The sequence below is a fragment of the Rhizobium sp. 007 genome, from assembly GCF_015353075.1.
Lineage (GTDB): Bacteria > Pseudomonadota > Alphaproteobacteria > Rhizobiales > Rhizobiaceae > Rhizobium.
On the sequence record NZ_CP064187.1, the window covers coordinates 168,719 to 282,291 of the forward strand.

At 60.8% G+C, this 113,573-nt stretch carries 105 protein-coding genes, 2 tRNA genes and 4 pseudogenes (2 of these 111 running past the window's edge); 56 read left to right on the top strand and 55 right to left on the bottom strand.

The genetic code is table 11. The annotated features are described in order from the left end of the window. A protein-coding gene (locus ISN39_RS00810; protein ID WP_194728850.1) for a transporter substrate-binding domain-containing protein crosses the window boundary here: on the top strand, nt 1–87 show its 3' end. The gene continues 786 nt to the left of window position 1, outside the view; 87 of the gene's 873 nt are visible here — the last part of the coding sequence; the start codon falls outside the window, past its left edge; its stop codon occupies nt 85–87. Here the strand turns inward: ISN39_RS00810 and ISN39_RS00815 are convergent. From ISN39_RS00815 to ISN39_RS00835, 5 genes are all read right to left on the bottom strand, one after another. Next, nucleotides 84–497, bottom strand: a complete 414-nt coding sequence (locus ISN39_RS00815) for a tellurite resistance TerB family protein (RefSeq protein ID WP_074066554.1) — start codon at nt 495–497, stop codon at nt 84–86. The genes ISN39_RS00810 and ISN39_RS00815 overlap by 4 nt on opposite strands. A gap of 62 nt (nt 498–559) precedes the next feature. Then, a complete protein-coding gene (locus tag ISN39_RS00820) occupies nt 560–1,300 on the bottom strand; it encodes a thermonuclease family protein (RefSeq protein WP_194728851.1) in 741 nt (246 codons plus the stop codon). 11 nt (nt 1,301–1,311) lie between these two features. Further along, the gene (locus tag ISN39_RS00825) at nt 1,312–1,977 is read right to left on the bottom strand and encodes a helix-turn-helix transcriptional regulator (RefSeq protein WP_194728852.1); all 666 of its coding nucleotides are present in this window, start codon (nt 1,975–1,977) and stop codon (nt 1,312–1,314) included. A gap of 103 nt (nt 1,978–2,080) precedes the next feature. Beyond that, a complete protein-coding gene (locus ISN39_RS00830) occupies nt 2,081–2,728 on the bottom strand; it encodes a response regulator transcription factor (RefSeq protein ID WP_194728853.1) in 648 nt (215 codons plus the stop codon). Nucleotides 2,729–2,818: 90 nt separating this feature from the next. Next, complete coding sequence (locus ISN39_RS00835; RefSeq protein WP_194728854.1) at nt 2,819–3,217, bottom strand: hypothetical protein; 399 nt, start codon at nt 3,215–3,217, stop codon at nt 2,819–2,821. A gap of 118 nt (nt 3,218–3,335) precedes the next feature. On the opposite strand from ISN39_RS00835, the gene ISN39_RS00840 reads away from it, so the two are divergent. Both ISN39_RS00840 and ISN39_RS00845 read left to right on the top strand, forming a co-directional pair. Continuing rightward, nucleotides 3,336–3,689 (top strand): DUF952 domain-containing protein, encoded by a 354-nt coding sequence (locus ISN39_RS00840; RefSeq protein ID WP_194728855.1) that lies wholly within the window; start codon nt 3,336–3,338, stop codon nt 3,687–3,689. After that, on the top strand, nt 3,686–4,774 hold the full coding sequence (locus tag ISN39_RS00845; RefSeq protein ID WP_194728856.1) for a quinone-dependent dihydroorotate dehydrogenase: 1,089 nt from the start codon (nt 3,686–3,688) through the stop codon (nt 4,772–4,774). The genes ISN39_RS00840 and ISN39_RS00845 overlap by 4 nt, the downstream gene beginning before the upstream one ends. 80 nt (nt 4,775–4,854) lie before the next feature. On the opposite strand, the pseudogene ISN39_RS00850 reads toward ISN39_RS00845, so the two are convergent. Together ISN39_RS00850 and ISN39_RS00855 are read right to left on the bottom strand one after the other, a co-directional pair. After that, nucleotides 4,855–5,209 (bottom strand): annotated as a pseudogene (locus ISN39_RS00850) (MATE family efflux transporter); the annotation flags it as partial. Between the two features lie 147 nt (nt 5,210–5,356). Continuing rightward, entirely contained in the window at nt 5,357–5,977 is a 621-nt protein-coding gene (locus tag ISN39_RS00855) for an FMN-dependent NADH-azoreductase (RefSeq protein WP_194728857.1), read from the bottom strand. Nucleotides 5,978–6,277: 300 nt separating this feature from the next. Here ISN39_RS00855 and ISN39_RS00860 point away from each other — a divergent pair, with 300 nt between their 5' ends. Beyond that, nucleotides 6,278–6,886: a TetR/AcrR family transcriptional regulator gene (locus ISN39_RS00860; RefSeq protein ID WP_194728858.1), complete on the top strand. Its 609-nt coding sequence runs from the start codon at nt 6,278–6,280 to the stop codon at nt 6,884–6,886. A gap of 112 nt (nt 6,887–6,998) precedes the next feature. Here ISN39_RS00860 and ISN39_RS00865 read toward each other — a convergent pair whose 3' ends face one another. Then, nucleotides 6,999–7,664: a TetR/AcrR family transcriptional regulator gene (locus tag ISN39_RS00865; RefSeq protein ID WP_194728859.1), complete on the bottom strand. Its 666-nt coding sequence runs from the start codon at nt 7,662–7,664 to the stop codon at nt 6,999–7,001. A 345-nt stretch (nt 7,665–8,009) separates the two neighbouring features. Here ISN39_RS00865 and ISN39_RS00870 point away from each other — a divergent pair, with 345 nt between their 5' ends. Both ISN39_RS00870 and ISN39_RS00875 read left to right on the top strand, forming a co-directional pair. Next, nucleotides 8,010–8,222, top strand: a complete 213-nt coding sequence (locus ISN39_RS00870; protein ID WP_194728860.1) for a hypothetical protein — start codon at nt 8,010–8,012, stop codon at nt 8,220–8,222. A gap of 12 nt (nt 8,223–8,234) precedes the next feature. Further along, a complete protein-coding gene (locus ISN39_RS00875; RefSeq protein WP_194728861.1) occupies nt 8,235–8,828 on the top strand; it encodes a hypothetical protein in 594 nt (197 codons plus the stop codon). Between the two features lie 127 nt (nt 8,829–8,955). Here ISN39_RS00875 and ISN39_RS00880 read toward each other — a convergent pair whose 3' ends face one another. From ISN39_RS00880 to ISN39_RS00940, 14 genes are all read right to left on the bottom strand, one after another. Further along, nucleotides 8,956–10,725: an acyl-CoA dehydrogenase C-terminal domain-containing protein gene (locus tag ISN39_RS00880; RefSeq protein WP_194728862.1), complete on the bottom strand. Its 1,770-nt coding sequence runs from the start codon at nt 10,723–10,725 to the stop codon at nt 8,956–8,958. 20 nt (nt 10,726–10,745) lie between these two features. Further along, nucleotides 10,746–13,043 carry a 3-hydroxyacyl-CoA dehydrogenase/enoyl-CoA hydratase family protein gene (locus tag ISN39_RS00885; protein WP_194730066.1) on the bottom strand — a complete coding sequence of 766 codons (2,298 nt, stop codon included), beginning with the start codon at nt 13,041–13,043 and terminating at the stop codon, nt 10,746–10,748. A 2-nt stretch (nt 13,044–13,045) separates the two neighbouring features. Beyond that, nucleotides 13,046–14,167, bottom strand: coding sequence for a thiolase family protein (locus ISN39_RS00890; RefSeq protein WP_194728863.1), 1,122 nt, complete (start codon nt 14,165–14,167; stop codon nt 13,046–13,048). Between the two features lie 28 nt (nt 14,168–14,195). Then, nucleotides 14,196–14,591 (bottom strand): 4Fe-4S dicluster domain-containing protein, encoded by a 396-nt coding sequence (locus tag ISN39_RS00895; protein ID WP_348651963.1) that lies wholly within the window; start codon nt 14,589–14,591, stop codon nt 14,196–14,198. Next, entirely contained in the window at nt 14,588–14,770 is a 183-nt protein-coding gene (locus tag ISN39_RS37830; RefSeq protein ID WP_348651964.1) for a hypothetical protein, read from the bottom strand. Before ISN39_RS37830 ends, ISN39_RS00895 begins: the two co-directional genes overlap by 4 nt. A gap of 135 nt (nt 14,771–14,905) precedes the next feature. Beyond that, on the bottom strand, nt 14,906–15,970 hold the full coding sequence (locus ISN39_RS00900) for an outer membrane protein transport protein (RefSeq protein ID WP_194728864.1): 1,065 nt from the start codon (nt 15,968–15,970) through the stop codon (nt 14,906–14,908). A 207-nt stretch (nt 15,971–16,177) separates the two neighbouring features. Further along, a complete protein-coding gene (locus ISN39_RS00905; RefSeq protein WP_194728865.1) occupies nt 16,178–17,134 on the bottom strand; it encodes a fumarylacetoacetate hydrolase family protein in 957 nt (318 codons plus the stop codon). Nucleotides 17,135–17,215: 81 nt separating this feature from the next. Further along, nucleotides 17,216–17,893 carry a VOC family protein gene (locus tag ISN39_RS00910; RefSeq protein ID WP_194728866.1) on the bottom strand — a complete coding sequence of 226 codons (678 nt, stop codon included), beginning with the start codon at nt 17,891–17,893 and terminating at the stop codon, nt 17,216–17,218. Then, a complete protein-coding gene (locus tag ISN39_RS00915) occupies nt 17,890–18,324 on the bottom strand; it encodes a VOC family protein (RefSeq protein ID WP_194728867.1) in 435 nt (144 codons plus the stop codon). The genes ISN39_RS00910 and ISN39_RS00915 overlap by 4 nt, the downstream gene beginning before the upstream one ends. A gap of 106 nt (nt 18,325–18,430) precedes the next feature. After that, nucleotides 18,431–20,359, bottom strand: coding sequence for an acyl-CoA synthetase (locus tag ISN39_RS00920; RefSeq protein WP_194728868.1), 1,929 nt, complete (start codon nt 20,357–20,359; stop codon nt 18,431–18,433). A gap of 14 nt (nt 20,360–20,373) precedes the next feature. Beyond that, nucleotides 20,374–20,568: a hypothetical protein gene (locus ISN39_RS00925; protein ID WP_194728869.1), complete on the bottom strand. Its 195-nt coding sequence runs from the start codon at nt 20,566–20,568 to the stop codon at nt 20,374–20,376. Then, nucleotides 20,556–21,179 carry a TetR family transcriptional regulator gene (locus ISN39_RS00930; protein ID WP_194730067.1) on the bottom strand — a complete coding sequence of 208 codons (624 nt, stop codon included), beginning with the start codon at nt 21,177–21,179 and terminating at the stop codon, nt 20,556–20,558. Before ISN39_RS00930 ends, ISN39_RS00925 begins: the two co-directional genes overlap by 13 nt. 22 nt (nt 21,180–21,201) lie before the next feature. Beyond that, a complete protein-coding gene (locus tag ISN39_RS00935) occupies nt 21,202–22,077 on the bottom strand; it encodes a 4Fe-4S dicluster domain-containing protein (RefSeq protein ID WP_194728870.1) in 876 nt (291 codons plus the stop codon). After that, nucleotides 22,074–25,067: a molybdopterin-dependent oxidoreductase gene (locus ISN39_RS00940; RefSeq protein WP_194728871.1), complete on the bottom strand. Its 2,994-nt coding sequence runs from the start codon at nt 25,065–25,067 to the stop codon at nt 22,074–22,076. The genes ISN39_RS00935 and ISN39_RS00940 overlap by 4 nt, the downstream gene beginning before the upstream one ends. Before the next feature lie 495 nt (nt 25,068–25,562). Here ISN39_RS00940 and ISN39_RS00945 point away from each other — a divergent pair, with 495 nt between their 5' ends. The 3 genes from ISN39_RS00945 to ISN39_RS00955 all read left to right on the top strand — a co-directional run bounded on the left by ISN39_RS00945 (nt 25,563) and on the right by ISN39_RS00955 (nt 28,423). After that, entirely contained in the window at nt 25,563–26,735 is a 1,173-nt protein-coding gene (locus ISN39_RS00945) for a patatin-like phospholipase family protein (protein WP_194728872.1), read from the top strand. A gap of 88 nt (nt 26,736–26,823) precedes the next feature. Then, nucleotides 26,824–27,609, top strand: a complete 786-nt coding sequence (locus ISN39_RS00950; protein WP_194728873.1) for an acetoacetate decarboxylase — start codon at nt 26,824–26,826, stop codon at nt 27,607–27,609. Next, complete coding sequence (locus tag ISN39_RS00955) at nt 27,593–28,423, top strand: 3-hydroxybutyrate dehydrogenase (protein WP_194728874.1); 831 nt, start codon at nt 27,593–27,595, stop codon at nt 28,421–28,423. The genes ISN39_RS00950 and ISN39_RS00955 overlap by 17 nt, the downstream gene beginning before the upstream one ends. Nucleotides 28,424–28,531: 108 nt before the next feature. Here ISN39_RS00955 and ISN39_RS00960 read toward each other — a convergent pair whose 3' ends face one another. From ISN39_RS00960 to ISN39_RS00970, 3 genes are all read right to left on the bottom strand, one after another. Then, nucleotides 28,532–29,176 (bottom strand): TetR/AcrR family transcriptional regulator, encoded by a 645-nt coding sequence (locus ISN39_RS00960; protein WP_194728875.1) that lies wholly within the window; start codon nt 29,174–29,176, stop codon nt 28,532–28,534. A 126-nt stretch (nt 29,177–29,302) separates the two neighbouring features. Next, nucleotides 29,303–29,494, bottom strand: coding sequence for a hypothetical protein (locus ISN39_RS00965; protein ID WP_194728876.1), 192 nt, complete (start codon nt 29,492–29,494; stop codon nt 29,303–29,305). A 953-nt stretch (nt 29,495–30,447) separates the two neighbouring features. Next, nucleotides 30,448–31,350 carry a DUF2092 domain-containing protein gene (locus tag ISN39_RS00970; protein WP_194728877.1) on the bottom strand — a complete coding sequence of 301 codons (903 nt, stop codon included), beginning with the start codon at nt 31,348–31,350 and terminating at the stop codon, nt 30,448–30,450. A 377-nt stretch (nt 31,351–31,727) separates the two neighbouring features. Between ISN39_RS00970 and ISN39_RS00975 the strand changes: the two are divergent. Beyond that, nucleotides 31,728–32,056: pseudogene (locus ISN39_RS00975) on the top strand (transposase); the annotation flags it as partial. A 191-nt stretch (nt 32,057–32,247) separates the two neighbouring features. Here ISN39_RS00975 and ISN39_RS00980 read toward each other — a convergent pair. Further along, nucleotides 32,248–32,559 (bottom strand): hypothetical protein, encoded by a 312-nt coding sequence (locus tag ISN39_RS00980; RefSeq protein WP_246763361.1) that lies wholly within the window; start codon nt 32,557–32,559, stop codon nt 32,248–32,250. 376 nt (nt 32,560–32,935) lie between these two features. Next, nucleotides 32,936–33,517: a TetR/AcrR family transcriptional regulator gene (locus ISN39_RS00985; protein WP_194728878.1), complete on the bottom strand. Its 582-nt coding sequence runs from the start codon at nt 33,515–33,517 to the stop codon at nt 32,936–32,938. Nucleotides 33,518–33,586: 69 nt separating this feature from the next. On the opposite strand from ISN39_RS00985, the gene ISN39_RS00990 reads away from it, so the two are divergent. Both ISN39_RS00990 and ISN39_RS00995 read left to right on the top strand, forming a co-directional pair. Continuing rightward, nucleotides 33,587–34,036: a VOC family protein gene (locus ISN39_RS00990; protein ID WP_074066561.1), complete on the top strand. Its 450-nt coding sequence runs from the start codon at nt 33,587–33,589 to the stop codon at nt 34,034–34,036. Beyond that, entirely contained in the window at nt 34,033–34,497 is a 465-nt protein-coding gene (locus ISN39_RS00995; protein ID WP_246763259.1) for a cupin domain-containing protein, read from the top strand. Before ISN39_RS00990 ends, ISN39_RS00995 begins: the two co-directional genes overlap by 4 nt. Before the next feature lie 96 nt (nt 34,498–34,593). Here ISN39_RS00995 and ISN39_RS01000 read toward each other — a convergent pair. After that, nucleotides 34,594–34,924: pseudogene (locus tag ISN39_RS01000) on the bottom strand (helix-turn-helix domain-containing protein); the annotation flags it as partial. Nucleotides 34,925–35,448: 524 nt separating this feature from the next. On the opposite strand from ISN39_RS01000, the gene ISN39_RS01005 reads away from it, so the two are divergent. Beyond that, complete coding sequence (locus ISN39_RS01005) at nt 35,449–35,769, top strand: hypothetical protein (protein WP_194728879.1); 321 nt, start codon at nt 35,449–35,451, stop codon at nt 35,767–35,769. A 548-nt stretch (nt 35,770–36,317) separates the two neighbouring features. Then, nucleotides 36,318–36,752 (top strand): hypothetical protein, encoded by a 435-nt coding sequence (locus tag ISN39_RS01010; RefSeq protein ID WP_194728880.1) that lies wholly within the window; start codon nt 36,318–36,320, stop codon nt 36,750–36,752. Between the two features lie 173 nt (nt 36,753–36,925). Here the strand turns inward: ISN39_RS01010 and ISN39_RS01015 are convergent, their stop codons facing one another. Next, nucleotides 36,926–42,469, bottom strand: a complete 5,544-nt coding sequence (locus tag ISN39_RS01015; RefSeq protein WP_194728881.1) for an AAA family ATPase — start codon at nt 42,467–42,469, stop codon at nt 36,926–36,928. 628 nt (nt 42,470–43,097) lie between these two features. On the opposite strand from ISN39_RS01015, the gene ISN39_RS01020 reads away from it, so the two are divergent. After that, complete coding sequence (locus ISN39_RS01020; protein ID WP_194728882.1) at nt 43,098–43,610, top strand: response regulator; 513 nt, start codon at nt 43,098–43,100, stop codon at nt 43,608–43,610. A 661-nt stretch (nt 43,611–44,271) separates the two neighbouring features. Here the strand turns inward: ISN39_RS01020 and ISN39_RS01025 are convergent. Further along, nucleotides 44,272–44,904, bottom strand: coding sequence for a response regulator transcription factor (locus ISN39_RS01025; protein ID WP_194728883.1), 633 nt, complete (start codon nt 44,902–44,904; stop codon nt 44,272–44,274). A gap of 763 nt (nt 44,905–45,667) precedes the next feature. Here ISN39_RS01025 and ISN39_RS01030 point away from each other — a divergent pair. Then, nucleotides 45,668–46,063 (top strand): response regulator, encoded by a 396-nt coding sequence (locus ISN39_RS01030; protein ID WP_194728884.1) that lies wholly within the window; start codon nt 45,668–45,670, stop codon nt 46,061–46,063. 180 nt (nt 46,064–46,243) lie between these two features. Here ISN39_RS01030 and ISN39_RS01035 read toward each other — a convergent pair whose 3' ends face one another. After that, nucleotides 46,244–47,563 (bottom strand): glucoamylase family protein, encoded by a 1,320-nt coding sequence (locus tag ISN39_RS01035; protein WP_194728885.1) that lies wholly within the window; start codon nt 47,561–47,563, stop codon nt 46,244–46,246. Nucleotides 47,564–48,186: 623 nt separating this feature from the next. On the opposite strand from ISN39_RS01035, the gene ISN39_RS01040 reads away from it, so the two are divergent. Then, a complete protein-coding gene (locus ISN39_RS01040) occupies nt 48,187–48,414 on the top strand; it encodes a hypothetical protein (protein ID WP_074066569.1) in 228 nt (75 codons plus the stop codon). A 170-nt stretch (nt 48,415–48,584) separates the two neighbouring features. Here the strand turns inward: ISN39_RS01040 and ISN39_RS01045 are convergent, their stop codons facing one another. Then, nucleotides 48,585–49,271: a TetR/AcrR family transcriptional regulator gene (locus ISN39_RS01045; protein WP_194728886.1), complete on the bottom strand. Its 687-nt coding sequence runs from the start codon at nt 49,269–49,271 to the stop codon at nt 48,585–48,587. 185 nt (nt 49,272–49,456) lie between these two features. Here ISN39_RS01045 and ISN39_RS01050 point away from each other — a divergent pair, with 185 nt between their 5' ends. The 4 genes from ISN39_RS01050 to ISN39_RS01065 are packed head-to-tail and all read left to right on the top strand — an operon-like array spanning nt 49,457 to nt 55,979. Beyond that, on the top strand, nt 49,457–50,521 hold the full coding sequence (locus ISN39_RS01050) for an efflux RND transporter periplasmic adaptor subunit (RefSeq protein WP_194728887.1): 1,065 nt from the start codon (nt 49,457–49,459) through the stop codon (nt 50,519–50,521). Between the two features lies 1 nt (nt 50,522). Further along, the gene (locus tag ISN39_RS01055; protein ID WP_194728888.1) at nt 50,523–51,620 is read left to right on the top strand and encodes an efflux RND transporter periplasmic adaptor subunit; all 1,098 of its coding nucleotides are present in this window, start codon (nt 50,523–50,525) and stop codon (nt 51,618–51,620) included. Beyond that, the gene (locus ISN39_RS01060; RefSeq protein ID WP_194728889.1) at nt 51,617–54,667 is read left to right on the top strand and encodes an efflux RND transporter permease subunit; all 3,051 of its coding nucleotides are present in this window, start codon (nt 51,617–51,619) and stop codon (nt 54,665–54,667) included. Before ISN39_RS01055 ends, ISN39_RS01060 begins: the two co-directional genes overlap by 4 nt. Nucleotide 54,668: 1 nt before the next feature. Beyond that, on the top strand, nt 54,669–55,979 hold the full coding sequence (locus ISN39_RS01065) for an alpha/beta hydrolase (protein WP_194728890.1): 1,311 nt from the start codon (nt 54,669–54,671) through the stop codon (nt 55,977–55,979). Nucleotides 55,980–56,241: 262 nt separating this feature from the next. Here ISN39_RS01065 and ISN39_RS01070 read toward each other — a convergent pair whose 3' ends face one another. Together ISN39_RS01070 and ISN39_RS01075 are read right to left on the bottom strand one after the other, a co-directional pair. Further along, the gene (locus ISN39_RS01070; protein ID WP_194728891.1) at nt 56,242–56,739 is read right to left on the bottom strand and encodes a CAP domain-containing protein; all 498 of its coding nucleotides are present in this window, start codon (nt 56,737–56,739) and stop codon (nt 56,242–56,244) included. 2 nt (nt 56,740–56,741) lie between these two features. Then, nucleotides 56,742–57,008, bottom strand: coding sequence for a DUF6460 domain-containing protein (locus ISN39_RS01075; RefSeq protein WP_022718289.1), 267 nt, complete (start codon nt 57,006–57,008; stop codon nt 56,742–56,744). A gap of 143 nt (nt 57,009–57,151) precedes the next feature. Between ISN39_RS01075 and ISN39_RS01080 the strand changes: the two genes are divergently transcribed. Beyond that, the gene (locus ISN39_RS01080; RefSeq protein ID WP_194728892.1) at nt 57,152–58,078 is read left to right on the top strand and encodes a tetratricopeptide repeat protein; all 927 of its coding nucleotides are present in this window, start codon (nt 57,152–57,154) and stop codon (nt 58,076–58,078) included. Nucleotides 58,079–58,288: 210 nt separating this feature from the next. Next, nucleotides 58,289–58,924: a YitT family protein gene (locus ISN39_RS01085; protein WP_194728893.1), complete on the top strand. Its 636-nt coding sequence runs from the start codon at nt 58,289–58,291 to the stop codon at nt 58,922–58,924. A gap of 311 nt (nt 58,925–59,235) precedes the next feature. Here ISN39_RS01085 and ISN39_RS01090 read toward each other — a convergent pair whose 3' ends face one another. Beyond that, on the bottom strand, nt 59,236–59,697 hold the full coding sequence (locus ISN39_RS01090) for a carboxymuconolactone decarboxylase family protein (RefSeq protein ID WP_194728894.1): 462 nt from the start codon (nt 59,695–59,697) through the stop codon (nt 59,236–59,238). A gap of 24 nt (nt 59,698–59,721) precedes the next feature. After that, the gene (locus tag ISN39_RS01095) at nt 59,722–60,222 is read right to left on the bottom strand and encodes an Rrf2 family transcriptional regulator (RefSeq protein ID WP_074066576.1); all 501 of its coding nucleotides are present in this window, start codon (nt 60,220–60,222) and stop codon (nt 59,722–59,724) included. 128 nt (nt 60,223–60,350) lie between these two features. Here ISN39_RS01095 and ISN39_RS01100 point away from each other — a divergent pair, with 128 nt between their 5' ends. Genes ISN39_RS01100 through pdeM form a run of 3 tightly spaced genes read left to right on the top strand, consistent with a single transcriptional unit; the run spans nt 60,351 to nt 64,292 of the window. Then, on the top strand, nt 60,351–60,986 hold the full coding sequence (locus ISN39_RS01100; RefSeq protein ID WP_074070156.1) for a YitT family protein: 636 nt from the start codon (nt 60,351–60,353) through the stop codon (nt 60,984–60,986). Nucleotides 60,987–61,033: 47 nt separating this feature from the next. Then, a complete protein-coding gene (locus ISN39_RS01105) occupies nt 61,034–63,544 on the top strand; it encodes a ligase-associated DNA damage response DEXH box helicase (protein WP_194728895.1) in 2,511 nt (836 codons plus the stop codon). A gap of 22 nt (nt 63,545–63,566) precedes the next feature. After that, nucleotides 63,567–64,292, top strand: a complete 726-nt coding sequence (pdeM, locus tag ISN39_RS01110) for a ligase-associated DNA damage response endonuclease PdeM (RefSeq protein ID WP_074066578.1) — start codon at nt 63,567–63,569, stop codon at nt 64,290–64,292. A 152-nt stretch (nt 64,293–64,444) separates the two neighbouring features. Here the strand turns inward: pdeM and ISN39_RS01115 are convergent, their stop codons facing one another. The 3 genes from ISN39_RS01115 to ISN39_RS01125 form a co-directional block, all read right to left on the bottom strand. Then, nucleotides 64,445–65,026 carry a transglycosylase SLT domain-containing protein gene (locus ISN39_RS01115; RefSeq protein ID WP_074066579.1) on the bottom strand — a complete coding sequence of 194 codons (582 nt, stop codon included), beginning with the start codon at nt 65,024–65,026 and terminating at the stop codon, nt 64,445–64,447. Nucleotides 65,027–65,142: 116 nt separating this feature from the next. After that, on the bottom strand, nt 65,143–65,652 hold the full coding sequence (locus tag ISN39_RS01120; protein WP_246763260.1) for a universal stress protein: 510 nt from the start codon (nt 65,650–65,652) through the stop codon (nt 65,143–65,145). Between the two features lie 22 nt (nt 65,653–65,674). Continuing rightward, nucleotides 65,675–66,235, bottom strand: a complete 561-nt coding sequence (locus ISN39_RS01125) for a dihydrofolate reductase family protein (protein WP_074066580.1) — start codon at nt 66,233–66,235, stop codon at nt 65,675–65,677. Nucleotides 66,236–66,353: 118 nt separating this feature from the next. On the opposite strand from ISN39_RS01125, the gene ISN39_RS01130 reads away from it, so the two are divergent. Then, nucleotides 66,354–66,860 carry a helix-turn-helix domain-containing protein gene (locus ISN39_RS01130; protein ID WP_194728896.1) on the top strand — a complete coding sequence of 169 codons (507 nt, stop codon included), beginning with the start codon at nt 66,354–66,356 and terminating at the stop codon, nt 66,858–66,860. Here the strand turns inward: ISN39_RS01130 and ISN39_RS01135 are convergent, their stop codons facing one another. The 4 genes from ISN39_RS01135 to ISN39_RS01150 all read right to left on the bottom strand — a co-directional run bounded on the left by ISN39_RS01135 (nt 66,861) and on the right by ISN39_RS01150 (nt 70,819). Next, a complete protein-coding gene (locus tag ISN39_RS01135) occupies nt 66,861–67,664 on the bottom strand; it encodes a TIGR02186 family protein (RefSeq protein WP_194730069.1) in 804 nt (267 codons plus the stop codon). Nucleotides 67,665–67,672: 8 nt separating this feature from the next. Beyond that, nucleotides 67,673–68,593 (bottom strand): sulfite exporter TauE/SafE family protein, encoded by a 921-nt coding sequence (locus ISN39_RS01140; protein ID WP_074070157.1) that lies wholly within the window; start codon nt 68,591–68,593, stop codon nt 67,673–67,675. Between the two features lie 505 nt (nt 68,594–69,098). Then, nucleotides 69,099–70,169 (bottom strand): D-alanine--D-alanine ligase family protein, encoded by a 1,071-nt coding sequence (locus tag ISN39_RS01145; RefSeq protein ID WP_194728897.1) that lies wholly within the window; start codon nt 70,167–70,169, stop codon nt 69,099–69,101. A 35-nt stretch (nt 70,170–70,204) separates the two neighbouring features. Continuing rightward, nucleotides 70,205–70,819, bottom strand: a complete 615-nt coding sequence (locus tag ISN39_RS01150) for a C39 family peptidase (RefSeq protein ID WP_194730070.1) — start codon at nt 70,817–70,819, stop codon at nt 70,205–70,207. A 205-nt stretch (nt 70,820–71,024) separates the two neighbouring features. On the opposite strand from ISN39_RS01150, the pseudogene ISN39_RS01155 reads away from it, so the two are divergent. Continuing rightward, nucleotides 71,025–72,030: pseudogene (locus ISN39_RS01155) on the top strand (IS110 family transposase). Nucleotides 72,031–72,501: 471 nt separating this feature from the next. Here ISN39_RS01155 and ISN39_RS01160 read toward each other — a convergent pair. Further along, nucleotides 72,502–76,269 (bottom strand): peptidoglycan-binding protein, encoded by a 3,768-nt coding sequence (locus tag ISN39_RS01160; protein ID WP_194728898.1) that lies wholly within the window; start codon nt 76,267–76,269, stop codon nt 72,502–72,504. A gap of 254 nt (nt 76,270–76,523) precedes the next feature. Further along, nucleotides 76,524–76,982, bottom strand: a complete 459-nt coding sequence (locus tag ISN39_RS01165; RefSeq protein WP_194728899.1) for an Lrp/AsnC family transcriptional regulator — start codon at nt 76,980–76,982, stop codon at nt 76,524–76,526. Between the two features lie 127 nt (nt 76,983–77,109). Between ISN39_RS01165 and ISN39_RS01170 the strand changes: the two genes are divergently transcribed. Continuing rightward, nucleotides 77,110–78,393, top strand: a complete 1,284-nt coding sequence (locus ISN39_RS01170; RefSeq protein WP_194728900.1) for a cystathionine gamma-synthase family protein — start codon at nt 77,110–77,112, stop codon at nt 78,391–78,393. A 12-nt stretch (nt 78,394–78,405) separates the two neighbouring features. Here ISN39_RS01170 and ISN39_RS01175 read toward each other — a convergent pair whose 3' ends face one another. Next, nucleotides 78,406–78,777: a hypothetical protein gene (locus ISN39_RS01175; RefSeq protein ID WP_074066586.1), complete on the bottom strand. Its 372-nt coding sequence runs from the start codon at nt 78,775–78,777 to the stop codon at nt 78,406–78,408. A 109-nt stretch (nt 78,778–78,886) separates the two neighbouring features. Then, a complete protein-coding gene (locus tag ISN39_RS01180) occupies nt 78,887–80,311 on the bottom strand; it encodes a PLP-dependent aminotransferase family protein (protein ID WP_194730071.1) in 1,425 nt (474 codons plus the stop codon). Nucleotides 80,312–80,416: 105 nt separating this feature from the next. Here ISN39_RS01180 and ISN39_RS01185 point away from each other — a divergent pair, with 105 nt between their 5' ends. Then, complete coding sequence (locus tag ISN39_RS01185; RefSeq protein WP_194728901.1) at nt 80,417–81,277, top strand: DMT family transporter; 861 nt, start codon at nt 80,417–80,419, stop codon at nt 81,275–81,277. Nucleotides 81,278–81,324: 47 nt separating this feature from the next. Here the strand turns inward: ISN39_RS01185 and ISN39_RS01190 are convergent, their stop codons facing one another. Continuing rightward, a complete protein-coding gene (locus tag ISN39_RS01190) occupies nt 81,325–81,801 on the bottom strand; it encodes a VOC family protein (RefSeq protein WP_074066588.1) in 477 nt (158 codons plus the stop codon). A 199-nt stretch (nt 81,802–82,000) separates the two neighbouring features. Here ISN39_RS01190 and ISN39_RS01195 point away from each other — a divergent pair, with 199 nt between their 5' ends. The 5 genes from ISN39_RS01195 (at nt 82,001) to ISN39_RS01215 (ending at nt 88,778) form a co-directional block, all read left to right on the top strand. After that, complete coding sequence (locus tag ISN39_RS01195) at nt 82,001–83,797, top strand: acyl-CoA dehydrogenase C-terminal domain-containing protein (RefSeq protein ID WP_194728902.1); 1,797 nt, start codon at nt 82,001–82,003, stop codon at nt 83,795–83,797. 200 nt (nt 83,798–83,997) lie between these two features. After that, nucleotides 83,998–85,206: an acetyl-CoA C-acetyltransferase gene (locus tag ISN39_RS01200; RefSeq protein ID WP_194728903.1), complete on the top strand. Its 1,209-nt coding sequence runs from the start codon at nt 83,998–84,000 to the stop codon at nt 85,204–85,206. A gap of 173 nt (nt 85,207–85,379) precedes the next feature. After that, nucleotides 85,380–87,596 carry a 3-hydroxyacyl-CoA dehydrogenase NAD-binding domain-containing protein gene (locus tag ISN39_RS01205; RefSeq protein WP_194728904.1) on the top strand — a complete coding sequence of 739 codons (2,217 nt, stop codon included), beginning with the start codon at nt 85,380–85,382 and terminating at the stop codon, nt 87,594–87,596. Between the two features lie 93 nt (nt 87,597–87,689). Beyond that, entirely contained in the window at nt 87,690–88,067 is a 378-nt protein-coding gene (locus ISN39_RS01210; RefSeq protein WP_074066592.1) for a VOC family protein, read from the top strand. Between the two features lie 501 nt (nt 88,068–88,568). Further along, nucleotides 88,569–88,778, top strand: coding sequence for a cold-shock protein (locus tag ISN39_RS01215; protein WP_022718262.1), 210 nt, complete (start codon nt 88,569–88,571; stop codon nt 88,776–88,778). Between the two features lie 124 nt (nt 88,779–88,902). Here ISN39_RS01215 and ISN39_RS01220 read toward each other — a convergent pair whose 3' ends face one another. Continuing rightward, a complete protein-coding gene (locus tag ISN39_RS01220; RefSeq protein WP_194728905.1) occupies nt 88,903–92,406 on the bottom strand; it encodes a PAS domain-containing hybrid sensor histidine kinase/response regulator in 3,504 nt (1,167 codons plus the stop codon). Between the two features lie 217 nt (nt 92,407–92,623). Between ISN39_RS01220 and mscL the strand changes: the two genes are divergently transcribed. From mscL to ISN39_RS01240, 4 genes are all read left to right on the top strand, one after another. Beyond that, nucleotides 92,624–93,058, top strand: a complete 435-nt coding sequence (gene mscL / locus ISN39_RS01225) for a large conductance mechanosensitive channel protein MscL (protein WP_074066594.1) — start codon at nt 92,624–92,626, stop codon at nt 93,056–93,058. A 122-nt stretch (nt 93,059–93,180) separates the two neighbouring features. Then, the gene (locus tag ISN39_RS01230; RefSeq protein WP_194728906.1) at nt 93,181–94,347 is read left to right on the top strand and encodes a pyridoxal phosphate-dependent aminotransferase; all 1,167 of its coding nucleotides are present in this window, start codon (nt 93,181–93,183) and stop codon (nt 94,345–94,347) included. Between the two features lie 202 nt (nt 94,348–94,549). Then, nucleotides 94,550–95,584, top strand: a complete 1,035-nt coding sequence (galE, locus tag ISN39_RS01235; RefSeq protein ID WP_194728907.1) for a UDP-glucose 4-epimerase GalE — start codon at nt 94,550–94,552, stop codon at nt 95,582–95,584. Nucleotides 95,585–95,678: 94 nt separating this feature from the next. Then, nucleotides 95,679–96,740 carry an enoyl-CoA hydratase/isomerase family protein gene (locus ISN39_RS01240; protein ID WP_194728908.1) on the top strand — a complete coding sequence of 354 codons (1,062 nt, stop codon included), beginning with the start codon at nt 95,679–95,681 and terminating at the stop codon, nt 96,738–96,740. Here the strand turns inward: ISN39_RS01240 and ISN39_RS01245 are convergent. Next, nucleotides 96,737–98,797 carry an ATP-dependent helicase gene (locus ISN39_RS01245; protein ID WP_194728909.1) on the bottom strand — a complete coding sequence of 687 codons (2,061 nt, stop codon included), beginning with the start codon at nt 98,795–98,797 and terminating at the stop codon, nt 96,737–96,739. The genes ISN39_RS01240 and ISN39_RS01245 overlap by 4 nt on opposite strands. A gap of 95 nt (nt 98,798–98,892) precedes the next feature. Next, on the bottom strand, nt 98,893–99,156 hold the full coding sequence (locus ISN39_RS01250) for a hypothetical protein (RefSeq protein WP_194730072.1): 264 nt from the start codon (nt 99,154–99,156) through the stop codon (nt 98,893–98,895). 77 nt (nt 99,157–99,233) lie between these two features. Here ISN39_RS01250 and ISN39_RS01255 point away from each other — a divergent pair, with 77 nt between their 5' ends. Together ISN39_RS01255 and ISN39_RS01260 are read left to right on the top strand one after the other, a co-directional pair. Then, nucleotides 99,234–99,596 carry a hypothetical protein gene (locus ISN39_RS01255; RefSeq protein WP_194728910.1) on the top strand — a complete coding sequence of 121 codons (363 nt, stop codon included), beginning with the start codon at nt 99,234–99,236 and terminating at the stop codon, nt 99,594–99,596. A 20-nt stretch (nt 99,597–99,616) separates the two neighbouring features. Continuing rightward, on the top strand, nt 99,617–99,877 hold the full coding sequence (locus ISN39_RS01260; protein ID WP_074066599.1) for a hypothetical protein: 261 nt from the start codon (nt 99,617–99,619) through the stop codon (nt 99,875–99,877). 234 nt (nt 99,878–100,111) lie between these two features. On the opposite strand, the gene ISN39_RS01265 is transcribed toward ISN39_RS01260, so the two are convergent. From ISN39_RS01265 to ISN39_RS01275, 3 genes are all read right to left on the bottom strand, one after another. Continuing rightward, the gene (locus ISN39_RS01265; protein ID WP_074066600.1) at nt 100,112–100,354 is read right to left on the bottom strand and encodes a DUF982 domain-containing protein; all 243 of its coding nucleotides are present in this window, start codon (nt 100,352–100,354) and stop codon (nt 100,112–100,114) included. Between the two features lie 253 nt (nt 100,355–100,607). Further along, entirely contained in the window at nt 100,608–100,946 is a 339-nt protein-coding gene (locus ISN39_RS01270; RefSeq protein WP_194728911.1) for a hypothetical protein, read from the bottom strand. 132 nt (nt 100,947–101,078) lie between these two features. Further along, nucleotides 101,079–101,153, bottom strand: a tRNA-Thr gene (locus tag ISN39_RS01275). Nucleotides 101,154–101,305: 152 nt separating this feature from the next. On the opposite strand from ISN39_RS01275, the gene ISN39_RS01280 reads away from it, so the two are divergent. From ISN39_RS01280 to ISN39_RS01325, 10 genes are all read left to right on the top strand, one after another. Continuing rightward, complete coding sequence (locus ISN39_RS01280; RefSeq protein ID WP_039843891.1) at nt 101,306–101,500, top strand: hypothetical protein; 195 nt, start codon at nt 101,306–101,308, stop codon at nt 101,498–101,500. 105 nt (nt 101,501–101,605) lie between these two features. After that, nucleotides 101,606–102,898, top strand: coding sequence for a UDP-N-acetylglucosamine 1-carboxyvinyltransferase (murA, locus tag ISN39_RS01285; protein ID WP_194728912.1), 1,293 nt, complete (start codon nt 101,606–101,608; stop codon nt 102,896–102,898). A 117-nt stretch (nt 102,899–103,015) separates the two neighbouring features. Then, entirely contained in the window at nt 103,016–103,453 is a 438-nt protein-coding gene (locus ISN39_RS01290) for a DUF2948 family protein (protein WP_074066602.1), read from the top strand. Nucleotides 103,454–103,490: 37 nt separating this feature from the next. Then, the gene (hisD, locus tag ISN39_RS01295) at nt 103,491–104,789 is read left to right on the top strand and encodes a histidinol dehydrogenase (protein ID WP_074066603.1); all 1,299 of its coding nucleotides are present in this window, start codon (nt 103,491–103,493) and stop codon (nt 104,787–104,789) included. A gap of 3 nt (nt 104,790–104,792) precedes the next feature. Beyond that, the gene (locus ISN39_RS01300; protein WP_074066604.1) at nt 104,793–105,266 is read left to right on the top strand and encodes a UPF0262 family protein; all 474 of its coding nucleotides are present in this window, start codon (nt 104,793–104,795) and stop codon (nt 105,264–105,266) included. A gap of 5 nt (nt 105,267–105,271) precedes the next feature. Further along, nucleotides 105,272–105,748 (top strand): low molecular weight phosphatase family protein, encoded by a 477-nt coding sequence (locus ISN39_RS01305; RefSeq protein ID WP_022718247.1) that lies wholly within the window; start codon nt 105,272–105,274, stop codon nt 105,746–105,748. A gap of 119 nt (nt 105,749–105,867) precedes the next feature. Further along, the gene (infA, locus tag ISN39_RS01310; protein WP_003545338.1) at nt 105,868–106,086 is read left to right on the top strand and encodes a translation initiation factor IF-1; all 219 of its coding nucleotides are present in this window, start codon (nt 105,868–105,870) and stop codon (nt 106,084–106,086) included. Between the two features lie 46 nt (nt 106,087–106,132). Beyond that, a complete protein-coding gene (locus tag ISN39_RS01315; protein ID WP_022718246.1) occupies nt 106,133–106,753 on the top strand; it encodes a Maf-like protein in 621 nt (206 codons plus the stop codon). Between the two features lie 18 nt (nt 106,754–106,771). Further along, nucleotides 106,772–106,981, top strand: coding sequence for a DNA gyrase inhibitor YacG (gene yacG / locus ISN39_RS01320; protein WP_074066606.1), 210 nt, complete (start codon nt 106,772–106,774; stop codon nt 106,979–106,981). Nucleotides 106,982–107,160: 179 nt separating this feature from the next. Next, nucleotides 107,161–107,236, top strand: a tRNA-Phe gene (locus ISN39_RS01325). Nucleotides 107,237–107,334: 98 nt separating this feature from the next. Here the strand turns inward: ISN39_RS01325 and ISN39_RS01330 are convergent. Continuing rightward, nucleotides 107,335–108,573: a site-specific integrase gene (locus ISN39_RS01330; RefSeq protein WP_194728913.1), complete on the bottom strand. Its 1,239-nt coding sequence runs from the start codon at nt 108,571–108,573 to the stop codon at nt 107,335–107,337. A gap of 603 nt (nt 108,574–109,176) precedes the next feature. Here ISN39_RS01330 and ISN39_RS01335 point away from each other — a divergent pair. The 5 genes from ISN39_RS01335 to ISN39_RS01355 all read left to right on the top strand — a co-directional run. After that, nucleotides 109,177–109,434 carry a hypothetical protein gene (locus ISN39_RS01335; protein WP_194728914.1) on the top strand — a complete coding sequence of 86 codons (258 nt, stop codon included), beginning with the start codon at nt 109,177–109,179 and terminating at the stop codon, nt 109,432–109,434. Nucleotides 109,435–109,502: 68 nt separating this feature from the next. Continuing rightward, nucleotides 109,503–109,727, top strand: a complete 225-nt coding sequence (locus ISN39_RS01340; protein ID WP_194728915.1) for a hypothetical protein — start codon at nt 109,503–109,505, stop codon at nt 109,725–109,727. Nucleotides 109,728–109,922: 195 nt separating this feature from the next. Further along, nucleotides 109,923–110,243, top strand: a complete 321-nt coding sequence (locus ISN39_RS01345) for a hypothetical protein (protein ID WP_194728916.1) — start codon at nt 109,923–109,925, stop codon at nt 110,241–110,243. 391 nt (nt 110,244–110,634) lie between these two features. Next, on the top strand, nt 110,635–111,723 hold the full coding sequence (locus ISN39_RS01350; protein WP_194728917.1) for an AAA family ATPase: 1,089 nt from the start codon (nt 110,635–110,637) through the stop codon (nt 111,721–111,723). 977 nt (nt 111,724–112,700) lie between these two features. After that, on the top strand, nt 112,701–113,573 hold the 5' portion of the coding sequence (locus ISN39_RS01355; RefSeq protein ID WP_281438318.1) for an adenylate/guanylate cyclase domain-containing protein. The gene runs 510 nt beyond the window's last position; the window shows 873 of its 1,383 coding nt (coding positions 1–873); it begins with the start codon at nt 112,701–112,703; its stop codon lies off the right edge, out of view.

The window sequence follows — 113,573 nt, forward strand, 5'->3', positions numbered from 1 at the left end:
GCGCTGGACCACGCGCTTGCAGCGCTTTCCAGAAACGGCCGCCTGCAGGAAATCTATTTGCGTTATTTCCCTTACGGGCTCTTTTAACCCCTGCGGAAGCGGGCGATCGCACTGCGTTCGATGGCAGCGCAGGTGAGCTTGTCGAGTTCCAGCCTGTCGCGGAGCATGCTGAGCAACCGAAGCTCCTCGGCCTTGACCGAAAGGTCGGCGGAGGCGACTTCGACAGCAAGTGCATAGGCGGTATCGTAGAGCCGCGAAGGCAGCGTGTCCTTCACCGTTTCCAAAACGACATCGAGGCCTTCCGGTCCGGCTAGCAGCGATGCGCAGTCGCGGGCAATCGAAATCAGCTTGTCGTGGTCGAAATCCTTGAAGACCGGCAGAAAGCCGATCAGCTGGCCGATGCGCTCCATTTCCCGGTCGTTCATCGTGCTGTCGACAGCGGATGCCATCACCATCACGTAAATCAGCGCGTCATGGGCGGAAAGCGGCTTGTTCATTCGGTCATTCCCTCTGTTTCGGCAGGAGTTTAGGAATTGCCGTGCGCCATTACAAGGGATCGCTAGATCGGATCGAGAGGATTGTCCGGCGGCGGTCCGGGCGGCAACGTCAGCGGCGCGCCCTTGCGCGGATCCTCGCCATAGACGCCTTTCTTCTCCGCTTTGGCCTTCGCACCGGCTTCGGTCAGTGCCGATCCGGGAGCCGCATCCGCCCAGCCGTTTTCGACGAGCCATTGGGAAAGGTCCTGCGCGCCGATCTTGCAGGAGGCGGTCGCAATACCGGTCCAGTTGGCATCCTCCAGATCGCAGGTGACCGAGCGCAGCCGCAGAAAGAGCCGGAAATTCGTCTTCGCCAGCATGCCGCAAGGCCATTCGTTCCCATCCGGTTCTTTGCAGACTTTGTCGGCCTGTGTCGGAACGATACCGGCAAGGCGCAGCGTCCTGTTTCCGAAGGCGAGAATGCCTGCACTCTCGGCGACCGGCCTCGGCAATGTAGCGGCCCTCTGCGGCTCCGGCTTTGGCTTTTCCGGCCCGGCCGTGGCAACCCGTTCCAGCGGCTTGCCATCCGCCTGCGCTGGATAAAATCGGCTCGCTTCATCAACCGGCCGCGCGCTCATGCTGATCTTTGGATCGGGAAGGGCAAGCGGCGGCTTTAAAGTCTCCTTGGATTCGGCAGTTGTGACGGGTTCTCCGCTCGCGGTTGCCGCCGCGTCCGGTTCGGCAAATCGCTCCCTGCCTGCCGCCAGCATCCCGGCGACGATTGTTATTCCCGCAACAGCTGTCAGAAGTGCTGCAGGCCGCATGGAAGATTTTCCTATTGGCTGGCCCAGATAATGCGCGCGATCCAATCCACATCGGAAAGCTCGATCGTCCGGTTCGGATGTTCGGGATTGAGAGACATCAGTTCGATGGAGCGCGGGCTCTGGCGCAGCAGCACCTTTGCCATCACCTCGCCCTCGTGCGTCTTGACGACGACGCGATCGTTGCGGCGCACCTGCGCGCCCGGCTCGACGATCAGCACGTCACCGTCGCGATAAAGCGGCATCATGCTGTCGCCCTGCACTTCGAGCGCATAGACACCAGCCTTCTGTGAGGGGGCGGCTGGAAATTCCACCACATCCCATCCCTGGCCTGCCGGGAAACCGCCGTCGTCGAAAAAGCCACCCGCACCGGCCTGTGCGAAGCCGAGCAGGGGAATGGAGCTTCCCTGCGGCGGGAATGCGCCGTCCGGCAGCCCGGACAAGCTGATTGCCGGCCGCATGAAGCCCATGAACTGCTCCATGGTGGCGCCTGTCGCTTCGAGTACCTTGGCAATCGATTCCGTCGAAGGCCAGCGCAGGCGGCCATCGGCAGATAGCCGCTTGGATTTGTTGAAGGAGGTGGGGTCGAGACCGGCCCGGCGCGCAAGACCAGACGGCGTCAGGTCATGCCGTTCGGCAAGCCTGTCGATCGCTGCCCAAATCTGCTCGTGTGACAGCATCTTGCCTGATCCTGCGCCCGGTGCCGCTCTCCAATCGGCAGGAAGACTAACGCCAAGCTTTCTCAGAGTAAAGAAAAAAGAGGAATAAAATCCTGTTCTGGAGTCAGGCGACCATCGCCATGTTGATCTTGCCGAGCTGGATGACAGCCTGCGTGCGGCTGTCGACGTTGAGCTTCAGGAGGATGGCCGAGACATGCGCCTTGATCGTCGCTTCGGAAACGCCGAGTTCGTAGGCGATCTGTTTGTTGAGCAGACCTTCGCCGAGCATGGTGAGCACGCGGCTTTGCTGCGGCGTCAGCGTGTGCAGGCGGTGAATGAGATCGGCCACGTCCGGATCCTGTTCATGGCCGTCGCGATAATTCTCCGGCGTCGCAATATCGCCGGCAAGCACCGTCTGGATGCTGCTGCGGATATCTTCGATGCCGGACGATTTGGAAATGAAGCCGGAAGCGCCGAGTTCCAGCGCGCGGCGGATCGTTGTCGCGTCGTCGGTTGCGGAAACGATGACGATCGGCAGGCTGGCGAATTCGGCACGCAGCGCCATCAGCCCGGAAAAGCCGCTGACGCCCGGCATGGCAAGATCGAGCAGCATGATATCCGCGTCCGGATGATCGGTTGCGGCAGCACGCGCGGCCGAGAAATCGCCAGCTTCCACGATCGCGTGCTGCCCCTCCATGCCGGTCACGGCCTGGCGCAGCGCATCCCGGAAAAGCGGATGGTCGTCCGCAATGATGATCGTCTGTTCCTGCATCGAAAACCCCCTCCCAAGAGCTCGATTCCATCCCCTCATGTGCGAGGCTTCGCGCCGCACATGCCTTCCGCTTCATATTACTACATCAAATCAGGTCTTCTGCGGAAGAGGCGCGGACTTTTCTTCCTCCTGGAATTGCTTCACCATGCCCATGAAGCTTTTCATCATTCGCTCCATGATGCTGATCGAGCGGTCGATCTCGGCATCGGTGGGCAGCGCCTTGTTGACGATGCTCTTGTTTTCGAGCGCAGTCACGCGGTCGGAAAGCCTGTCGAGTTCGTCGTCATAAGCTGCGCGTTCGTCCGCCGCCATGCGGCAGACCAGCGAACCGTCCTTTTCCTCGCAAAGCGCCATCGCGCCCGTAAGCTTGTCGAGGCGGACGAAATGGTCGCCGCTGCGCTCGAGCTGAAAGCGCGCCGGGTCCGGCTCGGCGGCGAGCGCTGTCAGCGGCAGAAGAATTGCGGCAATCCCGATTGCGATCGTCTTCATGATTGATCCTCCGGATTTCTGTTGCGGCTATCCTGTTTTTCATGGGGGAGCCGTGGACATCGCCGTTCCTTTCCGGCAAAGCGCTCACCTACAGCATCAGCCATTGCATGAGGCCATCATGAGCGTGACACCCGTCGTTTACAAGATCGTGACCGAGGCTCTCTGGCAAGAAGCCAGGCAAAGCGGCGTTTTTCACGGCGCAGGCATCGACCTTAAGGACAATTTCATTCATCTCTCGACGGAAAAACAGGTGCGGCAGACCGTGGCGCTGTTTTTCGCAGGCCAGCCGGGCCTGCTGCTCGTTGCCATTGATAGCGGCAAACTCGGCGACAAGCTGATCTTCGAACCCTCCAGGGACGGCGATCTTTTCCCGCATCTTTATGCCGAACTGCCGCTTTCGGCAGTTATCTGGGAAAGGCCGCTGCCGCTCGATGATGCCGGACAGCATATCTTCCCGGAACTCCTGTCATGATTGGCGCGTTCAAGCACACTGCCCGCAAGGGGCTCTTCCTCTTCGATCCCGAAACGGCGCACGGCATGTCAATCGCCGCGCTTAAATCCGGCCTAGTTCCCGCCTGCCGTATTTCGCCTGATCCGCGGCTGGTGCAGACGGTCGCCGGCCTGACCTTCGAAAATCCGCTCGGCATGGCGGCCGGTTACGACAAGAATGCCGAAGTGCCGGAGGCCCTCTTGAAGCTCGGTTTCGGCTTTACCGAGATCGGCACGGTGACGCCCAAGCCGCAATCAGGCAATCCGCGCCCGCGCATCTTCCGCCTGGTGGACGACGAAGGAGTTATCAACCGCCTCGGCTTCAACAACGAGGGCCATGACGCCGCCTTCCGGCGTCTGTCGATGATCCGCGGCCAGGGCATTATCGGCGTCAACATCGGCGCCAACAAGGACAGCGAAGACCGCATCGCCGACTATGTGGCAGGCATCCGCCGTTTCTATTCGGTGGCGCGCTATTTCACCGCCAACATCTCCTCGCCGAATACGCCGGGCCTGCGTGACCTGCAGGCACGTGAGAGCCTGGCCGCTCTTCTGTCCGCCGTAATTGCCGCCCGCGATGAAGAGGCCGCGAGATCGGGCCGGAAAATCCCGGTCTTCCTCAAGATTGCGCCCGATCTCACCGAGGAGGGCATGGACGATATCGCCGCCGAAGCGCTCTCCCATGGGCTGGAGGGCCTGATCGTCTCGAACACGACGCTCGCCCGCGACGGTCTGAAGGATCAGCGGCAGGCGAAGGAAGCGGGCGGTCTTTCCGGCAAGCCGCTTTTCGACAAGTCGACCGCGGTTCTCGCGAAAATGCGCAAGCGCGTAGGCGCAGCGCTCCCGATCATCGGCGTCGGCGGCGTCTCCTCGGCGGCGACGGCGCTGGAAAAGATCAGGGCAGGGGCCGATCTGGTGCAGCTTTATTCCGGCATGGTCTATGAGGGCCCGGGTCTTCCGGGCGAGATCGTGCGCGGCCTTTCAAAGCTCCTCGACCGTGAGCAGGTCTCGTCGATCCGCCAACTGCGAGACACGCGCGCTGATCACTGGGCGACCCGGAACGTCTGATAGGCCCGCCGCTTCGCCAGCATGGACAGGAAGAAGCCGCGGAAGAGCTGGAAGGCGTTTTTCGACAGCCATGGCCCGCAAGTGCGGATCAGAATGTCAAGATTGAGCGCGAAGAGTTCCGCCAGCCGATGCTGCGAGAAGATTTCCGCGCGACTTGGCCGATCGGCGGCTTTGAAGCTTCTGAGAACGGGGAAGAGGCCAGCCAGCGCACCGGCCGTCTCGCCCACCATCGTGCCCCAGGCCACGCCGGCCGTTGATCAGCACCTGCAGAAAAAACCCGGTGCCGCCTTGCCAGCGCTCGAGCACCAAACCGAGGATCGCGTCGTTCGCGAGAGTTGCAGGGGCGGCAAGGATCCGGATGGAGAAATAGATGCAGGTCGGCTGCGCGACCGCCGATTCTGGCCCCATGAACTTGAGCCCGGCCGAAAGCAACAGGGATCAGCTTGCGATTGACAGCGACGGCTGCCTTGGGGCCGGGTGCTCGGATCCTTTTCCTTTGAGCTCGGCAAACTAGTCGCCGCCTTCACGGACGTACGGCTTGGATTTTCCAGTTATATTCGCCACCCCGACGGCAATATGGACTTATGCTATCTTTAGCGTGGCAACCTGTGCCTCTGCCTTCGTCAGGGACGACTTTCGCTGCTCGGAACTTACGTTGACCCCGTCGGCAGCGATGACCTCAGGATTGGCGATGCCGATGAAAGCCAGCACGCTCTTCAGATAACTCAGCGTGTGCTCGAAGTTCTCGGCTGGTGAGCCCGGTCCGTAGAAGCCGCCGCGCGCCAACGCTATGATGACGCGCTTGTTGCCCACCAAGCCTTCGGGTCCCTTTTCGGTGTACCGGAAGGTCTTGCCGGGGACCGCGATGCGATCGATCCACGCTTTTAGTTGGCTAGGCACGCTGAGGTTATACTGGGCTACGCCGAGAACGACTGTGTCGGCTGCTAGAAACTCTTCCAGAACGGCTTCGCCAAGCGCAAGGTCGGCCTGAAGTGCGGAATCGTGGTTGGCTTTCAAGCCTCCCCTGACCACGGCGGTGTAGCTGCCCGAGAGATGCGGGATGGGCTGAGCTGCAAGGTCGCGGTAGACCAAATCAACGGTCGGATCGAGGCTCTTGAGCCGTGCGACCACCGCCGCCGAAAGCGCGCGGCTGACGGAGTTTTTGCCGAGAATGCTGGAATCGAGATGCAGAAGGGATGGCATCGATGAACCTCACACATGGGATTAGCAGGGATGAAAATAAACGAGCTAGGCAGTCTCGATCAATCTCAAAGTGAGATAAAAGTCATTTCGACGATATAGTCAAGATGGTATATGGTATTCGCCTACGCCCGCTTTCGATTGCCTCAACGGTGAGAGTGTTAATTTTCAGAACGGCTCGGCCTGCTGGCATCCGCCTACGGGGTGGTTGGCGCGAGTCAAGGCCAAGCCGCAATTGCGCTAATAAGTCAAAACGACTATATAGTCATAACGACCCGGGTGGTTTGCGGAACAGGTTGACGAATGGCGAAGATAAATCTGGAGCGCAGGGCGAAGATCGGGCGCGAAAGGCGGGCGAAGACGCGCGCGCAAATCGTCGAAGCGGGGGCGATGTTGCTTGCGGAAGGCCCCCCCAAGGCCTTCACGGTGGATGCCGTTGCAGAGGCAGCAGGGGTCGCCAAGGGGACTTTTTACTATCACTTCCAGAACATTGAGGAGTTGGTTGCTGCGGTAAGTGTGCAACTCGGCCAGAGCTTCGACGACGTGCTGACGCCCGCCCGGACCAAGCTGCGGGACCCGATCGCGCGCCTGTCCTTCGCCTTCACGCAATCGCTGGAAAAAGCGATTTCAGACACCGGCTGGGCGCGGCTGGTAGTTCAGACGTCGAAAACCCCGAACGAGTTCGGCCGCAGTGTTCGCGACAATCTCAAAGCCGAGATTGCCGAGGCGATTGCCCAAGGGCGTGTGACAGTGCAGGACCCGGAACTGGCTGCCGACATTTTCGTGGGAATTTGGCTGCAGGTGACACGTGGCATTCTCGAGCGAGTCGCCCCACCTGACTTGTCCAACCTGGCTCTGGAGGCGGCACTTCGGGCCATCGGGAGTGCCAAACTTAAGAGCCGGAGTCTATGAGGAATCTGGTGAAGCTGTTCGTGTCGGCATGATGGAGCACGGACTATGCTACCCGCCCACCGGGTTTGCCCTCGCAAAACTCCGAAAACGCGAAGTTTGCACCGTATATTCGTTACTTCGTCGAGCTTCCAGAAGACCTTTCCAACATAGGAGCGGCTGGTAAGCGCACAAGCACCGACTTTGCCTCCTGAGCATTGAGGCCGATCGCGCGCAGCATCGCGCCGATGGCCGCGTCACGGTCGAGCGAGGACAGCCTGCCTTCGCCGAGTGCACGCAAGATCTGGAGCATGATCCCGACGACAATCTCCAGTTTCAGCTCCGCAGACACTCCGTCGTCCGGCAACGCCTTCGAGAACTGCTGCAGGTCTTCAAAGAGGCGGAGGCGGGCCATCTCGCCACCCTTCGGAGCTACCGCCGCCAGTCTTGCGACAACACTGGCCCATCGAGGGTCGTTGAGAGCCTTGTCGATGAATGAACAGCACCCGAAGGCAATCCTTAGAGCAGGCTCGGCGAGGGAGACCCGGCCCGGCTGCAGCAGTTCGTCGAAGGAATGCACCAGTTCCTCGGCAACCGCTGCGGTCACTGCCTCTAGGCTGTCGAAATGAACGTAGAAGGTTCCCTTGGCGACGCCGGCCTCCTTAACGACGTCATCCACTGTAACCGATTCCACCGCCTGCCTAGCAAACAGCGAATTGGCAGCAGCAACAAGCTGCGCGCGAGTTCTCGCGCGCTTTTCGCGCCCGATTTCGGCGCGTCGGATCGGATTGATTTTGGCCATTGTACAGACAACCTTAAACTGGATCATGCAAATAGGTCATATTGACCAGAATGTCCAGTTACGAACCGATGCGCCGCTTTGAGCCATTCCCGGCGCCGTCTACGCAAACGCACTCCGTCACGCGTTCCATCCGCGACCGACCATCATTCGAAGAAGCATGCAGGTGGCAGGCTGGTCCGTGAGAGCTTCGGCCACACATTTTTTGCATCGCACAAATGCAGAGTTCATATTGACAATATAGTCGAATTGACGTATTAGTCAGATTGACATGGAAGCCCACTCAACATGCCGGGCTTCCTTATGATCAAACCCCTACAACCTCGATCTTTTCGAGCGGAGGCTTTCATGCGCCCGTCATCCGGTCAGTTCCTTTGTGTCTGTGTTGCCAGCCTTTGTCTCTCTGGCCGTTGCGAAGTCGGCGGACTTGCAGTGGCGGCCACGCTCACCCTGGTCTTCCTACCGGCCTTCTACGTCGCCGTGAATCACTTCCGGGAGACGGGCGAGCCGGCGACAGATCCGGGTCCGCTCGCGGCGCCTTTTCTCGCACTCCTGCACTGAGGGAGCAGAGCCATGCCGGAGATCCCAACGTCTCTCCTTGACCGCTTTCTTCGATCGGATGCCCCGATCTACGCAGCGCCAAGTGAGAACAAGCGCGACTATGTAGACAAGATGCTGCTTGCCGCGTTGCAGGAAGCGCAAGTGACGGCGCGCTCCTATGACACAAAAGCGCAGATCGTTGGCGCCGGCTATATCCTGGCGCTCAATCTGGTGCTGCACTTCGGCGATCTCCTGCCGACACGTGCACCGCTCGGCCCCCTGTTCTACGCCGTGGTCTGGGGTGTCGTCATTCTGCCGATCCTGCAGTTCGGGCACGTGCTCTATCCGAGCCGGACCCGCGCAGAAAAGGAACTGCTCGCAAAAACGTCCCCTGCTTCCCATCAGCGCGTCTACTATGTCGACCCTGACACTTTCACCGATCTCCAAGATTTCGTCCAACAGGCCCTGAGGTCCGACTGGACCTCGGTGCTCGGCGCCGAATTGCTCAAGACATCTCGCGTCAGGATCATCAAGCAATTGCGCTTTCGGCGGGGCCTTATGATGGCCGTCGTGTCTTTCATCGTCCTCGGAGGCGAGCAATTTTTTCGAAGCCTCACCATCGCCTGACAAGGAGCGGCAGGCGGGGACGAGCATCTGCGGTGATGGGTCCCCGCGTGGCTCAGGATCGATGACACGAGCTATGGTGAATTCATCATCTTGCCAAGCATAATGTTACTCCCGAGGGGCATTGCAATCAGAACAGGTCGGCGTCGAGCGCCATGATGTCGGAAGCGCCGGCACGGATCGCCGCATCGAGGGCCGCAGTCTGGGGCAGCAGGCGGGCTGCGAAGAAGCGGCCAAGGGCGAGCTTGCGTTGCTTCAGCGAGGTGGTCGCATCGGCGGATGCTGCAGCCTTTGAAGCCATGCGCACCCACAGCCAACCGAACGAAACGAGCGCGAAAAAGCGCAGGTAGTCGGTGGCGCTCGCTCCGGCCTCCACCGGATCGCCTCCCTTGGCCAGGAGGTCCTCCGTCAGTTTTTCAAGGCGGACCAGGGCCTCGCCGACGGCGGCCCTCACCGCATCCAGTCCTGCCGGCCCCGCGGTGGCCGCCAGCTCCTCTCGGACCAGCGCGAAGAAGCGGCGCGCCACGTCGCCATTTTCCATCGGCAGCTTGCGTCCGACGAGATCCATGGCCTGCACGCCATTGGTTCCCTCGTAAATCTGGGTGATGCGTGCATCGCGCACATATTGCTCCATACCCCATTCGCAGATATAGCCATGACCGCCGAAGACCTGCTGCGACATGACGGCGATCTCGAAACCGAAATCGGTGAAGGCGGCCTTCACAACCGGCGTCAGCAGGGCGACGAAGCCGTCCGCCTTGCGGCGCTCTTCCTGGTCCGGATGGCGTGCCGCGATGTCCATCTGCAGAGCGGTCCAGACGGCAAGGGCGCGGCCCGCGTCGGTGAGCGCCCGGCCGGTAAGTAGCATCTTGCGCACGTCGGCATGTTCGATGATAGGCACGGGGCCGCGGGTACCATCGGCCGAGCGGCCCTGCAGGCGTTCGCGGGCATAGGCGACGGCCTTCTGGTTGGCGGCTTCGCCGATGCCGAGACCCTGGATGCCGACGAACAGACGTTCGGCGTTCATCATCGTGAACATGGCGTTGAGGCCACGGCCGGGTTCGCCGACCAGCCAGCCGATCGCGCCGTCATAGTTCATCACACACGTCGGCTGGGCGTGAATGCCCATCTTGTGCTCCAGCGAGCCGACCGACATACGGTTGCGTTCACCAAGCGAGCCTTCGTCGTTGACGAGGAACTTCGGCGAGAGGAACAGGCTGATGCCCTTCACGCCCTTCGGCGCATCGGGAAGGCGTGCCAGCACCAGATGAACGATGTTGCCGCCGAAATCCTGATCGCCGGAGGAGATGAAAATTTTGGTGCCCTTGAGCGCGTAAGACCCGTCGCCGATCGGCGCGGCACGGGTGGTGAGCAGTCCGAGGTCGGTGCCGGCCGAGGATTCTGTGAGCGCCATGGCACCCGTCCATTCGCCCGAAATCATCTTCGGCAGGTACTTCTGCTTCAGTTCATCGCTCCCGTGGTGGGCAATCGCCTCGACCGCGCCGCGGGTGAGGCCCGGGAACAGGCCGAAGGAGAGGTTCGCGGAAGACAGCATCTCGTCGAGCAGGATCTGCAGCACGCGCGGCAGGCCCTGACCGCCGAAGTCGGGATCGCCCGAGAGCCCGCCCCAGCCGGCCTCGACAAAGGCCTTGTAGGCATCGGAGAAGCCTTTTGGCGTCGTCACCAGCCCGTTTTCAAGCCGGCAACCTTCCTCGTCGCCGGGGCGATTGAGCGGTTCGAGCACCTCGGCGCAGAACTTGCCGCCTTCCTGGAGAACGCTGGTTGCGAGCTCGGTGTTGACCTCTTCGCAGCCCGGAAGGGCCACCATTTGCGCGTCGAAGTCGAAGACCTCGCCGAGCAGGAACGTGACATCGTCAACGGGGGGGATATAGCCAACCATGGGATTTCCTTGCCTTTGGTTCAGTTGCGCAGCGGCTTGCCAGCCGCCAGCATGTGCTTGACGCGATCGACAGTTGCCGGCGTTGCGAGCAGTTCAATGAAGGCTTGTCGCTCCAGCGCGATGACCTGGTCTTCGGTAAGCGGCTGCAGCGGATCGGCGGATGGCCCGCCGGTCAGCACGTTGGCGAGCGCGCGTCCCACTACGCCGTCATGGGCTGTGGCGCGTCCGGCCAGGGCCTCACCGTCGATGATGTTGCCGATCGCGGAGGCCCCGGAGGATCCCGACGTGACGATCAACGGCTGTTCCGGCGCGACATAGTTTTTCACAAGCGCCAGCGCCTTAGCCTTGGCGTCGGCGATCAGTCGACTGCGGTTCATGGTGATGTCGTCCGAGGCCTGCAGGAAGCCGAGGTTGCGGGCCTCGAACGCGCTGGTCGAAACCTTGCCCGGAGCGATCAGGTTGAAGGCCGCGATCGCCGGAGCCACAGGCCCGCGCAGCGCGGCAGCCGAAGACGAGAGCCGTATCATCATCTCCTTGCAACCGCCCCAACCGGGGATGGCGCCGATGCCGGTCTCGACGAGCCCCATCGAAAGCTCGGCATGAGCCTGGATGGCGTCGCAATGGAGCAGCAGTTCGCAGCCGCCGCCGAGCGCCAGGCCCGATGCTGCCCCGACGACGGGGAAGGGAGCGTACTTGATCGCCTTGAAGGTGCTGTGCCCATGGTCGATGAAAGCGCCCAGCGCCTCGCTGCCACCCTTTTCAACGGTATCGAGGAACACGCGCAGGTCTGCGCCGACGCCAAAGTTGGGTGAATCGCTGCCGATCACCAGGGCTTTGAAATCGCTGCGGCAGCGTTCCACCGCCTTGTCGATCGCATCGAGCAGGGCAGGGTTGAAGGTGTTCATCTTGGTGCGGATTTCGAGGCAGGCGACGCCGTCGCCGAGATCCCAGAGGTTCGCGACCTCCAAGGCTTCCACCGACTTCCTGGCAAGCCGGTGGTCGGAGAGCACCAGCACGCCCTCGCTCTGCGTCACCGGCTCGATGGCACCGTTTGGTAGCAGGTATGAGCGGCGGCCGTTAACGACCGAATAGAAGCCGCTCGTTTCGGCGGCGAGGGCCAGATAGGGCGGAACCACCAAGCCTCGAGCCTCGAGCCGTGCCTTCAGCCAGCCGGCGCCGAGGCGGTCGATCAGTTCGAATGGACCCTGTTTCCAGCCGTAACCGGTGCGCATGGCTTCGTCGACGGCGTCCGGCGTGTCGGCGATGACCGGCGCCAGCGAGGCGGCATAGGCGAGCGACTTCTCCATGACGATGGCGGCATAGCGGCCGCCTGGACCGGGGTGGTTCATCAGCGCGCGCGGGTCGCCGCCGGAAGCGTCGAGGCTCTCGGAGGATACCGGCCTTTGGGGGCGGTATTCGCCGGTCGCGAGGTCGGTCACCTCGCGCGACTTGCGGTCCGGCGAAAGGCGCACGAAGCCGCCGCCGCTTTTGCGGCCGAGACGGTTTTCGGCGATCATGCGGGCAACCAGCGGCGGCTCCGCATCATAGTCCCTGACTGCATCGCCGGCCGGCGTGGCGTTCTGCAGGCTCCGCAGGATGGTCGGCATCAGGTCGATGCCGACGAGATCCAAGAGGCCAAAAATTCCGGTCGAGGGAATGCCGAACGGCTTGCCGATGATGGCGTCCGCCTCTTCGACGTCAAGGCCGAGACCTATTGCCTCGTTCTGCGCGACCACCATCCAGTAATTGCCGATGCGGTTGCCAATGAAGCCGGGGGTGTCCTGGCAGACGACGACGCTCTTGCCGAGCGCGCGGTCGGCGAAGTCGCGGATGGTTGCTGTGACCTCGGGTTTTGTTGCCTTTCCCGATACCAGCTCCAGGAGCCGCATGATCCGCGGCGGGTTGAAGAAATGGGTGATGAGGAAGTCGGCGGCGAAGCCCTCCGGCAGGCCGTCGGTCAATGCCTGGAGTGGGATGGTCGAGGTATTGGAGGAGACGATCGAGCCGATCTTCCGCACGCCGTCCACAGCGCGGTAGAGGATTTGTTTGGTCTCCAGCGTTTCAGCGATCGCCTCGATGATCCAGTCGGCATCGGAAAGGAGCGCCAGACCGTCCGTTGTCGAGCCGGTGCCGATCCGTTGCGAGAAGGCCGGATCCATGAAGCCGCCGGTCTTGAGCTGGCGGGCAACGCCGTCGTCTGCGAACTTCTTCTCCATGTCGAGCAGGACGACGTCGAGCCCTGCATTAGCGAGATGGGCGGCAATGCCCGAGCCCATGACGCCGGCGCCGATGACGGCTGCCTTCTTGATCGTGCTCATGGTCATGCCACCTCCAGAACCATGGCGATGCCCTGACCGCCTCCGATGCACTGAGTGGCGAGCGCATGACGTCCGCCGTCGCGCTTGAGAAGCTGCGACGCCTTGCCGACGAGGCGCGCGCCGGTCGCGCCCAGCGGATGGCCGAGAGCGATGGCGCCGCCGTCACGGTTGAGACGGGTCGGGTCGAGGTCGAGGTCGCGGCAGCAGGCGAGCACCTGCACGGCAAAGGCCTCGTTCATTTCAATGACGTCGAGGTCGGCTGAGGAAATGCCGGCACGCTCCAGCGCCTTGCGACTCGCCTCGACCGGGCCGATACCCATGATCTCCGGCGCGCATCCGGCGATCGCATAGCCGGCAACGCGGGCAAGCGGGGCGAGGTTGTGGCGCTTCACGAAGGCTTCCGAGCAGACGAGCGTGGCGGATGCACCGTCGGTCAGGGGCGAGGAATTGCCGGCGGTCACGGAGCCGCCTGCCTTGAACGCCGTCTTGAGGCCCGCGAGTTTTTCCGCGTCCGTCGCGCGCGGGCAGCCGTCGGCGGTTACGTCGCCGACGGCTGCAATCTCGGCGGCCAAACGGCCGTCGGCGCGGGCGGCGAGCGCCTTCTTGTGGCTTTCGAGCGAATAGGCGTCCTGCTCCGCGCGCGAGATGCCGTAGCGGTCAGCGAGGTTTTCGGCGGTGAGCCCCATGTTGAGGAAGGCGGTGCGCTGCGTGTCGCTCCACCCCGGGTTCGGCATGGGGTTGAAGCCCATCATCGGCACGCGGCTCATGTTTTCGACGCCGCCGGCAATAAATGCGTCGCCAGCACGCATCGCAATCGCGCCGGCCGCCATCTGGATCGCCTGCATGGAGGAACCGCACCAGCGGTTGACCGTGGACCCACCGACCGACTGCGGCAGGCCGGCGATCAGAACCGCGCAGCGGGCGATGTTGAGGCCCTGTTCGCCTTCCGGAAAGGCGCAGCCAAGGTTCACGTCCTCGATTTCTGACGGATCGATGCCGGAGCGGCCGATCAGCGTCTTGATCACACCGGCGACGACGTCGTCCGGACGTGCACTCGCAAGCGCACCGCGATAGGCGGGCGTGAAGGGGCTGCGCAGGTAGTCGACAATGTAGATTGCGGTCATGACTCTCTTCCTGTGCGTGACGGTCTCGTCACATGTTGGGATAGTTGGGGCCGCCGCCTTCGGACGGGACCCAGGTGATGTCCTGCGACAGATCCGTGATGTCGCAGGTCTTGCTTCCCGCGTTGGTCACGAAGCGCGGGCCGGTCCCCACCTGCTCGTCCTCATAGACGTCCGCCGGACAGTAGAGCCGCGCCGGCTCGCCATAAAGCGGCAGGTTGCGTTCGGGGGGAACGGAGGGATCGTTCAGGCGCAAAATGAACCGGCTGGTCCTCGATGAAGGGGAAATACCGAAAAGCGTCTGCAGCCACATGTCGATGCCCCCGAGCCCGACCCCGCGCACCGTGCCGGAGCGCGACCAGAGCGGCTTGACGTTGCGCACCGGCTTCTGGTCGCGGCCTATGGCGGAGGTGCCAGCCGGCCTCATGGGCTTCGATTATCGTCGCTGCGTCCCTTGGCCAGTGCGTCGAAGATGGCGTCAGCCATATCTCTCAACCTTTCCTCCTCCAGTCGACCACAGCATTCGTCCTTGGCGCGCAGGATATCGGGCGTTTCCAGCTCGATGTATCCCAGCTTGAACACTCTCGGGGCGAATTGTTTCTGCATAGTTTGCTTCGTTCATGTTTGGCGCCCGTCGGGGCACAGGGTTATGGCCATTCGGGCGGCATGGAATGCTGCAGATATTCGCTCCCAAGCAGAAGCCAAGGTAGGCAACGCGAACTGCGTTTCCGGCAGCGAGGGTTAAAACGAATACCCCACTTTGACGGCGGCGCTGACCAGATCGTTGTCCGTGAAAGTTCCGAACGAACCCGAAGCATCCCCGAACTGGCGGTAGCTGATGGCGGTGGTTATTTTCACCTGATCCTTCGTGTAGATCGCGCCAAGCGTGGCGCCCCACAAGCCGTCAGTCGCGTCGAGCGGCCCGTCAGCCGATACGTCAGTTGAGGGCTCGTATGTCAGAGTTGTGAATCCCGACCATTGTTCGCTGAACATGTGCGCTACGCCGAGCGTGTAGGTCGTCGTGTCGTTGAAGTGGACGAGCGATCCCAAAGGATAGCCCGGCGGATTGATCTTGTGTTCGCTCCAATCGGCCCAGCGAACCGTCGCGAAGAGCAAGGTGGAAAGACTGATCGGAGCCTGGAGATGAACGTTGACCGATTGCGGGGTCTCGACATCCGTGGTCCCTTGATAGGCGCCTGAGGTGTCGAAATCGTAGTCGATCGCGGAATTGTATGTGACTGCGACCCGGACATGGCTCTCCGGGATTTCAAAGGCCGCCCCGACCACGTAGCCCGCCGCCCAGGTGTCGTCAAAAGTGACGTTGCCAAAACCGGCGGGCACGCCGCCTACGAAAACTGAAACATCGGTGTCGCCGCCCATACGTTGCAGTCTGGGTCCGCCGAAGACACTGAAACGTTCTGTGAGCTTGTAACGCAGCAAACCTGTGACTGCGATCGATTCAACCTTTCCAGACAGGCCGGACAGCGGCCCGCTATCGTAGTCGAGGCTGCGCCCATAAGGATTGTCTACGATGACCGCTCCTGAGAATTGTTCGTTGATATCGGCCTTGAAGGCGCCATTGTAGAATGGAACCGTGGGCGCCGTATCCCCCGAAGCAAACGGGGGGCCGACGGCAATGATCTGCCCCCCCACGTTCGGACTGCCAAGGCCGAGTCCGAATTCGACGTAGCGTCCCGTCTCGAAAAGGGCTTCATTCGGCTGCCCCAGAAGATCGAAGCCTCCTCCCGTCGCCGGTGTGACGAAAAGACAGCTGAAAAATCCTGTCAACAAATTAATAGTTCTCATGCGGGTCTCCCTCCTCCGAGACGTCTCGCCTTGCCAAAGCCCAAGCAAATGGGCATTTCTCACTTTGCCTGCAGCATCGGCGCCTTGCCTCCAACCAGCTGACCGCTCCAGATCAAGGGGCTAGACCAGGAGGCGACCCTCAAGCCCTTCACACCTTCGCCGATCGGGCTGTGGTCGAATGGGTGCGCGTCCTGGTTCCCGCCGAGATCAGGCGTCCACGACTTCGAGCAACTGCCTGCCAAAATCGACGGCGCGGTCATCGGTGCGCATTTCGGCGCGCAAAATGTCGCCGGGCGCGAGGTAGCGTGTGTGGGCAGTCGCTTCTTCGACGATCGCATCCTTCCGCTCCGAATCCTTGAAGAGCTTGGTCGTCATAATCCGGGCCAGGGCGGCATTCGCTTGCAGGATCACGCCGCCCGGCGTCCCGGTCAGGACGAGATCGCCCGCAGACAGGTCCATCAGAGACACAATGTCGTTGAGGCAGGTTTCCGGGCGAAAGACGAAGTCCCGAGTATGGGCCGACTGCCGCAGTTCGTCGTTCAGCCAGAGACGGATCTCAATTCTGTCGAGCAGATCCGCTACCTCGTCCGCTTCCGGAATGACCAGCCAAGGACCACAGGGGCAGAAGGTACGGGCGCTCTTGCCGCGGAACCACTGCAAGAAGGCTTCGCCGAACATGACGTCGCGGGCTGACACGTCGTTACACAAGACGAGTCCGCCGATGAAATCGCCGAGCGTCTCGCGGGTGACGTGGTCGCCTGCACCTAGCGGTCGCTTCAGGACAAGCCCGAGTTCCACTTCGTAGTCGAGCATCTGACATCCTGCCGGCCGGATAACGGGATCGAACGCTCCCGACAGCGAGGAGGCGGCCTTCATGAAGAGCAGATTCTTCTGGCTTGGCGCATGCCCCGATTGATGCGCGTGATCTGCATAGTTCAGACCCTGGCAGATGATCTGCGCCGGCGCTGTGACGGGGCTCAGAATGTTTGCAGAGCTGATCGGGAAACGTTCAGCGCCTGCCAGCGTCCTAAGCTCTGCCGGAGGAAGGCGCAGGATGTCGGCGGTCGAGACGAAGGTGCCCTCGAGCGGCGCGATCTCTTCTCCGTCCAAAATTCCCCACAAGGGTTCTCCGCCGATCGTAAATCGGGTCACTTTAACTACCATTTCATTTCCTTTCTTTGGAGGGGCCGCTTCGAAAGCGGCTCGAATGTCGGCTCGCACCGCCATTTGAAGGTCGGAGCGGGGTCAAGCGCGGTCCTTGCCGTTAAGGTTTCCGTATCGCTCGCGATAATTCTCGATCGTATCCATCGCGCCGCAGAATTCGACATTGTGCCAGTCGGGATCGTAGAGATAACAGGCCACGTTGCCGCCGGTCTCACCGTCACCCAAAGGCGGTTCGCTGTTGTGGCGGACTGGACCGTAGTTCAGCGGAAATCCTTCGGCCTGCTGTTGCTGGGCAAAGGCTAGGACATCCTCCAGTTGGTTTCCTTTTACCTCGAGCGCGAAATGGAAGAAGCTCATGCCCGAAGGTACGGTAACCCTGCCGGAGGGATCGTATTCCTCGACGAGCACGAGGCATTCCTCGTGGTCAGTTGCACTCATGTAGCAGCAGCTAATGCGCCAGCCTTCCTTGAACGGATGCGGTTCCGGCTTACAGGTGCGGCTGTGGATCATGCCGGCAACTTGCTCGTACCAGGCCCGGCTTCGCGCGATGTCGCGCACGTAGATGGAGAGCTGCCCCATATGAGAAACGAGCGAAGGCTTGAAGACACCGTAGTCCTCAGTCTTGTTGGAGAACCGCCGCTTCGTCAGCGTCGGCCACAACAGCACCATTTCGCGAAACCATTTCCGCTTCAGGAGGCCCGCGAAGCGTGCCTTGAACCGGGGCAGGACGTTCGGAGGAACAATAGCGGAGTTGCTCATCTGCTGGGCTCCTCAATGATCTCAATCCAGTGCTTGTCGGGGTCCCGGAGGCAAAAGGCAGGCGAGACCGGGCGTGCGGAGGCGAGCATGCGCCCCTCGCGGATCGGTAAGCCCATGTCTCGTGCGCGGCGTCTGATGTCGTCGAATGCCACTGCGTCCTTCACTGCTAGCGTGAAGTGCAGCATGGAATTGTTGTCCATCTTCAGCTTGTGATGCTTCACCAGGCAGATGTCGTGATGGTAGAAGCCGAACGAGAAGAAATGCATTTCCTGCTGCGACAAACGCATTGCGGCGCTGCTGTCCGGATGGTTGAGAGCGGAGAATTGCAGGTCGAAGAGCTTGATGTAGAAAGCCTTTGAGCGTTCCAGGTCGGTAACGTAGAAGACGTGGTGTTGAAGGTTGGTGACGGGGATCCGAGTTGGAGCATTCATGATTGGGCTCCTGACTGCTGGTTTGACCAAGAGAATGCTGGCGCGCCGATCTCGTAACGGGCATGATTGATCGCCATGATTAATGTCCTTTTCTTCTCGCGAATTTTCAGAGGAATTGCGTCTTAAAGGCGTAGCGACCCAGTTTTTCGCGGAGCGGGCCTGGATCGCCCTCGGTTGCAATTCTTGCAACCAACCCGAGCCGGGCGTCTTGAACGACCGAAAGCGATTCGAGCTTCACGCCGGACGACGCCGCCTCCTGACGTACGACATCTTCGATCTCCAGCATCGACAGTGCTGGCTTGAAGATCTTGCCGACGGGTGTGACGGGCAGGGCGGCCAGAATCCGGACCGATTTGGGATGCGCAGCGCGCTCGGGAATACGGTCGACGGCATGGGCAAGCAGGTCCGCCTCCGACGCCGTCGTCGCCGGCTTCAACTGTACATAGAGGACCGGCAGTTCTCCGGCGCGCTCATCGGGCCGTCCCACCGCTGCGGCGAGTTGCACCGCCGGGTGATCCTGCACTGCATTTTCGATGAGCTTGGGATCGATGTTATGGCCGCCCCGGATAATGAGCTCCTTCTTGCGACCCGTCAGCCAGAAGTAGCCGTCCGTGTCGTGGCGTGCGAGATCGCCGGTATTCAGCCAGCGCTCGCCGCCAATCTCGAGCCAGAGCCCCTTGTTGTGTTGGGCATTGATGTAACCGGCAAAGACATTCGGCCCGCAGATCGCGAGCACGCCGACCTCTTCCGTCCCCGCGAATCCGGTGAAGCTGCCAGAATCGTCAAGTCTGACCACCGCCATTTTCTGGTAGGGAAGACGTAGACCGATCGAGCCGATGCGTCGCTCGCCTTCCGGCGGATTGACGCTGGAAACACACGCGCCTTCCGTCAGGCCGTAGGCCTCCAGAATGCGGATTCCGATCGTCTTTTCGAAATTGCGGAACAGTTCCACGGGCATCGGAGCCGCGCCGCAAAAACCGTAGCCGACGCTCGAAATGTCGCGGCCGCCGACCGGCACCTGCAGCAGTTCCGAATATACAGTCGGAACGCCCGAGAAGGCCACGACCCGATAGTGTTCGACGATCTCCCAAAAGAACGGAATAACTCCCTCTCCGCGATAGCCCTGCGGCGTGCCCATGACGACATGTCCGCCTTGCGACCACGGGATGAGGCCTGTCACCAGCTGTCCGTTGACGTGGAAGAGCGGCAGGCCGCAGAAGATCGTCTTGCCCGGTGCGAATACACTCCCGATGAAGGCTTGGGAGGACCAGGCGTCGAACACTTCCGACAAATGGGTGCGCGCGGCGATCTTGGGCAGTCCGGTCGTGCCGCCTGTGCAGAAGTATGAAGAGATATCTCCGGGACTGGGCATTTCGAAGGTCAACCCGTCGCCGCGTTCCGCGGCAATTTCCTGACGCAGGCTGAGAACGGGGATGGAAAGGCCGTCGACACGTAGAAGCTGCGAGCGTACCTCCGTCGCTTCCTCGGCGGTGCCGCGGAGATACGGTGCGAAACTGACGGTCAGAATTCCTTGCAAGTCCGGCACATTCGCCGCGGCCTTGATCGCCTTCTGCCAGAGGTCGGTTCCCGGAAAGGGGGCCAGAGTGACGAGCCATTTTGCCTTCCCGGCAATGAGGAGCTCGCAGATCTGTCCCGCTTCAAGCAGCGGATTGATCGCGAAGGCGATGCCCGCCGCCTCGCCGCCCCAGATCACGAAATGCGCTTCGGGCAGATTTGGCAGCACGAAGGCCACGACGTCGTCGCGGCCGATTCCCAGCCGCCGCAAGGCATTGGCTGTCCTCGTGATGTCAGCGAGGAGCTCGGCATGCGTCCAGACGAAGGGATCACGGAAGTTGTCAGAGCGCAGAAAGAAGGACAGGGCAAGCTGATCCGGCGCGATAGCGGCGCCGCGCGCAAGCATCTCGTAGGTGCTTGTCGGGAGGTTACGCTCCGGCAGCGGGATTTGCTCGAATGCCTCAACATCGGGCAATGCGACAATGGGGCGGCCGTCGCCGCCAGGGGTTGTTGCGAGCATAGTGATCTTCCTCCCTATCGGTCCGCGCCGTCTCTCTTGGACAGCGGCAGCAACTCCAAATTAGCGATGCGACGAGCTTCCTCCGGCTCGATCTCAGGTGCGTGGAGCACGAACTCCGCCGCGTCGGATCCGGCATCGCGCCAGGACTTATGGCCCTGCAGCACCAGAAACACTGCAGAGAGACGGGTGCAGGCAATCATCGCCAGCATTGAAACGGCCCGTTCCGGAGAGCCTCAACACTGAAGGAAACCAAATCTTCGGGCGTCATGAGCGAGCGCCTGAAATGGAAGTTCTTGATAGCTTTCGGCTCCCAGAGTGCCGCAGTTGACGCGCAAAGGCATTCAGCGGCCCGTAGACTGTCCTGTTGTCGAAATTCCCGTGCACGGACACCCTCTTCGACAAGCTCAGCGACGACGTCCCTTACGCGTTTTGCGTGTACCTCGAAAGCGGGCCAGCGCTCATCGTCGGCGACCGTGAGCAGCTCGAATATCTTTTCCTCATCCCGCATGAGAGCAAGAACACGTCTATGCAGCCCCAGCATGAACTCTCGGAGCGTTTCTGCACTCGTAAATCTTCCGGAGTCCGGTTGCATGACGGGAAAATTGTCTTCGAGCACTTGCGCAACAAGCTCGTCGTATATCGCCAGTTTGGAAGGGAAGAACCTGTAGACATTTGCTGGCGACATTTTGAGGTAGCTCGCGATGTCGCGCACGTTCGTTTTCCCGGATCCATAGATCGCGCACAAAGTCTCTGCCGCACGGAGAATGCGGGCAACGTTCGTTTCCCGGCTCTCCTGCCGGCTTGTTCGCCGGTGGGTCATGTCCGAGCGGCAATGATCACTATCAAGCATCGGCGCTCCCCCGCGCGTCTGCGGCGCCCGGGCGGGTCACCCTCAGTTCGCCCAGATAGACGCTCTCGGACAAAACGCAGTCGCGCCAGACGCTGCCATGGGCATGGGACACTTCGACACGGTACGTGCCTCCATCCCCGACCAGATTGTCGAAGCGAAAGTCGCCGAAGCCGTCGGTGACTGTCTTCGTGAGAACCTTGCCTTTCTGGGACAGGGTGACCTCCGCCCCTTCGAGACATTCCATCGCCCCGGCGATGTCGGCGCTGACGCTGCCGCCGATGAAGCATGTCTCCCACCGTTCCAAACCGCGGTACCAGACGCGGGGCTTGGTCCCGAGCTCGGGCTTTTGCACCTTGAGCCCCTCGGTGGCCGCCATCCGCTCCATGGCGGCGTCATCGAGTTTCACCGCCTCGAAGACCTCCGTCGGACAACTCTGCTGGCAGCGAGGCTGCTGCCAGCCCTGATCGAGCAGGTGGGCGTCGAAGATCCAGGTCTGCGGCACCTGCTGCTCCTCGTTCCAGACGATTGCCCGGTACGGGCACGAGCCGAGAATGTCCTTGCGGCCTCGAGCCTTCTCCGGATCAATAATAACGATGCCGTCGTCGCGTTTGCGAATGGCGTCGCCCGCATATTGCATGCAGGGCGCGTCATCGCAGTGGTTGCACATCACCGGCAAATAGGTGGTTTCCACCATTGGCGCACTGCCCTGCGCTCGGCGCAGGATGCGGATCGTGCTCTCACCCACGGCAGCGGCCGGCGCCGAATAGCCGGGAAAGTCATTGCCGACATGTTCGTCCCGGTCCGCGATCACGCAATTATAGCAGTTCTCGCAGCGGCCGACGTTGATGATCAGGTTCCACTTGCTCAAGACTTCCTCCTACGCCGCGCAGCCATCTTGAAGGCGTCCGCGTTCTGCCACTTCTCGATTTGCACAAGGCAGGAATTGGGAGCCATGCTGCTGGTTCCGCGGGTCTGCGATCGGTCCGAGGTAAGGATGTTCAGGCAGCCGCCGATCTCGATGGTCTCCCCCGCAAGTTCGATAAGCTGGAACTCGGCGCTGGCCTCATAGGACTTGACGACGCCTGGAGTCACCAGGGGCGAAATGTCGGCGGCGCAGATCACGGCGCCGCGGTCGTTGAAGATTTTCACCAGGTCACGATGGCCAATGCCCCGGGCGGCGGCATCGGTCGGGTTGAGACGCAGCAACCAGAAGCGATGGCCAGCTATCAGGGCACGATGGTCCTCCACCTGATTGACCGCGCTGTTCTTGCCGTCCATGCTGGTGTGGAAGCTGTAGCGGCTATGCGTGGCGATCATCTGCAGCGGATAGCGCTCCATCAGCTCGGTGGTGCGCAGCCCTTCCCAGGAGGGAATGTAGCGATTGACCGGTGGCCGGTCCGGATTGTCCGCCGTGTTCCGCTTGAGGACCTCGGGCACGAATTCCAGCTTGCCGCTCGGCGTCTGCAGGCCAAAGCCGAACTCTTCGGCATACTGGGATGGCATCGGAAGCGGTTCCGGCAGATCCTTGCGCCTTCCCTCGGCGAACCAGCGCATGTCAACGGGCTGGCGCAGCTCCGGCTTTTCAGGCGGCACGACGTAGTAGCCCTTGCGGCAGAATTTCTTCCAGGCAATTTCGCCGGGCAGATCCGACGAATCGAACACCCGCTTGACCCAGTCGAGCTCGCTGCAGCCCTCGGTGAAGACGGCGCCCAGGCCAAGCCGTGTCAGGATGGCGGTGAATATGTCGTAGTCAGACTTCGACTCGCCCAAGGGCTCGATGCACTTATGCTGGAGGGTGATGACGCGATGGTTGACGACGTTGACGCCGTGATGGGCGTAGCCTCCGGAATTCGCCCATTCTCCGATGTCCCAGCGCTCCAGGGAAGTGCAAGCCGGAAGGATGATATCGGCAAACTGGGCTTCGCCCTCCAACCAGATGGACTGGTTCACCACGAACTCGATGCTCTCGTGCCGATAGGCGTCCACCCAGCGCCCCGATCGAGTCACGGTGCTCAGGGACGATCCGCCGTAGCGGTAGATCATGTGAATCGGCGAGTAGCCCGGCATGGGATAGCTGAAGGGCGCGAACTGAGCCTCTTGGGCCATGCCGTCCCAGAGATAGCCGGTGGCCTCGCCGTTGATGATCGCATCGGGCAGTTGCTGGCGTGGCACCATCTGCTTGACGGGATTCATCGTCAGGATGTGCGGCATGCGCTGATAGTTGTTCACCGCATTGCCGGTCCAGGCCAGGTCGCCGGAGATCCCTCCGTCGGCGTAGCCCGGAAAATAGAAATGCAGGTCGTGGGGGACCCCGATCTGGAGACCGCCGAAATTGACGCCCGGCTTGCCCCAGCCCTGCATCGCCATCATCATGATCATGCAACGCGCCCATTGCGCACCGGTCGCGCCGCGGCTGGCGCCGCCGAAGCCGGTGCCGGTCATGCCGACGGCAAGGTACACCTTCTTGCGGCCCCACTTGCGCGCCAGGGCGCGCACGTCCCTGGCAGCGATGCCGGTCTCGGCCTCCTGCCATTCAGGGCTCTTGGAAACGCCATCGGTTTCGCCCAGCAGGTACGCCTTCCATTCCTCAAAGCCGGTGGTGCGATTGGCGACGTACTCCTCGTCATAAAGGCCTTCCGTGACCCAGACATACATGATCGCATGGGCCAAGGCTGCGTCGGTCTGCGGCCGGACGGGAAACCAGCGTCCGCCCAGCAACTGGGCTGTCGGATTGCAATGCGGGTCGATATGAACGAACTCGATGCCGAGTTCCTTGGCCCATAGACGACGCGTCGTACCCTCAAACCCCGCATAGGCCCCATTGGTGCTTTCGGGATCGCAGGACCAGAAGACGATCATCTCGGCTTCCTTGAGGCAATCCTCCACTCCGCCATAGCCCGCAGGCACGCCGACCCGCATTGAATTGCCGAAATGGTGCATCGCGCCCCAGTACCAGCCCTCCCAGCTGTCCGGGTTGGCGGCAACCCGGGTGAAGCCGATCAGGTTGGCGAACCGCATCAGCGAGCTCAGGTAATAGCCCACATTGCCCCACTGGTGGTGGGACGACATCGGGAACGTGATGGAACCCGGCCCGTGGACGCGCTTCTGCCGATTGATCTCCGTGGCGACGATGTCCAGCGCCTCGTCCCAGCTGATCCGCACGTAGCCGGATTTGCCGCGGTTCTGGGGATTGCGTTCGCCATTGGGATCGAAATCCACCCGCTTCATCGGGTAGAGGATACGCTTGTCCGAATAGACCAGGGATTTCATCGTCAGGGCGTGCGGCGCTACCAGCGCCCGGCGGGGCGGACTGAACTTGCGGCCGCGAGCCTCGATCACCCAGGTGGATGGATCGGTTACGTCGAACTCGATGGGCGTAACCCGCAGGATGCGGCCATCCTTGACGTAAACGAACAGGGGACCACCGTTGGTGCAGGTGGTGTAGCGGAGGCTGCCATCGGGCATCGGCGTTCCCATGGACAAGCCGGCGGTCTCGCTCATGTTGAGCGTCTGCGTGAACCAGACAACCAGCTCGTCCGGCCCGGTGGTCACCACCTTGAAGTTCTTGGCCGCGTGGATGATCTCGCCCTGATCACGATTGGGAAGCAGCAGTTTCAGGGCCGTCGATACGTCCTTGAACGTCATGTTCACTTGCGCCTCGGCCGCCGCGCCCGGACGGGAGCGGAATTTGCCGCTCCGGATCTCGACGATGCGACCGATGCTCCCGTCCTGGAGGCCGATCCATGCGACGATGTCGCGCTGCCTCAGCCGCTCCCGGAACGCAGGGGCGCGAGAGGCTGTGCGGTTGAGCACTTTGGGCAGGGCAATAAGGATAGTCCTCAGAACCTGCCGGTCCATTCTAGATTTTAAGGCTAGCATGTCGTGGCGGTCCGGGAGCCGACGATTGGGAGGCCGTAGAAAAACGGCCTGATCGCGGCATCGCGCGAGGCTTGCAGCTTCATTGATGGTTCTCCTCCCAAACCCATTCCTTAACATTGACTATAAAATCATAATGACGATGTAGTCAATTCGAAAATGAGGGGGCCGAACGGACTAGAGGGATGAGGGCGTGAGCAGGCCAAAGAGACGCCCGCGTCAATACGGCCTTAGCCCCAGCATCGGCGGCTTCAGCCCCGCCAATGTCTCGTCCGCGGCCGCCCCGCTTCTCACGCCCTATCTCCGCCTACGCGCCAAATGACTTTTGCCATTGCCCCTTTTTGCATGGCACCATTGTGCGATTCTCATATTGACGATATAGTCGTTTTGACCTATTTATTCAAATTGAAATTCAGCCGATCCTCATGCAGGCGGCGAACGGCACGTGGTCACGCTCAGTGAGAGGGAAAGCATTCGATGAACTTTCAGTCCCAGAGGGAATTCCGAACGGCAGAACGGCGTCTGCCTTTCGAATGCATTGCCTTGGTGTTGCAAGGCGGCGGTGCGCTCGGAGCCTACCAGGCCGGCGTCTACGAAGCCCTTTCGGAAGCCGACATTCATCCAGATTGGGTTGCCGGCGTCTCCATTGGAGCCATCAACTGCGCGATCATCGCTGGAAACGAGCCGGCTGAACGGGTTGAAAAGCTGCGGACCTTCTGGCGGGAGATCACTGCCAATCCACTTCTTGACTGGACTGCTGCCGCAGACGCTCTCGCTCCGAGGGGCAATCTGCCGCGCGCGCTCTTCAATCAATTCAGTGCAGCCTGCGCGCTCGTCGCCGGTGCCCCAGGCTTCTTCAGCCTGCGACAGCCCGTTCCCTGGCTGTACCCGGATGGCGCCCCCGGGGGCACGAGTTTTTACGAAACCAAGCATCTGAAGAGCACGCTCGAGCGGCTTGTCGACTTCGACCGCATCAATGCTGGCGGTGTGCGCTTCAGCGTCGGCGCCGTGAACGTGCGGACAGGAAATCTCGTCTACTTCGACAATGAGACGCATACGATCCGACCCGAGCACGTGATGGCCAGCGGATCGCTTCCGCCCGGCTTCCCTGCCGTTGAGATCGAGGGCGAGTTCTACTGGGACGGCGGCCTCGTTTCCAATACGCCGCTGCAGTGGGTGGTCGAGCAAGGGCCGCGGCAGGACACGATTGCCTTCCAGGTCGACCTCTGGAGCGCGCGCGGTGAGATTCCCCGCAACCTGGCCGACGTCGCGGCGCGGCAAAAGGAAATCCAGTATTCGAGCCGTACGCGCGCCCATACCGACCAATTTAAGCAGTACCAGCGCGCCCGACACACGCTCGCGAACCTTCTTGCAAAACTGCCCGCAGACCTCGTCGGCGGTGAGGAGGCGAGGATGCTGAGCTCAATTGCAGACCACAAGGTCTACAAGCTAGTCCATCTGATCTACGGCTCGAAGCAGTATGAAACCCACTCGAAGGATTACGAATTCTCGCGGCTGTCCATGGAAGAGCATTGGCGGGCTGGTTACTTCGACGCTGTGCGCACATTGCGTCATCCAGAGGCGCTCCGTCGGCCGGACAACCAGGACGGGGTTGGCACCTACGAGCTTGGTTTCGACGGTCAGGAATAGAGGTCAGCCACCGCAAAGCGACTGACGACCCCGTCGCGCCCCCTGAACGCAAACGAGCCGCTTGATCCAGCCCAAAGGAATTTCAGCCATGCACGAAGACACCGTCCGGGCGAGAGCTTTCGCCATGCCCCTGACCAGCCCGGCCTATCCGACCGGCCCGTATCGCTTCCGAAATCGGGAGTATCTGATCATCACATATCGCACCGATCCGCAGAAACTGCGCGACCTCGTGCCGGAGCCGCTTCAGGTGTGCGAGCCTCTCGTCAAATTCGAGTTCATTCGCATGCCGGATTCGACCGGCTTCGGCGACTACACGGAAAGCGGACAGGTCATCCCGGTCTCGTTCCGCGGACGCAAGGGCAGCTACACCCATTGCATGTTTCTCAACGACCATCCGCCGATTGCCGGCGGACGCGAGTTGTGGGGCTTTCCCAAGAAGCTCGCGAGTCCGACCCTTCGGACCGAGACCGACACGTTGGTGGGCACGCTCGACTACGGCCCGGTCCGCGTTGCGACCGCCACAATGGGCTACAAGCATGGAGCCGCCGATCTTTCAGCGGTGAAGACCTCACTCGGCGAACCGAACTTCCTCCTCAAGGTCATCCCTCATGTCGACGGCACGCCGCGCATCTGCGAACTCGTGGAGTACCACCTGGAGGAAATCAATCTGCAGGGCGCCTGGACCGGCCCGGCGGCCCTGAACCTCTGGTCCCACGCACTGGCCCCTGTGGCCGAGCTGCCGGTGCTGGAAGTGGTATCGGCGGTCCATATCATCGCAGATCTCACGCTCGCGCTCGGGAAGGTCGTGCATGACTACCTCGCGGAAGCCGAGCCTCGATATCGGAAAGGAAGAGCCTATGAACTCGCAGAATGAAACGTCATCGAACAAGCGCGCCGAGTGTGCCGGGGGCCGGCTTCTGGACAAGGTCGCAGTAATCACCGGAGCCGCGAGCGGCATCGGCAAGGAGATTGCGCTCACCTTCGCTCGCGAGGGCGCAAGAGTGGTCATTGCGGATCTTGATCAGAGCACGGCCCAACAAACGGCGTCCGGGATCGATCCGACGGGTAATCGCGCGCTCGGGGTAGGCATGGATGTCAGCAACGAGGAGCAGGTGGAAAGCGGAATGGCACGGGCGATCGAAGCCTTCGGACGGCTCGACGTCCTGGTCAGTAACGCCGGCGTCCAGATCGTTGCGCCGCTCGTCGAGTTCGAGTTCGAGAAGTGGAGGAAGTTGCTTTCTATCCATCTGGACGGAGCCTTCCTGACCACCCGTGCCGCCTTGCGGCAAATGTACAGGCAGAAGAGCGGCAGCATCATCTATATGGGGTCCGTGCATGCCAAGGAGGCATCGCCGCTAAAGGCTCCTTACGTTACCGCCAAGCACGGTCTCATCGGGCTGGCCAAGGTCGTGGCCAAGGAAGGGGCCGCTCATGGTGTCCGCGCCAACGTGATCTGCCCCGGCTTCGTACGCACGCCACTTGTCGATAAGCAGATCCCCGAGCAGGCGCGCGAGCTCGGAATTTCCGAGGCGGACGTGGTCAAGACCATGATGCTGAAGGAGACGGTCGACGGCGAGTTTACGACCGTGCAGGACGTTGCCGAAGCAGCGCTGTTTCTAGCGGCCTTCCCATCGAACGCGCTGACCGGTCAGTCGATGGTGGTTAGCCACGGATGGTTCATGCAGTAGCGGGTTCGCAGACGAGCGTCGAGCCCGCCTATCGCGCCCGTCCTCCTGGGAGAATCGATCTCGCTAGTCGCACTATTTTGCATGCACAAATGCGCGCCTGCGAGGCATTCATTTCCCATTCGATTGCGGGCGCCGATAGCGCTGCAGAAACATCCGAATCGTCTCGTCAACGACCTCGTCGGCCGCGAAGGGTAGGCCTTCGCGACCGATCATCCAGGGCCACAGAGATATCTCGTTCAACATCCCCATGAACTGGTGAGCCGCAAGCACCGGATTGCGGCAGTCCAGGATCTCCAGCGCAGTCAGATGGGCGAGGTAGTGCACAAGTCTCTCAGTCCGAGGCTCCATCACCGCGGCGAACTCCTCGGCGATCCAAGGAAACTGCCGGGAGTCGGCCACCACCATTCGAAGAAACCCGCAGTATTCCGGCTTCTTGTGAAACTCCAAAATCGTGCGCGCGACGACACGCAGCACGTCCTCGACGTCGCCGTCAAGTTCGATGCCGGACGGAAACGCATCCTCGAGCTGTCCCGATACCCTGAGGAGCATCTCCCGGAAGATTTCCTCCTTTGTTTCGAACTGGTTGTAGAGCGTCCGCCGCGCTACGCCGGAGGCTTTAGCCAAGTCGTCCATGCTAACTGAACCGAACCCCCGGTTCAGAAATAGCCGCCCGGCCGCCTCGATGATCGCTTCCCTCGACCCGCCCTGCCGGGCTTTCGCGCCGACTTCGTTTGAACCAGTGTGAGTATCCATAGCAATCTCCTTGCACAATAAGTGCATTCACAATGTATTGCACGGTCTAGTGCATCTCAAGGGCCGGATGCGTCGCCGATCCGGCCCACCGTGCTGAACCTCTGCCGTCACCATTTCGAACAGGCTCTAGTTCCCGCCCGGCGCGCTGCTATAATCAGACGGCAAAGTTTCGCCCGTGACCGCGATATTTTCCGGGATCTTGTATGCGATCCGCAGGTTGGCCGCGGCTGCCTGAAGCCAACCGACCGCACCTTCCATGGTCCATGCCGTGCCATCCGGCGGCAGGCTCTCAAACAGGCCCACCATCAGCAGATTCACAGACGGCGCGCTCCCGTTGCTGTCGCCCTGATTGGATCCGCCTTGCCGACCGCCAACGGATGCCTCGGAGCTGCCCTGATTATAAGAACTTGAAGAAGTCCCGCCGGAAGAACCCGAGGAGGTGGCGTAAGACGCACCCGACGACGTGCCGTCAGACGAACCCGACGAGGACGAATTCGAGTAAGTTGAGCGAGAGGAACCCGAAGACGTGCCGCCAGACGAACCTGAAGAGGAGGAACTCGAGTAAGTTGAGGGAGAGGAGCCCGTGTAAGAAGACCCCGACTGAGATCCGTAATCATATGTGTTTCCGCTACCGCTCGAAGCGATCGCGGCACCAGTGGTCACTCCGACCGCGTATCCGCCGAGGGCGTAGGCTGCGCGGCGATAGTATCCACGACCATAATGGTCTCCGCCGCCATAGTCTCCGCCGCCATAGTCTCCGCGGCCATAGTCTCCGCGGCTATAGATTCCACGGCCAAAGTATCCGTTGCCGTTACCAGAGACTTTGATATCGCCAGAACTGTTCACCGTGAGATTGCCTGAGTCCTTTGCGATGATATTGCCTCCGGTGTTGGCGAAGGTGCGGTTCGCATTGATGTTACCTCCGGAGTGCAGCGTGTTGCGGCTGATATTCCCGGGTAAACCCTTCCCTCCGCGACCAGCCCCTTCCGCCAATCGCCTCTTTGCGCCACCGACATTTGGCGCATGGGTGGGGCGATTCACCGGCGGACGGTTGTGGGCGCTCACCGGCGGACGGCCGTGGCTGGCCACCGGTGGACGGTGCGGGCGCTCCACCGGCGGGCGGTGCGGGCGCTCCATGGGCGGGCGCGGCGGCCCGCCCATCGGCGGACGCGGCAGGCCCCCCGGCGGCGGACCGAACTGGGCAAACGCGACGCCCGAAGTTGCCGCCGTTATTGCAAGAAGAGCGACGAAGGTTCGTTTCAGATGGTTCATCACTGGGTCCTCTTAGTTGCCGGCGCAGCGGCCGTAGTCAGCTCGATCTTTTTTGCACCGGCGGGCGGTTGAAAGGCGAATTCGGACTCGGATGGGCGGGCTTTGGTGTTCCAGCTGGTGAATTCCGCGATGAAACTGGGTTGGCCCGGGAGCAGCCGGTAGGTGACGGCGAGGCGACGTGGTGTGGCCGCGCTATTCTTCTCGACCCACAACTCCAGATCGATGCCAGACTTCTGATGGAAAAACAGATGCCGGCATTCGACTCCGTCGACATTGGCCGTCCCGACCTGCCAGGCGGAGATAGCATCGCTCAACAGCAGTTTGTCCGGAGAGTCCACAAAGAAGCCGCCGAGCGGAAAATCAACGTTGATCTTGTCTACCACCTCATTGAGTGCCGACGGTATATCGCCGGATGCGGCAATCACCGCGTACTCCTTGCTGTCGGGGAAAAAGATTGAGGCCGCCTTGCCGTTGTAGAACAGATTGTGCTTGCCGTCGTCGCCGGCAACCTCGACGGCGATTCGATTAGGACGACGCACGACGATCTTCATCGTGTGGAAGACGTGAAGCGGCTGTCCGGATTCGCCCAAATAAACCCTGATGGTTCTCGCCGTAATCGACTGTTCCTTGGCCAGCAGCGTCTTTCCCATCTGCGAGACGGCGGTGGCGGCTTCATCGCTGATCGCCGGCTTGAACGGCGGAGCCGGTTCAGCTGCTCGGGCTATCGGCAACGCGGCGAACCCTACAAAGACGCCGAACGCAGCGGCCCGACTGGCATTCCCAAGGATCCTCGTCTTCAGCGCTGGCCACCGCGGCGACAGACCAGTCGGCGCGCTGCCGGCGTGCCGCGCAGATGTCCGGGTCTTCAGGAAGGCCTCTTCTGAACCATTGCAAACTTTCATGCCCAATACCTTTCTACTACTATCGTTTGCACTACCAAGTGCACAATTTGTCTATACTGCACAGTGCAGTGCATTGCAAGGGGCAGTTTTGCTGGACAAGCCGATCCGGCCGGAAGCCGAGCCTCACGTCATTTCCTGCGGAAGGCAGTGCTAGAGCGGTATCCGATCATGTTGCGTCATGTCCGGCGTTTGCGAAGAAATTGGCGCATTCGTCGGGTGTGAAGTGATCGATGATGAGGCCGATGGCGCGCTCAGCCTTTAATTAATTGAATAATGAAAGAATTGTTGGGCAGGATTCGAACGTGCGGCTTCAGATTGGGAGCCACGATGGCCCGGCCTGAACCACCCGGGGGCGAAATCATGTCGGCACGAGATGCCAGTATGCAAGCGATGGCCCGGATCGTGAGTGGGAGTCTATAGCGCCGTTCATGCCTGCGCCCCCGTCCGCACAAGACGGACTTGCGTGAGGTTGGAACGCTCTCCTTTATATCGCTTCGACAGACTGCCAGTGGCGGATGCTGCCGAAAGATTTTCCGCCCTGCTTTAACGGTCCAGCGGTATTTCTATGAATGGCGAGCGATGGGCCTGTGGTTCAGGATCAACTATCATCGCGATTATGGAGACGCGAGAACTGGAAGGCTAGCAAGCCTCTCCGACGACCGGTGTAATCGACAGCCAGAGTGTCAAAACCGCGGAAAGCGCCGGCAAGGCCGCAACCGCTACATGCATTCAGAGCACGCGGAGGCTGATGACGCCGCGGTTGGCTTCGACGCGGTCGAGCAGGGCCACGGCAGCCAGCGTGGCAATTGCGATAAGGCAGGAACCCACTCCAAGAATAATCATTGCTGTATCCTTAACGACATCATGTCATACCTGAAGGTACGTTTCATGGCGTCTTCATCGCTGATCGCCGGCCTGGACGGCGGGAACCGGTAGGTCCTTCAAAGCAGCATTGTCGAGCATGGCTTCCGCCAGGAGCCGCTTCAGCTTCGTGTTGGACGGTGGAACCGATTCCTCTGCTCGGCCTATCGGCAACCCGGAAAATTCCACAAAAACGCCGAGCGTAGTGGTCTGAACAGCATTCCGTAAGATCATCGTCGTCAGCGCCGGCCACCGCGGCAACGACCCGCGATCGACGGACGGATCCGAGGCGATTGCACGGCGCCGGGCCTTCAGGACGGCCTCGTCTGGACCATTGCAAACTTTCATGCCGATACCTTTTCAACTTCTATCTGTTGCACTATCAAGTGCATGGCAAGTGATATACTGCACCGTGCAGTGCAATGCAAGGCATATTCGAAGACATCAACGCGGTCATGCGCTCAACGGGTCAAGCTCCCAGGGACCGGAAAAGGCGTTGGCCGTCCATCGCGGCTGGCCGGGCTTCATTTGCGTATCGGGCATCCGGGGGATGTTCACGCGTCGAGATTCCGCTTCGGGCCAGATCGGTCGTGCGTAACGTGTCGAGAGGAGCCGCCCGACGCGGGCCTTGGCGCGAACCAGGGAGATATTCCCGTTCTATGCTCGAAAGTCGATAATGTATCAACGGGAACATCGGCCGTCGGCCGGTAACTCTTATCCGTCGCTACGGGCTCGCTACAACTTTCAGCGCGATCGCGACGATGTTTTCGGCGAAGCTCGCGTCGAGTGGGCGATGTCCGACCAGCAACCGGTAGAAAACAGGTCCGTACATCATATCGAGCAGCACCTCGAGGTTTTGCGGCAGCATAATTTCTCCTCGAGCGGCTGCCTCGATCAACAAGGCGCGACCCGTCTCGCGGCTTGAGAGAATGACCTGGTTGCGGAAGGCCTTGGTGAATTCGCTTTCGGGGTCGGCGGCCGCGAGCGTCATGGCGATTTGGCGCCCTCTGGTGGTCGCAAAAGCCTGGATCAGCGATTGCATTTGCGCCGTCAGCGCCGATCGCAAATTTATGCCGTCTTCTTCGATGGCGCCCGAATCTCCGGACATCAGCGCAGCCATAGCGAGTTCGCAGGCGTTCGCCCATTGCCTATAGATCGTCGGCTTGCCTACGCCGGACTTCGAGGCAACCGCCTCGACGGTGAGACGGCCGAATCCATCCTCGATCAGTATGTCGTGCGCGGCTTTCACGATTCTCGCCCGGGCCAATTGGCTTGGCGGTCTTCCACGCCGTTTCGGTGGGCTCATGTGCTCTTGACTCAATTAGTTATGAAACGTAACGTAACGTAATCATATGCCAGCGGCAAGGGGCCGGCCATGTCCACCTCGATCCAATCTCTGACGCCTTATCTCATCGTCAAGAATGCTCGCGAAGCGATTGCTTTCTATGGCCGCGCCTTCGGGGCCGAGGAGCTTTTCCGGCTGACCGACCCGCATGACGGTCGGATCGGCCACGCCGAGCTCAAGCTCGGCGAAAACACGGTCATGATCGCCGACGAGTATCCAGACTTCGGCGCACTGAGCCCCGATACGATCGGGGGCTCTCCCGTAACCTTCCACCTCGCAACTTTGACGGTCGACGCAAATCTTGCCCGGGCCGTCGGAGCGGGAGCCGTCGTTCTGCGTGCCGCCGCAGATCAGCCCTATGGCGAGCGCGTCGCCATGGTCGTCGATCCATTCGGTCACCGGTGGATGCTCTCGCAGAAGATCGAAGTTGTGGCGCCTGAAGAAATGCAGCGCCGCTGGGACGAGGAGACCGGGGCGTGAACGCGGCCGACGGAAATCGAAATGAAGGAGGCGGCCGAGCGGGGGATGGCAGTCCGTCGCACCGCTGCTGTGACGTGATCCTTCTCGAGCCGGGAGAGGGGCGGCGCTACGAGCTCGGCCCGCTCACGGGCGTGTTCAAGGCCGATGAAGTCGAGACGGAGGCCGCCTATTCCGTGTCCGAGTGGATTCTCGAGACTGGTCTGAAAGGTGTCGGCGGACACAGCCATGCAGCAAATGACGAGGTTTTCTACGTGCTTGAAGGTGTGCCCGAAATCCTCGTCGGCGACTGCTGGCGGCGGTGCACACCGGGCACTTTCCTGCGAATACCGGCCGGCGTCGTCCACGATTTCCGAAACCCCGGAGAGACGACCGCCAGGCTGCTCAATCTTTTCATACCCGGTGGATTTGAACGCAATATGCCCGAGATCTCCGCTTGGTTCGCCGCTCAGGAACCGGTTTAGGGCGGCTGAAAAGGGACCGCCCATTTCTCCTTTCGCGGGGCGACCATGCGCGCGGAGTGACTCAACTGGTTCCACCAGGTGCATGGCGTGCCGTCCGCGATATTCCTGCCACAACAGCGTCAGCCACGCCCTTTCGCTTCAGTTCACTGGCGATCTTGGCCCAGTCGGGCCCGTGCATGTCCTGGGGCGGCCGCGACGATGGAAACAGGCGACGCTGCAAAACAGCGTCCCCGTCAAGCCCAGGCGGCAACGGTCAGCCCGTCAGCCCGGCCTCACGCGCCCGCAACAGGTAGGTTGAAATGGTCGTTTTGCTGATCTTCAGCCGTTCCGATATCGCACGAACGGAAAGGCCCTGTTCGTGCGTCAGTCTCAATATCGATCGAATGTCCTTCACACTCGTAAGCCTCGCCTGCTTCCGTCTCGCCATTCACCGCACCCCTTTCAAATCGGGGTCCAGAATGGCAAGACGGCGCGTGCGAGAGTCGATCTCTTTATCGCCAAAAGACTGTCTGGGATTTAATGGAATTCCTCTCCGCGAAATACCGAAACCCGCATTCGGCGACGATCTGCGCGAGAAGCGGCTTGTCCGGGTATTGCCTAGCTACTGCATGGTCGATATCGGCGTCATGGTCGTCTATCCCGGCCGGCGGCATCCAAACGCGAAGGAGCGGGTGATGGTCGACTTTCTAGCGGAAACATCACGCGGGTTGCCGGCCTCGGATCAAGGACTTCTAAACCCCCGTATAAGTCATCCCCTCCTCTTCGCTACCCGATCCTTCCTCCCGATCAATAGGCAGGTCGGGCAGCGTCCTGCTACGGTCGGGGTACATCCTCCCGCAGGGCCGCAAACTATGAAAGGGCACTTCGGGACGTGGAGCCGCCCGGACAGACGGAGACGCTATTCGTAGCGGAACTCGATCGAAGGGAAAGCTTCGAATCGAGGTGCGGATCATGAGCAAGCCAGCGGCTATTTTCTTTGCAGTCGTGATCGCCGCTCCGGCAGTGGCGCATGATGCGACGCCAACGGCGGCACAGCCGCACGGATGGACATATCCGTTTTCGTGCTGCAGCGGGATGGATTGCCGCGAGATCCACGATCAATTGGTCCTCGAAGGCCCCCGCGGATATGTCATCAAGCTCACTGGGGAGCTCATAACGCCACTGGATACTCGCATCAAGAACAGTCCGGACGGGCAGTTTCACCAATGCACGGTGGCCGGCGAGCCCACGGGTCGCACCATTTGCCTGTTCGTTCCTCCGCGCTCCTTTTAAGGATTGTCACCATGACACAAGACCTCAACCGCATCGAAATCGATATGGTCCCGTTGACGCTGTTTTCCCAGCGCATATCGGCAGGCTGGGCCCAGGTGCCGGGCTCTCCGCTCCGGATGCCGCCAGATGGTCAATCAGGGCCGAATACTGCCTTTGAGGCTCATTTGATGATGTTTTCCGTCATACCACGCGAAACAATCACCCTCCCGGGGGACAAGCTTTGCACGCCCGGAAATCTGCCTTTACCCTGTACGTGTCTGGGACGCGGTTCGGTCTTTTGTGCTACTCGCTCGGGCTTGTCCGCCTTGTAGAGGACTTCGAGGATCTTTGCCCTTCAGTGAGTTCCGTGACCATGGCATTAAGCCCAGCGATCGGCGTCCCGACGACCTACCGGCTGGTACGTCGCCACCACGCACGAACCATCCTTACAATGACAAACGTATTGAGCAATCGCCCGATGCTGAATTCCACCAATGTGCGAAGGGCGCCAACTTTGAGCTAGGCGACCCTACGCTTTGCCTATTCGTTCCGAACCAGGGAGCGTGATCATGACCGCGCCTTTGAGAATAACAGAAGCTCAGGAAACCTTCCTTGCTTATATGTCGTCATGGGGGCCAATCGGCACGGACATAGCCTTTAGCATCGAAGACGCAGCTACGGATCTCGGCTACCGTCATCGCCGCTCGATCTATTATCTCTACTACCAGCTTCGCGACATGGGCTTGGCCCAGATGCTGAAGGGCGAAGGCTACAACGGCAAGACGGCGTTCCGATGCTATGCGAGGCCGGAAGACTGCGAAGTCGTCATTATCGCGCGCAAGGGCAGGGCGAAGGGATCAATCAATCCCGTTAAAGCCGGCAAGCCCAAGAAGCTGAAGGCAAAAGCCCGCAAGGTCAAGGCTAAGCCCGCTCCCAAGCCATCGCGTCCAAAACTCATCTCATACGTTGGCTGCGCCGGCCAGCCGGAATGGAACCGCATATGATCCGGCTTCATCTTCCGTTCATTTCGCCCGACAACAATGGCGCGTCATGAAGATGAATTCAGCTTCGGCCACGCCTCAGTCGGTCTTGCGGTGGAGAGGGGCCAGGCCGACGGCCTTCACTCTTCGCAGAGACCTGCACTAGCTGCGAGAGCTTCAGCCAGCCGTTCGCCCGATTAGTTTCCCAACATTGCCATTTCGTCGGCATGCTTTGCGCCAGCGGGCTCGTCTCGTTCGAGAGGCAGGGTGAACAGAAACACCGCCCCACGAGGTTTATTCGCGGTGGCCCATAGCTGGCCCCCGTGAGCCTCGATGATCGAACGGCAGATCGCCAGGCCCATACCCATACCGGTGGATTTGGTCGTGTAGAAGGCCTCAAAAACGCGGTCCATACTTTGCGGATCCAGGCCTGGACCCGAGTCGCGCACCCCGACGACGACGCCTCCTGAGGCCTCTGCCTCGGTGCTGATCAGCAACTCGCGCTCTTCCTCATTAATGCCGCTCATCGCCTCAATGGCGTTCATGATCAGGTTTAGGATCACCTGTTGTAGCTGGACGCGATCCCCTTCCACGGACGGGAGGCTCGTCGCGAATTCGGTCTGCAGCGTGACGCCTTGCCGGAGCACTTCACTGCCGGTCAAGGCAATCACGTGACGAATGGCTTCATTGAGGTCGAACTGCCCCTTGCGAGGGGGCTCCTTCTTGACCAAAACGCGGATCCGGCCAATGACATCGCCGGCCCGATTGGCGTTCTCGACGATCCGGCCGAGCGCCTGAGCCACCTCCTCCAGATTCGGCGGATAGGTACCGAGCCAGCGCAAGGCCGCCTGGGCGTTGGTAAGCGACGCGGCGAGCGGCTGATTGACTTCATGGGCGATGGAGGCTGTGAGCTGCCCCATGGTGGCGACGCGGTTTGCGTGGGCCAGTTGCCCCTGCGCCTCGCGCAAGGCTTCCTCGCTCTCGCGTAACGCCTCTTCCGCCTGCCGGCGCTCCGTCAAATCGAGGACGAAAGAGACACCTTCGTTCCTGCTTCCTTCCAACAGTGCACCGCCGATCAACACGGGCAGTCGGCTGCCATCTTTCCGAAAGTACTCCTTCTCGAACGGTTGGACTGCCCCGATCAGCTTCAGCTCTGCGACGGTCCGTGCGTCGCGGTCGCGCCATTCGGCCGGCGTCAGGTCCGTCCAGCATAGCCGACCCGAGGCAAGATCCTCCCGGTCGTATCCCACCATGCGGAGGAACGCGTCGTTGGCCTCAAGAATGCGACCTTCGATATCCCAGATGACGATCCCGATGATGTTGGCCTTGACGAGGCGACGGATCTTGGCTTCGCGTTCAGCGAGATCGCGGTACAACCGGTTATTCTCCAGTGAGATCGCCGCCTGAGAGGCGAGCAGCTTCAGCACCGCGATCCGGGCCGGCGCGAAGACCCGAGGGGCGAGGTTGTTCTCAAGATAGAGTACTCCGGTCAGTTGGCCCTGGTTGAGCAACGGCACGCAGAGAATGGAACGAGCATGGTGCTGACAGATGTAGGGGTCCGCGGAAAATGGATTCTGAGCTATGGCGTCGCCGAGAACCACGCTTTCGTTTGTGCGCAAGACATAATGAAGGAGCGATTCCGGCAGCGTGATCGCGGTCACGATCTCATCACGCAGCTGCACCGCGACCGTGTCGCCGCCGGTCGTGGCCTCCGCCGTGATCCGTGACTCACCGCCACGCGGCAGGATCAACAGGCCGCGCTCGGCCCCCGCCTGCTCAACGGCGGTGCGCAAGACCGTGTCGATCAGCTTTTGAAGGACAATCTCGCCCGACACGGCTTGCGAGATCTTGATAACGGTTGCGAGATCGAGTTGCTCGATCGGTGCACCAATGGTGCTGGTTGGAGCAGGAGCGCGTTCTTCCCCTCTCAGGTCAGGATAAAGTTGGTCGAGTTGCCGCACCTTACCGTCGGCGCCCCAGCGCAGATAGCAGCCACGTGCGTTGCGGAGATAGAGACGAGTGAAGTCCTCGAAACCTCCCTGCGCATAAAAGCGGGCGGCGAGTTCATATGCGAGGGCTTCATGATGAATGAAGCCGTTGGCACGCGCCGAGCGGATCGCTTGTTCGTAAAGCCGCACGGCGTCGATTTCGCGGCCCTCAAGGCGTGCTATCTCGGCGCCGACCAGCGCGGCTCGGTTCTCGAAGTTCTCCGGGCAATTCTTCGCATAGATCTGAAGCTGTCGGTGGTGGGCGACCAGAGCCTCCGTATGCCGCGCCCGCTGGTCAGCCGCAGCAGAGTCGCAGCATGCGGCGCGGGCCAAGGCGCCATAGAAATGATGTTCCGGCGTTTCTTCGAAATGCGACACCGATGTCCATGGTAGCCTCTGCGCCCGCAATGACGCATCGACGGCCGCCTCATAGTCGCCCGCAAAGAACCGCGCCTGGAGTTTTCTGACGAAGTAGCAGGTTTCCGCAAGAATCAAATTCGGATCGTCGGAAAACCGGCGTTCGATCTCAAGTTCGTCAAATCCGTCGTCGTCGAAAGAGCCGAATTTCCGGGTCAACCCGCGCAGCGTCCGGACGAGGCCGAGTTGCGCGCTAGCGAGGTCTATGACGAACTGGAACCGCACCTTCTGCGCAAACGTAAGGCCAATCTCCGCTTGGCGTTGCACTTCCGTAAGCGGATCTCCCGCCGCCAGCAGGTTCGAATTCAAACTGGCATAGCTGTATCCGGCAAAGGTGAGGTCGCCGCTCTGGTTGGCAATTTCAAGCGCTCGCCGCAAGATGTCGCGGGCGGTTCGGACATGTCTCGTCCACGGTATGACGTGGGCCCCGAAGTCTTTATAAGTCCTGGCTTGGAAGCGCTTCAGTTCGCGCTCTTCGACCAGTTGGCAGCCAAGCCGACCGAATCGAAATCCGGCCGCATAGTCGCCGAAGCGCGGTCCGGCAATATAGCCAAGCGACACATAGTGGTAGCAGGAACCATCGCTGTTGCCTCGCTCGAGGCTCAGATTAACAGCCAGGCAGATCGCCATGCATGCAAGATTCGCATCGGTATGCCATACCGCCCCAACGAGCCGGGTGAGGATATCCAGCGTCGCGGAGGATGCTGGGTCGCTCATCAACGGCAGATCAATGAGCTCCTCGATTGCGCGGCTCCCGAGCTGCGACCAGATCCGGCCGTATTCTCGTTGCACCTCCTCGTCGGCCGGATGCGGCGACCAGTCGATGCCGAGATGCTGCCTCAGGTAGTCGAGACCGACGGCGGCGGAGCGACTGGTCTGACCGAGCGCAGCATAGAGATCGATGCGCAGGCAGGCGACAGCAGCCTTGTCGTCGGAGCAGACAGCACAATTGGAAAGCTGTGCTAACCGCTCCTCCGCGTCCGCCAGCGTGCCAATGAGGAACTCGCATTCGGCTCGGTTCAGCTCAAGCGCGAACGCCAGTTGGTGCTGGCGCTCCCAGGCGTCTTCCGGCAGCAGTGTCGTGCCGGCAACAAAATAGTTGAGCGCCGAGGCGTATGCCGTCGAGGCCCTGGCGCGCCTGCCGGCCAGCAGATTGAACTTCGCCAGTTGCTCGCGCTCCTCAGCTGAGGTGATCAGTGCGGACCCGCGATTGAGCTGGCTGACAATCTCGAAAACATAATCGTCAATCAGCTCCGGCGCAGTGTTCGCCGCAAGCAGTCTCCCTATGCGAAGGTGCAACTCGCCGCGCCGCTCCTCCGGGATCAGCGAATAGGCAGCTTCCTGAACGCGATCGTGGACGAACCGGTAGGCGCCTGCCAGACGCTCGAGCAGTTCATGAGCGACGGCAGGCCACAGGGCCTCGGGGACTTGCTCCTCCGGGGTTTCGAGGACGAGTGAAAGCATCGTGGTATCTGCGATGTTTCCGAGACAGGCGAACCGCTGCAACGCCTCCCGCGTTTCGGGCGGCAGGCGCGCGAGCTTGCCGACCATGAGGTCCACGATGTTGTCGGTGTATCCCTTGGCGTGAATGCGCTCGAGATCCCAGGACCAGCATGCCGCGTCGTGATCGAAGGTGAGCATTCCCTCTTCGGCGAGCGAAAACAGGAACTGACGGACGAAGAACGGATTGCCGCCGGTCTTGTCGAGCATCATCTGTGCGAGCGGGGCTGCACGCTCGGGCTGACAGTGGAGCGCATCCGCAATCAACTGCCGGAGATGGTCTTGAGTAAGCGGCGCAAGCGTGATTTCCGCGACCTTGCCGCCGGCGGTCTTGATCGCGTCAAGCTTCCGCATCAAAGGATGGGCGGCGGTGACTTCGTTGTCGCGATAGGCACCGATCAGGATGAGCTGCTGCAGATCCGACCGGGTCAGCAGATCCTCCAGCAGGTCGAGTGTCGCCGCGTCGAGCCATTGGAGATCGTCGAGGAACAGCGCTAGCGGATGTTCGGGCCGGGCAAAGACGCTGATGAACCGCCGGAATATCAGCTGGAATCGCCGTTGCGCGTCCTGTGGCGGAAGTTCAGCGACCGGCGGCTGGTCGCCGATGATGAGCTTCAGTTCGGGGACGAGATCGACCATCAGCTGTCCGTTCGGCCCCAGCGTTTCGCTCAGCGCCTCGCGCCACGGTGCCAAATCGGCCTCGCTCTTGGCGAGGAGCCCCTTGAGCAGGCCCTGAAAGGCCTGCGCCAGGGTCGCATAAGGGATGTCGTGCTTATACTGGTCGAATTTGCCGGACGCGAACAGCCCGCGCGGCGGCACCAGGACCTTGTGGAGTTCATTGACCACCGCCGACTTGCCGATGCCGGAATAGCCAGAGACCAGCACCAATTCCGGCGCCCCGCTCAGCACCACGCGGTCGAAGGCAGTGAGCAAGGTCTCGACCTCGCGCTCCCGCCCGTATAGCTTCTCGGGAATCAGCACGCGGTCCGGGATATCGCGTTCGCCGAGCGGGAATGCATCAATCCGGCACTGCACTTCCCATTGGCTGAGACAGCGGCTCAGATCGTGCTCGACGCCGCCTGCCGTCTGGTATCGTTCCTCGGCCGTCTTGGCGAGCAGCTTCATGACGATGGCCGAGACGGCGGCGGGGATTTCTTTCAGCCGCTCGGTGGGCGGCACCGGCTGCCGTGCGATATGGCAGTGCACCCATTCCATCGGATCGGCAGCCGTAAACGGCAGTACGCCGGTGAGCATTTGATAAAAGGTCACACCAAGGGCATAGAGGTCGCTGCGGGCATCGATCGAGCGGTTCATGCGCCCGGTCTGCTCCGGCGCCATATAGGCAAGCGTTCCGGCGACCACTTCGGGTGGCTCGGGCGCCTGCCGTTCGCGGGAGAGGCGCGAGGCGATGCCGAAGCCGGTGAGCCGCACCTCGGCGCCTGAGCCCGTTACCAGGATATTGGCCGGTTTGATATCCTTGTGGACGAGGCCGCGCTGGTGGGCCCTGCCGAGCGCAGCGGCGATGCCGATCGCGAGGCGCAGGAAAAGCTCCGGTTCCATTGCCGTTCCGAGCCGCCGGGCGAGCGGCTCGCCGCCCGGATCTTCAAGCACCAGCATGGTCCGACCGCCTTCGCGCACCAACTCAAGCGGTCGCACCGCCCATGCGCTATCGAGCTCATCCTTCAATCCATATTCATGGTCGAGGCGTTCGAGGCTTGAAAGTGTCGGGTGCTCGAGGGCCGGAAGCACGACCAGTACCGGGTTCCACTTGCCGTCGGCGCTCCTGCGCCGTTCCCGGTGGAACACGCGATCACCATCCTCCCAAAGAACCTCCAAACTGCTATCTCCACCAACGCCGAAGAACGAGGATGTGCTTATTTGCCGACTTCGTCACCTCGCCTGTCTCATTTGGCACTGCCACTCTCGTTTCGGAGATCTGTCCAATCACATTGGCCAAAGCGAGCACATATGATGAACCGTAACACCTGCCTTCTTACCACATCTCGCCTGTTCGTCCCAGCGGATCAACCGAGCGGCTATACCCGCCCCCCGCAGAGCTTCGGAGGGAGGAGCCGGCGAAGCTTGTTGGTAGCAAGGGGGAAATTCGCTACCTGCCTGTCGTGAGGCAACGACTAGAGACTAGCGATCAAAAAGACGACGGAAAATTATACGGTGGTTTCTCCTTGCGATACTTTGGAATACCAGCATCGAGCCCATCCGCGAACGTGCTCAGCGAGTGACATGTTCATCGATCGGCAATACCACCGTCGCTCCAGGCGCGTTAGCCAGCTGAAGCAGGCACTGTCAACAACCATCGGCTATTGAAAACTATCCAAGCGTATAATGTCGTCTCCAGCCGCCTTGTCTTAGACTCGAAGCGATCCTGAAACAGGGAGCGGTCATGATGGTATTCCCATACTTTGTCCCCCACGCGTCCTCGGCATCCAACACCAGGAAAGCCAGTGTGTTGGTCGCGGATCCGGAGATCGACGTTTTTTCCCCTCTTGTTACACGTCTCCTTTCTGAGGGACTGGCGGTTCGGCTGGCCACGAGCGTTGCAGGAGCCAAGGCGCAGCTTGAAAACGACGTGCCCGATTTCGCACTGATTGAACTCAAATACGTTGACGGCAATGGTTTTGAGATTGTCGAAGCGTTGGCAAATCTAGGCACTACACGCGTCGTGGTCCAAAGTATCTACTGCAATATCAGCACGGCGGTCCGTGCCGTCAGAGAGGGAGCCAGTGACGTTTTGCCGAAACCGATGGAGGTCGATGTCGTGCTGGCCGTGCTGCTCGGACGAAATCTCGATTCGGTGCCGATACCCGATACGATTTCGCGGCCCGAGGCCGTTCGCATCGAGCATATTAAGAGAATTTACGCCATGTGCGGGGCGAACGTATCGCGCACTGCGCGCACGCTTTGTATGCATCGAAGAAGCCTCCAACGCATCATGGCGCGGGATTCCTTCTCACTATAGACACCTTGAGCTCAGCTGCCACCCCATGCGGCGTCTCGTATGATCGAGACGCCGCAGACAAAGATCGCGTTCGTCGTCAGCACGGAGCCCCGACCGCCTAGAGCAAATCCAGGAATAGTACGGATCGCTTTTCGGCCCGGAATTGCATAAAACAAAAAGATAGTTCAGCTGTGGCGACTCCGTTTTGGCCGAAGCTGCACTAGCGATGGCGCTCCGGCACCTCTGCGCTCATGCCGACCACATTGGTGCGCTCATATCCCATCCCGCCGCCCGTACTTTTTGACAAGGGTTGGTCCCCCGAATCGCACGGCCATTGTCCCCCGACATCGCCATTGTTGATCATTCGCCTGCCATCTGTTCCTTCAGGCTTGTCTTCAACAACCCAAACTTGGCAGAGAGCACTTGTAACCGTGAACCCCGGCAAACCCACATGCCGTTCCATTCGGTCGGTCTTGAGCGCGCGACCTTGTCTGCCATGCGAGAGGTCCAAAAAGAAGCCTCCCGGGGGTTGGGAGGCTCAAGGCGGGCCGATCGGGGGCGATACGGCCTGGGAGGAGGAAGGAACCCGTACCATAGAGGAGGGCTCCCGCCCGGGCTATTGGCCACCAGGAAGGATCGATTACCAATGAGGAGGGGGTGACCTATACGCGCGGCAAGACCTTTATGAGTGCGTTTGCGGCTTTCCCGGCGCGAGCATCAGCTTGTCAGCCATACGCGCCAGTTCGGGCAAGGACCTGGTACCCATCTTCTGCATGACCTGGCTGCGGTGAACCTTCACGGTAATCTCGCTCACGCCTAGGTCGCCGGCAATCTGCTTGTTGAGTCGTCCGGTCACCACCAAAGCCATCACCTCGCGCTCCCGCGGGGTCAGGCTATCGAAACGCGCGCGCACCGTCGCCAATGCCTTTTCATTTTCAAGCCACACGCGGTCGCGCGCCAGGCCGACGTGAACGGCGTCGAGCAAATCCTGGTCTCGGAACGGTTTCGTCAGGAACTCGACCGCGCCCCCCTTCATCGCCTGGACAGACATGGGAATGTCGCCGTGCCCGGTGATGAAGACGATCGGCAGCTGAATATTTTCTCGTGACAGCTCGAGCTGAAAATCAAGACCGCTTTGTCCCGGAAGCCGGACATCGAGCACGAGACAGGTCGGTCCGTTGGGTCGTCCAGACCTGAGGAAGTCGTCCACAGAGGTGAGGAGTTTCACGTCAAAACCGACGGAACGCAGCAGACTGCCAAGCGCCTCGCGGATATCCGGGTCATCATCGATGACAATGACGGTTGCCTCGGTCATTGCCAGCGCCCCCCAAAGTCAACCGAAGCTTTAGGACGTACAGGATCTGCACCCACTGCAGCAGCAGCGGGCAAATCCCAACCAGCAGAGCGCCAATGACGCGATGAGAACACTCCTCCTCTCTCCTTCGTCGCTGCCGAAACGGAGTTTTTTCACACACCAGAATGCGCGCTAATTACCTCGGCCACAAGGCTAAATGCGGGCTGCCCAAGAGAGCGCTTGGGCGTCCTGCGGTCTGCCATGGCGCGCCGATGCGCCACATGGCCGGCGTCTGCCGTCACAAGGGGACGCGCGGGGTGCCGCAAGTATCAGGGCGGCGTGAGGCAAGCAAACCTCAAGCACTAGCGACGCTGTGCCGAGTGAATCCGGCATTGATTGATGAGACGTCAGCGATTGAGTTCGACCAGTCGCCGCACCTGGCCAAGCCGCAGCCAAAGCTCCTGGTGGCCGCGCGGCTGTCCGGCCATTTCGCCACCCTTCCGCGCGTCACAGTCGAGACCTTCCTCGCACCGCCGACTAGCCCGACGCGCGCCTGGCGCCGCTTTCGCAGGGCGCGTCGATCTCAAAATTACATCGACTGTCTCATCCCCATGTTGCGGGCGCTCCTGGGCAGATACCGCACTCGTTGCCGCAAGCCTCACACAATCTATACGATCGTATAGCTTGCGATGCCTTTGTCGCCGTTAGATACTAAATCCATCCAGTCAAGCGCGCCACAACGCTCATTCGGTACGACGCCGATCGGCGAAGTCGGGAGGCGGCAGTGTCTACCAAGAAACCTCTGATTGCGATCGTCGATGACGACGAGTCGATGCGCGAGGCTATCAAGGGGCTCATGAGGTCGATGGGATTTGACGCCGAGACCTTTTCATCCGCGGATGATTTCTTGAGATTCCCCCATATCCGCCGCACGGCCTGCCTTGTGACGGACATCAACATGCCCGGAATGAGCGGGCTCGATCTGCACCGCCGGCTCGTCGCGCTGGGCAAGAGCATTCCGACTGTTCTGATCACCGCCTTTCCGGAAAAGAATGTGCGCGCGTCTGCGTTGGGCGCGGACATCGTCGGCTGCCTGACAAAACCGTTTGGCGAACAGGTTTTGCTTGATTGCATCCGTTCTGCGCTGGCTCTCAGTAGCGAGGGCGAAAGCGGTTCATGAGGTCGCAAAGACCACTCCTAGGCAAAGCGCGCTGCACCTCCACTTCAATCCGGGGTCCAACGGCTTCGACGTAACCACGACCTCTGGGCTTCGATCCGCCGCAGCAGGTCAAGAAAACTCAGGCGAGAGGCGGTACCAACTGGCGGGGGCGGGAACGCTAGGGATCAAAGCGCATCCAACCTAAAGCCACCCCCCTGAAAATCCTGCATGTCGCAATCCGATCACCAGAGGCTTGCATCGACGCATGATGTTCCAGAGCAAACCGGTTCGATAGTTTTCGATCATCAGCACCACCGGGCCTTGGTCAATGCCAAAGTGATAGGGACTCACCCACCATCCGGTCGGACTGTTTTCCACGGCATAGGTCTGGTTGAACGACGGTTTGAAACCGTAAAGGCGCGTCATGCCGAGCTTCATTCGCGCAAAGTTGCGAACAGTCGGCACGACGATCTCCGGCGCGAACGGCAGCGAGGCGACAACGGCCCATGGCGCGACGGTGCCATCGTCAGGTCCGAAGGGCGCGCCACGGGCGATGTAGTCGAAGAACTCCCGGTCGACGCCATTGATCGCCCGCTTACCCCAACCTGGTCCGTCGCAGGCGGTAAACCCCCAACAATATTCCCCGTAGCCCGCAAAACGCATTGGGTTGCGAATTGCATATTCCTGCTGCACGAATGATGCCTGCCGGCTGTTTTCAAAGTAGTCGCTGTGGTGCTGGCGCATGAACTCGTCACGAATGCCTCGAAAGTCTACCCACATGTGCGACAACTGGTGGGTAAAAAGCGGCCCCGAATAAAGCAATTCGCGACCATAGATGTTTCTCCATTCATAGCTCGCGGTGTAGGCGGCGTAACTCTCCGGAGGCAGTGGATGGGTTGGCGATCCCAACCCGAGAATGTACAGCAGCAGACCCTCATCGTAACCGCGCCAACGATAGGGAATAAACCCGCTTTCCGGGTGCCAGCCATGCGTCAAAGTGGGGCCGCCATCGCAAGCCCACATCCAGTCGGCTCGCTCGTAAAGCGCCGTCGCAAGCTGGCGGATTTCTGCCTCATCGACCGTATCGCCGTCAAAATAGGTCGCTGCGGTCAGGGCTCCGGCGAACAGGAAAGCCGAATCGATGGTGGACAATTCGCATTGCCAGGCCCGGCGGCCCGTTTCGATGTCCAGAAAATGATAAAAAAAGCCCATGTACCCGGATGCGTCGGGCTCTGGCCCCTGCGGGCATTCCATCAAAAACCGCATTCGCTTGCGGGTGATCTTTGCAGCGAATTCGCGGATGATTACCCCGCGCTCGACAACAACGGGGATTGTCGCCAGGGCCATGCCAATTGCCGCGATGCTTGCCGGGGCATTCGGTTCGGTTTTGTCGCGAACCAGACCGTTGTCCGGGTTCGTGCATTGGAGATAGTAAAGCAAGGTGGTGAATTGCAGCCGCCCCAGATCCTGGTCGGTTGGCAAACGGTCGAAGGCGCGGTCGGTCGACATGATTTCGGGCATGATTGCTAACCCACTATGACGCGGATGTCGTGCGTGTCCCCGTCTTCACTAAGCCGCACATTTCTGTCCGCCATCGGTCTTTCGTCCAGTATGACGGCCCCCACTCCTCGACCGATCCCCTCTGAGTTATCGAAACCGATACGGTACGTCGCCAATCCATCTTTGTGTCAATAAAGCTGCTAGGTCGAACAACTGGCGGGAACTCAAGGTTCCCAATGCCTCGGCTCGTCAACAAGCGCTGGCGCGGATCGGCCGAAATCGTTGCAAATGACTTCAGAACAGGGAGGAAAAACCAGCCGATCCAAACACTCCCACCGTTGCCTTCGGCGCTGACTTTCATCTTTCCAATCCTATCAGCCGGGTCTCCAAACTGGAATAGCCACTGCGACCTCCGCCAAAGCCTCGCAGGATAAGGCTTCCTGCGCATCTGTAATCCCCCCACCGAGGAAGTTTAAGCGCGATAGATTCCGGCAATCTGGTGGAGCGGGTTAAACCAAAGGCGGAAATGAGCATGCCTAGAATTCAGAAAGTCTTCCGCAAGTATTATGGACCGAGATAACGCTTGGGACTAGCTTCAAAGGTGCCAACTGAAGGGAAATGCCCGCAACCAAAGGAAGCACAGTATGACTGATATGCTGGAGCAAAATGATCCTGCCATCGAAGAACTGATGAAAGACGCAATAACCAGTTACATGCTGGACAGTTTCGAAGTCGAGGATCGGTTGAAGGCAGCCGTCCAGAAGATCGCCGTGGAACTGCTTGCTGAAGAGCTGGCTGCTTTGAGGGAGAAGGCTGCGAAGGCCAAGTCGTCGTATACCCAGGTCGGAGATATGTTGACAGCAGCGGCTTAAGGCTAAGGTCGGTCGGATATTTCCCAGGTCTACGAGCGCAGCACCCCAATCCCGGGCAATTTGATTTGAGTGCGGAAATCACCCGCTCGGTCGCCAGCAAAACATCAGCCCCAATACAAGCATCCTCGCCAAAATGTCAGCTGGTTACCGAGCGCGAGGCTTGGGACGTTTTATTCGGCGGGCCGAGGTCCTACCCACACGCCCGCTGGTATCGCGGGGATACTATTCGCCAATCCGTCGAGCATGCCTTGCAAGACGCTCTCCGTCAGCGCCTCCATCTTGTCGTTGGGGCCGACGAGGCGGTCTACCAGCAGCAAAGTGAGACCATGCATTTGCGACCAGAAAATTAGAATAGCACCGTCAATCTTCCGCGTATTTGCGGCCGTGTTCGGAATGAGCCGCCCGAGCGCCCCGTCGCTTATCGCGTCCACCAGAAGCGCTTTCATGTTCTCTGCCGCAGTTCTTTCGACAGCAGGGCGCCCATTGTCCTGACCGGTAAGATAGCCGCCGAACATCAATCTGTAGAGCGCAGGATTGTTGACGCCGCCGGAAACGTAAGCGCGCGCTATAGCTGCCAGCCGCTCGCGCGGACTGTCGAGTTCTTTCGTCGCGGCGGTCATCTGCTTTGCAAGGAGCTCGAACCCTACCGCCGAGACGGCCGCCAGCAATTCACGCTTGTCGGCGAAATGTTTGTAAGGGGCGTTATGACTGACGCCCGCGCGACGGGCGAGCTCCCGAAGCGAGAACTCTGTGCTTTGGGATTCGCTGAGGACATCGAGTGCGGCCCCGACGATCGCCCTGTGCAGGTCACCATGGTGGTAGGGGCGCGTCTCTGTGCTGGACATGTCTTTGGTCATGATCGTCCATTTAGGTTTATAAGTTGCGCGTGTCAACTTTTTACGCAAACGATGTTGACAATGCCCACTCTAACCCTTAAGTGGGCGATGTCAACATCGGGCGATGGCCCATTACACGCATCAGATTGGAGACTGCGACGAACAGCGCAGCTCTCTTTTGGTCGCAAACCGTACCGGAGAAAAAAATGCAGTCCTTTCGATTGCTGGGAATTGGTCTCGCCTGTGCATGTCTGGCTGCTTGCGAAGACAAAGCCGAAGTGGCGCCGCCGCCGCAGCAAGTGCGCGTCGTTGCGGCTGCCGAGGCTCAGTATCAACAGGGTGCGGAAATCACCGGTGAGGTGAAGGCGAGAGTTCAGAGTGAACTCTCCTTTCGCGTCAGTGGTCGGGTTCTTGAGAGAAAGGTCGACGTTGGATCGCATGTTCGCGCCGGCGACGTCCTTGCCCGGCTCAACGACACGGAACAACAGGCGGACGTGCGCGTCTCCCGCGCGGCACTGGAATCGGCGCAGGCCGTTGTCAGACAAAAGACATTGGCTTTCGAGCGATCAAGGTCGCTCCTGCGGTCACAGGCAGTTCCGCGGGCGATCTTTGATGATGCCCAAAAGGAACTGCTGAGTGCGCAGGCTTCCTTGGAGGTCGCCGAGGCCGCGCTCGCGACGGCCGAGGACGCGCTGTCCTACACGGAGTTGAAGTCCGCCGCAGACGGAATCATCACGGCGCGCAGCATAGAAGAAGGGCAGGTGGTGTCTGCAGCACAGTCCGCCTTTACGCTCGCCCACGACGGCCCGCGAGACGCGGTATTTGATGTCTTCGAGGCATTCTTTCTGGATGGCCCGCCGCTGACCGACGTGGATGTCGCGCGAGTGACGGACCGCGCGCTCGACGTGCACGCCAAGATTCGGGAGGTCTCTCCCGTGATAGACGCAAAAGCCGGCACAATCCGGATCAAGGTGGGGCTCCAGGAGGCCGCGCTATGGCCGCTCGGCACGCCGGTGGTAGGCAAGCTCCGTTCACCGCCGCGCCAGGGGATCGCTTTGCCCTATACCGCGATCGCGTCCGCCAAAGGCGAACCAGCCGTATGGCTGGTCAACCCCGAAAACCGCTCCGTTTCGCTCCGCAAGATATCGGTCGGCCGTTACCGCCAAAGCAATTTCGTCGTGACCAGCGGCGTCGCGCCGCACGACCTGATCGTCACCGAAGGCGGAAAGTTCCTCAAGGAAGGCCAGGCAGTCGCCTGGGAAGGCAAGTGAGATGACCCTCAACCGCATATGCACCTCTCTTCCACTTATTCTATCAGTCTCCCTGCTTGTCGGCTGCGACCAAAGCTCGGTTGCAGGAGAGCAGGCAGGTCCCCGTCCTGTCAAAGTTGTCATCGCTGCGGCCGAACGGGACCAAGCGGCAAGCTTGCCTGGCGTCGTGCGAGCCCGCATCGAGACCGATCTGGCGTTCCGGACTCTCGGGCGGATGGTGTCTCGCAAGGTCGATGTTGGCGACCTGGTCCACAAGGGCGATGTCCTTGCGGAGATCGATCCTCTCAGTCTGCAGCTCGTGGTCAAGAGCGCGGAAGCCGATCTGCGCAACGCCCAGGCCCAGTTGGAGAACGCCGCGACGACCGAAATGCGCAAGCGAAGGCTCGTCCAGAGCAATGCAGCCAGCATTGCCGATCACGATCTTGCCGAACAGCAGCTCAAGTCGGCTGCAGCCAATGCTGCGAAAGCAACGGCCAGCCTTGCCAAGGCGCATGAGCAGCTTGGCTACTCCGAGCTGAGGGCCGAGTTCGATGGCGTCGTCACCGCCACGTTCGGAGAAATGGGCCAGACCGTCTCGGCGGGCCAGCCTGTCTTGAAGCTGGCACGCCTGGAGCAGCGCGACGTGGTCGTCGACGTTCCGGAGGCGCAGTTCAGCAATATTCGCCTGGACGACCGCTTTAATGTCGCCCTTCAGCTTGACAGCAGGATTCGAGCCATTGGTGTCGTCCGCGAGATCGCGCCTCAGGCCGATCCGAATACCCGCACCTATCGGCTGAAGGTCGCCATCGATCGTGCGCCGGACATCTTCCGTCTCGGCGCAGTGGTCACCGCAACACCGTTTGCCGAAGAAAGGAAGCAGGCGATCGCGCTGCCAGTCTCCGCTATCCGCAGCGAAGGCGGTGCCAGCCACGTATGGGTGGTGGATCGGTCGCTAGCCACAGTCACCCCGAGGCCGGTTCAGCTCGATGGCCGGGCGTCCGACGCCCGCTCCGTCCGGGTTCTGTCCGGTCTGCGGGAGGGAGAAGAAGTCGTCATCGCCGGAGTCAATGAACTTGCCGATGGACAGAAGGTGAAACTCGAACAGGAGCCACGCCCGTGAATAAATTCAATCTTTCTGACTGGGCGCTCGAGCATCGTTCTCTCGTCTGGTATTTCATGATCATGTTCGCAGTGGCGGGCGCCTTTGCCTATCTGGCGCTCGGCCGCGAGGAAGATCCATCCTTCACGATCAAGACGATGGTGATCCAGGCCCAATGGCCCGGCGCTTCTGCCGAAGAAGTGACACAGCAGGTTACGGACCGCATCGAAAAGAAGCTCCAGGAACTCGACAAGCTGGAACATACCCGCAGTATCACGACCGCTGGTCAGACGATCGTCTTCGTCGACTTGTTGCCGGATACAAACGCGCGGGACGTAAAGCCCACCTGGTCGCGTGTCCGCAACTTGATCGACGATATCAAGCACGAATTCCCCCAAGGCGTGGTCGGACCCTTCTTCGACGATCAGTTCGGCGACGTCTATGGCAATATCTTTGCCTTCACGGGCGACGGCCTTAGTCAGAGGGAACTGCGCGATTTCGCCGAAGGTGCCCGAACGCAGATTCTCAAGATCCAGGACGTCGGCAAGGTCGACATCGTCGGTGCGCAGGATGAGGTGATCTATCTCGAGTTCTCCACCCGCAAGATCGCCGCCCTCGGCATCGACCGCGCCGCCATCATTGCCACGCTGCAGGCGCAAAACGCCGTCACCCAGTCCGGTTTTGTCGAAACCGGGCCGGAGCGGGTCGCTTTGCGGGTCGGCGGACGCTTCATCTCCGAAGAGACCTTGCGTGGGATCAATCTTCGGGTAAACGACCGCTTCTTCCCGCTGACCGACGTCGCAACGATCACCCGCGGCTACGTCGATCCGGCGACGTCGCTCTTCCGCTTCAACGGAAAGCCGGCCATCGGGCTTGCGATTGGTATGAAGACGGGCGGCAATCTGCTTGCCTTCGGCGAAACGCTCGAAAAGACGATGAGCAAGATCGTACAGGATCTTCCGGTCGGCGTCTCCGTTGAACAGGTCTCCGACCAGCCGAAAGTGGTTGACGAGGCAGTGGGTGGCTTCACGAAGGCCCTGTTCGAGGCGGTCGCGATCGTGCTCGCGATCAGTTTCATCAGTCTCGGGTTCAGGGCCGGCCTCGTCGTGGCAATCGCGATCCCGCTCGTTCTCGGCATCACCTTTATGGTGATGCTCTATACAGGCATATCCCTGCAGCGTATCTCGCTCGGAGCGCTGATCATTGCGCTCGGCCTCCTCGTCGACGACGCCATGATCGCCGTCGAGATGATGGTGGCACGGCTGGAAATGGGTGACAGTCTCAGGAAGGCCGCCACTTACGTCTACACGTCCACCGCCTTTCCGATGCTGACCGGCACGCTCGTGACTGTCGCGGGATTCATCCCCGTCGCATTCAACAAGAGCAGCGCGGGCGAGTTCACCTTCACCCTCTTCGTCGTTATCGCCGTATCGCTTGTCGTCTCCTGGATCGTTGCCGTCCTGTTCACGCCTCTCATCGGCGTGACCTTGCTGCCGAAGACGATGAAGAAGCATGCCGAGCACAAGGGCCGGTTTGCGAAAGCATTCTCCAGCATGCTGCAATTCTGCCTGCGCTGGCGCTGGATGACGATCGTCGCAACAGTCGTTCTCTTCGCAGGATCGATCGTCGGCCTGACGATGGTGCAACAGCAGTTCTTCCCGAGTTCGGATCGGCCGGAACTGATCGTTGACTGGAATCTGCCGCAGAACAGCTCAATTGCCGAAACGAGCCGCCAAATGGCTCAGTTCGAACACGAGATGCTGGCCGGCAATCCTACGGTCGAGCACTGGTCGACATATGTCGGGAGAGGCGCGCCGCGCTTCATCCTTTCCTTCGACGTGCAGCCGGCTGACGTTTCCTTCGGTCAGACGATCATCGTTGCCAAGGGACTCGACGCCCGCGACAAGCTGAAGCAAGAAGCGGAAGCCTATCTTCAGAAGACCTTTCCCGGAACGGATGCCTATGTGAAGCTGCTGGAAATCGGACCGCCGGTCGGCAAGCCGATTCAGTACCGTGTGTCCGGCGAAAATCTGCAGACGGTGCGCGACCTGGCACAGAAGCTTGGATCGATCGTCGGCACTGATCCTTCCCTAAGGAACCTTGCCTTCGACTGGAACGAGCCGGCCCGCGTCGTGAAGATGGACGTGCTACAGGACAAGGCCCGACAGCTCGGCGTCTCGTCCCAGGATATCGCAATGGCGCTCAACACCGTCGTACAGGGAAACGCGGTGACGCAGGTCCGGGACAACATCTATCTGGTGGATGTCATCGGCCGTGCCGCAGAAAAGGAGCGCGGCTCGATCGACACCCTGCTTGATCTGCAACTGCAGAGCAGCAGTGGTCAATCCGTCCCACTGTCATCGGTCGCAACCTTCCACTATGAGCTCGAACAGCCGACGATCTGGCGGCGCGACAGAGTTCCGACCATCACGATCAAGGCCGGGATCGGCGATGCAACCCAGCCGGCGACCGTCGTGAAGGCGCTCTCCGACAAGGTTGCGGCCTTCGAAAAGACGCTGCCGGTTGGGTATTCCGTTGCAGTCGGCGGCGCGGTCGAGGAAAGCGCCAAGTCCCAGGGTCCCATTGCAAACGCGGCACCGGCCATGTTCGTCATCATGGCGACGCTCCTGATGATCCAGCTCCAGAGCTTCCACAGGCTCTTCCTGGTCTTCTCGGTTGCCCCGCTGGCGCTGATCGGCGTCGTCGTTGCGCTGCTTACCAGCCATGCGCCGCTCGGCTTCGTCGCACTCCTGGGCGTGCTCGCGCTCGTCGGCATCCTCATCCGCAACTCCGTGATCCTGATCGTGGAGATCGAGGAATTGCGAGCCGCGGGAAGGTCGCCCTGGAAGGCGGTGGTGGAGGCGACCGAACACCGCATGCGGCCCATCATGCTCACCGCCGCAGCCGCGACCCTGGCGCTAATCCCGATCTCGCACGAGATATTCTGGGGACCCATGGCCTATGCGATGATGGGGGGTATCGTCGTGGGCACGGCACTAACGCTCCTCTTCTTGCCGGCGCTCTACGTTGCCTGGTTCCGGATACCCCGTGAAATCGAGCAGCCCTGAGATGACAACATCCTTCTTGCTCCCTGGGCGCACTGCCCAGGGGCTCACCCTGCTTGGGTTCGTTCAGACGATCGCTGCCATCCATCGCGCGTGCATCGGGCGAACCGTCCCGCTTCTTCTAATCCTATGTCTCGTTGCATCGGGTTGCGCCAACCGGGTGCAGGATGTTCTTCAGCCTCTCGCCGTAGCCCCGACGGACACGAACCGGGTCACCATGCTGGTCGCCACGACGCGCAAACCGTCGCAGGATCCTGGCAAACTCTATTCCGGCGACCGCGGGACGGCGATTTCCCTCAACAGCGTCGATGTGTCCATACCTCCCGACCGCAACCGCAAGATCGGGGAGGTGCAGTGGCCTTCACGCATGCCGCCCAAGCCGGAAAGGGAGTTTGCGGTCACGGAAGTCGCGAAAGTCCGGTCCGAAGGCCAGGCCCTGGACTGGTACCGCAGGAATCGAAACTCCAAGCGTCAGGTCATCATTTTCGTACATGGATTCAACAACACCTATGCCGACGCGGTCTTCCGCTTCGCGCAGATTGTCCATGACTCCGGAACCGACGCCGCGCCGATCCTCTTCACCTGGCCGTCGCGGGGGCGCGCGTTCGACTACCTCTATGACAAGGAGAGCGCCAACTACTCGCGTCGGGCGCTGGAGGATCTCATCCTTCAGGCCGCAAGAAGTCCTGATGTTCAAGACGTGACGGTTCTCGCTCATTCCATGGGAGGCTGGCTTGCGGCAGAGGCGTTGCGCGGCGTCGCCATGCGCGAAAAATCAATCCCGGCGAAGGTCAAGAATGTCATACTGGCCTCGCCGGACATCGATATCGACGTGTTTCGTCGTCAATTCGTTGAAATGGGGCCAAAACGGCCGCATTTTGCAATCCTGACGTCGACACGCGACAAGGCCCTGGAGGTCTCCAGTTGGCTGTCTGGCGGGGTCGACCGCGTCGGTGGATCCGATCTCAGGCCCTATGCACCGTTGCTCGAAGAACTCGGCGTTTCTGTCATCGACACGACCGCCATCGCAACGAGCGATCCGCTCGGCCACAATGCCTTCGCCGACACTCCCGAGATCGTGCGCCTGCTCGGGCGGCGGCTGGCGGGACAGAGCCTGGATGGCGGAAAGGCAAGCGTTACGAACCAGATCGGAATGACTGCGGCCAATTTCGCCGGTTCGGCAGCGCGCGTAGCCGTTGCGGCTCCCGTCGCGGTCATCAATCCGGAGGCGCGCGAGGTCTTGAAGCGCGAGCTCTTGAAGCGGGAGCTTTCTCCGGGCGGAGGACAGATCGTGGACGGGCAGATTTCCTACTGAACCGAAATGCGCGCCTCAATGAGATGACCAATCTGACGAACGCGCGTCCAGCATGGCCCTTCGGCGGGTCGCCTGCACGATGACCAGATGATCTCAGAACGTCGAAACGACAGGGTGCCGCCGCAAAGGGGCGCGATAGGATTGGCAAATGGAAAATGGCACAACGATCGAGGGCACCAGCCGGTGCGTCACATCGAATGCCAGCCGGTTTTCGCGGGTTCCGGTATCCATTTCTGCCTCGGTCGTGAGAGGCAGAATCGCCTCAGCTAGAAAGAACCATGGCCCAATAAGGTATGTTCCGGGAAGACGTATTGTGCGCAACGGCCACGCCGAGCCCGTTATAGCGTCCCAGCATGTTTTCGAGATGGTGCTGCGAGTTGATCCAGGCCGTCACCGCCGCGTCGACGCTCTGCTGGCCGGCGGCGATGTTTTCGGCCGCTGGAAGCTGCACGCCACTTTTCGTCACGCGCGCGCCGAAACTGTCGGCCATGCCCATCAGATGCGTCATCTTGCCGGCGCTTGCCATTCGCTTGGCCTGGTAGATTGCCGCAGCGCTTGCCGCCGGATCGACGCGAAGCGCCGTCAGGCCGTTTTTGGCACGAAGCTGGTTGACGAGCGGCAGCGCCGCTGCCGTCTCGTCGTCCCCGTCCGAAGGCGTGGAGGACATTCTGGGTGCGGTCGTGCAGCTTGCGACGCCCGTCAGGAGGACAAGGCCTGAGATGCGCAGCAGATTGCGCCTGGAAAGATCGATGGATGTCATGTTTACCGGCGGAAGTTGAAAAGTCGGATGATAATGAAGATCGGAATGACGACCGTTGCACCAAGCAGCAGATAATCACCGATGCGGCCGAGAGCCGAAAAACCCCGGTACCAGATCTCGCGGATGAAATCGCGGATGCTATAGACGAGGTCCAGCGGCGCCCATCCGAAAACGGTCATCACGAAACCGACAATCAGCGAAACGACTAAGAGCTTCACCAATGTGCGGCCGAGCGAGTCGCCCAGAAATTTGTTTACCTGATCGGACATGCGCCATCTCCTGTTTGCCCTGAAATACGGTTGCGGCGCGTCGCCCGCAAGCCTTTTCCGGAACCGGCCGTTCCGCCTCTGAAATAGGACTTGAGTTTTTTTGTGGCCGCCGCCAAATGCGCAGGCATTCAACGGGCCACATCATGCAGCAAAGCCAGCTTTCCTCCGGCGACGTCATCGCCGACCGCCGCGCCGACTATGCGAAGATGCTTAACGAGGGCGGCGAGCCGGATGCGGCCGCCGAACTGATGGAGCAGGCGCTGGAACTGACGCCCGTCTGGGCTGCCGGCTGGTATCGCCTCGCGACCTACCGGGAGAAGGCCGGCAAAGTGCAATCCGCGATCGAAGCCTATCGCAAGACGCTGGCGCTCGATCCCGAGGATATCTTCGGTGCAAGCCTCAAGCTCGCCCTGCTCGGTGATTCCGAAACGCCGGACCGGCCTCCGAGCCGCTATGTCGAGCGGCTGTTCGATGATTATGCCGCCCGTTTCGAAAGCTCGCTCGTCGAAAAGCTGGATTATACCGTTCCGCAGAAACTCGCAGCACTTGTCGCTGCCACCGGCCGCAAATATTCGCTGGCCGTTGATCTCGGCTGCGGCACCGGCCTGCTTGGTCCGGAAATTTGCGCCCGTGCCGGGCGGCTTGAAGGCTACGACCTCTCGCAGAACATGCTCGCCAAGGCCGAGGAGAAGGCAATCTACGATCACCTGGCCCAGGCCGACCTTTCTCTTGCGCCAGAAGGCTCAGGCGTCTTTGCGGATGGCGCAGAATACCGCGCTGATCTGATCGCGGCTGCCGATGTGCTCATGTATCTCGGCAATCTCGAAAGCACCTTCGCAATCGTCGATCGCCTCGCCACATCCGGTGCGGATTTCGCCTTTTCGGTCGAAGACGCGGGCGAGGGAGACGGTTTTCATCTCGCGCCGTCGCTGCGCTACGCTCACACGGAAGCCTATGTTCGCAGCCTTTGTCGCCGTTACGGTTTCGAAATCATCGACACCGTCAAAACCACGATTCGAAAGGATGGCGGCAAACCGGTCGCCGGCATTCTGTTCCTTGCACGGCGATAGCCTTTTGCGCAAAAATGTTGCGAGTTGAAAATAGGTCAGCATTACTTACATATTTCGCTTGCTCGCAACGGCGAAAAGCTCGATAATTCCCATCATAGCTGACCGGCGCCGCGGAAGAACAAGCAGGAACGCCTCAGCCTGTTCACCATACGATCCGTCGCGCGGGGACTTCTCCGGCGCTTTCCTCTTCTGCTGTTGGAGATTGCCGCCATGGCTCAACGCATCGGTGCCCTCGGTTTCTGGAACACCAGCGCAACGCGCCATACGCCGCTCGAAGATGTGCAGGGCATATTCTCCGGCAGCCTCGTGTCTGCACTCGGCCTTTATGTGCTCGCCAGCGCCGGGCTTCTCACCGGCAGTACGGCCGGCATCGCCTTCCTGCTGCACTATACTTTTGGCGTGAATTTCGGCCTTGCCTTCTTCCTGCTCAACCTGCCGTTTTTCTATCTCTCCTGGAAGCGTCTCGGCATCGCCTTCACGATAAAGACCTTTGTCGCCATCGGTCTCACGTCGGTGCTTGCCGATGTGCAGTCGCGTTTTTTTGAGATTTCCAGCATCCATCCGGCCTGGGCAGCGCTACTCGGCGGCCTGCTGCTCGGCTTCGGCCTACTTGCACTTTACCGCCACCGCGCCAGTCTCGGCGGCGTTGGCATTCTCGGCATCTACATGCAGGAGCGTTTCGGCATCCGCGCCGGTCTCGTGCAGCTTTCCGTCGACATGTGCGTGCTTGCCGCCGCCTTTTTCGTCACTACGCCGCCGGTGGTCATCTATTCCGTTCTCGGCGCGGTCGTCCTCAATCTCTTCCTGACCATCAACCACCGCGCGGATCGTTATATCGCGCTGTAAGTTCCCGAAGCGGCAGTTCAATCATAAACAAATCGTAACTTGCCTGCTCTCAGGCTGGGAGCGACACTCGCCCCGCGCCGGATAGATGAGGTGAAGACATGTCAGAGTTGGAAAAGCTTATCAGACGCCGCATGAACGAGGAGTACGCCAAGGGCTCCTCAGCGGAAAAGATCGCCCAAGTCATCCGTGAGATTATCAATAACTTCGATGGATCAGGTGCCCGTAGCAACTGATCGACATTTTTGCCGACCCGATTTTCATCGGGTCGGTCGCTTCAAGCTGTGCCTCAGGCTTTTTGCTGCGCGAAAAATTCAAGCAGCCTTCGCCGGCTGATCGATCGGATGCTGGCTGCGGAAGCCGACGGCCAGCCGGTTCCAGACGTTGATCGTGCCGATCGCCACCGTAATTTTGGTGACTTCCTCCTCGCTGAAATGCGCTTTGAGGGCTTCGAAGTCCGCATCGGGTGCGCCGGTCTCCGCGATCTTCGTGACAGCATCGACCCAGCCGAGCAGGGCGCGTTCCTTCGCGTCATAGACTGGCGATTCCTTCCAGGTGCAGATCAGGTTGATCCACTGTTCGCCAAGGCCGTCATGGCGGGCTTCCTTGACGTGCATGTCGACGCAGTAAGCGCAGCCGTTGATCTGCGAGGCGCGCAGCTTGATGAGGTGGATGAAGCGGCGCTCGAGGCCGGAGCTCTGGACATATTGCTCCAGGGCGGCAACCGCCTTGTAGGCTTCCGGCGAGGCCTTTGCGAAGTTGAAACGTGCCTGCATAATCTTTCTCCTTTGGGTTATGGCTCAGCGAGCCTTTTTGCGTTCGTGGGTCTCAAGGAATGCGCAGCCGCGTGCGGCGATCCCGCCATCATCTGCGGCGGAAAGCTCGATCAGGATGTCGGCGATACTGATCTTGGCGAGTTCGGTGCGGTAGGCGCGCTCGGCTTTCTGCATCGCAGCGCTGATCTGGCAGGGCTTGGCGAAATAGCGCTGCGGCAGCGGGTTTGGCCCGCGCTGGCGGATTTCCCCACAGCGGAACGCTGGTGCCGGTCCTTCGACGGCAAGCACGATATCGAGCAGGGAAATACCCTCTGGAACTTTCGCAAGCTTGTATCCGCCCTTCGGTCCCGGCACCGTGTCGAGAATGCCCGCGCCGGACAGCGCCTGCAGGTGCTTCAGCAGGTAACTCGTCGAAACGCCATGAAACTCTGCGATCGCAGCCGCCGACAGCACGCCGCCTTCCGAAAGCCCGGAAAGCATCGCGACGCTGTGGATCGCCTGTTCGACGCCGTCACCCATTTTCATGCGGGGTCCTCTTCAATTCATGGATAAAAAATATCCATGAATTGTCGATGTGTCAACAACCGATCGAAATCCTGCTTGCCAAGCCCGAACGGCTGGATAGAACAACCGAAAATACCAAGGGGAAAACAATGGCAGAAAAAGCCGCTCTCGCCGGACTTGTGAACTCGTCGTCGGACAGACACTCGCTTTTCGATGACGCACAGGGACTTGTGGCGGGCAGCATGCTCGCTGTGCTCGGCGTCTCGCTTCTCTCCAGCGCCGGCCTTCTGGCAGGCGGCACGGCGGGCATGGCATTCCTGCTGCACTATGCGACGGGCTGGAGCTTCGGCCTCTGCTTCTTTGCGGTGAACCTGCCGTTTTATTATCTCGCCTTCCGCCGCCTCGGCCCCGCCTTCACAGTCAAGACTTTTGTGGCGATTGCACTTACCTCCGTGCTTTCGGAAATCGCGCCGCGTTTCATCGGGCTCTCGCACGTCGATCCCGTCGCCGGTGCTCTCTTCGGCGGCCTGGTCATCGGCGCGGGCATGCTGGCGCTGTTCCGCCATCGCGCAAGCCTCGGCGGTATCGGCATCCTGGCGCTTTACATCCAGGATCGCTTCGGCTGGCGCGCAGGCTTCGTTCAGCTCGGTTTCGATGGCCTCGTCCTGGCGCTCTCCTTCTTCGTCGCCAGCCCCTTCATCATCGCCTGCTCGGTGCTCGGCGCCGTGGTGCTCAACCTCACGCTCGCCATCAACCATCGCAAGGACCGCTATATCGCCATGTGAAGCGCGGCCGCTCTTCTATTTCACGTCGGTTTCATTACCTTTGTCCCGTGGACCAGATCGATACCGAAGCCCGCGCCGCCTTGCCCGCCCCCTTCATCCGCTGGTTCGCGGAAAAGGGTTGGCGGCCGCGCGCTCATCAGCTGGAATTGCTGGCCCGCGCCGAAGCAGGCGAAAGCACGCTGCTGATCGCGCCGACCGGCGCCGGCAAGACGCTTGCCGGTTTCCTGCCGGCGCTGACCGATCTCACCCGCCGCGGCAAGCGCCGGCCGGGTGCCGCCTTTAAAGGCATCCACACGCTCTATGTTTCGCCGCTGAAGGCACTTGCCGTCGATATCGAGCGCAACCTCATGAAGCCGGTAGGGGAGATGGGACTGCCCGTCACCGTGGAGAACCGCACCGGCGATACGCCGAACGCCAAGCGACAGCGCCAGAAGCTCAATCCGCCCGATATCCTGCTGACGACGCCGGAGCAGGTAGCGCTTTTGCTCGCCAACAAGGAAGCCGAACGCTTCTTCAAGGACTTGAAGTATGTCGTTTTCGACGAGCTCCATTCTCTGGTCACGTCGAAGCGTGGCCACATGCTCTCCCTTGGTCTTGCCCGGCTACGCCGCCTTGCGCCAGGCCTCAGCACCATCGGCCTCTCCGCCACGGTTGCCGAACCGATCGACCTGCAGAAATGGCTGGTTGCGCAGGAGGAGGGCAGGGAACGGCACGCAGGTCTCGTGACCGTCGAAGGCGGCGCCAAGCCGGATATCTCGATCCTTTCGACGGATGAGCACATCCCCTGGGCCGGCCATTCCGCCAGATACGCAATCCCCGATATCTACAGGCAGCTGACCGAGCATCAAACGACGCTGCTTTTCGTCAACACGCGATCGCAGGCCGAGATGCTTTTCCAGGAACTCTGGACGGTCAACGAGGAAAACCTGCCGATCGCTTTGCATCACGGCTCGCTCGATGTCGCCCAGCGCCGCAAGGTGGAGGCCGCGATGGCGGCTAACAGGCTGCGCGCTGTCGTCGCCACCTCGACGCTCGATCTCGGGATCGACTGGGGCGATGTCGATCTCGTCATCCATGTCGGTGCGCCGAAGGGTGCCTCGCGCCTTGCCCAGCGCATCGGCCGTGCCAATCACCGCATGGACGAGCCCTCCAAGGCGATCCTCGTTCCCGCCAACCGTTTCGAGGTCATGGAATGCCAGGCAGCCCTCGACGCCAACTATATCGGCGCACAGGACACCCCGCCCGTCGGCCGCGGCGCGCTCGATGCGCTTGCCCAGCACGTGCTCGGCATGGCCTGCGCCGAACCCTTCGATATGCTGGAACTCTACGATGAGGTGAGGAGCGCCTCGCCCTATGCCGATCTCTCCTGGGAAACCTTCGAGCAGATCGTCGATTTCGTCGCAACCGGCGGCTATGCGCTGCGCACCTACGAACGATATGCGCGCATCCGCAAAACGAAGGAGGGCCTCTGGCGTGTCTCCAATCCGCAGGTTGCCCAGCAGTACCGCTTGAATCTCGGCACCATCGTCGAAAGCCCCATGCTGAACATCCGGATGGTGAAGCGCGGCGAGACAGGCAAGATTGGCCGCGGCGGCGGAACCCTCGGCAAGGTGGAGGAATATTTTCTCGAACAGCTTTCTGCGGGAGACACCTTCATCTTCTCAGGCAAGGTACTCCGCTTCGAAGGCATCCGCGAAAACGAGGCGCTTGTCTCCCAGGCCTTCTCCTTTGATCCGAAAATCCCGTCCTATGCCGGCGGCAAGTTTCCGCTTTCGACCTATCTTGCCGACCAGGTGCGATCGATGCTCGCCGATCCCGACCGTTGGCACCGTCTGCCGGATCAGGTCCGCGACTGGCTGTCGCTGCAGAAGGACAAGTCGATGCTCCCGAAGCGCGACGAACTGCTGATCGAGACTTTTCCGCGCGGCAGCCGCGCCTACATGGTGGCCTATCCATTCGAGGGCCGCCTCGCGCATCAGACGCTCGGCATGCTGCTTACCCGGCGCCTGGAGCGGGCCGGCGCCAAGCCGCTCGGTTTCGTCGCAACAGATTATTCGCTCGGCATCTGGGGGCTGGAAGACATGGGCCTGATGATCCGCAACGACCGTCTCGGCCTTTCCGATCTCTTCGATGAGGATATGCTCGGTGACGATCTCGAAGCCTGGCTCGACGAATCTTTCCTGCTGAAGCGCACCTTCCGCAATTGTGCCGTGATTGCAGGCTTGATCGAGCGCCGTCACCCTGGCAAGGAAAAGACCGGACGGCAGGTCACCGTGTCCGCCGATCTGATCTACGACGTGCTGCGCAGCCACGAGCCGGACCATATCCTGCTACAGGCGACGCGCCAGGATGCAGCGAGCGGCCTTTTGGATATTTCCCGGCTTGGCGATATGCTGAGACGAATCAAGGGCCACATTACGCATCGCGCGCTGGATCATATTTCCCCGCTCGCAGTGCCGGTGATGCTGGAGATCGGCAAGGAGCCTGTTCACGGCGAGGGCCACGATGCCGTGCTCGCCGAAGCGGCCGGGGATCTGATCGCCGAAGCCATGGCTTGATAATGCAGGATAGACGAAATTGATGAACCGCCTGGCGCTTGCGCGTGAATTGAACGGATTGGTCCCGATGCCGGGCGTCGAAACCGGTGTTCATGGCGTTGCGGCCGTCTGCGATCCGCTCGGCGCGCTCTACCTGCCGGATGCCGGCGTCCTCGTCGTTTCCGACCTTCATCTCGAAAAGGGCGCCGCCTTCGCCCGTCGCGGCATGTTGTTGCCGCCTTACGACACGCTGGCGACGCTGACGGTGCTGTGCGCCGTCATCACCCGCTACAATCCGAAGCTTGTCGTCTCCCTCGGCGACAATTTCCACGACCGCGTCGGCTCGGCGCATCTACCGGAGACCTTCCGCTCCCTGATCGACAATATGGCCCGCGGCCGCGAATGGATCTGGATCAACGGCAATCACGACCCTGACGGCACGGTCGATCTGCCCGGCTCTTCGGTCGATGAAATGCATTACGCCGGCCTGACCTTCCGTCACGAGCCGAAAGGTGGGCGGCAAAGCGGTGAAATCGCCGGTCACCTGCACCCCGCGGCCACCGTCCGCCGCCGGGAAAAAGCCGTCCGCCGCCCCTGCTTCGCCACCGACGGCGCCCGCCTCCTCATGCCCGCCTTCGGCGTCATGACCGGCGGACTGGATCTCGGACACAAGGCGTTGACGGGCCTGTTCGACAGGTCGTCCCTGGTCGCTCATCTTCTGGGGCGGGATCGGATTTATTCGGTGAGATTCGGGAATTTGCGCAGCTGAAGTTGAGCGCCCGCCCTCGTCCATTGAGTCCCTTCTGGCACCTCCAGATGAGGGCTCTCGCCGCCGTTGCTTTTCGATAGACAACGCTGCGCTTGCTCCAAGGGCGAAGCCTCGAAAGACGAGAATGGCCACCACGCCATAGAAATCGGAGCTCAATTACAGCCCTGCAACTGCCGCTGATAGGTCGCTGCCATATCGGCAAACCTCTGTGCCGTCTTCTGCAATTGCGCATTCGAGCGCCAGTCGCCGCGCTTGTAACCCTTCGGCCCCGAATAGTAAGCGATGTAGAGCCTGTAGGCGTCGTTGAGCTGGATGCCCGTCGCCTGGCTGTTGCTGTAGTGGTACCAGCCGATGAAGTCGATCGCGTCGGCAAAATTGGTGCGCCGCGCAGCCCAATTGCCGGTCGCCGACTGATAGTGGTCCCAGGTGCCGTCGAGCGCCTGCGAATAGCCGTAGGCGGTCGACGGACGCGTCCAGGGAATGAAGCCAAAAAGCTTCGTGCGCGGCGGGCGGGCGTTCGGCTGGAAACCGGATTCCACATACATCGTCGCCATCAGGATCGGCACCGGCACGGCGTATTTCTTCTCGGCGCGCTCGGCCGCGTGCTGCCAGTTGCTGAAGAAGCCGTTGCGCTGTTCGAAGACGGCGCAGATGTTTCTGGTCTGACGAGGCGCCGTGGCGCAGCCGGCGGCGAGCGCCAGCAGCACCAGGACGAGAAGAGTACGGGTACGCAAAACAGAACCTCTCGTTTTCGAGAGATTACTAACTCGTAAATCTTAACACTCGGTTTTTAGTCAAAGGTGAACATGCACAACGCACCGAGGCTTGCCCCGCTGCCGCAAGCGCCGGGTCACATCAGCGGTAGACCAGAACCGGGAATCTCTGAATGGGCGAGCATCTTCATCGTCACGCTGCCGACCATGAATGCGGTGAAGCCTTCGCGTCCGTGCGATGCCATGGCGATCAGGTCGCAGCCGCGCTGCGCGGCTGTGTCGACGATGGCCTTCGCGGGTTCGTGGTTGGTCACCTGGGTCGTATCGCAATCGAGGCCATGCGTTCTGGCCCGGGCACCCGCATTCGCCAGGACCCGGTCTGCCACTTGCTGGCTGTGCCGGTCATATTCTTCGCGCGCCGATTCCAGCTGATCGATATTCGTGGAAAAGATATGGGCCGGTTCGACGACGGTCAGGACCGTTGCCTTGGCGCCGATCTCCTTTGCAAAGGCAAGCGCCTTTTCAAGCGCATCGGTTGGAAAGCTGCGAACCTTCGGTCGGGATGAGAATGTGTTTGTGCATGGGCTGGCTCCTCCTTCAACGCTCGCATATTGACGGAGGAACCAGCCTAACACCTTGATCTGCATCACACTGTCGCGAATGTCGGCGTCACGCTGCGCTCGCCGGTTCGTAACGCAAGATCACCGCGCCGGTCTTCAACGGTGTCGCTTCCAGCAGCTTCAGCGGTCGCTGCGCCGTCGCCGTCTTGAAGTGCGGATTGCCCGCGCCGAGAACCACCGGCACCAGGCAGATGCGGATCTCGTCGACAAGACCGGCCTTCAGCATCGCGTCGCAGAGTTCGGCGCTGCCGAAGATGAAAATCGTTTTGCCGTCCTGCCCCTTGAGCTTTTGAAGCTCGGAAACCGGATCGCTGACGATGCGGGCATTGTTCCAGCCCGGCTCTTTCATCGTCCGCGACACGGCGATCTTTGCGGTGTTGTTCATGTATTGCTTGATCTTGTCATTCTCTTCCGCCGTCGGCCAATAGGCGGCCATGCCCTCGTAGGTCTTCCGGCCGAAGACGAGCAGGTCGCCTTCTTCGCCCAATTGTTCGGAGTATTTCTGCAGTTCCGGCCCCCAGACCAGATTGTGGAAGTCGATGTCCCAGGGCTTTTTGCCTTCGAAGTAGCCGTCGAGCGTCATCAGATTCCAGACAACAAGCTTTCTCATGTCGATTTCCTCCATCCGATAGTCAATCCATACCACAACAGAACCGGTTGCAACAAGCAACTGGTTGAAAACTAGATAAACCGATGGCAAAATGCAAGTGGTTTTTGGAGAATGAAAAATGGACGACCGTCACCGCTCCGGCTGCCCGATCAATCTGACGCTGGAAATCCTCGGCGACCGATGGAGCCTGATCGTCATTCGCGACATCATGTTCGGCAATCGCCGTCACTTCCGCGAGCTGCTGCAGAATTCTGAGGAGGGCATCGCCTCGAACATCCTTGCCGACCGCCTGCGCCGCCTCGTGGACAAGGGCTTGCTGACCAGGAAGGACGATCCCACGCATAAGCAGAAAGCCATCTATAGTCTCACCGAAATGGCGATCGACCTCGTGCCGCTCTTTGCCCATATGGGCGCGTGGGGCCGCAGGCATCTGCCGGTGTCGGAAGAGCTCTCCATTCGCGCCGAGTTGTTGGAAAATGGCGGCCTGCGGCTTTGGGAAGATTTCATGGATGAATTGCGGGCCAAACACCTGGGCAAGCAACTGCCACCCGGAACGCCCTCGGTGCTAGGCCGTCTGACCGAAGCCTATCTCGACGTCCTTGCGAAAAAGAAAAAGTCCGCCTGATCAATCCTTGCGGAAGACGATGCTTGCGCCCCAGCCGGTCACGATCGCCAGGAACACGGCAAACATGCCGTAGGGAATCGGCTGTTCATGAGCCGCATCGGTGAGCATCTGCTCGATACCGGTCTTGATGACGCGCAGCGGCACCGACTTTTGCGTCACGAACACACCGCTCTTGAAGAGATAGGCACGCACCGTATGCACGCCGTTCGGAATGTTGGCCGGCAGGCGAAGGCTTGCCTTGAAAAGATTGGAACTGACGAAGCGCACGCCGGTGGGGTCGCGCTCGTAGAGCCCGCCGGTCTGCTGCAGCCGCCGGAAGGCGGTGCGGAACTCGCCGAGGCTGCTGCCGTCTCCGACGAAGCCGACGGGCGTCAGTGGAATATGGTCGATGCCGATCCCCTGATCGGTAAGGTCGAGCGGTGTCACGACGTCGTCGATCGAGCGCGAGCTCGACATGGAATAGGAATGCGGCACGCCCTCGAAGGTCATCGAGTCGGTATTGATCCAGATGCCGAAGACGCGTTCCTTCTTGCGCACCGTCGCATCTTCGCGCGGCCCCTCCAGAACGACGACGACGTCGTATTGGCCGACGGCAAGCAAAAGGTTGTCGGTATTGGTCAACGCCCCGAAGATCGTCAGGTCCGCGCCGCGGAAATCGGACGTGATGGCGATTTCGCTGCTGGACGTGCCGATCTCCAGGCCCTCGCGCTCCTCTTCGGAATTCTGTCCCGGCAGCAGCATCTGCGCTGCGGCAATCCCCGGCAGCAGGCAGAAGAGACCGAAAAGGCAAAGGCAAAGGCGCAGGCGCTTCATCAGTACGCCCCCATCACGACGGAATAGATGTCCGCGGGCGTCACGACCAGCGCCACCGCCAGGCGGATGCCGACGGCGAGAACGAGCAGCCCGAGCAGCGCCCGCAATTGTTCGCCGCGCAGTTTCTGGCCGACGCGCACGCCGTATTGCGCGCCGACGACGCCGGCCACCATCAGGATGAAGGCAAGTACGATATCGACGGAGAAGTTCGTCGCAGCCTGCACCACGGTTGTGTAGGCGGTCACGAAGATGATCTGGAACAGTGATGTGCCGACGACGACATTGGTCGGGATGCGCAGCAGGTAGATCATCGCCGGCACCATGATGAAGCCGCCGCCGACGCCCATGATGGAGGTCAGGATGCCGATCCCAAAGCCGAGCGCGACGATCGGGATGACGCTGAGGAAAATCTTCGATTTCTTGAACCGCACCTTCAGCGGCAAGCGGTGGACCCAGTGGTGATGTCCGGGCCTGCGCGGTGTCGGCGGCACGTTCTTGGCCGCCCGCCGCATGGCGTTGATGCTCTCAAGCAGCATCAGCCCGCCGACGGTGCCGAGGAAGATGACGTACATCAGCGAGATGATGAGATCGAGCTGACCGACCCGTCTCAACAGGGAGAAGATCCAGATGCCGATCGTCGCGCCCGCAAGACCGCCGACAAGCAATACGGTCCCGAGCTTCACGTCCAGCGTCCCGCGCCTGAAATGCGTGATCGCGCCGGAGATCGAGGAAGCGACCACCTGGTTGGCGCCGGTCGCGACGGCAACCACGGGCGGAATGTTATAGAAAATGAGAAGCGGCGTGATCAGAAAGCCGCCGCCGACGCCGAACATGCCGGACAGGAAGCCGACGGCCGCACCCATGCCGAGGATGATGAAGATGTTCACCGACAATTCTGCGATGGGCAGATAGATTGTCACAGCCGACCCCGAATTATGAACTGCCCCCGCCGGGCAGGTATCTTGCGTCCCGTTCGAATGGCGCATCATACGGTGAAATCGTTGCCAGAGGCTTTCGATAAACGACATGCGATCCGCGCATTACGCGAGCGATAAGTTCCGATTAATTGGGCTTTTTTCAGATTTTGTGACGACGGCACGCGAGGAGTCTTGTTCGCCGGAAAATACTTAGCCATTTCGCTAAGTATTCTCCCGCGATACTTAGCCTCATGGATCAGTATTCAGAACAGCTGAGCGGCATCTTTCTCGCGTTTGCGGACCCGACGCGCCGTGCAGTGCTCGGCCGTTTAGGCGAAGCCCGGCCAGCATCAGCGACCTCGCGGAGCCGTTCGACATGGCTCTCTCGTGCTTCAGACAGCGCCGACCGCAACATGCACGCCGAAGTGGGCTCCACGATGGCTGGGTGCACGGGTATCGAGCAGCTTGCAAGGCAAGTCGAGGACCGCGCCTGAGGGCTATCGCATCGTCACTGCCCGGCCCGTGCCAGCCCGTGCGCCACGAGCCGGTCGATGACTTCGGCATAACTCACGCCGCTTGCCGCCATTGCCTTGGAATACATGCTGATATCGGTGAAGCCGGGGATGGTGTTGATCTCGTTGACGAGGAATTGCATGTCCGGTGTCAGGAAAAAGTCGACACGCGCCATGCTGTCGCAGCCGACGGCCCTGAAAGCCCTTGCGGCCATATCCCGCATGCCGGCCTCGACCTCCGGCGGCAATTCTGCCGGTATTTTCAGCGCTGCACCGTTCTCGTCGATATATTTCGCATTGTAGCTGTAGAAGCCATGGCTCTCCGCCGGCACGATCTCGCCCGGCCGTGAAACGAAGAGGTTGCCTGCCGTGTCCTCCAGCACGCTGAATTCGATCTCGCGCCCACGAACGAACTCCTCCGCAAGCAGCTTGCGGTCGTGCCGGAAGCCTTCCGCAAGCGCCCCGTCGAATTCCTGGCTGGCATGGACCTTCCTGACGCCGACCGATGAGCCCTGCCGCGCCGGCTTGATGAAGAGCGGCAGGCCGAGTTCATTTTCCAGCGCGGCGAAGGGAGGCTGTGCGCCCCCATGAATTGTCACGGAGCGCGCGATCGGCACCCCGGCCGCCTTCATGAGTTGCTTGGCGATGTCCTTGTCCAGCGCGGTCGCCGATCCGAGAATGCCGCAGCCGGCAAGCGGCACGCGGGCAACCTCCGCAAGGCCCTGCACGGAGCCGTCCTCGCCATGCAGGCCGTGAAGGACCGGAAAGAGGATGTCGATCGTTGGCAGTGCGTAAGGCGATCCGCCAGCGGGAATTGCAAACATACGTCCGCGTCCGCCCGGCACGAGGCAGACCTCGGCTCCCTTTTCCGGTTTCGCAAGCGTGCCGTCCTCGAAGCTGCTCAACAGCCATTGTCCTTCGCGGGTGACGAACACCGGAATGGCGTCGTATTTTTGAGGCTCCAGCGCGCGCATCACATTCGTAGCCGAAAGCACGGAGACATCGTGCTCGGTCGAGCGTCCGCCGAAGAGCACGGCAATGCGCAGTCGGTTTGATGCAGCAATCATGTAAAATCTCCGGAATGACTTGGTGTTGAAAAGACTTAGAAGCCGACGGCGATGCCGCGGTTGGCGAAGAAGCGGTCGAAGACGGCAAGCGGCAGCGTCACATGCGCCTGGCTTTCCGGATTGTGTCCTGAAGGATTGTGGAAGCGGATGGTCTCGGGCGAGGCCGCCGTCACCAGCACCAGGTGGCCGCCCTTCGATGGCGGCTCACGCTCTGGCCAGCGGATTGCGTGATGCACCGAGGCGATGAAAAACTGCCGCTTCGAAAGAAGTTCGGGAATGGCGGCCGTTTCGACATTCGTCACTGTCTCCGCGCCTAGCCCGAAACGTTCGGTGACGAACTTGACGAAAGGCGCATAGATCAGCCCCTTGATCGAGGCATCGGCCTCATTGACGACATAGCCGCCGTAGGCCGCGCAGCCGCGGGCAAGATCGAGCGTCGGATGGAATTCACCGCGCGCGGCTAGGATCATCTTCAGGCAGGCCATACCGCAGACATTGACGCCCCAGCGGGCATATTCCTCGATCGTCTGCGCGCCGGAATGCCGCCACAGCGGATCGCGCATGAGCGCCGCAGAACCCTCCGCCGCGACCGGCAGCGTCATCTCGGGCGTTTCCCATTGGCTGAAATAGGGCACGTCGGCCCGCTGAATATTCACGAATCCCCCATCGGTGATCAAGTCACGCCGGGAAATTCCACAAGCAAAACGACCCTTTTGCGGCGGACGCAAAGGGTCGTTCAAAATTGATGGTGGAACGGCCCGCTCCAACAGCATCGATGTGCTAGGGTGGCCGTTGTTCGAACGCCACAATAGGAGGAACCGTTCCACGAAGGATGTTAGCACCATCGGGCTCGATTTGGCCAAACACGTTTTCCAGGTTCACGGCGCAGACGGCGATGGCTCGCCAATCTTCAACCGAAAACTACGTCGCGGCGACGTGCTGCGGCTCTTCGAAAGGCTGCCGCCCTGCCTGGTCGGGATGGAAGCATGCGGCAGCGCCATTATTGGGCGCGCGAGATCGGCAAGTTCGGTCATGAGGTGCGGCTTATCCCGCCGGCCTATGTGAAGCCCTTTGTCAAGCGCGGCAAGACGGATGCTGCCGACGCAGAGGTGATCAGTGAGGCGGTGACCGGCAAGACCATGCGCTTCGTCCCGATCAAGACGGCCGAGCAGCAGGCTGCCGCGATGGTGCTGAAGACCCGCGCTCTTGTGGTGCGGCAGAGAACGCAGGCCATCAACGCCCTGCGCGCACATCTGGCCGAATTGGGCATCATCGCCGCTGCCCGCCTGACGAAGGTTGAGGCGTTGGTTGCGATCGTACGAGACGAAACAGATGCTCGTCTACCCGCGGCGGCTCGCTTCGCATTAGTTGCGATGGCCGATCAGGTCGACGCCCTGAGCAGATCGACAGGCTCGAGCGCGCTATCATCACTGAGGCAAGACGCGACGAGGACATGCGCCGCCTGACCACGATTCCGGGCGTGGGCGCGATCACGGCGGCCACTATTAAGGCGCTGGTTCCCGATCCCGGTGGGTTCAAATCGGGCCGTCATTTTGCGGCCTGGCTGGGGACTGACCCCAAAGGCTCATTCGAGTGGCGGCAAGGAGCGGCTGGGACGAATATCGAAGATGGGCAATCGGGAGCTGCGCACTCTTCTGGTTCTAGGCGCGACATCCGCCCTGCGGATCGCTCGCAACGACCCCGGACGCGGCCGTGGTTGAGCGCGCTTCTCACCAGACGGCCCTCCAAGGTCGCAGCCGTCGCCCTCGCCAACAAGACGGCGCGGATCATTTGGGCGCTTCTGAAGAAGGGCGGGATATATCGGCGTGTTGAGCCGCTGATGATGACTGTGGCCGCCTGAAGACCGAGACCGTCAAGACGATCTGATCGGCGCATGCCGGCAGAGGCAAGGTGCACAAATAGACGATAAACAGATGGGACGAAATCCCGCAACGAGTGAGGCCGCTTAGCGCAATGCGTTCGAAGCGCGTAAAATTGATGAGCCCCTCGTGTCGCGGACTTCATCGAGGCCAGCGGTTATACGCCGCGTCCAAAGGCCGGACATATGACCGCACCGCTCCCAAAGTGTGAAATCGACTGAAAAAGCTCTTGCCATGCGGGCCGTTCCACATATGCGGGGCAAATGCCACAAGATGAGCGGTTCTCGCTTACGTCCGTCCGGGAGAGCCCTGTTAACGTCCGGTTGCCTCAGCCGGATTTGTTCAGGCGAAAATCTGACGCGTATCAGCTCGCAATCGACGGCCCGTGAGCTGACGGAAGTAGAAGCAGTGCTCAATCCCAATCAGTTTCGAACGCGTTCGTTGTCCTTCCCTCAAGCCTTGGTCGTGTTCTTGGCGTTGCGCTCCAGGAGCGCCTTTACCGTGTCGTCGTTGATCCTGCCGCTCGGCTCCTGGCCGACCGACTTCTGGAAGCTCTTGATCGCGGCGGTCGTCTTCGCGCCCATCTCGCCGTCCGGCGGGCCGGCGTCGAAGCCGTTGTTGTTGAGGATCGCCTGAATGTTGCGGATCGCCTTCTTCATATCGACGGTCGAGGTCTTCGTGCCGTTGCTCGCCCAGCCGTCCGGGATTTCGATGCCGTTGGCCTTGTTGTCGAGCGGCTGCGGCTTCCAGGCACTCGTTGCAGCCCGTGCCTTTTCAAGGTCGGCGGGCTTCATCGCCTTTGCCACTTCGTCGCGCTTGGCGCCGGCGTCTTTGTCGCCGCCCTGGGCAGCGATGGCGAACCACTTGTAGCTTTCGCCGAGGTCCTGCGCCACGCCGTTGCCGCGGGCGCAAAGGATCGCCAGGTTGAATTGGCTGTCGGTGATGCCGAGATCGGCGGCCTTGGTGAACCAGTTTGCCGCGGTCGTGTAGTCCTGCTCGCCGAGCGCGCCCGAGGCGTAGAGCACGGCCAGATTGTGCATGGCGCTGGCATTGCCCTGATTGGCAGCCTGCTCGTAGAAGGCCTTGGCCTTGCCGATATCGCGTGCGACGCCGGTCCCCTTCTCGTACATGCTGCCGAGACGGTATTGCGCCGGAGCAAAGCCCTTGTTGGCGGCAAGCTGATACCAGTTTGCGGCCTGCGCCTGGTCGGCCGCCAGACCGTTGCGGCCTTCGGTATAGCGTGCGCCGATCTCGAAGAGCGCAAGCTGGTCGCCGTTGCGGGCGGCGTCTGCAAGCGCCTGCGGCTGAATGGTGTCGGGCACGGATATGGAAGGTGCCGCGGGCGAGGCATTCGTGGAAGCCGCAACATCCTTGGGCGAAAACGCTGCAGCATCCTGTGCCGGTGCGCCTGGCGTCAGCGTCGAGGCACCTTCGCCGTCAAGCGGTACGGCGTCGGTCAGGTGGCCGGGTGGTGCGGGCTGCATCGCTTCGGGCTCGGTCTGCGCCGTCCCTAAGGCGAGCGGTGCTGGGGCCTCGGGTTCTGCAGATTCCGTCGGAGTGACGGCTGCGGTTGCTTCCGCACTCTGTTCCGGCATGGCCGAACTATTGGCTGCAACGGGGTTCTGCGCGGCATCCGAAAGCACCGAGACTTCGGCCGGAGGCGCCTGTTCGCCGCCGGTCAGCGTGCGGGCAAGGGGGAAGGCCATGATGGCGAGCAGCACGGCGCCTGCAGCAAGCAGAAGCGGACGGCGGAAGCGGCTGAAGGCGCTGGCGCCGCCGGCAGGCTTTGGCGCCTTGGTTTTCTTCTCCCCCTTGACCGGCTGGGCCTTTGGATCGGCTTCCATGGCGGCGGCCTGGGCTGCGCGACGGGCGGCGGCGATATAGTCGGCGCGCTCGTTTTCCGTTGCCGGTTTCGGATTGTTGCGTGCCGCGACCTGGCTGGCGCGTACCCGCTCCAGGATCTTCTTCACATCCGGTGCGCCCGAGCCCGGCTCCAGCGGCTCGTTCGATGCTTCCTCGCCAGGCATCAGGTCGACCGGATCGATCGACGGCGCGGGATCGATGACGGTCCGCTCGACAGCCTTCGCCTTCTCCGTCTTCTTGCCCGGAATCAGCCGCTTGCCGAGTGCTGCAAGCAGGCTGCCTTTTGCGGGCGTGGCAGCTCGAGCGGGATTGGTTGCGGCTTCGATCGCGCTCACGCTCGTATCGGCTGTGGGCGGAACATGCTCAGGCACGACAGGCTCGCTGACGCTTTCCGCTGTGCGCAGGAGCGGCGAGGCACCCTTCTGGCCGAACACGGCCTGCGTCTCGCTTTCCTCGGCACCGGCGGGGACCAGCGCGTAAGGATCGATCTCGAAATCGGCATTTGCGGCGGGCATTCGTGCGGCCGGCCGGCTGCGGGTTTCCATGTCGTCCAGCCGGTCGGCGATCTGCACCAGCGTCTCGTGCAGCGCCTGGAACGTCTTGTGCGTGCGTTCATCGCTGCTGCGGCTGAGCTCTTCGAGATGCCGCAGATCTTCGGCGAGTGCATTTAGCGCCGACATATCGGCGGCTGGGACTGCGCCGACCTGAAGACCGCCGTTGCGGGAATAGGCTTCGACGACGGCTTCGGCCGCCTGGCGGGCCGCCTCGATGATGTATTCGTCGCTGGTCGCCATATAGTCTTCGATCGCGCCCATGCGGCGGTCGAGCTCGACGGGAATGCCGTCACCGCCGGCGCGCGGCGTGTTCATCAGCGCTGAAAGACCGGCAATCTGGTCTTCGAGGTTCTTCAGGGCTCTCGAATCCGTCGGGGGCGCCGCCGTGCTTTCCTCGAGGCGTGCCGCGATGTCGCTGAGGCGCCCCTCGATGCGGCGGAATGCACCGTCATCGGTAGCCGCGCCAGGGCCAGGCTGCACGTCCATCTGGTCGATGCGGCGCGCAAGATAGTCCAGCCGTTCCGCCAGCGCGTCGTTGACTGCGCCGCTTTCCAGTGCGTCGATCTTGCGGGAGATGTCGGCGAGCGTGCCGTTGAGATCTGCCTGCGGAACCGTCTTCTGGGCACGCTCGAGCATGAAGGAAAGCTGCTCGAGCCGCTCGTCGAGGCGTGCCGTCGCTTTGGTATTGGCGAGTTCCTCCACGCGCCGCGTCAGCATTTCCAGCCGGTCGGCAAGGCCCTCGGCGGGCAGGGCGTGGCTTTCCGCACTGCGGCCCACCATATCGATCTGCTCGGCCAGCGCATTCAGCCGGCCTTCGAGGCGATGCATCAGCGCCGGGTCGCCGCTTGCCGCGCTGCGCCCGCTCGCCGCGATCGCACGGCTGATCTCGTCAAGGCGCATATCCATCGCGGCAAACTGCTCGGCCATGGCGCGGTCATGCGGCTGGATCATGCTGCCGAATTGCTCCATCGCGGTCGCGATCGCAATCAGCTTGTCTTCCAGTGCGCGCACTGCCGGGCTTTCGCCCATGCCGCCGATATGGCGCTTGATATCGTCGAGCCGATAGGCGAGCGACACCAGCTCTTCCTGCAGGCCTGCTGTGTCCAGCGCATGCAGCTGGTTTTCGAAGCCGTCCCAGCGGCGTTCCATGTGGCGGATGGAATCCTCGCGGGCAAGCCCGTCCATCAGTGAGCGCAGTTCTTCGAATTCGTTTCGCAGGCCCGCAGTCTCCGGGCCAGCCGAACGGCTGGAGAGCTGGTTGATGCTCTGGGCGAGCCGGCCCATGTCTTCGCGGATGTCGTCGGCGAAATGCCGGTCCTGCGCGCTCGTCTTGATCTCGCGCAGTTCCGTGCGCAGCGCATCCATCTCGCGCGCTACACCGTCCGAAATGTCGCGCTTCAGGTCCTGGCGCAGGTTGACGAGCGCCTGGGCAATCTCGGTCATCGTGTCGGGCGAGGCGCCATAAGCAGGTGCGGCCTGCGGTGCCGGCATACGCGGGGCCGATGCCGGTTCGCGGTAAGCTGCACGTTCGGCGGCTGCGCGTTCACGACCGGCATCGAGCGTGCGCTGGCGCTCGCGGATTTCTGCGAGCGGATCAGGCCGGGCTTCCGGCCTTATATAAGCCGGTTCGTAAGCTCTCCCGTAGCTTTCGCGCTCCGCTGCGGCCGGCTGCTGCCTCGGCTCGCGGCTTCCCTTGCCCATCAGCCCTTCGATGCGTGCCTCAAGCCCCTCGATCGTGCGGTTTAGCGCATCGAGCGATGCCCTGTCGGAATGCCGGGGAATATTGGATCGCGATCCGTTCATCTTCCTGCTCGCTTCGTCTGCTCGGGACCCTCGTCAGGGCCAGGCCATTGGCTTGAGAGACCGTTCACCGGAGAGCAGTTTATTAGACTTTTCTCAACTTGAACGGCGTAGCGGCACTCCAAGTAAACGCGAGACTTGAAAAAGGAATGCGGATCACCACTGCTCACCCCGCACCTTTCACGAAACGTGGTAAACAAGCCGTTAATGTCCGTGAAAATTTTTTAATGTTTCGGTAAATCGGCACACATTTTGAGCTAGATGCGCCGCTCCTTGATGGTGTTCATCACAAAGCTGGTCTCGATCGTATCGACGCATTTCAACCGCGCGATCTTCTCCTTGATGAAGCGCTCGTATTGATCCAGCCCCGCGCTCATCACCTTCAGGACGTAGTCGCGCGAACCGGTGACGAGATGGCACTCGAGCACTTCGTCCCAGCTGCGCACGGCAGTCTCGAACATCTGGATCTCGTCCTCGTGCTGGCGGCTGAGCCGTACGGAGGCGATTGCCGTCATCGTAAAGCCTTCCGCGGTCGGATCGACGAGCGCCGTGTAGCCCTTTATGACGCCCGTCTCCTCCAGCCGCCGCAGCCGGCGAAGGCATGCGGAAGCTGAAAGCCCCACGCGCTCGGCAAGCTCGTTGTTGGTGATCCGCGCATCGGCCGTCAGTTCCTTCAGGATTCGCCGGTCCGTCTCATCGGCAATTTTCTGCGCCATATTTCAGATTGCTCCGCAGGAAGTTGCTTCCAAAGACATCCTCCTGCGCCAAATAGCAAGAACGTGCCTCCGCATTTGATATAATTTGCTGTTTCAGTTCCAATCCATCGGCCTGAGGAGACCGTCAATGACCGCGCCGCACCCTTCGAGAACCCATATCGGCAATCACGCGCTGCATCCGGAAACGCTAATGCTGAACTACGGGTACGATCCGGAACTTTCCGAAGGCGCGGTCAAGCCGCCGGTCTTCCTGACCTCGACCTTCGTCTTCAACACCGCCGAGGATGGCCGCGATTTCTTCGATTATGTGTCGGGCCGCCGCGAACCGCCGGCAGGCAAGGGTGCCGGCCTCGTCTATTCGCGCTTCAACCACCCGAACAGCGAGATCGTCGAAGACAGGCTCGCCGTCTATGAGCGGACGGAAAGCGGCGCGCTCTTCTCCTCCGGCATGGCGGCGATCGCAACCACGCTGCTTGCCTTCGTCCGGCCGGGCGATGCGATCCTTCATTCGCAGCCGCTCTATGGCGGCACCGAGACGCTGCTGGCGAAGACCTTCCTCAATCTTAGCGTTTCCGCCGTCGGCTTCGCCGATGGCGTCAGCGAGGCTTCGGTAAAAGCGGCTGCAGAAGAAGCTATGTCGAAAGGCCGGGTCTCGGTCATCCTCGTCGAAACGCCCGCCAATCCGACGAACAGCCTCGTCGATGTCGCCATGATCCGCCGCATCGCCGATGCGATCGGAAAAACGCAGGACCACACGCCGATCGTCGTCTGCGACAACACGCTGCTCGGCCCGGTCTTCCAGCGCCCGATCGAACATGGCGCGGATATCTCGCTCTATTCGCTGACCAAATATGTCGGCGGCCATTCGGATCTCATCGCCGGCGCCGTCCTCGGCCCCAAAGCGGTGATCAAACAGGTGAAGGCACTTCGCGGCTCGATCGGCACGCAGCTCGATCCGCATTCCTGCTGGATGCTCGGGCGCTCGCTGGAAACGCTGCAGATCCGTATGGAGCGGGCCAACAGCAATGCGCGCGCCGTTGCCGATTTCCTCCGCGATCACCCGAAGGTCGAGAACATCCACTATCTGCCCTACCATGATCCGGAATCGCCGGTCGGCCGGACCTTTGCCACGCAGTGCACAGGCGCCGGCTCCACCTTCTCTTTCGATATCAAGGGCGGCCAGCCGGCCTCCTTCAAGTTCCTGAACGCGCTGAAGATCTTCAAGCTTGCCGTCAGCCTCGGCGGCACGGAATCGCTCGCCAGCCATCCGGCTGCGATGACCCATTCCGGCGTTCCGGCAGATGTGCGCCAGCGCATCGGCGTTCTGGAATCGACCATACGGCTGTCGATCGGCATCGAGCATCCCGACGATCTGATCGCCGATCTGGCGCTCGCTCTGGACGAAGCGTAAGGGCAGGCGGCCTCAGGCCGCCGCCGTCTCCCGCACATCATCGAGCAGAAAATGCGCGACGATGTAATTCGTCCTGTAGCGCCTGCCGCTATCGGAGGTATTCTCGATACTGCCGCCGTCAGCCGGGTGCCAGGCATGGTAATGCGGATTGGTGGTGATCAGCGTGATCGCCTTGCCGGCGAATTTTCCGCCGAGCCGGTAGCGGGCTTCCGCCAATGGCCAGATGCGCTCGTAATCCTCCATCGGAATGCGGACTTTCAGAGCCTGCCTGCTGATCGCCTCGCTCCGCGATCCGTCCTCGTGGACGACCGCCGGCAGCGTCAGCGTCACTTCCTCTGCGCCGTCCAGGATGGAATTGAACTCCTCAGGCCACATCCGTCTCATGAAATCGCTCCTCCCAGGGCTCTCTTCGGTTAGCCAGCGAAATGTAGCGTGTTCACCCGCAGAAGCAAACGCTGCTTTCAGTCAGCGATTGCCAGTCAGCGATTGCCAGTCAGCAGGCCAGGCTGCGCGCCGCATTCTTCAGCGCTCTCTCCAGCGACTGGAATATCCTCGGATCATCCGACTGGGCGACATTGAAGCGAAGGAAACCGCGTGCTGTCTGCGACAGACTGAAGGCATTGCCCGGCGCTAAGACGACGTTGTCGGCAAGGCAGGCTTGCGCGATATCGGCAGCGTCTATGCCGTCCGGCAACTTGCACCAGACAAACATGCCCGCTTGCGGCCTTATCCATGGCGTGATGCCGAGCGGCGCAAGCCGCGCTGCCGTCTCGTCCATCGCTCTTGAAAGGCGAACGCGCAGTGCCTCCAGATGTTTGCGGTAGCTGCCATCCTTCAAGAGCAGCAGGATCAGTTCGGACGAGAGCCGCCCGCCGCCGATGCTTGTCGCCATCTTGAGGTCGGTGAGCGGCTCGATCCAGTCCGGTCTCGCGGCTATGAAGCCGCAACGGACAGAGGCAGAAAGCGTCTTGGAGAAGCTGCCGATATGGACCACACGCTCCAGCCCGTCGAACGCGGCGAGACGAGGAGCCGGCTCATCCTCGAGATCGGCGAAGATATCGTCTTCGATGATTGTCAGGCCGGCGCGCTCGGCAAGCTTCAGCAGGCGGTGTGCCACAACAGGTGAACACGTCGCGCCTGTCGGGTTATGGATTGATGAGTTGGTGATGTAGAGCCGCGGCCGGTGCTCATCGATCGCCCGCTCGAATGCCTCGATATCCGGCCCGCTGGGCGTCATTGGAACGCCAATGGCGTTCGCCCGGTGAGCGCGCAACAGTGCATGGAAATTGAAATAGCAGGGGTCGTCCACCAATACGCCATCACCTGGCTCGATCAGAAAGCGGCACAGAAGGTCGATCGCCTGCGTGCCCGACTCCGTAAGAATGATGTGGTCGGGAGCTGCTGCAATGCCGCGCTCGCCCATGCGGCGCGAGAGCAGTTGCCTTAGCTGTGGCAGCCCAAGCGGCGTTCCATAATCTGCAAGTACCCGCCCTTCGCCGCGGGAGATCGCGCGAAGCGCCTTCCGTATTGCTACCTGTGGCATCCAGCTTGCCGGCAGCCAGCCGCATCCGGGCTTCAGCAGTTCGGGCGCGTCTTCCAGCGACTGTCGGTAGACCCACAATGGATCGATCGCCCGAGCGAGCTTCGGCCCGATCTCGGAAAGCGCAAGCGGCGCAAGCGGGCTCGAAACGTAGAAGCCGGAACCCGGCCGTGAGCGGATCAGGCCTTCGCCGGCCAGCCGTTCATAGGCTTCCACGACAGTCGAAGGCGAGACCTGCATCGTCTTGGCGAAGGCGCGCACCGAGGGCAGGCGGGATCCCGGCACGAGCCCGCGAGCTGCGATCCGGCCGCGGATTTCCGCCATGACGCCTTCTATGCGCTTGCCGCCGCTCTCGCGCTTCGTCGACTGTTGATCCATCTGTACTGTATCCGTATCCATAACAGTTTGTTCTGATTGTATAGCACTGTCTCTGGCAGTTCCAGGCCTTGCGGTCGATAGCGATGAAAACGCAGGAGCATGGCGATGGACCGGACAGGCGGCTGGATCAACGGTTTTCTGGGAGTGTTGATCTTCAGCGGATCGCTTCCGGCGACGCGCGTTGCGGTCGCAAATTTCGATCCGCTGTTCCTTACCGTCGCCCGCGCCGCGATCGCTGGCATACTTGCCTTATGCTTGCTGCTCGCCTTTCGCGAAAAGCGTCCTGGCCGCGCCGATCTTCTCTCGCTCCTTGTGGTGTCGCTGGGCGTAGTTATCGGCTTTCCGCTGCTCACCGCATTTGCGCTGAAGCATATCACTTCGGCTCACTCGACAGTTTTCATCGGCCTTCTGCCACTGGCGACCGCCGTCTTTGGCGTGCTGCGCGGCGGCGAGCGCCCACGTCCGGTCTTCTGGCTGTTTTCCTGCCTCGGCAGCGCCATCGTCGCGGGCTTTGCACTGATGCGCGAGGATGCCGCATCCTCGGTCGGCGATCTCTTGATGCTCGCGGCGATCATCGTCTGTGGGCTGGGATATGCGGAAGGGGGGCGGCTGTCGCGCAAGCTGGGCGGCTGGCAGGTTATTTCCTGGGCGCTCGTTCTCTCGCTGCCGGTCATGCTCGTGCTGTCACTCGTCGTCATGCCGCCGTCCTTCCCGGATGCAGCAAGCACGTCTTGGATCGGTCTTGCTTATGTCTCTCTCTTCAGCATGCTGATCGGCTTCATATTCTGGTATCGCGGCCTTGCGCTCGGCGGTATCGCAGCCGTCGGCCAGCTGCAATTGCTGCAGCCCTTCTTCAGCCTGGCACTTGCGGCTGTGCTGCTTCATGAGAAGGTGAGCCCAAGCATGTTTGCCGTCACGCTGGCCGTCGTGGCCTGCGTTGCGGGCGCGAAGAAATTTGCGCGATAGAGCAGCAGGCGGAACTACGGCTCCGCCTGAACCATCCGGCATCCCGCTTAGCCGCGGAATGCCGCTTCAAGCTTGGCGATATCGAGCTTGACCATCTGCAGCATGACTTCGGTCATGCGTCGCGCCTTGGCCCGGTCCGGGTCGGCCATCATCTCGCCGAGCACGCGCGGCACGACCTGCCAGGAAAGCCCCCAGCGGTCCTTCAGCCAGCCGCATGCCTCCTCCACGCCGCCGTTCTGCAGGAAGCCATCCCAGAGCCGGTCGATCTCGGCCTGCGTCTCGCATGCGACGACGATCGAAAAGGAATGATTGAGCGGATCGAGCGGCCCGGCCTCCAGCGCCGTGAACTCCTGATCGCCAAGCCTGAACTCGATCACCTTGCAGCTGCCCTCCGGCCCGCTCGGCGTATCCGCGGGAACCACGGTCGTGCGCCGGATGGAAGAATTAGGCACCATCGAGACATAAAATTCGACGGCTTCCTTTGCGTCCTTTTCGAACCAGATATTCGTGCTGACCTTGGTCATGGATAGTCTCCGCGTCTATTTGCTGACAATGGTTGACAGCCCAAGGACGTTTCAAGCGGAGGTCATCCGACAGGCGTAAAGATTCTTTCCCACAAATTTGCCTGCATGCAAGATTTGACGTTTACGCAAACGTCAATATTTTGTAAGAGACTCTCGAATGCCGGTCCCGTCCGGTTGCCGAATTGGAGGAATTCGAACAATGCCAGTCTACAAGGCTCCGGTGAATGATACGCTCTTCGTGCTGAACGACGTGCTGGGCATCGAGCGCTACAATAATCTGCCGGGTTTTGCCGATGCGACGCCGGATATGATCGAGGCCATTCTGGGCGAGGCGGCAAAGGTGGCAGAGGAAGTGCTCTTCCCGCTGAATTATTCCGGCGATCAGGAAGGCTGCAGGCGGGCGGACGACGGCTCGGTCACGACGCCGAAGGGCTTCAGGGAAGCCTACAAGACCTATTGCGAAGGGGGCTGGATCGGTCTTGCCGTACCGGAGGAATTCGGCGGCCAGGGCCTTCCCTACACGCTGCATGCCGCAGTTGGCGAATATACCTCCGCGGCGAACATGTCGCTGATGATGTATCCGGGGCTGACGCAAGGCGCCATTGCGGCGATCGTCGTCCACGGGTCGGACGAGCAGAAGCAGGCCTATCTGCCAAAGATGGTTGCCGGCGAATGGTCGGGCACCATGAACCTCACCGAACCGCATTGCGGCACCGATCTCGGCCTGCTCCGCACCAAGGCCGTGCCGCAGGGTGACGGCAGCTACAAGATTTCCGGCCAGAAGATCTTCATCTCCGCCGGCGAGCACGACATGACGGACAATATCGTCCATCTGGTGCTCGCCCGCATCGAGGGTGCGCCGGAAGGCACCAAGGGCATCTCGCTCTTCATCGTGCCGAAGTTCTTGGTCAATGCCGACGGCACGTCGGGCGACCGCAACGCCGTCTCCTGCGGCGCGATCGAGCACAAGATGGGCATTCACGGCAATGCCACCTGCGTCATGAATTACGACGAGGCGACCGGCTTCCTGATCGGCGCGGAAAACCGCGGCCTGAACGCCATGTTCGTGATGATGAACGAGGCTCGCCTCGGCGTCGGCCTACAGGGCCTCTCGATCTCGGAAATCGCCTATCAGAACGCCGTGAACTACGCCCGCGAGCGCATCCAGGGCCGTTCGCTCTCCGGCCCGAAGGCGCCGGACAAGAAGGCCGATCCGATCATCGTCCATCCGGATATCCGCCGCACGCTGATGACCATCCGCGCCTTCAACGAGGCCGGCCGTGCGTTTCTCCTCTGGACAGCGCTGAAATCCGACATCGCCCACCGCTCCGCGAGCGATGCCGAGCGCCAGACGGCGGATGACATCCTCGGCCTCGTCACCCCGATCCTCAAGGGCGTGATGACCGACAAGGGCTTCGATCACGCCGTCATGGCCCAGCAGATCTTCGGCGGTCACGGCTATATCGAAGAGCATGGCATGAGCCAGTACGTGCGCGACGCCCGCATCGCGATGATCTACGAAGGTGCCAACGGCATCCAGGCGCTCGATCTCGTCGGCCGCAAGCTGGGTCTCAACGGCGGCCGCGCCGTCATGGCGCTCTTCAAGGAGATCGGCGATTTCTGCGAGGAGAATCGCAACGACGAGAAGATGACCTTCTTCACCAAGAACCTGAAGAAGGGCTTGAACGACGTGCAGGCGGCGACCATGTGGTTCATGCAGCATGCGATGGCAAAGCCCGACAATGCCGGCGCCGGCTCGACGGATTACATGCATCTCTTCGGCCTCGTCGTTCTGGGCTATATGTGGGCGAAGATGGCGAAAGCCGCAGAGGATGGCCTGGCGAGCGGCGATTCGCCGCGCGAGAGCTATTTCAGGAACAAGCTTGTGACCGCCCGCTTCTTCATGGAGCGCATCATGCCGGAAACCGCGCTGCGCAAGGCCCGCATCGAGACAGGCGCCGAGACGATGATGACCTTGCCCGCCGAGGCGTTTTAATTTGGGTTGCCCCTTCTCCCCGCCGGGGAGATGGTAGCCCGAAGGGCCGGACAAGGGAGCGCGCCTCAGGCGTGGCTTTCTTCTGGCTCCGGCTTTGCCGGAGACCCTTATCGCCTCGCTTTGTTCGATACTTCTCCCTGCTTGGGGGGAAGGGAAGACACGGAATTCAACGGCCACCCGGCCGATAGGGAGATGAGACAATGACCGAGGTTTTCATTTATGATCACGTCCGCACGCCGCGCGGCCGCGGCAAGAAGGATGGCTCGCTGCACGAAGTGCCCTCCGTCCGCCTCGCCGCCAAGACGCTGGAGGCGATCCGCGACCGCAACGGGCTCGACACGAAGACGGTCGACGACATCATCATGGGCTGCGTCGACCCGGTGATGGATGCCGGCGCCGTCATCCCCAAGGCCGCAGCCTTCGAGGCCGGCTATTCGACGCACGCCCCCGGCATCCAGATCTCCCGCTTCTGCGCCTCCGGCCTCGATGCCGTAAACCTTGCGGCCGGCAAGATTTCGCAAGGGGCCGATGACATCGTGATTTCCGGCGGCGTCGAAAGCATGTCACGCGTCGGCCTCGGCATGTCCGGCGGCGCCTGGTTCATGGACCCGTCGGTCAATTTCCCCGCCTATTTCATGCCGCAGGGCGTCTCGGCCGATCTCATCGCCACCAAATACGGCTTCTCCCGCGACGACGTCGACGCCTATGCCGTCGAAAGCCAGAAGCGCGCCGCCAATGCCTGGGAAAAGGGCTACTTCAAGAATTCGGTCATTCCGGTGAAGGACCAGAACGGCCTGACGATCCTTGCCCATGACGAGCACATGCGCCCCGGCACCGATATGCAGGCGTTGGCCTCCCTCAATCCGTCCTTCCAGATGCCAGGCGAAATGGGCGGCTTCGAGGCTGTCGGCATCCAGGCCCATCCGGAGGTCGAGCGCATCAACTACGTCCATCACGCCGGCAATTCCTCGGGTATCGTCGATGGCGCCGCTGCCGTGCTGCTCGGCTCCAAGGCCGGCGGCGAAACGATGGGCCTCAAACCCCGCGGCCGCATCAAGGCCTTCGCCAATATCGGCTCCGACCCGGCGCTGATGCTGACCGGCCCCGTCGACGTCACGGAAAAGCTGCTGAAGCGCACCGGCATGCAGCTTTCCGACATCGATCTCTTCGAACTCAACGAAGCCTTCGCCGCCGTCGTGCTGCGCTACATGCAGGCTTTCGACATTTCGCACGACCGGATGAACGTCAATGGCGGCGCCATCGCCATGGGCCACCCGCTCGGCGCCACCGGCGCGATGATCCTCGGCACCGTGTTGGACGAGCTCGAACGCCGCGATCTCAATACCGCGCTCGTCACGCTGTGCATCGGCGCCGGCATGGGCACGGCGACGGTGATCGAGAGAGTTTAGTCGCGGAAAGCTTTGGGGCGGCCTGCTCGCTTATGTCCGTCATCCTCGGGCTTGACCCGAGGATCCACCGCCTAAGGGCTGGATGGTCGGGTCAAGCCCGACCATGACGGAAAAGAAAGGGGCCGTACAAGGTCGCACTGCTGGAAGAGATTTCAAGGGAGAGGAGTCCCGCCATGAATACCTACAAGAACTTCACCGTTAGAACCGACGCCGACGGCATTGCGCTCGTCACCTGGGATATGCCCGGCAAGTCCATGAACGTCTTCACCGAAGAGGTGATGGACGAGCTGAACGCCGTCGTCGACGCCACGGTTGCCGATACCGCCGTCAAGGGCGTCGTCATCACCTCCGGCAAGTCCACCTTCTCCGGCGGCGCGGACCTGTCGATGATCAAGTCGATGTTTACCCTCTACCAGCAGGAGAAGGCCGCAAACCCGCAGACCGCTGCGCAGAAACTCTTCGATCTCGTCGGTCGCATGACCGGCCTCTTCCGCAAGCTCGAAACCTGCGGCAAGCCCTGGGTCTCGGCGATCAACGGCACCTGCATGGGCGGTGCCTTGGAAATGTCGCTCGCCTGCCATGGCCGCGTCGCCTCCAATGCCAAGTCGGTGAAGATCGCGCTGCCCGAGGTCAAGGTCGGCATCTTCCCGGGGGCCGGCGGCACGCAGCGCGTCGCGCGCCTGGCCGATGCCCAGTCCGCCCTGCAGATGATGACAACCGGCCAGTCGCTCTCTGCCTCCCGCGCCAAGGCCATGAATCTCGTGCATCAGGTGGTCGAGCCGGACCAGCTCATCCCGGCTGCCAAGCAGATGATCAAGGACGGCCTGAAGCCCGTCGCTCCTTGGGATGAGAAAGGCTTCAAGGCGCCCGGCGGCGGCATCTGGACGCCTGCCTCCGCACAGCTCTGGCCGGCCGCTCCCGCGATCCTGCGCCGCGAGACCGCCGGGAATTATCCGGGCGCGCTTGCCATCCTCAAATGCGTCTATGAAGGCCTGCAGGTGCCTTTCGATACGGCACTGAAGATCGAGCAGCGCTATTTCACGCAGGTGCTGCAGACCACCGAAGCCTTTTCGATGATCCGCTCGCTCTTCATCTCGATGCAGGAGCTTGGCAAGGGGGCCCGCCGCCCGGCAGGTGTGCCCAGGACCGACCTGAAGAAAGTCGGCGTCGTCGGCGCCGGCTTCATGGGCGCCTCGATCGCCTACGTTACGGCCGCCGCCGGTATCGACGTCATCCTGATCGATCGCGATATGGACGCGGCCAACAAGGGCAAGGCGACCGGCGAAGGCCTGGTGAAGGAGTCCATCGGTAAGGGACGTCTTATACAGGAAGAGGGTGCCGCCATCCTCTCCCGCATCACCCCGTCTGCCGATTACGCCGACCTGAAGGACGCCAATCTCGTCATCGAAGCCGTCTTCGAAGATCGCGAGGTCAAGAAGGACGTCATCGAAGCCGTCGAGGAAGTGCTCCCTGAAGGCGCGATTTTCGCCTCCAACACCTCGACCCTGCCGATCACCGGCCTGGCGAAAAATTCCAAACGCCCGGAAAATTTCATCGGCATCCACTTCTTCTCGCCGGTGGAAAAGATGATGCTTACCGAAGTCATACTCGGCAAGGAAACCGGCGACAATACGCTCGCCGTGGCGCTGGATTATGTCGCCGCCATCAAGAAGACGCCGATCGTCGTCAACGACACCCGCGGTTTCTTCGTCAATCGCTGCGTGCTGCGCTACATGGCCGAAAGCTATGACATGCTCATCGAAGGCGTGCCGCCCGCGATGATCGAGAACGCCGCGAAGATGGCCGGCATGCCGGTCGGCCCCTTGGCGCTGAACGACGAGGTCGCCATCGACCTGTCGCTGAAGATCCTCAAGGCCACGGTAGCGGACCTGGGCGAAAAGGCGATCGACCCCCGCCACATGGAGCTCGTCTCCCGCATGGTGGAAAAGGAAGGCCGCTTCGGTCGCAAGAACTCCAAGGGCTTCTACGATTACCCTGCGAAGCCCGCCAAGAAGTCCCTCTGGCCCGAACTCAAGTCCTTCTACCCGCAGAAGAAGGCAGAGGGCGTGGACGTCAACACCCTCAAGCAGCGCTTCCTGGTCACCATCGCGCTCGAAGCCGCCCGCACGGTCGAAGAAGGCATCGTCACCGACCCCCGCGAAGCCGACGTCGGCTCCATCCTCGGCTTCGGCTTCGCGCCGTATACTGGCGGCGCGCTCAGCTACATCGACGGCATGGGCGCCAAAAAGTTCGTGGAATTGTGCGAAACGTTAGCCGCTTCTTACGGATTGCATTTCAAGCCGACGTCGCTGCTGAAGGACATGGCCGCGAAGGGCGAGACGTTTTATGGCCGGTTTGATCCCTATGCAAAGGAGAAGGAGGTGGCGTGAGGCCGCCTCAATGGTTGTGTTTAGTTTGTTAAGCCTCAAGGTGACGGAGCAAGGGGCCACGCCCAGGGGCGCGCGCCTGCGCAGGAGATTTTCATGGCCACTATCGCCGAAATCGTCGTCGAAGCTGAAACCCCCTCGCGCCTCGCCGCCTTCTGGGCGGCAATTCTCGATGGCTATCAGGTCCGTCCCTATGACGACGCCGAAATCAGCCGGCTGGCGAAGCGTGGGTTTACGCCGGAGACGGACCCGACCGTGATGGTGGACGGCCCCGGCCCGTCGCTCTGTTTCCAGCGCGTCCCGCTGCGCGATTACAGCAACAACCGGGTCCATCTGGATATTGCCGTCGATGATGTTCCAGCCGCAATCGAACGCATCACCGCGCTTGGCGGCAGCGTCCAGCGAAGGGAACCAGGCTATACGGTGATGAAGGACCCGCAGGGCAATCAGTTCTGCATCGTGCCTGCGAGATAAAACGAGCCTTCGGTCAAATTTCGCAACGCGCCGCGGCCGGCGAAGCTGTGTCTTCACGAACACGAGGCGAAGATGGAAATCCGGGTGAAATGATGTCTGGCCGATGCGCGCGATTTTGCGAGCTGGCTGGGCGACTGGCGCGATTGCCGCCTGCTGCAGGGGCCGCAGCAATATGAGGGGCCGCTTGCACCGTCATGCGTAGATCAGCAAAAGCCGTCTGCGCGATGCGGAGGATGAGGAAACCTTCGCATAAAGTGCCGGACGGGTGAGGAACGCCGATATCGTATGACTGCCCATAAGGAACGAAAATTGCGCACCTTCTCGTTCCGTCTTGCACTGGAGACAATATTCGCGTAGAAGCCCGCACATCGATCTTGCTAGATGGACTTTGTTTCGGCCATTTGTGCCGTTCCTGGCGAACTTCCTCCAAAATCGGTCTTCATCGCGCGTTGGCTTTGGCCGGTGCGTTATCTTCTACGTACGATTTTAAAGGATATCGTCATGAACACAGGTACCGTTAAGTGGTTCAACGCAACCAAGGGCTTCGGCTTCATTCAGCCGGATGACGGCGCAGCCGACGTTTTCGTCCACATCTCTGCTGTCGAGCGCGCCGGAATGCGCGACCTCCAGGAAGGCCAGAAGCTTTCCTACGAGCTCGTTTCCGACAAGCGTTCGGGCAAGATGTCGGCAGACCGTCTTCAGGCGGCCTGAGCCGCGCAGGCTTGAGAATATCATCTCCGGAACGTGACCACGGATGTACTGGCACGTTTCGTCGAGATGGCAGGAAGGTCGGGTTAGCCCGGCCTTTTTTCGTTTGCGCCAAGCGTCTTGGATATCACTCCGCCGCTGCTCGCTTCAGCCCGGAAATCTGCGTGATGAAGGCGCGAAGGGCGGCCGGGCGCACCGGCTTGTGCTGGATGGCGATGCCGTGGCGCTCCGCCTCCACCCTGACCTCCGGCGTCCTGTCGGCGGTCACCAGCAGCGCCGGGAGATCGGTCCCGAAGCACTCCCGCAAATTCAGGATCGCGGAAATCCCCGTCCCGTCGCCGAGATGATAGTCCGCGATGATGAGATCGGGCGCGGGCTGACGCGTGTGGAAACCCGAAGCCGCGGCCAGGGAGTCGATAGCCTCCACCTCGCAACCCCAGCCGGAAATCAAGAGCCGCATGCCTTCGAGGATCTTCGGCTCGTTGTCGATGCAAAGAATCCTTAATCCCTTGAGCGGCTGCGGCAACCGATCGGTCGGCGCTGCGGAGGACGGTGCCGCGCCGGACCTGGAAACATCGAGTGGCATGACGATGCGGAAATCCGTGCCCTTGCCGTGCGTCGAATGCAGCTCGACCGGATGGTTGAGGACGCGGGCGATGCGGTCGACGATCGAAAGGCCGAGGCCGAGGCCGGAGGCCGTTTTCGCGCCTTCGTCGAGGCGCGCGAATTCCTTGAAGACGGTGCGGAATTTCGAGGGCGGAATGCCGATGCCGGAATCCATCACCTGGATCACCACCTGGTTTCCCCGCCGCCGGGCGCCGACCAGCACCTTGCCTGTCAACGTATATTTGATGGCGTTGGAAACAAGGTTCTGCACGAGGCGCCGCAGCAGGTTGGGATCGGAGCGGACCCGCAGCGATGTCGGCATCACGACGAGTTTCAGCTTCTTCGCCCGGGCAATCGGCGCAAAATCGGTCTCGATGCGCTCCAGCAGGCCGGCCAGCGGCACGGATGTCAGGCGCGGCCGCATCGCACCCGTATCAAGCCGCGAGATGTCGAGAACGGCCCCCAGAATGGTTTCGACCGATTCCAGTGCAGAATCGATATTGCGCACGATCGGCCCGTTTTCGGACTGTGCGATACGCTCGACGAGGGCGGAGGAGTAAAGCCGCGCCGCATTCAGCGGCTGCAGGATGTCGTGGCCGGCGGCGGCAAAGAAGCGGGTCTTGCCGATGTTCGCTTCATCGGCGGCCGCTCGCGCCTCGCCGAGTTCGCGGTTCACCCGCGTCAGCTCCGCCGTACGCTCGGCAACGCGCTGCTCCAGCGTCTCGTTTGCCTGCTTCAGCGCCTGGTCGGCCGCAACACGCTGGGTAATGTCGGTAAAGGTCGCCACGATGCCCTTGTCCGGCATAGCGTTGGACCGCACTTCGATGATCCGTTCGCCGCCGCCGAGAACGAGCGAGAAGGGTTTGTCGAGCGTCAGGAAATGCCGCACCGTCTGGCTGAGTTCGGCGGCTGGAACGTCACCGCGCTGGCTCAAGATCGCCACGATTTCCGAAAGCGGAAAGCCGACACGGCCGACATCCTCCGGCAGGTCGAGAAGCTGGCGGAAGCGCCGGTTCCAGATCGTCAGCTGGTTGGAGCTGTCGAAGACGGCAATGCCCTGGTCCATCTGCGAAAGCGCCGTCTGCAGCATGTCCTGGTTATACTGCAGCGCCTCGCTTGCCTGGTCGAGCAGCCATGCCGTGTCGGCGGAAGCGTCCTCGGTCTTCTGCAGGATCAGCGAAAGCACCAACCGCGCGGAGGAGGATCCGATGGCGCTGCCGAGCAGTTGTTCGGTGAAGTGGATGAGCGCCATGTCGGCCGGCTGGTCGTCCTCCAGCTTGCGCCCGGAATTCTGCTCGTATGTCGCAAGCGATCGCTGCATGCGCTCTTCGCCGAGATAGCGCGAGATTGCCGTTTTCAGGTCGCCGACGCTGATGCGGGTCTTCCATCCGCGGGTCGCAAATTGCGAGCGCGACTGCCCCTTCACGAAGATGCCTGCCTGGATGCGCTCCAGCGGACGGGCGTTGCGCGTCATCGAGCCGACGATGAAGAAGCCGGTATTGATAAGCAGGCTCATCGCTGTGGCGTTGACGAGCGGATCGGCATCGGCTGCAGCAAAAAGCGCCGTGCCCGGAAAGATGAAGCTGAGGAAGGCGGTCGCGACATAGGAATAATCCGGCCCGCCGAGCGAAGGCAGAAAGAGCAGGTAGAACCAGATGACGAAACCCGACGTAAGGCCGAGAATGGCGCCGCGTGCATTCGCCCGCCGCCAGATAAGACCGCCGAAGAAGGCGGGTGCGATCTGTGCGATCGCGGCGAAGGACAAAAGGCCGATCGAGGCAAGGCCGGCCGTGCTGTCGGTCGAGCGGTAATAGGCATAGCCGAGCAGCAGGACGGCGAAGATCGCGCTGCGGCGGATGTTGAGCAGGCTTTTCGCGAAGTCATCGCGCTGGCCGGTGCGTCCGGCAAGCTTCCGGCGCAGGAAGATCGGCATGATGATGTCGTTCGACACCATGATCGAAAGCGCAACGGAATCGACGATGACCATTGCGGTCGCCGCCGAAAAGCCGCCGATGAAGGTGATCAGCGAAACGATCTGCATCTGCCCCGCAAGCGGCAGGGACAACACGTAAAAGTCGGCATTGCCTGCGCCGCCGAAGGTCAGCAGGCCGCCGATCGCCACCGGCAGCACGAAGAGATTGATGGCGATGAGATAGAGCGGAAAGAGATAGCCGGCGAGCCGCAGCTGTTTTGCCGAGCGGTTTTCGACGACGGTGACGTGAAACTGGCGCGGTAGCATGATGATCGCAATGGCCGACAGCAGTATCAGCGTGATCCAGCGGCTGATCGGCGTCTTGTAGTCGAGGGTTGCGTTGACCAACTGGTTGTCCACGCTTTTCCGCCAAAGGTCGGCAGGCCCATCGAACAGAAACCAGATGACGCAGATGCCGGCGGTCAGGAAGGCGACGAGCTTGACCAGCGATTCCATCGAAACGGCGAGGATCAGACCGTCCTGGTGCTCTGTCGCATCGGTATGCCGCGTGCCGAACATGACAGCGAAGCAGGCCAGCACCAGGGTTGCGATCAGCGGCAGATCGAGGAAGTAGAGGTTGCCGCTGCCGATGCCATAATCCGAAGGATTGACCATCGCGGTCACCGTGCTGCTGATCGCCTTCAGCTGCAGTGCGATATAAGGAATTGTGCCGATCAGCGAGATCAGCGCCACGATCGTTGCGACCGTGGGATTCTTCCCATAGCGGGCGGCGAGGAAGTCCGCGACGGAGGTAAGCTTTTCGGCCTTGGCAAGTTCGATGATCCGCCGCAGCACCGGCATGCCGAGCGTGAAGACGAGGATCGGGCCGATATAGATCCCGGCAAATTCAAGGCCGCGCTGCGAGGCGAGCCCGACGCCGCCGAAATAGGTCCAGGAGGTGCAGTAGATCGCAAGGCTCAGCGCATAGACGATCGGCCAGCCGCCGTCCGGTATGCCCAGCCTCTGGCTTCTACGGTCGCCATAGCTTGCGACCGCAAAGAGCAGCAGCAGATAGCCGAAGGCAAACGCGATGATGACCCAGCCTTGAAGCATCGACCCTCCACCGGCGCGCCATCCGCCGGTTCTCCCAAAAGACATCAAGACTAAGGGAAATCGTCTGTCTTGGAAATTGCGATGATCTAGGCATTAAGTCCAAGGCGCAGGAAGGTCCTGGTTGTTTCAAAATTTGCAATTGAATAATCAATCAAGAGATGTAGCTAATAAAAACAACGGACTGTCCGTGAGAGCGCATCAGAGGGAGGCAGATCGGATGCTCAATGAATTCAAGGCCTTTATCGCCCGAGGCAACGTCATGGACCTTGCCGTCGGCGTCATCATCGGCGGTGCTTTTGGCGGCATCGTCAAATCGCTGGTCGACGATATCATCATGCCGATCGTCGGTGCCCTTTTCGGTGGTTTCGATTTTTCCAACTACTTCTTCGGTCTTTCGTCTGCGGTCAACGCGCCGACGCTTGCCGCAGCCCGCGCGCAGGGTGCTGTCTTCGCCTATGGCAATTTCATCACCGTGGTCATCAATTTCCTGATCCTTGCCTGGATCATCTTCCTGATGATCAAGGGCGTGAATATGCTGCGCAGGCAGGTCGAGCGCAACGAGCAAAAGGCAGCGGAAGAGGCGCCGCCGCCGGCCGATGTCGCGCTCCTCACGGAAATCCGCGATCTGCTGGCCAGGCGTCCGGCGGTCTGATCAAGGCATCGCAGCCCCGTATTTTGCGAGGTTGATTCATAACGAAAATCGATACGGCATCACGCATTCTCATGGGATTTGCGCCCGGTTTTGTTTTATGAAAGCGAAAACCGGAGATCTGCATGTCGATTATGAACAGCCTCAGCCCGCGCGCCGTTTCGGCGCCAGAAAGCGGGATCGTCGAAGTCGTCAATTATGCCCGGGGCCGCGATGGCCTGCTGCCGCTCTGGGTCGGCGAGGGCGATCTTCCGACACCGGATTTTATCAGCCGGGCGGCAATGGACGCGCTGGCAGCGGGAGAGACCTTCTATACCTGGCAGCGCGGCATTCCGGAGCTTCGTCAGGCACTATCTGACTATTACGCCCGGCATTTCGGCATCAGCCTGCCGGCGGAGCATTTCTATGTCACCGGCTCAGGCATGCAGGCGATCCAGATTGCGGTGCAGGCATTGACGTCGCCGGGCGACGAAATGGTCTATCTGACGCCCGCCTGGCCGAATATCGCCGCTGCGCTGGAAATTGCCGGTGCCCGCTCCGTCGGGGTTGAGCTTCAGTTCGAGGGCGGCAAATGGGCGGTCGATCTCGATCGCATCGAAGCAGCAATCACCCCGAAGACAAGAGCGCTGTTCATCAATACGCCATCCAATCCGACAGGGTGGACCGCAACGAAGAGGGATCTCGCGGACATCCTTGAACTTGCCCGCAAGCGCGATCTCTGGATCATGGCGGATGAAATTTACGCCCGATATTTCTACGCCGGCACCCGTGCGCCTTCTTTCCTTGATATCATGGTACCGGGCGACAAGGTCATGTTCGTCAATTCCTTCTCGAAGAACTGGTCGATGACCGGCTGGCGTGTCGGCTGGATCGTGGCGCCACCGGAAACCGGGCAGGTGCTTGAAAACCTGATCCAATATTCGACCTCGGGCGTTGCGCAATTCATGCAGAAGGGTGCGGTGGCAGCCCTCAACGAGGGCGATGGGTTTGTCGAGGCCAATATCCAGAAGGCGGCTCTTTCGCGCGACATCCTCTGCGATGCGCTGATTGCCACAAACCGCGTCGAGACGTTGAAGCCGGACGGTGCGCTCTACGCCTTTTTGAAGATCGACGGCGTCACCGACAGCCGCAAAGCAGCGCTGGATATCGTCGACAAGACGGGCGTCGGCCTGGCGCCCGGAACCGCCTTCGGCGCAGGCGGCGAGCTTTTCCTGCGAGCCTGTTTCCTGCGCGATCCGCTACAGGTCAAGGCAGCAGCCGACAAGCTCTGCGATTACATTCTGAAACTTTGACGCTCAAGGCCCGGCCGTCGCAGCCGGACCCTTTTTGACGTCAGAAACGGTGGTTCGCTAAAATTGTAGCAAAGCCGGAAATCAGCCTCTAACCACAGCAGCAAACTTACCGGTTCAAAGGCGTCCGAACGGGTGCCTGATAAGAAGATCTGAAAGGAAAAACCGCGTCAGATGCCCTGTCCGATTAAACAGGGAACGGGACATGGCAATTTTGGTGACAGGCGGCGCCGGCTACATCGGCAGTCACATGGTTTGGGCACTGCTCGATGCAGGCGAGAACGTCGTCGTGCTCGATAGCCTTTCCACCGGCTTTCGCTGGGCGGTCGCGCCTGCTGCGCGCTTCTACTTGGGGGATATCGCCGATGCCGAGGTCCTGAAGACGATCTTCATCGAGAACGACATCGAGGCGATCATCCATTTTGCGGGCTCCGCGGTCGTTCCGGCTTCGGTTGCCGATCCGCTTTCCTATTACGACAACAATTCCGGCAAGACGCGTGCGCTCCTGAGCGCGGCGATCGCTGCCGGTGTGCGCCATTTCGTCTTCTCGTCGACGGCGGCGGTCTACGGCCCGCAGAAGACTTCCGGTCCGGTCAAGGAAACAGCGCCGCTCAACCCGGAAAATCCTTATGGCCAGTCGAAGCTGATGACGGAGCTCATGCTGCGCGACGCTGCTGCGGCCTATGATTTCGACTATGTGGCGCTCCGCTACTTCAACGTTGCAGGTGCCGATCCGCACGGCCGCGCCGGACAATCCACGAGCGGCGCGACGCACCTCATCAAGGTCGCCTGCGAGGCAGCCCTCGGCAAGCGCGACAGCGTGCATGTCTACGGCATCGACTATCCGACGCATGACGGCACCGGCGTGCGCGACTATATCCATGTCACTGACCTTGCCGAGGCTCATCTCAAGGCGCTGCAGCATCTGCGCAAGGGCAAGGGATCGTTGGTCGCGAATTGTGGCTATGGTTCCGGCTATACGGTGCTCGACGTGCTGAACATGGTGGTGCGCCTGCACGGCTACGCGTTCAAGATTCATATGGCGCCACGCCGCCCGGGCGATGCCGCAAGTGTCGTCGCCGACGCCACCTTGGCGCATCGCGTGCTGGACTGGACGCCGAAATACGATTCCCTGGAGACGATCGTTCGCAGCGCACTGGACTGGGAGCTGGCGCTGATCAACCGCAGGGTCGGGGAGCTGCAGGGAGTGCACCGCGCCCTTGCCGCGGCTTCCTTCTAAACGCGATCACGTCTGTTTTTTGACGCAAAGTCCACTGGAACGAAGCGCTTCCTCTGTTTATTGATGGGAGGTCAATCGAGGGTGGACGGCGGACATGCAGAACAATCACGAACGGGAAGTCATTATCGAACGACGCGGCACGGCGGGGATCATCCGCCTCAATCGGCCGAAGGCGCTGAACAGCCTGACGCTCGGCATGGTGCGCATGATCGACGCGGCGCTCGACGAATTCGCCTATGATGACGGCGTTGCAAGCGTGGTGGTGACGGGTGAGGGCGACCGCGGCTTCTGCGCCGGCGGCGATATCCGTGCACTTCACGAAAGCGGGCGCTCGGGTTCTGAGCTTGCGGAGACCTTCTGGCGCGAGGAGTTCACCCTCAACCACCGCATCGCAAGCTACGCTAAACCCTATGTCGCCCTGATGGATGGTATCACCATGGGCGGTGGCGTCGGCCTTTCCGCGCATGGGCGGCACCGCATCGTGACGGAGCGGACGAGGCTTGCGATGCCGGAAACCGGCATCGGCTATTTCCCGGATGTCGGAGCGACCTGGCTGCTGCCGCGCATGCCCGGCGAGACGGGAACATGGGCAGGATTGACCGGCCAGGAGCTGAATGCGGCGGATGCTATCTATGCCGGCCTTGCCGATTTTGAGATCCCGTCGTCGCGGCTGCCGGATGTCATCGACGCGTTGGCTCGGCTGCCGGTCGGGTCATCGCCGGTAGCTTGCGAGGCTCTGCTGAAGCATGTTGCCGGCAAGGCGACCGAAAGCCGCCTGCAGGTCGTTCGGCCGTTGATCGACCATGCCTTCTGTTTCGATCGCGTCGAAGAGGTTCTGGAAGCGCTCGCCGCTGACGAAGGCGAATTCGCCGCCAAGACACGGAAGACCCTGCAGATGCGCTCGCCGACGAGCCTGAAATTGACTCTGCGTCTGCTGAGGGAAGGACGGCAGAGCGTCAATCTCGCCGCCTGCCTGAACCGTGAGTTAGGGGCCTGTATGCAGATATTGAAATCCGCGGATTTTTATGAGGGCGTGCGGGCGGCGGTGGTCGACAAGGATCGAAATCCGAAATGGTCGCCTTCGACCATCGAGGCGGTAAACGCAGAGGTGCTCGCGCCGTTCTTCAAACCGGCCGATCGCCCTCTTGCCCTCTAGCGCCACATTCCGCGCATGCGGGCGCCGACATCGATGCGGACTTGGCGCGCCTGTTGCGCGGAGGCGCTTTCGCTCTTGACCTGCGGCCAGCCGCAGACCTCGAAAAATTGCAGCAACGTCGCCGGGATGAAGCGGGTGCGCGAGGCATAGACGTGCCGGTCGCCCTGCGCATTCTGCCCGTGCGTGAAGAAGCGCTGCGGGACGACGAGATCGAGATTGTCCCTAGCGCGCGTCATCGCGACATAAAGCAGGCGCCGCTCCTCCTCTATTTCCGCGCTGGTGCCAACGCCGAGATCCGACGGAATGCAGCCGTCGACAACGTTCAACATGAAGACCTTGGTCCACTCCTGACCCTTGGCCGAATGGATTGTCGAGAGGATCAGATAGTCCTCGTCGAGCAACGGCACGCCCGCCTGGTCGCTGGTCGCATCAGGCGGATCGAGCGTCAGTTCGGTCAGGAAGCGTTCGCGCGACGGATAGCCGCCGGCGATTTGCTCGAGCTGCAGGAGATCGGCCTGACGAGTTGCGGCATCCTCGTGCAGCCGCTCGAGATGCGGCTGATACCATTCTCGGACCAGGCCGATTTCGGCGGGCCAGCCGGCTTTCCCGGATCTCAGCTCCTGCATGACCGAAACGAAGGAGGTCCAATCCTCGCCGGCGCGCGGCGGGGCGGGCATGTCCGCGAGGGCCTGCAAGGGACTTGGATCCTCCGCCATCTGGTCGAGTGCCCGCTGGGCCGTCGAAGGTCCGACGCCCGGCAGGATCTGCATCAGCCGGAAGCCGGCGACCCGGTCGCGCGGATTGAGCGCAAAGCGCAGGACGGCCAGCATGTCCTTGACATGCGCGCTGTCGAGAAATTTCAGGCCGCCGAATTTCACGAAGGGAATGTTGCGGCGGGTGAGCTCGACTTCCAGCGCGCCGCTGTGGTGCGAGGCGCGGAAAAGCACCGCCTGGTTCTTCAGCCGCGTGCCCTCTTCGCGGTTTTCCAGCACCTTGTCGGCAACATACCGGGCCTGGTCGGCCTCGTCGCGCACCGTGACGAGGCGCGGGCGCTCGCCCGATTGCCGCTCCGTCCATAGGTTCTTGGTGAAGCGCTCCGAGGCAAGATCAATGACGGCATTGGCCGCGGCGAGAATGGGTTGCGTCGAACGATAGTTGCGATCGAGCGTGACAATATCGGCCGGCGGGCTGAATGAGGCTGGGAAATCGAGGATGTTGCGGACTGTGGCGGCGCGGAAGGAATAGATCGACTGCGCATCGTCCCCGACGACGGTCAGCCCCTGTCCCTCAGGCTTCAAAGCAAGCAGGATGGAGGCTTGCAGGCGGTTCGTATCCTGATATTCGTCGACGAGCACATGATCGAAGCGGCCGCCGATATCCTCGGCGATCAGCGGTTCGGCAACCATCTGCGCCCAGTAGAGGAGCAGGTCGTCATAGTCGAGGACGTTCTGGGTCTGCTTGGCCTCGACATAGGCGGCGAAAAGTTCGCGGAGCTGCTTTTCCCATGCGGCACACCAGGGGAAGGCGTTACGCAGGACCAGGGGCAGTTCCGTCTGCGAATTCACGGCCCGTGAATAAATCGCAAGGCAGGTACCCTTGGTCGGGAAGCGGCTCTCCATTTTCGAGAAGCCGAGATCGTGACGAACGAGGTTCATCAGATCGGCGCTGTCTTCCCGGTCATGGATGGTGAAGGTGGGGTCAACCCCGATCTGCTCGGCATAATCGCGAAGCAGCCGCGCGCCGATCCCATGGAAGGTACCGCTCCAGGCCAGCGCATCGGCCATGATGCCGGAATTCCTGCCAAGAACCTCAGCGCAAATCCGCTCGACGCGGCGCGCCATCTCAAAGGCCGCCCGGCGGGAGAAGGTCATCAGCAGGATGCGGCGCGGATCCGCACCCTTGACGATCAGATGCGCAACGCGGTGCGCCAGCGTATTGGTCTTGCCGGAACCCGCGCCGGCGATCACCAGAAGCGGACCTGCAACTTGGCTACCGCCGGCAAGCGTGCCGTGTTCGACTGCCATGCGCTGCTGTGGATTGAGCTTTTCGAGATACATCCAGCCATCCGGTTGGCGCCCGCACGCAATGACGGCGCGGACAGATTAGGCGTTCCTTGAATGTTCTCGATAATGATTCCTGTCAAGCGCAAGCTTTAGTGAACGGCGGACACCACTTCCTGCCGCATGAGTTTCAAGCTCCGATCTGGCTGGAGAATGTAGGTTTCCCGCACCCGGTTGCCGCTTGAATTGAAGAAATTGTTGTAAACGGCGCTGCCGACGGGTGATTTTGTCAGTTTGGTTCGCGGCTGCCCGCCATAGGTCAAGCTGCCGGGAATGGGCGTGGGCTCCGATGCGCCGGAGGATGTGCAGGCGCACAGCATGACCGCCGCGAGAATTGCCGAAATGATCACTTTCATTGAACCACCCCGGCTGTCGATCCGTTGCATATGGGCCACCTGCTACCGAACGCCAAGGGTGGTTTCAAAGACAATGCTTGATTGCCCATCAGCTTGGCGTGCCGTTATGCAACGGAAAACCGCTTTGGAGCGTCAAAGCCACTGCTGCGGTGGCGACCGGTCAGTTCGGTTCTGGCTGCTGGATCGTCTTCGGTGGCGTGTCGTCATTTCCCCCGCCCTTGTCGAAAGGTTTGACCACCAGGATACTGAGAATCGAGGCGATCATCGCTGCAATAATGACAAGCATCAGTGTTCTCATGGAAATTTCTACTTCGGATAACGTGATTTGGGACGATTCAATTAAACTTTTTCAAGCGAAAGAAAAGTTCCAAAAGATTCTCGCGAGAATGCGCAAGAAAAAGTGGGAACAAAAACTGCATCTCACGTGTTTGATCGTCTGAATTCAACGCCGGAGACTGTTATGAGGACGACATTCCGTCTGGGCGCTGCCGCCCTTCTTGTTGCATCCGCCGCATTTGCCACACCTGCATCCGCCTCACTCAAAACCGATATCGATTATTATTCGGCATTGCCGCAGGATCAGATTGCGCTCAATGAATATACCGCCGCGCCTGCCTGTGAGCCGGCCGACGCGCATTATCTGCCATCCTTCATCCGTGCTCCGGACGGCACCATCATCGGCGTCGGCTATCTCGAGATAGAAAGCGACAGCAACTGCTGAAAGCAGACTATGGGGATTCTGCCCGGACAAGGCTCGCCTGCGCATGGCTGAGGGAACGAGCCTCTGACCAATCATGATGGCTGCGGTATTTCATGGGTAGCCAGCGCTCGCGTGCAACGCCTTTGGAAACGGGTTTCCAGCCTATCCTGCTTCAACAGTTAAATGAAAATGAACAACCATGCCTAAACGGCACAGGGCAGCAATTCCGATTACAGTCGGCCCTTTGGGCACCCGTCAGTGCAGCTTCAGCTTGGCTTCTTCCGCCGCCGCCAGAAACTCGGCGCGGGCCTCCTCGGCGGTCTTGCGTCCATCGAGCGCCGCGCGGCAGGCACTGCGGGCCTTAAGATAACGAAGCCCGCGGTTTGCGGGCCAAAGATCGGTAAGACATTTCAATGCATCGAACGGGCCGTTCACGGTTCGCGCATCGGCGTTTTCGAAGCCGACTTTGACCGGATTTCCCCATCTTTCCGTTGCCATAGGCGTATTCCTCCAGTGTTTACGCCAAAACGCGCATCCAGCCCGTTGCGTTCCCCTTACAAGGACCGTGCACACGGATATATTAGCGGGATATTTGTCGCCGGCAATCGGGTTGATCGGCAGATGCGCAAGATGCGACGGAGGATTGAATTTTTTGGCAGAAATGATGCCGGCGAGCCGGTCACACCTGCCAGGTGACCGCTCGCTCTTTGCAGTCAGGGCGCTCTTAAAGCCAGATGGACGTCTCGCGACCTTATCGAGGAAGTGGCGGGCAGCCGAGCCCGGAGGTCCCGGTTGCCGCGTCGTCCTGCTGCCCCGTTGCATTCGTGCAGTCAGGCGATAACGGGATCGCGGGGTTGACGCCGCTTGGGTTGATCGTGCTGCCGCTCCTGTTCAGATCGACGGCACCGGAATTGATCGTGCTGTTGGTGATGCCGGGATCCGTGCGGGTCGTGCCCGAGCCGGTATTGTTGGGAGTGGGAGCTATCGTGGTTCCGCCACCGGACCCTCCTTGGGTGCCGGTCGATTGTGCGAGAGCAGTGGTTGCGACGGCAACCGCCACGATCGAACTCGCGATAAAACGAATAAACATGAGGGCATCCTCCATTGTCTGTTCATAGAACCGCAGTCCGCGGGAGATGGTTCGATCACAAGGAGTTGAGCGAAAGCTGTGACCACGCATCACCATGAGACGAATCACGAAAATGGCTCTTTACCGGAAAACTGGTGCTGCCGAGTGGGATTGAACCACCGACCTCACCCTTACCAAGGGTGTGCTCTACCACTGAGCTACGGCAGCAGGACCAGGACGCATGAGCCGGACGGCTGCATTGCGTGAACGGGGGGCCTATTGCCACAGCTTCTTGATAAGCGCAAGCCGCAAATTCCAACTTCGCATGTATTAAGGCCAAGGCCCTTTTTGCGTGAGGCGGAATCCGCTAAACATCAAGCATGGACGACAAGATCGAAAATGCCGCAAAGGGCCGCAAGGCGGTGATCGAAGAACAGGCGAAACTGCGCCGCGAACGCGCTGCCGAAAAGCTTCGCGAAAATCTCGCCCGCCGCAAACAGCAGACACGGGCGCGCCGCTCCGGCCAGGCGGACGAGACAAATGGGCTTCCTGCCGCAAAAATGGACGAATCGTAATGTTCGTTTCACGGCGAATTGAAGCGTGCCCGGAATTCGTCTAAAGACCCCCATCCCTTTTAAAGGCAGAACTTTCAGAAAGGCGGGCACAGCCCGTAAGCCCATATGGATCGTATCAGAATTGTCGGCGGTAATGAGCTCAATGGCATCATTCCGATTTCCGGCGCCAAGAATGCTGCCTTGCCGCTGATGATCGCCTCGCTTTTGACCAGCGATACCTTGACGCTCGAAAACGTCCCTCATCTGGCAGATGTCGAACTTTTGATGCGCATCCTCGGCAATCATGGTGTCGACGTTGCCGTCAACGGCCGCCGCGAGCGCCAGGAAGACTCCTATGCACGCACGATCCACTTCACCTGCCGCACCATCGTCGATACGACCGCGCCCTATGAGCTGGTCTCGAAGATGCGCGCTTCCTTCTGGGTCATCGGACCGCTGCTCGCGCGCGAAGGCCACTGCCGCGTCTCTTTGCCGGGCGGCTGCGCCATCGGCACGCGTCCGGTGGATCTCTTTCTCGAAGGACTTGCAGCGCTCGGCGCAAACCTCGAAATCGACAGCGGCTATATCAACGCGACGGCGCCGAACGGAGGCCTGATCGGCACGCGCTACACTTTCCCGAAAGTTTCCGTCGGTGCGACCCATGTAATGATGATGGCGGCAACGCTCGCCCGGGGCACCACGGTCATCGGCAATGCCGCCCGCGAACCGGAAGTCGTCGACCTCGCCAACTGCCTGAACGCCATGGGCGCGAAGATTTCCGGCCAGGGCACCTCGACGATCACCATCGAAGGCGTGCAGTCGCTTTCCGGCGCGCGCCACCGCGTCCTGCCGGACCGCATCGAGACCGGCACCTATGCCATGGCCGTCGCGATGACCGGTGGCGACGTCGTTCTGGAAAACACCGATGCAGCTCTGCTCGAAACGGCATTCGAGACCCTCCGCCGTGCCGGTGCGGAAATCTCGCCGACCAACAACGGCGTGCGCGTCAGGCGCAATGGTGCCGGCATCAGGCCGGTCGATGTCGTGACCGATCCGTTCCCCGGCTTCCCGACGGATCTGCAGGCGCAGTTCATGGCACTGATGACGCGCTCCTCCGGCATTTCGCATGTGACGGAAACCATCTTCGAAAACCGCTTCATGCATGTGCAGGAGCTTGCCCGCCTCGGCGCGAAGATTTCGCTTTCCGGCCAGACGGCGAAGATCGAGGGCGTGCCGCGGCTGAAGGGCGCTCCGGTGATGGCAACGGACCTTCGTGCTTCCGTTTCGCTGGTGATCGCCGGTCTTGCCGCCGAAGGCGAGACCATGGTGTCGCGCGTCTATCACCTCGATCGCGGCTTCGAGCGGCTGGAAGAAAAGCTCACCCGCTGCGGCGCGATCGTCGAGCGCGTCAGCGAATAGGCAAGGGCGGTTCTACGCCCTTTATTCCGGTTGCGCATTTAGCCGCGGCATCCTATTTCCCTTGTCGAACGCATCGCCATCCCGGCGGTGCGCGATGGACCCAGGGGTTTTGCCTGCATGACCGATTTGAAGCTTCTTGCGCTCGATAGCGAAGACCTTTCCGTGGTCTCCGCCCATATGCAGGACAGCGTCTTCAAGGTCGGGGACATGGCCTGGTCGCCGCGGGACGGACAGTTTTCGATAGCCGCCAACCGCTTTGTCTGGGAAGATGCCCTCAACAAGCGCAAGGGCTTTGAGCGCCACCGGGCGGTGCTGATCTTCAAGCGCGTTCTGGCCGTCCGCTCCACCGGGATCGACCGCGAGCGGCGGGACGATGTACTGTCCCTGCTGTCCGTCGGCTTCGAACAGAAGGGCGAGGGGCCGGATGGCACGATCGAGCTGACGCTTGCCGGCGCCGCCGAGATCGTCCTCGACGTCGAATGCATCGAAGTGCAGCTTGCGGATATCGGTGGGGCATGGGAAACCGCCTCCAAGCCCCGCCACCCCGGTGCGTGAAGACGTCCCCGTGTCGAATTGAGAAGGAATATCTGCGTTGGCAATCTGGCTGGATCAGACATCGGACGGTTTCGAGCAGCGCTTCGCCGCGTTTTTGACAACCAAGCGTGAAGTTTCAGAAGACGTGAACGCGGCCGTGCGCACGATCATCGACGACGTGCGCGCCCGCGGTGATGAAGCGCTCGCCGAATATTGCAAGAAATTCGACGGCATCGATTTTGCCGATGTGCCGATGCGCGTGACCGAAGCGGAAATCGATGCCGCGGTGGAAGCAGTGCCTTCCGAAGTGCTCGGCGCGCTGAAGGTTGCGGCTGTCCGTATCGAATCCCATCATCGCCGCCAGCTGCCGAAGGACGATATCTACGAGGACGCCATGGGCGTCGGGCTCGGCTCGCGCTGGACGGCGATCGAGGCAGTCGGCCTCTACGTGCCGGGCGGCACAGCAAGCTATCCGAGCTCGGTGCTGATGAATGCGGTGCCGGCAAAGGTCGCAGGCGTCGAGCGCATCGTCATTGCGGTGCCGGCAACGGGCGGTGAGGTCAATCCGGCCGTACTTGCTGCGGCCAAGCTTGCCGGTGTTTCGGAGATCTACCGTGTCAGCGGTGCGCAGGCTATTGCCGCGCTCGCCTACGGCACGGAGACGATCGCACCGGTCGCAAAGATCACCGGCCCGGGCAACGCCTATGTTGCCGCCGCCAAGCGCCAGGTCTTCGGCACGGTCGGCATCGACATGATCGCCGGCCCGTCGGAAGTGCTGGTAATCGCAGACAAGGATAACAACCCGGACTGGATCGCCGCCGACCTTCTGGCCCAGGCCGAACATGATGCAAGTGCCCAGGCGATCCTGGTCACCGATAACGCCGAATTCGGCAAGGCCGTGGAAGTCGCCGTCGAGCGGCAGCTGAAGACTTTGAACCGTGCGGAAACCGCCGCCCGCAGCTGGCGGGATTTCGGTGCGGTCATCCTGGTGAAGGACCTGAAGGATGCGATACCGCTTGCCAACCGCATCGCGGCCGAGCATCTGGAGCTCGCGGTTGCCGATCCGGATGCGCTGCTCGACGGAATCCGCAATGCCGGCGCGATCTTCATCGGCGCCCATACGCCGGAAGTGATCGGCGATTATGTCGGCGGCTCGAACCATGTCCTGCCAACCGCGCGCTCTGCCCGCTTCTCCTCCGGCCTTTCCGTGCTCGACTTCGTCAAGCGCACCTCGATCCTCCGGCTCGGTCCGCAGCAGCTTCGCGATCTCGGTCCGGCGGCGATCGCCCTCGCGGTCTGCGAAGGCCTCGACGCCCATGCGCGATCGGTCGCGATCCGTCTCAATCTCGAAAGGTGAGGCATGGCGAAGGGCGACTTCCGGCTCTCAGATATCGTCCTTGACGATACGATCGGCCGTTCGACGCCTGATGTCGAGCACGAGCGCGCCGTCGCGATCTTCGATCTCATCGAGGAAAACAGCTTCGAGCCAGTCGGCCACAGCGGCGGACCCTACCGGCTGAAGATTTCGCTGGTCGATTCCAAGCTCGTCTTTGCGATCACCACGGAAGACGGACGGAATGTTGCGACCCATATCCTGTCACTGACCCCCTTCCGCCGGCTCGTGAAGGACTATTTCATGATCTGCGAAAGCTATTACGAGGCGATCCGCTCTGCCTCGCCAAGCCGCATCGAGGCGATCGATATGGGACGGCGCGGCATCCACAACGAGGGCTCGCAGACATTGAAGGACCGGCTTGCCGGCAAGATCGAGGTCGATTTCGACACAGCGCGCCGCATCTTCACGCTCGTCTGCGTGCTCTACTGGCGCGGATGACGGCGATGGCGCCGGCTCCGACCACGGCAGAAGGAAAGGCGCCCGGCGCGATTCTCTTCATGTGCGGGTTGAACGCCATCCGCTCGCCGATCGCCGAAGTGATCGCCCGTAGCATCCTGCCCAGGAATACCTATATACGTTCCGCAGGCGTTCGCGCCGGCGAGCGCGACCCCTTTGTCGACGTCGTGCTCGATGAAATCGGCCTTTCGCTCGGGCGTCGCCAGCCGCAGACGCTTGACGAACTCGAGGATGACTACTTCGATCTGATCATCACGCTCTCGCCACAGGCCCATCACGCCGCACTGGAACTGACGCGGTCGAGCGCCGTCGACGTAATCTATTGGCCGACGATGGATCCGACGGTCACAACCGGGACCCGCGAGCAGATTCTGGACGCCTACCGTGAGGTGCGTGATCACCTTGAGATGCTCATCGAAACACGCCTCGTCAGGAGAAATGGCATCGCCGCTCAATCGGCGTGAAACAAAAGGAAGAAAGCCCGATCAACAAGGTTCACAAATGACCCCTGATTGTGTAGTTTCCGCGAAAATTTTAAGGCGGCCAATGCCGTCATCTCAACCGACAGGAAGAAAACCTTTATATGCCTAAAGAAGAAGTCCTCGAATTCCCGGGTATTGTGACCGAACTTCTGCCGAACGCGACCTTTCGTGTGAAGCTCGAAAACGAGCACGAAATCATCGCCCACACGGCGGGCCGCATGCGCAAGAACCGTATCCGCGTTCTCGCCGGCGACAAGGTTCTTGTGGAAATGACGCCTTACGATCTCACGAAGGGCCGCATCACCTATCGTTTCAAATAGGCTTGGCCCGGAAGCCTAAAGGGCTTCCGTTTCCGGTCGAGGGTCCATGGCGCTCACATACAAGCTCATTCTGGCTTCCGGCTCGCCGCGCCGTGTCGACCTGCTCAACCAGGCAGGCATCGAGCCCTCGCGCCTGATGCCGATGGATATCGACGAGACGCCGAGGAAATCCGAGCATCCCCGTTCGCTTGCCCGGCGCCTTTCGACGGAAAAGGCCGAAGCGGCCCTTGCCGCGATCAAGAGCGACATGGCCTGGAAGGGCAGCTATATCCTTGCTGCCGACACTGTGGTTGCTGTCGGCCGCCGCATTCTCGGCAAGGCCGAGTTTGCCGACGAGGCTTCCGCCTCGCTGCATCTGCTTTCCGGCCGCAGCCACTGGGTCTATACCGGCGTCTGCCTGGTGACGCCCGACCGCAAGATCCGCCAGAAGATCGCCGAGACGAAAGTGCGCTTCAAGCGGCTTTCCGGTTTCGAGATCGAGAACTATCTTGCCTCTGGCCAGTGGCGCGGCAAGGCGGGTGCCTATGGCATCCAGGGGCTGGCCGGCAGCTTCGTGCAGAAAATGGTGGGCTCCTATACCAATGTCGTCGGCCTGCCGCTTTATGAAACAATCCTGCTGCTGACCGGCGAAGGCTTCGACGTGCATAGCCGGTGGCCTGAGGGCTGAGCCCGGAGGAAGATCACCGTGCCCGAAGAGAATAAAAACACCGCCAAGGTCGAACCGCTTCGCAAGACGCGCCCTTGCCCGGAATGCGGCAAGCCCTCGCATCGCGATCACTACCCTTTCTGTTCGAACCGGTGCCGCGAGGTCGACCTCTCCCGCTGGCTGAACGGCGCCTATGCCATTCCGGTTGCCGAAGACGAGAAGAAGGCGGACTACGACGACGAAAAGTAGCGAAAATCCACAGCGAACCCCTTCAATTTGCTTGTGAATCCGCAAAATGTCCCCGGTTGGCAAAAAACTGTCATTTGCTGCTTGCCATGGCCGGACAAGATGCTATAACCCCGCTCGCTTCCGGGGCGAACCAAGGCCCCGCACTTCTTTCAACGAAGAATGTTCTGCGAAGCACGGATGCCCAGATAGCTCAGTTGGTAGAGCAGCGGATTGAAAATCCGCGTGTCGCTGGTTCGATTCCGGCTCTGGGCACCATAAAAATCCAACGAATTCAATTGGATAGAAAAACGGAGCCGAAACGCTTCCGCCTCCATGTGGCATTCATGTGGCAATCCGCCCACGCCATGTGCCACCTAACCCAGTAAATTCGCTAGTCTTTCAGACCTTTGCTGCCTGCGCTTGTCCGACTCTTCGTCAACGAACAAGTGCCCATACAAATCGTAGGTAATCTTAATGTCCGAGTGCCCCATTTCACTTTGGACCTCTTTGGGATTGGCGTTGTCCGCTATGAGCATCGAGGCATGGAAGTGGCGGAGGAGATGGAAATTATAGAGCGGCTCCACAAGGGGTTTGCCGTCGTCGTCCCTCTGGATATCGCCATTCCTATCGAGGAGGGGGTTGGTTAGGCCGAGGCTGATTTGCAGTGGCTTCCATGCTCGATTGTAGATGTTGGGAAGGCTCATAGGTTCGCCAGACTTGGTGGCGAAGACGAGCGCATGCCCTCCGGCCTCAAGCTTCCACTGCTTGAGCATTTGCAGGAGGCTGGCTGGAACTGGAATGCTTCTATAGCCCGCGTCAGACTTTGTGACTTCTGCCACATCGCCGTTTTCATCGGCTCTTTGCCTTACATGGATTTTTCCTGCGTCGAAATCGACCGCCGCCCATGGCAGGCCTCGAACTTCAGACGCTCGCATGCCGGTATGGATCGCCGTGGCGATGATGGCCCGATACCGCCTCCATGCCTTAGCTCTTTGGACGTTCGGCTGAGCGCCGAGGGTGTCGAGTTCGGCCAGGATCAGGCGGATATGCTCCAAGGCTGGAACCTTTGCCTTTGTGATATCGCGCTTGTCCTTGCCTATGGAAACTTCACGGGCGACGTTTACCGCGACCTTCTGTTGCGTCACCGCCTCGTTCAGGAGGCCTTTCAGCGAGGTCATGACCTTCCTTGCCAGGGAGCGGCTATGGCCCGCTAGGAGCTTCGCCTTGAAGTCGAGGATAACGGCCTGCGTTAGATCGCAGAGCTTCAGGTGGCCCAAGGGCGGCACGATATAGAGGTCTTTATGGTAGTTGTACTGACGGAGGGTCGAAGCTTCGGCGGGGCCCCTTTCTCCCCGGCCAACGGTCACAGCCGTAATCCAGATATCAGCCATATCCGATACCGTGATGGACTGGCTATCGGGCACATGCGTCTTTTCCCGAACGCCTTTGACATTATCCTCCCACCAAGCTGTTGCCTCCCTTTTTGTGGGAAAGTTCTTGTGGCGACGACGCATTTTCTTCGTCTCGGGGTCATAGGCGAAATAATCGACTTCCCATGCTTCGCGCGGTTCGCCTTTTGACGTGATCCATTTCCTTTTGTGAACTTTGGACATGGTTTCAGCGCTCCCCATCAATCAATTTTAAGAGCTTTGTTCCGTCTTCGAGACGGACGCACCGCACCGTATACATCCTCGTATCCTCCATTCCTTCGTGTGGCATGGATTATATCCGGGGGATATCCGCTTGTCGCTGATTATTTAGCTCTATCTAAAATAATGGGGTGCCTTGGGACCCTCGGACCTTGACTGCTTGCGGGGCGGGTCGCTCCTTCGGTCGCTGCGCTCCGGCCCCCTATGGGGGCCTCGCTTGCTCAACGCTAGCCCGCCCGCTCGCCGTCAACCCCTGCGGGGTACGGTCCTACCCAAGAGCACCCCCAAGTCTCGGCGCGCGGCGACATCCGATTGGTTCAAATGAACCGCCGAAACTCAATCCAAATGACGCATGGTGTCTGCACTGAGTGCAAACTTGTAACCATGATTCAGAGCGGCGATCAATTCATCCCACATGAAAAACCAGCAAATTATGGGTATACCACTAAAACGATATATTCATACCACATGCAAACCCATGGTTGCAATCGATTCGAAAAGGCGCATACTGAACCTAATAACAAAACCGCAAGAAGTGAGTGCTCAAACAAAGAAAGGCAATGCCAAATGACCAAAAATCAAGCGAAATCAAGAGGTTCCAAGCGACCTGCGCTAGCCGATGAAGTGGCGCAGTTCATCCTCGTAGTCAATGAGGACGACGTTGGAGAATTTCTTGCTGGTCTCCCGCACGAGCTAATCAAACGCTGCCATGTTCAAAGCTTTCACCGAGTTGAATATGACCCGGATGAAGATGACGCTGAAAGTGCGGGATATGACGAAATAATCTTCGAAGACAAAGACGACGAAGTCGAACTCAAACTCTAAAACCCAACCGTTGCCTGCCCCACCGCGAATGGTGTGGTTAGTAAGCCTTAACTTACGGAGAACCCCAAATGAACATCGCCGCACTGCAACAAGTCGTTACTGACCCGGATATCGTTTGGGGAGCAGACGAGATTGGCCGCGTGATCGGCCTCGATCCCGGCAACAAGTCCAATCGCCGTAAGACGTTCTACGTGCTGGAAACGCGAGAACTGAATGGCATTCCGGTCAAGAAGGTCGGGCGCACTTATATCGCCAGCCGCACAGCTTTGCTGGAATGGGCGAAGGGAAAGTGACGGCATGAAAAAAGCCCCCAGTGCTGAAGCTGAGGCTACAAGCCAGTGCATGGAGGAGCATCTCAGCGAGCCGGTAGCGCATGCTCTGCTGACAATCCTGTTCGAGGCGAATTCAAGCAGCCGCACCGCCGCCCTGCCGTCAAAAGCATGGTGCGTAAGTCCAAGCTAACGCAATAGCAATCCGGAGAACCGACCATGAGTACCATCGAAGAATACCGCGAATACGTCGTCCCTGCCCATGACAACTACTGCGTGGTGGAGCCTGTTTGGACCGGCGACACAGTCAGCAAGGTCTTCAACATGCCGGTCATCGCATGGCTCATCCAGACCGATGGCGATGGCGGGTATCGATGTGCGGACCCTGTCCCGATCACCGTAAACGGAACGCGCCGCGACCGCTTCGTCTACAACGAATTATCGCAACGATACGCGCTCCCCGGATCACCGATCAGGTTCGAAGGTACGCAACAAGTGAAGGATTGGTACACGGACGGAAATATCGGCAAGACCGAATAACCGCACCAATGCCGCGCCCACAAGCGCGGCGGAGGGGCGGGAACAAAAGCGAGGCAAGGCAAGGGGCGATCCCGCCCAAAAGCAATGTCGAAATGAACGATCTACAGAAGGCAATCGTGACCGACACTGAAGAGTTTCTTGAGTGGAGGGAGCAGCTTGTCAAGAAGTACGAATATCGACCGCTGCGGGTCCGCCTTCGGTCGGTCCTGACCTGAGAGCTTAGCTCCCTCTTTCGGTCAGATCCCGCGAGGAATGGTCCTGACCCCGCAGTCCCCGTGGGACTTTTTGCCAACCACCTGAGCAAGAGACCGGCGACATGGCTAATAGCACAAACCCTCATGAAAAACAGCCTCAGAAGGCCACCACGCGAATTCGAGGCAATGGCCGGTCTATGACATCATCCGACGCCTCGAACGCGGGTCAGCGGGCAACGTCGGGCCGCGAGCGATTTACATTCGAATGGTTTAACGATTTCGAGGATGAGAGCCTGATCAAGGAATGGCTCATAGACGATGCATTTGGCAAGGGCGAGTTCACGACCATCTACGGAAAACCCGGAGCAGGTAAGTCAGTCATCGTGACCGATATGGCCTGCCATGTGGCGGCTGGCATGCCTTGGCATGGCAAGGGAGTGAAGCAGGGCTTCGTGGTCTACGTCGCCGCTGAGAGGAAGGATTTGACCAAGCGGCGCATGCGCGCTTTTCAGATACACCATGACCTGAAGGGTTTCGTGCCGCTCGCCGTCGTCGGCGGTCGAAAGATCAATCTGTTAGACAGCAAAGTTGCCGAGCAACTGGCAACCGAGATTAACGAGGCCGCGAGCGAGAAGGGTCTGACCCCTGCTTGGATCATCATCGACACGCTGAGCCGCACCTTCGGCGGCGGCAACCAGAACGACAGCCAGGATATGGCAAAATTCATACAATCCTGCGACCAAATCACCCACGCGGTGACCGGCAGCCCGCACGTCACGGTCATCCACCATACCGGCCAAGCAGACGGCAGCCGGGGCAAGGGCGCGATTGATCTTGACGCTTCTGTGGACGCGAGTTTTCTGGTCAAGCAGTTGGGCAACAACTGTTTCGAGGTGGAATGCGACGGTTCCAACGATCTGGCAGAAATGAAAGTGCGCTTTGCACTTGAGAGCGTGGTGATCACGACGGACAAGCAGGGGAAGGACGTTCCGGCTCCTGTGGTTGTTCCCATGGAGGGCGACGACGCGACCGGCGATAAACAGGAACTGACCAAATCCGAAGACAGCGCCCTGAATATCCTTCATCGCCAGATCGAACAGCGCGACGGCGAATGCTCCGAACAAAAGTGGCGGCAGGCTTGCTATACGGAATGGAAGGCAGGGGAGGTGCCGCCGCCGACATTTGAAGCCCAAAAGAAGCGTTTCGACCGAGCCAAGAAGGGGCTTGACGGAAAGGGACAATTGACGCTTCGCGATGGCATGTACGTCTTGGCGAAGAATGCCTGATTTCCAGTCTTTTCCGGCAGGGACAGCTACAGGGACATAGGGACACATCTATAGATGTGTGTCCCTAATGTCCCTTTCAGTATGCTCAGGTACAAAAGAGACAATGTCCCTAGTTTGTCCCCGATGTCCCGCCACCAAAACAAAGGCCGAGCGACGATCTTGGGGAGGTCCGTACCGCAGGTTGACGGCTCCGAGGAGGGGCATAAGCTTAGCGGAGCCAGCCGACCGTTAGGGCGGCGGCGCAGCGACCGAAGGGAAGCGCCCTGTGAAGGGCAGTCAAGGACCGAAGGGTCCCAAGCCGGCGCGAATACAGAGAAGGCACACAAGTATAGGTTGCAGTAGTTCCAGATCGCGAAAAGTGTGAGAACGGCTATATGCCCCCCTGTGGTGTGATCGAGGCGACCCACCCCGGCCTTGGTAAAAATGAAGCTTGGGATGCCCCGGAAAATGGCTCCCAAAAAAAGACCGTGGGCATGTGTGCCTAATGATTTCAACCCTCTGACCATTTGACGCCGACGTACCGCCGAGGGCGGTCGTGATAGGCTAGGAGGGTGTGGGTGTCGAATAGCTATCGATCAGCGGATAGCCGATCTGCGAGTCGAATTCTAAGTTATTGTTTTATGGCCGTTCTTTGGAGCATGTAGCATCCATTTGGCAAGAGCTACAGCTTGATTTTACTCCTGCCCTTGGGTTTCCAACGTACATCAGGGGGATTTCAGGTTCATTCATCAGGGCGGCAAACACTTGAAACATATAGCACCAGAAGATAATCGCGTCAGAGTCTCGGGGGTGCGGTATCACACCGCTGCGTCGTGCTCTTCGAGGCCGGCCGAGAGAGAGTGCGCTAGGCTCAAGGTGTGGTCTTGGCAACGAACCGTCTCGGCTTCGTCGTCCCCGGAACTGTGCGTGATTCGGTCGCAGGAGCCGATTCGTGCTACACTGCGGGCCAGCCGACCTGGCCACCTGTGTTCGAGAATATGACCAAAGTAACCGCTTTACCCGACGGAGTGGATTTCGACGTGGCCGCTGATGAGACCTTGCTTGAGGCGGCTCTCAGATCGGGTGTGCCATTTGCCCACGCATGTGGCGGCCGGGCGAAATGCTCGACATGCCGCGTTTGGGTTCTCGATGGCCTGGAGGCTTGCCCGGGCCGAAATCCGGATGAAACCTTGATGGCGGACCGGTTGAGATTGACGGATGAGGTTCGGCTGGCCTGTCAGCTTAGGCCGGAAGGCGAGCTTCGCGTCCGACGCCTGGTGTTGGACGAAACCGATATGATAATGACCAGCCAACTTTGCAGTTCTGCTGGGACGCGTTCTGGCGAGTCAAAGCGTGTTGCAGTCTTCTTTAGCGATATCGCCGATTTCACGGCGCTGTCGGAGCGCCTTTCGCCCTATGACGTTATGTATCTGCTGAACCGCTACTTCGCCCAGGTCGGTGACATTATCGAGCAGAATGGCGGTTTCATCGACAAAATTCTCGGCGATGGGCTCATGGCAATATTCGGCGTCGACGACCAGCCTGACGCTCCAATCCGCTCCGTGAACGCCGCGCTTCAGACCCTTGCCACAGTTGATCGTTTGAAGCCGTTCTTTGCCTCGATGTATGGCATCAGTTTCGATATTCGTATTGGCCTCAACTATGGCGAAGCCGTCATCGGCACATTGGGTTTTGCTGGACACGAACGTCTCACGGTAATCGGCGACGTGGTGAATCTGGCCAGCCGGATCGAGGCCGCCAACAAAGATGCCGGTACGCGGCTGCTAATATCCGAGGCTCTCCGCGACCAGATCGCCGACCAGGTGGAAGTCGCGGACTTCGTCAGGGTACGCCTTCGCGGTACCGGCGAG

Bases quoted from the DNA above. Each gene is read 5' to 3' on its own strand.
- ISN39_RS01075 (WP_022718289.1), bottom strand. From the start codon at position 57,008: ATGTCCGATCAGGTAAACAAATTTCTGGGCGACTCGCTCGGCCGCACA.
- ISN39_RS00920 (WP_194728868.1), bottom strand. From the start codon at position 20,359: ATGCTCGCAACAACCCCTGGCGGCGACGGCCGCCCCATTGTCGCATTG.
- ISN39_RS00820 (WP_194728851.1), bottom strand. From the start codon at position 1,300: ATGCGGCCTGCAGCACTTCTGACAGCTGTTGCGGGAATAACAATCGTC.
- ISN39_RS01055 (WP_194728888.1), top strand. From the start codon at position 50,523: ATGACCCTCAACCGCATATGCACCTCTCTTCCACTTATTCTATCAGTC.
- ISN39_RS00885 (WP_194730066.1), bottom strand. From the start codon at position 13,043: ATGAGCACGATCAAGAAGGCAGCCGTCATCGGCGCCGGCGTCATGGGC.
- ISN39_RS01125 (WP_074066580.1), bottom strand. From the start codon at position 66,235: ATGAGAAAGCTTGTTGTCTGGAATCTGATGACGCTCGACGGCTACTTC.
- ISN39_RS00945 (WP_194728872.1), top strand. From the start codon at position 25,563: ATGAACTTTCAGTCCCAGAGGGAATTCCGAACGGCAGAACGGCGTCTG.
- galE (WP_194728907.1), top strand. From the start codon at position 94,550: ATGGCAATTTTGGTGACAGGCGGCGCCGGCTACATCGGCAGTCACATG.
- ISN39_RS01315 (WP_022718246.1), top strand. From the start codon at position 106,133: ATGGCGCTCACATACAAGCTCATTCTGGCTTCCGGCTCGCCGCGCCGT.
- ISN39_RS01130 (WP_194728896.1), top strand. From the start codon at position 66,354: ATGGACGACCGTCACCGCTCCGGCTGCCCGATCAATCTGACGCTGGAA.
- ISN39_RS00830 (WP_194728853.1), bottom strand. From the start codon at position 2,728: ATGCAGGAACAGACGATCATCATTGCGGACGACCATCCGCTTTTCCGG.
- ISN39_RS00910 (WP_194728866.1), bottom strand. From the start codon at position 17,893: ATGAGCAACTCCGCTATTGTTCCTCCGAACGTCCTGCCCCGGTTCAAG.
- ISN39_RS00825 (WP_194728852.1), bottom strand. From the start codon at position 1,977: ATGCTGTCACACGAGCAGATTTGGGCAGCGATCGACAGGCTTGCCGAA.
- ISN39_RS00930 (WP_194730067.1), bottom strand. From the start codon at position 21,179: ATGACCCACCGGCGAACAAGCCGGCAGGAGAGCCGGGAAACGAACGTT.
- ISN39_RS01005 (WP_194728879.1), top strand. From the start codon at position 35,449: ATGAGCAAGCCAGCGGCTATTTTCTTTGCAGTCGTGATCGCCGCTCCG.
- ISN39_RS01210 (WP_074066592.1), top strand. From the start codon at position 87,690: ATGGCCACTATCGCCGAAATCGTCGTCGAAGCTGAAACCCCCTCGCGC.
- ISN39_RS01040 (WP_074066569.1), top strand. From the start codon at position 48,187: ATGACTGATATGCTGGAGCAAAATGATCCTGCCATCGAAGAACTGATG.
- ISN39_RS01070 (WP_194728891.1), bottom strand. From the start codon at position 56,739: ATGACATCCATCGATCTTTCCAGGCGCAATCTGCTGCGCATCTCAGGC.
- ISN39_RS01025 (WP_194728883.1), bottom strand. From the start codon at position 44,904: ATGACCGAGGCAACCGTCATTGTCATCGATGATGACCCGGATATCCGC.
- ISN39_RS01205 (WP_194728904.1), top strand. From the start codon at position 85,380: ATGAATACCTACAAGAACTTCACCGTTAGAACCGACGCCGACGGCATT.
- ISN39_RS00925 (WP_194728869.1), bottom strand. From the start codon at position 20,568: ATGCTGGCGATGATTGCCTGCACCCGTCTCTCTGCAGTGTTTCTGGTG.
- ISN39_RS01250 (WP_194730072.1), bottom strand. From the start codon at position 99,156: ATGAAAGTGATCATTTCGGCAATTCTCGCGGCGGTCATGCTGTGCGCC.
- ISN39_RS01035 (WP_194728885.1), bottom strand. From the start codon at position 47,563: ATGCCCGAAATCATGTCGACCGACCGCGCCTTCGACCGTTTGCCAACC.
- ISN39_RS00960 (WP_194728875.1), bottom strand. From the start codon at position 29,176: ATGGATACTCACACTGGTTCAAACGAAGTCGGCGCGAAAGCCCGGCAG.
- ISN39_RS01190 (WP_074066588.1), bottom strand. From the start codon at position 81,801: ATGACCAAGGTCAGCACGAATATCTGGTTCGAAAAGGACGCAAAGGAA.
- ISN39_RS00970 (WP_194728877.1), bottom strand. From the start codon at position 31,350: ATGAAAGTTTGCAATGGTTCAGAAGAGGCCTTCCTGAAGACCCGGACA.
- ISN39_RS01145 (WP_194728897.1), bottom strand. From the start codon at position 70,169: ATGATTGCTGCATCAAACCGACTGCGCATTGCCGTGCTCTTCGGCGGA.
- ISN39_RS01120 (WP_246763260.1), bottom strand. From the start codon at position 65,652: ATGCAGATCAAGGTGTTAGGCTGGTTCCTCCGTCAATATGCGAGCGTT.
- ISN39_RS00875 (WP_194728861.1), top strand. From the start codon at position 8,235: ATGCCGGAGATCCCAACGTCTCTCCTTGACCGCTTTCTTCGATCGGAT.
- ISN39_RS01330 (WP_194728913.1), bottom strand. From the start codon at position 108,573: ATGTCCAAAGTTCACAAAAGGAAATGGATCACGTCAAAAGGCGAACCG.
- ISN39_RS01185 (WP_194728901.1), top strand. From the start codon at position 80,417: ATGGACCGGACAGGCGGCTGGATCAACGGTTTTCTGGGAGTGTTGATC.
- ISN39_RS01160 (WP_194728898.1), bottom strand. From the start codon at position 76,269: ATGAACGGATCGCGATCCAATATTCCCCGGCATTCCGACAGGGCATCG.
- ISN39_RS00845 (WP_194728856.1), top strand. From the start codon at position 3,686: ATGATTGGCGCGTTCAAGCACACTGCCCGCAAGGGGCTCTTCCTCTTC.
- ISN39_RS00900 (WP_194728864.1), bottom strand. From the start codon at position 15,970: ATGAGAACTATTAATTTGTTGACAGGATTTTTCAGCTGTCTTTTCGTC.
- ISN39_RS01215 (WP_022718262.1), top strand. From the start codon at position 88,569: ATGAACACAGGTACCGTTAAGTGGTTCAACGCAACCAAGGGCTTCGGC.
- infA (WP_003545338.1), top strand. From the start codon at position 105,868: ATGCCTAAAGAAGAAGTCCTCGAATTCCCGGGTATTGTGACCGAACTT.
- mscL (WP_074066594.1), top strand. From the start codon at position 92,624: ATGCTCAATGAATTCAAGGCCTTTATCGCCCGAGGCAACGTCATGGAC.
- ISN39_RS01345 (WP_194728916.1), top strand. From the start codon at position 109,923: ATGAGTACCATCGAAGAATACCGCGAATACGTCGTCCCTGCCCATGAC.
- ISN39_RS01350 (WP_194728917.1), top strand. From the start codon at position 110,635: ATGACATCATCCGACGCCTCGAACGCGGGTCAGCGGGCAACGTCGGGC.
- ISN39_RS01195 (WP_194728902.1), top strand. From the start codon at position 82,001: ATGCCAGTCTACAAGGCTCCGGTGAATGATACGCTCTTCGTGCTGAAC.
- ISN39_RS01230 (WP_194728906.1), top strand. From the start codon at position 93,181: ATGTCGATTATGAACAGCCTCAGCCCGCGCGCCGTTTCGGCGCCAGAA.
- ISN39_RS00855 (WP_194728857.1), bottom strand. From the start codon at position 5,977: ATGCCATCCCTTCTGCATCTCGATTCCAGCATTCTCGGCAAAAACTCC.
- ISN39_RS00955 (WP_194728874.1), top strand. From the start codon at position 27,593: ATGAACTCGCAGAATGAAACGTCATCGAACAAGCGCGCCGAGTGTGCC.
- ISN39_RS00905 (WP_194728865.1), bottom strand. From the start codon at position 17,134: ATGGTAGTTAAAGTGACCCGATTTACGATCGGCGGAGAACCCTTGTGG.
- ISN39_RS01200 (WP_194728903.1), top strand. From the start codon at position 83,998: ATGACCGAGGTTTTCATTTATGATCACGTCCGCACGCCGCGCGGCCGC.
- ISN39_RS00860 (WP_194728858.1), top strand. From the start codon at position 6,278: ATGGCGAAGATAAATCTGGAGCGCAGGGCGAAGATCGGGCGCGAAAGG.
- ISN39_RS01050 (WP_194728887.1), top strand. From the start codon at position 49,457: ATGCAGTCCTTTCGATTGCTGGGAATTGGTCTCGCCTGTGCATGTCTG.
- ISN39_RS01045 (WP_194728886.1), bottom strand. From the start codon at position 49,271: ATGACCAAAGACATGTCCAGCACAGAGACGCGCCCCTACCACCATGGT.
- ISN39_RS00840 (WP_194728855.1), top strand. From the start codon at position 3,336: ATGAGCGTGACACCCGTCGTTTACAAGATCGTGACCGAGGCTCTCTGG.
- ISN39_RS01245 (WP_194728909.1), bottom strand. From the start codon at position 98,797: ATGTATCTCGAAAAGCTCAATCCACAGCAGCGCATGGCAGTCGAACAC.
- ISN39_RS01300 (WP_074066604.1), top strand. From the start codon at position 104,793: ATGGCGAAGGGCGACTTCCGGCTCTCAGATATCGTCCTTGACGATACG.
- ISN39_RS00870 (WP_194728860.1), top strand. From the start codon at position 8,010: ATGCGCCCGTCATCCGGTCAGTTCCTTTGTGTCTGTGTTGCCAGCCTT.
- ISN39_RS01270 (WP_194728911.1), bottom strand. From the start codon at position 100,946: ATGTTTATTCGTTTTATCGCGAGTTCGATCGTGGCGGTTGCCGTCGCA.
- ISN39_RS01175 (WP_074066586.1), bottom strand. From the start codon at position 78,777: ATGAGACGGATGTGGCCTGAGGAGTTCAATTCCATCCTGGACGGCGCA.
- ISN39_RS01080 (WP_194728892.1), top strand. From the start codon at position 57,152: ATGCAGCAAAGCCAGCTTTCCTCCGGCGACGTCATCGCCGACCGCCGC.
- ISN39_RS01265 (WP_074066600.1), bottom strand. From the start codon at position 100,354: ATGGCAACGGAAAGATGGGGAAATCCGGTCAAAGTCGGCTTCGAAAAC.
- ISN39_RS01335 (WP_194728914.1), top strand. From the start codon at position 109,177: ATGACCAAAAATCAAGCGAAATCAAGAGGTTCCAAGCGACCTGCGCTA.
- ISN39_RS01290 (WP_074066602.1), top strand. From the start codon at position 103,016: ATGACCGATTTGAAGCTTCTTGCGCTCGATAGCGAAGACCTTTCCGTG.
- ISN39_RS01170 (WP_194728900.1), top strand. From the start codon at position 77,110: ATGACCGCGCCGCACCCTTCGAGAACCCATATCGGCAATCACGCGCTG.
- ISN39_RS01165 (WP_194728899.1), bottom strand. From the start codon at position 76,982: ATGGCGCAGAAAATTGCCGATGAGACGGACCGGCGAATCCTGAAGGAA.
- ISN39_RS00950 (WP_194728873.1), top strand. From the start codon at position 26,824: ATGCACGAAGACACCGTCCGGGCGAGAGCTTTCGCCATGCCCCTGACC.
- ISN39_RS01090 (WP_194728894.1), bottom strand. From the start codon at position 59,697: ATGCAGGCACGTTTCAACTTCGCAAAGGCCTCGCCGGAAGCCTACAAG.
- ISN39_RS00985 (WP_194728878.1), bottom strand. From the start codon at position 33,517: ATGAGCCCACCGAAACGGCGTGGAAGACCGCCAAGCCAATTGGCCCGG.
- ISN39_RS00895 (WP_348651963.1), bottom strand. From the start codon at position 14,591: ATGAGGCCGGCTGGCACCTCCGCCATAGGCCGCGACCAGAAGCCGGTG.
- ISN39_RS00990 (WP_074066561.1), top strand. From the start codon at position 33,587: ATGTCCACCTCGATCCAATCTCTGACGCCTTATCTCATCGTCAAGAAT.
- ISN39_RS00880 (WP_194728862.1), bottom strand. From the start codon at position 10,725: ATGGTTGGCTATATCCCCCCCGTTGACGATGTCACGTTCCTGCTCGGC.
- ISN39_RS01095 (WP_074066576.1), bottom strand. From the start codon at position 60,222: ATGAAAATGGGTGACGGCGTCGAACAGGCGATCCACAGCGTCGCGATG.
- ISN39_RS01085 (WP_194728893.1), top strand. From the start codon at position 58,289: ATGGCTCAACGCATCGGTGCCCTCGGTTTCTGGAACACCAGCGCAACG.
- ISN39_RS01100 (WP_074070156.1), top strand. From the start codon at position 60,351: ATGGCAGAAAAAGCCGCTCTCGCCGGACTTGTGAACTCGTCGTCGGAC.
- ISN39_RS01180 (WP_194730071.1), bottom strand. From the start codon at position 80,311: ATGGATCAACAGTCGACGAAGCGCGAGAGCGGCGGCAAGCGCATAGAA.
- ISN39_RS00890 (WP_194728863.1), bottom strand. From the start codon at position 14,167: ATGACCGCAATCTACATTGTCGACTACCTGCGCAGCCCCTTCACGCCC.
- ISN39_RS00940 (WP_194728871.1), bottom strand. From the start codon at position 25,067: ATGGACCGGCAGGTTCTGAGGACTATCCTTATTGCCCTGCCCAAAGTG.
- ISN39_RS01220 (WP_194728905.1), bottom strand. From the start codon at position 92,406: ATGCTTCAAGGCTGGGTCATCATCGCGTTTGCCTTCGGCTATCTGCTG.
- ISN39_RS01240 (WP_194728908.1), top strand. From the start codon at position 95,679: ATGCAGAACAATCACGAACGGGAAGTCATTATCGAACGACGCGGCACG.
- ISN39_RS01065 (WP_194728890.1), top strand. From the start codon at position 54,669: ATGACAACATCCTTCTTGCTCCCTGGGCGCACTGCCCAGGGGCTCACC.
- ISN39_RS01340 (WP_194728915.1), top strand. From the start codon at position 109,503: ATGAACATCGCCGCACTGCAACAAGTCGTTACTGACCCGGATATCGTT.
- ISN39_RS00835 (WP_194728854.1), bottom strand. From the start codon at position 3,217: ATGAAGACGATCGCAATCGGGATTGCCGCAATTCTTCTGCCGCTGACA.
- ISN39_RS00980 (WP_246763361.1), bottom strand. From the start codon at position 32,559: ATGAAAGTTTGCAATGGTCCAGACGAGGCCGTCCTGAAGGCCCGGCGC.
- pdeM (WP_074066578.1), top strand. From the start codon at position 63,567: ATGAACCGCCTGGCGCTTGCGCGTGAATTGAACGGATTGGTCCCGATG.
- ISN39_RS37830 (WP_348651964.1), bottom strand. From the start codon at position 14,770: ATGCAGAAACAATTCGCCCCGAGAGTGTTCAAGCTGGGATACATCGAG.
- ISN39_RS01010 (WP_194728880.1), top strand. From the start codon at position 36,318: ATGACCGCGCCTTTGAGAATAACAGAAGCTCAGGAAACCTTCCTTGCT.
- murA (WP_194728912.1), top strand. From the start codon at position 101,606: ATGGATCGTATCAGAATTGTCGGCGGTAATGAGCTCAATGGCATCATT.
- ISN39_RS00815 (WP_074066554.1), bottom strand. From the start codon at position 497: ATGAACAAGCCGCTTTCCGCCCATGACGCGCTGATTTACGTGATGGTG.
- ISN39_RS01280 (WP_039843891.1), top strand. From the start codon at position 101,306: ATGGACGACAAGATCGAAAATGCCGCAAAGGGCCGCAAGGCGGTGATC.
- ISN39_RS01305 (WP_022718247.1), top strand. From the start codon at position 105,272: ATGGCGCCGGCTCCGACCACGGCAGAAGGAAAGGCGCCCGGCGCGATT.
- ISN39_RS01260 (WP_074066599.1), top strand. From the start codon at position 99,617: ATGAGGACGACATTCCGTCTGGGCGCTGCCGCCCTTCTTGTTGCATCC.
- ISN39_RS00915 (WP_194728867.1), bottom strand. From the start codon at position 18,324: ATGAATGCTCCAACTCGGATCCCCGTCACCAACCTTCAACACCACGTC.
- ISN39_RS00865 (WP_194728859.1), bottom strand. From the start codon at position 7,664: ATGGCCAAAATCAATCCGATCCGACGCGCCGAAATCGGGCGCGAAAAG.